Below are 115343 nucleotides of genomic sequence, written 5' to 3'. Positions count from 1 at the left end.
ATTCAGTCTTTTTAATATTCTCTTAATTTTACCTACTTAGAATAAATCATTAAGGCAATGGTATCACTAGGTAATGAGCTTGTTTTTGCTCAATAGAGAATTTTATGGCAACTGAAAATAAAGCCTCGTTTATATATCCTGAACAGTTTATTAAAAATCTGTATTCATCCGGTCGAGCGGCATATTTAACTTTTGACAAGAGCGTTCAAGATAAAGAGATAGATGAAAAGCTTCAATTTCGGCAACATATCATTAAAGACATTCAAAATAATGAAAGCAAAAGGGAATTGGTTTCCCAACAAGAATTGTTAAGTTTATTTAAACTTCTCTGTTTTATTCAAGTTTGGGCTGATCCTGAAGAAACTTGGATTAATACTGATGATGAATATAGAAAAAAACGTCAGCTATTGAAGTTTAAAAAAAATATACCTAAATCTACTAGAAGATCGATACATCTGGGCTTATTTAAATTAGTTTATGAAATTTTGCTACAGTTTAAGCAAGCCGCTGCAAGTGCTAATGATGCTGAAGAAAAAGAATTTATCAAAAATTTGCTTGAGTCATTTGAACAACCTAGTATTGAATCAAATGGAAATAGGAAATTCAAAAAAAAATCCTTAATAAATGCTATAAATATATTTCTAAAATATAAAAAATTTAATTCTACTCCTGAAAATATTGAAGAGAATTTTTCAGAGGCGACTAAATTAATTTCTCGTTTTTCTGTCTGGACTGACAAACTTTTCTATGGATGTGGCGTTGGCATAGAATTCATTTCAGCATTAGCTTGTGGACTAAGTACAGGCGGCGCTATCTTTGTATTACTAATCGGTTTTAGTTGGCCACTTGGATTAGTGATTCCTCTAAGCCTGTTAATTTTCTTTGCGGGTACTAGATCCAATTTTCAGCTTTTCTCACAGCATATTTCACCATTTTTGCAAGATCTTTGCAGAAATGGTGCGGTGGCTAAATTTATCGATCAACAAGGTAAGCGTCTCCAATTATCGAGGAGTAAGAAATTTTTACTTTTCCCCGCTGGTTTTTTTTCCATATCGGTAGGAATTGCAACAGCAGCTATTACTTACCTTGAAGGGACAAAAATGATAGCAGTTATTTGTCCAGCATTAATTGTAGCATGCCCGCATTTGTCAGCTGTTTTATTGAGTATATTGGCTAGTGCGTTGTTAATTGGTTTAACTATAGTGATGTTTAGAACATTTATAGGAGTGTTACAATCCCAGTTCTCATGGCAAGAAATTAAACTAGATGTTAAAGAAAAATGGCATAATCTGAATGCTGCTAAAGGTTTAGGCTATGTTTTTAAAGTATGTGTTATGGGTGTTGCCTTTTTTGGTTTGGGTTATCTTGATTTTATCGGTACATCTACTTTGGCTAGTTTATTAGGTTGGGTTGCTGCGGATGGAATAACTTTAGCTGCAATTATTGGCGATCTACCGTTTACATTAATCACTGCGCTTGCTTGGTGTAATAGTTTATTCAAAAGTAGCTCTAACCCTAGTTCTGATTTACCGAAAGATATAGCGTATTATTTGTGGAAAATAGTAGAGTTTTCTGCGCTAATAGTAAATGCTTTGGGTAATGCAGCATTGGTGTTTACAGACTCATGCGTCTCAAGGATTGCTAGTATCGCTTGCTTTATAAATTCTTACGTTAGTAACTGTATGCAAGAGGATGATAGGGTACTCGTTGAGGCGAGAGTAGAAGCGACTAAGAAATCTTTAGCTTCATTGATGAAGCTGAGTAATTGTGCTTTCTTCGGGCCATCTTCTGGGGTACCAAAAGAAACAAATGATGTTGAGGGCTATTTCGAAAACGGACTATCAAAAAGCCTTTAATACTCCCTGACTTGATTGGTTTTGCTTGGACAATAGGCCTGGTTTGCTATAGACTACCCCTCCCAAATAGTCCCTAAAAATAAAAGACGGAAGTTTGCAAGTCTACTCTCTATTTGAGGCATTAATGGCCATAACTACCTTAAAACGAATATGTGACTATCTAAGTTTTTCTAAGATTCAGCCCTGGCTAGTTTGCCTCTCTGCCGCGCTATTTTTCTTTTACGAGTTCATCCAGCTGGGGATGTTTAACTCGATTAGCCAAGAGTTAATGCATGATTTTTCAATAAATGCGGGCCAATTAGGTTTCTTATCTGCGACTTATTTCTATGCAGATGTTATTTTTTTATTATTTGCTGGAATCTTAGTCGATCGCTTTTCTATCCGTATTATTATACTTAGCGCCATGATTATGGTGGTTCTTTCGACTCTGCTGTTTGCTTTTAGCCAGTCTTTTGAGATAGCGGCTTTTAGTCATTTTATAGCCGGTATTGGTAACGCTTTTTGCTTTTTGAGCTGTATTAAATTAGCAACGCGTTGGTTTCCTTCACAGAGGTTAGCTTTAATTATTGGAATTATCATTACTATTGCGGTGGCTGGAGGAATAGTGGCGCAAACCCCTTTTGCACTCGTAGTACATGCTTTAGGATGGCGAAAGGCAGTATTGATAAATGCTGGATTAGGCGTATTTATTACGTTATTGATTTATCTCTTTGTCTATGATTATCCGAAGCATCAACTATCTCAGAAAATGGTCGAGGATGTAGCTGCTAAGCCTATTTCGATAATGAAAAGTATCAATTTATCCTTGCGGAATAAGCAAAATACTTTAGCAGGAATATACACGTGTCTTTTAAATTTACCCATAATTTTGTTGGGCGCATTATGGGGGACATTGTACTTAACACAAGTACACCATCTTGAAAAAACTCAAGCTTCTTTAGTGGCTACCATGATCTTTTTAGGCACTATTATTGGTTCACCTTTAGTCGGTTGGTTCTCTGACTTTATTGGTAGACGAAGATTGTTGATGATTATCGGTGCTATGCTTTCACTGTTTGTTTTAATAGCTATTATGTTTATACCCATATTGCACTTTTATAGCTTGCTTATTTTATTTTTATTATTAGGGTTTTTTACAAGTACCCAAATTATTAGCTACCCTTTGATTGCTGAAAGTAATCCTAGATATTTGACGGGGACATCAACCAGTTTAGCTTCAATTCTAATCATGGGTGGAGGAGCTGTATTCCAACCTTTATTTGGATGGTTGATTGATCTGCGTTGGGATCAAACTTTCTCACAAGGAATACCTTATTATTCAGCTAGTAATTTTCTATATGGTATGTCTATTATGCCGATAGCTTTTATAGTCAGCCTAATTGCTGCATTTTGTTTACGTGAAACCTATTGCCAACCTTTTACTCGCGAGAATAACCTATGCTGACTTCAGCGTTTAACGAGAGTGTTTCGGTAATGGATAAAAAATTGCCATGGATAGTTTGTTTTTCGGCGGCATTGTTTTTTTTCTATGAATTTATTCAATTGAATATGTTCAATGCAATTAGTGCAGATTTGATGCATGCATTTTCTCTAAATGCAACTGGATTGGGTAAACTATCCGCTTATTATTTTTACGCCAATTTATTATTTTTACCTATTGCGGGTACTTTGTTAGATAGGTTTTCGACACGTAAAATTATTCTATCTTCGTTGTTTCTTTGTATTATTGGTATTGTCGCTTTTGCAATCACAAGTTCATTTATCTGGGCATCGATATTCCGTTTTATGAGTGGTATTGGTAGCGCTTTTTGTTTTTTAAGTAGTATTCGACTTGCGTCGCGTTGGTTTCCGGCAAAAAATATGGCATTAGTAAGCGGCTTAATTGTAACGATGGCTATGTTTGGAGGTCTGATAGCACAAACACCTTTAACTGTATTAGTCGAACTAGTAGGTTGGCGCCATGCTTTATTTTTTGATGCAAGTTTAGGTGTTATTATTTTTTTAATAATTTTTAGTGTTGTTCAAGATTATCCAGCTAACTTACATCAGGAACAAAAAAAATCTCATCAAGAACTTTCTAAGTTAGGCCTATTAAAAAGTTGGCGACTCGCCTATTTGAATCCACAAAATAGTTTATGTGGACTTTATGTTTGTTTATTAAATTTGCCGATTGCTCTTTTAGGTGCTATTTGGGGAAGTTTATTTTTACAACAAGCGGATCATTTTTCTGTAACAGAAGCTTCATTTGCGCCGAGCTTACTTTTTGTAGGAACGATCGTGGGTGGTCCAGTTGTAGGATGGGTTTCTGATAAAATTCAAAAACGTATACCGCTCATGATGTTAGGAGTAATTATTTCTCAGTTAGTAGTGATTACGATTATCTGTGTACCAGGTTTCTCTATAATAACCATCGCTTCATTGTTTTTTGCGTTAGGTTTTTTTTCCAGCAGTCAGATTTTGAGTTACCCCTTAGTTGCAGCCAGTAACCCAAAGAATTTAACAGCCACTTCAGTAAGTGTTGTATCCTTTATGGCAATAGGGGGCTATGCGGTATTTCAACCTTTATTTGGCTGGTTGCTGGATGCTAATTTTCAAGGAACAGTAGTAAACCAAATTAGAGTCTATTCACCGAGTGATTACCATCGTGCGTTGTTGATAATCCCCATAGGCTTTTGCATCGCTTTCATAGCTACATTTCTAATGCGTGAACCACGATCCTAGTAATAGACTGTTCTAAATTAGTTCAAGTACTATCTTAATTAGCTATTTTAAAAAAGATTCGCTAGTATATACTTCTTTTTGATTTTAAAGCTTAGTTTTTAAGTCACTTCTCTTTTTAGATTTGAGAATAAAAATGGATAATTACACAACATTTACTTCGGAATCAGTATCGGAAGGTCATCCAGATAAGATTGCCGATCAAATTTCTGATGCCGTTTTAGACGCAATTTTACTTCAGGATAAAAATGCTAGAGTCGCCTGTGAAGCCCTAGTCAAGACAGGGATGGTGTTGGTTGCGGGCGAGGTAACTACGACTGCATGGGTTGATGTAGAGCAGATCGTCAGGGAAACTGTTAAAGAGATTGGCTACAATAGTTCATCGATGGGATTCGACTGGGAATCTTGCGCAGTTATGACTGCTATTGGCAAACAATCACCTGATATTGCTCAGGGAGTGGATAAGATCAATAAACTTGAACAAGGCGCTGGCGATCAGGGTTTAATGTTTGGTTATGCCAGTAATGAAACTGATGTGTTGATGCCTGCGGCTATTACTTACGCGCATCGATTAATGGAACGCCAGGCGAAGTTACGTAAAAATAATAATTTGAGTTGGTTGCGACCTGATGCTAAAAGTCAGGTAAGTTTACGTTATCAAAATGGTAAACCTATCGGTGTTGAGGCGATAGTGCTTTCTACTCAACATGCGCCTGATATTGCTTACGATGATCTGAAAGAAGCTGTCATGGAAGAGATTATCAAGCCTACTTTTCCTTCAGCATGGTTAACAAAATCCACAAGGTATTATGTCAATCCTACGGGTCGTTTTGTTATTGGGGGGCCTTTAGGTGATACGGGCTTAACAGGACGTAAAATTATCGTCGATACTTATGGTGGTATGGCGCGTCATGGCGGAGGTTGTTTTTCAGGCAAGGATCCCAGTAAAGTCGATCGTTCAGCAGCTTATGCTGCGCGTTATGTTGCTAAAAATATAGTTGCTGCAGGCTTAGCCGAACGGTGTGAAATTCAAGTCTCTTACGCTATCGGTATTGCAAAGCCCACATCTATCAATATTAATACATTTGGAACAGCTAAATTATCTGATCAACGTATTATTGAGTTAATCCAACAACATTTTGATTTAAGGCCACGAGGCTTAATTGAAATGCTCAACTTATTAAGGCCTATTTATAAACCCACTGCAGCCTATGGCCATTTTGGCCGTGAAAACGAAGATTTTCCCTGGGAAAAACTTGATAAGAAGGAATTATTACGCTCAGACTTATTAACCCATGAAAGCAAACAACTAACAGAATTTTGAATTTATTCTCTTTCTACTTGAATTTTGCCTGTGTTGCCATGCAATCCGCAATCCTCAGTATAGTGTATACATGCAGGCGCATCATATGCGGCGCCTAACAAAAATCCATGCTATGAATGTAAGAACACCAAAAATTACTATTTTAATTTAAGTTATTGTCATTGAAAAAGGTATTTATTTATGATCACAGAAAAGTTAAAAAATAGCATTGCTGACCATAAAGTTGCTGATTTAAGTTTAGCGGATTGGGGGCGACGAGAGATAACCATTGCTGAGAAAGAAATGCCAGGTTTAATGGCTTTACGCAAAAAATATGCTAACAAAAAACCTTTAACGGGTGCACGCATTGCGGGTTGTTTGCATATGACCATACAAACGGCAGTTTTAATTGAAACATTGCTTGATTTGGGTGCTGAAGTACGGTGGTCATCGTGTAATATTTTTTCCACGCAAGATCATGCCGCAGCAGCTATGGCGGCCCGAAATATTCCAGTTTTTGCTTGGAAGGGAGAAACAGAACAGGAATTTTGGTGGTGTATTGAACAGACTTTAATCGGATCGGATGGCTGGGCTCCAAACTTATTATTAGATGATGGAGGAGATCTTACTTTATTACTCCATGAAAAGTACCCTAAACTATTACAGGCTATTAAAGGGGTATCAGAAGAAACAACGACGGGTGTGCATAGACTTTATCAAATGCAAAAAGAAAAAACATTGTTAGTCCCAGCGATTAATGTGAATGATTCGGTAACAAAATCTAAATTTGATAATCTTTATGGTTGTAGAGAGTCTTTGATTGATGCCTTAAAGCGAGCAACTGACGTTATGATCGCGGGTAAAATTGCTGTAGTTTGTGGTTACGGAGATGTAGGAAAAGGATGCGCGCAAAGTCTCCGCGCCTATGGTGCCACAGTTTGGATTACCGAAATTGATCCCATTTGCGCATTACAAGCGGCCATGGAAGGCTATCGGGTAGTCACTATGGATGATGTGGCAAAACTAGGAGACATATTTGTAACGGCTACTGGAAACAAAGATGTTATCACTTTGTCACATATGAAACAGATGAAAGATTTGGCTATCGTTTGCAATATTGGCCATTTTGATTCTGAGATAGATGTGGCTGGATTACGCCAATTCATTTGGCTAAATATTAAGCCACAAGTTGATCAGATAAATTTTCCTGATAAAAAGCGTTTACTATTATTAGCAGAAGGTCGTCTAGTTAATTTAGGCTGTGCGACAGGACATCCAAGTTTTGTTATGTCTAACTCATTTGCTAATCAGGTTTTAGCACAGATTGAATTATGGCAATATAATGATCGCTATGAAAAAGGTAAGGTTTATATGTTACCTAAAGCACTTGATGAACAAGTGGCACGTTTACATTTAGAAAAAGTGGGTGCTAAATTAACTGAACTGACTCCCGCGCAAGCTGATTATATTGGTGTTAAGCCCCAAGGACCTTATAAATCAGATTATTATCGTTATTAATAAAATTATGATGTTTCAATTGTTTTAATGCCACCTTGATTTGCTATGAGTAACCTATTTGCAGGACGCTGGGCGAATAATCCATTACCCACTACACCCGGAATATTATTTAGTAAACGTTCGAGTTTAATAGGATCAGTAAAATCCCAATGTTGAGTGTCTAATATAATATTGTCATTGTCAGTAATAAATTTTTCTCTATAAACAGGAAAGCCTCCCAATTTTACTAATTCTCTCGCAACATAACTACGCCCCATAGGAATAACTTCCAGAGGTAGGTTTTTTTGTCCTAGCATTTTGACATACTTACTTTCATCAACAATACAAATAAAATTTCTGCTTGCAGCCGCAATAATTTTTTCACGTGTTAATGCCCCTCCGCCACCTTTTATAAGTTGCAGTTGGGGATTGACTTCATCAGCACCATCTATATAAAGTGCTAACTCTCCGACACTATTTAGATCTAATACCGGAATATTAAGCTGTTTTAGTCGCTTTTCTGTTTCTATGGACGCTGGAACTACGCCTTCGATTTTATGTTTGATAGAGGCTAACGCAGTAATAAGATAATTTATTGTGCTACCACTCCCTATGCCCAAAACGGAGCCTGCTTTGATGTAGTCTAATGCAGCCTCTGCCACCTTACTTTTTAATAGTTCTTGGTTTTGTGTTGCCACTAAGATCTCCTCTGGCCAGATTTTCATAAAGTTACTTTGACATAAGCTTAAACAGCATGCAATTTCTAGTTATTAAAAGTTATGCGATATCTCTAAAAAGTTAGTATTTTTAATTAACTAGAAATAAAAACCTATTTTTTATCGAAATTTAGACTTTATGATTTTCTGAACCTACTATATAGCCTATTAAAGCGGCATCTTCTTGTGAAAATCCACTCATTAGTGTGGGTGCAGTAAAAATTTGATTAGCTGAACGAATAAAATATAAGCCTTGGTCTAGAATATTGACCAAAATGGTATTGTCTCGATATTGGGCAATTATTTGATAACGTATTTGTTCGGATATATTCCACATAGTGTATCTCCATAAAAAAATAGTTAAATAAGAACTATTAATATTTTTTAAATCCTTATCGTATTCTATGAAGAAAATATTTGTCTCTTTGATTATCAGATTTTTAGATTCAACTTAAATATCTAAAAATGACAAAATACTATCTCTTTAAAACTATACTATGCGTTTATCAACTAATTCAATGTGCAAAAAACTTTAAATGTAATTAGGAAAACCACGTTTTTTACCTACTTGGTAAATCGAAAAGTGTCGTTAACCCTCAAAATAGATTTTTTCTTTAAGTCATAGTATTTCTCACTTAACGTTTTTTGATAAGCTGTGTTATGCTTGGCCATTTTTATAGATGCTACAAAACCTATTAGATTAGTTTAATTGTATATTGGTGGTCCTTAAGAAAAAAGATTTTGCCTGCTATATCTATAATCTATAAGAGGCCATTGACTGGAATAAGCCAAACTAATAGTTTTGACAGAGTTTTACTTGTTTTTTTGTATTTTATTGAAAGAGGGCTGTATGCTTACATTGAGATTACGTAGCCTATTGTTTTTAGCATTGTCAATTATTTTAACCTCTTGTGGGAAAATGAATAATAGTTCTAAAACACCCCCGCCGATGAGTTTTAAAGCGGGAAAGGATTATGAAGTCATTTCTACATCGGAGATTATTCCTAAATTAACTCCAAAGACACAAGTGCGAGTGGTTGAATTTTTTAGTTATGCTTGTTCTGCTTGCTATCATTTTGAGCCAACATTGGACAAATGGCTTGCAAAGAAACCAGAATATGTAAAATTTGAGCGGGTACCGATAGTATTTCAGCCTAGTTGGCGCAGTTTAGCTCGAGCCTATTATATTGCAAAAATGTTGGGAGTCGAAAAAAAATTGACGCCGGCTATATTTAAAGCTATCCATGTTGAAGGACAAGATTTATCAAATCCTAAACTTCAAGAAGAGTTCTTTATAAAGCACGGCGTTAAGCAACATGAGTTTGAAAGTATTGCGAGTTTTTCCCCAGGTATTGATGCGCAATTGTTGAGAAGTGATACCTTAATGCAAGAGGACAAAATTCTTGCAGCGCCTACATTAGTTATTGATAATCGGTATAAAGTTGATCCCAGCATGACCGGGATAGCTGGAGACCCTACGCGTTTTGTGCAGGTTACTGATTATTTGATAGAAAAAGTGAGAAAAGGGGACGAGTAACTTGAGTGATTTCGTCAATATCCAAAACTTATATTTTAATCGGAATGGACGTACTGTTTTTTCAGGTATCGAACTGAATATTCCTCGAGGTAAAATAACGGCCATTATGGGTCCTAGTGGTTGTGGAAAGACGACACTATTACGTTTAATAGGCGGCCAGTTAAAACCTGAGCGTGGCAATATCCAGGTTGATGGGAGGTTAATTAATAAACTACCTAGAGAACAATTATATGACTTACGTCGCAAAATGGGTATTTTGTTTCAGAGCGGGGCGTTATTTACCAATCTAAGCGTGTACGAAAATGTTGCTTTTCCTCTAAGAGAACACACCGAGCTACCTGATTTTATGATTCGTGATATTGTATTGATGAAATTACAGTCCGTTGGCTTACGGGGTGCTAAAAATCTTATGCCTAATCAGCTTTCAGGGGGGATGGCACGGCGTGTCGCTTTAGCGAGAGCGATTGCTTTAGACCCAGAACTCATTATGTATGACGAACCTTTTACGGGTCTTGATCCTATTGCTTTGGGCGTGATCGTTAAACTCATTTCTGATCTAAATGCTGCCTTAGGTATTACAACAATTTTAGTATCTCATGATGTAAAAGAAGCGCTAAGTATTGCGGATTATATTTATGTGATTGCTAGTGGAAAAGTTATTGGTCATGGTACTCCCGAAAAAGTACATGCTGATAAAGATCCAGAGGTTCAACAGTTTTTACAAGGGTTACCGGATGGCGTGGTTCCATTTCATTATCCCGCTATCGACTATACCCAAGATTTGCTGCATTAATGCTATGTTAATATTAGAAAAGTTACAATTATTGGGTCAGTTTGGTCTACGTCTATTAATGAGTTTTGGCCGTTCGGGACTATTTTTAGTACATTTATTAATTCGTAAGCCACGTTTTAAAAAAAGTTTTCCTTTATTAATCGAACAACTATATTTTATTGGCGTATTATCCTTAGTCATTATTATCTTGTCAGGATTATTTATAGGCTTGGTAGTGGGATTGCAAGGCTATAATACTTTAAATAAATTTGGTGCAAGTCAACAATTAGGTCAATTAGTGGCTTTAAGTGTGGTGCGGGAATTAGGGCCAGTGGTAACGGCATTATTATTTGCAGGAAGAGCCGGTTCAGCATTGACCGCCGAGATTGGTTTAATGAAATCGACAGAACAACTTACAAGCATGGAAATGATGGGAGTCGATCCACTATGGCGCGTTATTTCACCTCGTTTTTGGGGTGGTTTCATCAGTATGCCCATATTAATGATCATTTTTAGTGCGGTTGCAGTTTGGGGTGGATATTTAGTGGGTGTTGTTTGGTTAGGTGTTGATAGTGGAATGTTCTGGAGCGCTATGCAATCGGCTGTTCATTTTCATGATGATATAGTGAATGGAATTATAAAAAGTATCGTTTTTGGCGGCGTTGTTACATGGATAGCTGTGTTTCAAGGATATGATACGGTTCCTACTGCTGAAGGAATTGGACGAGCGACAACGCGTACCGTTGTTTATTCTTCCCTGGCTGTACTAGGCTTGGATTTTGTATTAACTGCAGTGATGATGGGAGGTTGGTAAGTGCGCGAGAGAATAATAGAAATTTGGGTTGGTTTTTTTATGTTATTTGGAATACTTGCTTTATTAGTTTTGGCTTTTAAGGTAAGTGGGTTAAGTAGCTCTATTGGTAGAGACGGTTATAATATAACAGCGGCTTTTGACAATGTAGGTGGATTGAAAATACGTTCGCCAGTGTCTTTAGCAGGTGTGCACATTGGAGAAGTAAGTGCAATAAAGCTCGATAATGTTCAATTTAAAGCTATTGTGACGATGAAAATTGATTCCAAATATAAACAATTGCCAGTTGATACTTACGCAAGTATTCTAACTCAAGGTTTATTAGGGGCAAACTATATTAGCCTAACACCAGGATTTTCCCATACATTTTTGAATAATAACGGTATCGTACAAGATACGCATCCCGCATTAATTTTAGAAGATCTTATCGGCCAATTAATATTTAGCTTAAAGAATTCAGGGGGTAAGAAGTGAAAAAGATAATATTCGTATTTTTTGGGTTATTAATTTGTACAATGGCATGGGCTATTTCTTCGCCTGTAGACTTACTACAAAGTACTTCTAATCAATTAATTTCAGCTCTGCAACGAAATCAAGCGACACTTAAAACAAAACCTCAGATTGTTTACGGAATAGTTAATCAAATTTTGCTGCCGCATGTCGATGTCATGAGTATGTCAAGTAAAGCTTTAGGTCGTGAAGCTTGGTTACGTGCTATGCCGATGCAAAGACAAGCTTTTGCGCAACAATTTGTTACTTTGCTTATACGTACTTATTCGAGTGCTCTGGCCCAATACACCAATGAAAGAGTAAATTTTTTACCACTAAGGGGAGATTATAATAGCGAATCTCGTGTACAGGTTAATAGCGTGATTGTTCGCGAAACAGGCCCTTCGATTAACCTTAGTTATCGACTGATGAGAGTGAATGGACAATGGATGCTTTATGATTTTAGTGTAGGTGGAGTGAGTATTATAGAAAGCTTCCGTTCTCAATTTGCGCAAGAGTTGCAAAATAACGGTATTGATGGCCTGATTAATAAACTTGCTCAACATAATAATCAAAATTACTAATACAAATGAAAAAGCCATCTTTGCAATTTAAGAAAGATCATTATGTATTAACGGGCGCATTAAATATCCATACGGTACCTGGCATATGGCAGTTCAGCCAGAATACCTTAAAAAAAGATAAAGCCTTGTTACTGACTTTTAATTTAGAACAGGTTACTCAAAGTGATAGTAGTGGAGTGGCATTATTGATCACTTGGACCCGAATGCTAAAACAACGGGATCAAAAAATTCGTTTTGTGGCTTTACCTACACAAATGCTTGCCATTATTAGAGTATCTAATTTGGAAAAAATATTGCCCATAAACCGCTCGTTATGATGTTCAAGCCTAAAGTAAATAAATAAAAATGTTCGTCACCAAGATAAATTTCGTGCTTAAGACTATCAATTGGTCTTTTGAGCAAGGCGCTGAAAAAATGAAGCAGTTTAGAAAATATATATGAGGATTGCGGGGCTGCAACACAAAAAAATCAACTGCGAAGAGTATCTTGGAAATCCTGCAGTAAAAAGTAAGTATTTAAAGAATCACTGGGCATCGTAAGATATAAAAATAGAGTAGAGAGATAAATGGTGGATAAACTAATTATTAGAGGTGGCATCCCATTACAAGGCGAAGTTCGAATTTCTGGTGCAAAGAATGCAACCTTACCTATTTTAGCAGCTTGCCTATTATCAGAGGAGCCCATTACTTTATTTAATGTTCCTCACTTACAAGATGTTACTACCATGGTAGAGCTTTTAAGTGGCATGGGGGCACAATTTACCATAGGCGAACGCATGAGCTTAGAGGTGCGTTCACGTGATCTAATTGATTCCTACGCCCCTTATTCATTAGTACGTAAAATGCGTGCTTCTATTTTAGTTCTTGGCGCATTACTTGCTCGTTGTGGTGAAGCGATAGTCTCACTTCCTGGTGGTTGTGCAATTGGTACACGCCCAGTCAATTTGCACATACAAGGACTTGAAGCCATGGGCGCTAAAATTGAAATAGAAAATGGTTATATCAAAGCTAAAACTAAAGAACGTTTGCAGGGCGCATTGATTGAATTAGATACTATCACGGTCACTGGGACTGAAAATTTAATGATGGCCGCGACGCTGGCCAAAGGTAAAACAGTTATAAAAAATGCCGCGCGTGAACCTGAAGTGGTTGATTTAGCTAATTTTTTAAATAGTATTGGTGCGAATATTAGTGATGCAGGAACAGATACGATTACCATCGAAGGTGTTGAACAACTAACAGGCGGTTATTATCGAATTTTGCCGGATCGAATAGAAGCGGCGACGTATTTAATTGCGGTTGCTTGCACACGAGGTTTTATTCGCTTAAAAGATATTCAGGCAAACACTTTAGATGCCGTTATTTATACGTTGCGTCAAGCAGGTGCAGAAATTGCTATTGGCGATCATTGGATCGAACTGGATATGCGGAATAAACGTGCCAAAGCCGTTAATGTGAGTACTGCGCCCTATCCTGCTTTTCCGACCGATGCACAAGCACAAATTATGGCACTTAATATTACTGCGGAAGGAACTGGAATTATTACCGAAACAGTGTTTGAGAATCGTTTTATGCATGTCCAAGAAATGCGCCGAATGGGAGCTGATATTACTTTAAAAGGTAATGTTGCTATTTGTAAAGGAGTCAATAAGTTAATGGGTGCAGAAGTTATGGCCACCGATTTACGAGCTTCGGCGAGTTTAGTACTGGCAGGCTTAACTGCTGAAGGTGAAACAACTGTGAATAGAATTTATCATATCGATCGTGGCTATGAATGCATTGAAGAGAAACTATCACAGTTAGGCGGAAAAATTCGCCGTGTGTCTGTTTCAGATGGGTTTAATTGAGGATTAGAAGTTTATCAATTCAAGCTACTCTTAAGCATTTGAATTTTTGTCCGCTGCCGATCCACTCGGAATTCTTATGTATATTAATACATTTCCGTTGCTTTACTGAACACCTTATCAAAAATCCAATTGGTGCGAGTATAAAAACCAATAAACTTTCTAATTAAACCTTGTATGGTCGATAATTAAACGACTGTCGCTTCACAAACATTAGTCATCGTTCGTGCTTGTATGCCGCTTAGCATATTCCAAATAGATTTGGCTATTTTTTTTGCAGCTTTTTCTGCGGATATTTTTTCTTCCATAGGTAAATTTTTTATTAGTGTTTTAGTTGCCTCGGCATGTTCTACATCGGCTTCAAGATGTACTAAAAAAAATTTCAAAGTAGCTTCATCGACAATACCATAAAATTGTTTCAACCCAGTGATTTTACTGGCAGCTGTTTGTGGAATTTGACGTTCATAAGCATACAAAGCCCCTAAGCCTTCTGCATACGATGAGCGTGATAAAGTCAGAAATTCATCAATAAATTGTTTGGTTTCTGGAAAAAGTGCACTGTTAGCCACTGCAGCTTCTGATAAACCCAACCCTTTGGTAAATTGTAACCATAAGACCGGATGACTATCGAGGCCATTCATCCCTTCTTCGTCGTTTAGATTGCCTAATAAAACTTTTCGTGCCTCAGAATGCTGGCAATTGCTATGAGTGGCACTAATATATCGCGGAAAAGCATCTACATGGTGATAATATTGACAAGCATAATCACGAAGATTATCTATTGACAATTTCCCAGCAGACCAAGCTTGATAAAAAGGGTGTTTCAATAAATGATTTTCATTTAATTGTCTATCAAGTTGCTGCATATAATTACTCTGCAAAATATCATTAAGCGTATTATCCACGGTTTGCATAGTCATAGTGCCTTTCTCCTTATTTGGTTTAGAGTGAAACATTATACCGAATTTAGTCCCAGATCTAAAACCAAGAGTATGTCTTAAATATTACCAACTTTTAAGTGCTTATTGTTTTAAAGATTTACTTAATAGATTGTAATATTAAAAAACGCAAATTTTATTTAAAAACAATAAGATTTGATTTATTTTTGAATATAAAATTTACATAACGTAAAGAAGAAGCGTAAGCTTTTTCCATTATGGCTGCTTGCTATCTGCGTCTGAATCGGATTAATCATCAGTTTTGCCTCGATAATACCCAAATGCTAATGAGTAGCTGAATAAACTGGTCCTGGGCTCTTTCTGGATGTTATTGCCGAGTTTAAATCGGTTGAATATTTTCGTAAGATTAGCTTATCCATAAGAAAAAACTACGAAAAGTTGAGTAGACTTTGCGGATTATCAATAGCCTTGGGTCTTGTTTTTTATAATTTTCTGAACTTGATAGGCGTTAGTTGAGATTTCATTAAATGCACCTTTGGCAATAAGTTTACGGGGGGCTATCCAGGTTCCCCCCACACAAGCGACATACGCTAAATTTAGATAATTAAAAAAATTATCAGCATGCAGGCCGCCTGTAGGACAAAAATGTAAAGGTAAAATTTCAGCGATTGCTCGTAGTGTTTTAATGCCGCCCATGCTTTCAGCAGGGTAAAATTTAAGAGTTTTTAATTTGAGTTGATGAGCAAACAATGCCTCACTAACCGTAGCAATACCTGGCATATAAGGAATATTATTCTTTTCAGCTTCAAGCACTAAAGTTTTATTTAAACCCGGGCTAACGGCGAATTTTGCCCCCGCGGATTTTATCTGAGAAAATTGCCTAGGCTCAACAATAGTGCCTGCCCCGACTATAGCTTCTGGAAATGCTGTATTTATTTTCTCGATAGCCGCTAAGGCACAAGCAGTGCGTAAGGTGATCTCTAAAACCTTAAATCCAGATTTCAGGAGTATTTCAGCTAAAGGGATTGCATGTTCTACGTTATCGATTACAATAATCGGTATAATGCGACTCTGGCCTAGAATATCAATTAAAGTAAGCATCAATGTCCTATAAATTTATAGGACATAATACCTTCGTCTTTTTTGCTAAGCAAATATTAACAAAGCTACACTATAATAAAAAAACCCAATTTAAATAAAGCCGCTTATGTCTAAAATTAAGCATATTGGTGTGATCGGTGAAGCAATGTTGGAATTATCACACCAAACGTCGACTTCATTGTCTCTTTCATTTGCAGGAGACACATTAAATTTTGCGATTTATTTACGCCGATTATTGAGAAACCAAGCTTTTGATATTCATTATGTAACCGCCCTAGGTCACGATGCCTATAGCGATCAAATGTTATCCGATTGGCAAACTGAGGGTCTTAAAACCGATTTAATTCGTCGCATAGAGAATAAATTGCCTGGTCTTTACTTAATTCGTACCGATAGTAAAGGAGAAAGAACATTCTATTTTTATCGATCTAACTCTGCAGCGCGAGATTTATTTAAAGGTGATAATCAAATTGATTTATCTAAGCAATTGATAGGAATGGATTATTTATATTTTTCAGGAATTAGCTTGGCCATACTTGATGAAGCGAGTCGAGGATATTTAGAGAGTATTTTACAAAAAGCTAAGCAAAAAGGCTCAAAAATTATTTTTGACATAAATTATCGCCCTTCTTTATGGATTAATTCGGACTCTGCAAGAAAAACCATACAACCTTTTTTAAAATATGTTGATATTGCTTTACCTACTTTTATAGATGATCAATTAGTATTTGGTGATGCAACACCAGAAGCTTGTGTCCAACGATTACTCGAAAATGGAGTCACTGAAATAGTAGTTAAATGTGGTGCCGAACCCGCTTTAGTCGCTACGGTTAATTATCAACAACGAGTTCCAACCTGTTTGGTTGATAAGGTTATTGATACTACTGCAGCTGGGGATTCGTTTAATGGTGCTTATTTAGCGGCGCGACTATTAGGGTTTGATCCCATAAAGGCTAGCTTATATGGCCATGAGTTAGCTGCAAAGGTTATAACGCAAGCAGGCGCTATTATTCCTCGAATCATAATGCCAAATTTATTTTGAGAATAATATGCAGAAAATTGTTTGTCAGTCGTCTGCATTTGGAAAATTGCCTGATGGACAACTTATAACTCAATATACATTGCGTAATCCAAGTGGAATGTCTATTAGTATTATAAATTATGGTGCCACATTAACCTCAGTACAAGTTCCCAATTCACAAGGTAATATGCAGGAACTTACTTTAGGATTTGATCATCTTGATGCTTATTTAGCACATGAATTTTATTTCGGAGCCACTATAGGACGGGTCGCCAATCGTATTGCTAGCGCACATTTTAATTATCAAAAAAAAGATTATTTTTTAAGTAAAAATAAAAATTTTGCTCATCATTTACATGGTGGAGAAAAAGGTTTAGATAAAGTGGTTTGGCAATGTGAAGTTGCAATTCAGGAAAATCAAGCAAGTGTCAATTTTTTTTATATGAGCCCTGATGGAGATCAAGGGTATCCTGGAAGCCTTGATATAAAAATCACCTATACCTTAACTCTAGACAACGAATTAAAGATTTCCTTTCAAGCAGAAACGGATCAAGCCACACCAGTTGATTTGACTAACCATGCTTATTGGAATTTGGCAGGAGCAGGATGTGGAACCATATTGGATCACGTATTGCAAATTTTTTCCGATCGTTATGTTGTCACGGATAAAGATTTGCTACCAACCGGCCAAATAGCAGATGTGAAAGGAACCCCATTTGATTTTCGTAAACCTCATTCGATTGGTGAACACATAAAAGATATGACTATAAAAGGTTATGATCTTTGTTATCTATTACCTCCTATAATAAACTATCAGCCTCAGTTCATTGCGAAAATTAAAGAACCTATAAGTGGGCGCATATTAGAAGTGTATACTACACAACCAGGTTTACAATTCTATATAGGTAATAGTTTGAGAGATTATCCGATTGGTGCAGGCTTACGAACACAACGTTATGGTGCTTTTTGTATGGAAACACAAAATCTTCCTGGTGCTGTTAATTATCCCAAATTTCCATCGCCTTTTTTATTGCCGGGCGATCGTTATCAACATGAAAGCATCTATCGATTAATTTGGTAACAAGTATGAAACTTAATGTGGTATGTCAACAAATTATGGTATTAGGAGAAGGGCCACTTTGGCACCCTATTGAAAAGTGTTTATATTGGGTAGACATCATAGCTGCAACTTTATATCGCTTAAATAATGATAACAGCATTGATAAATTTACTATGCCTAGTGAAATAGGCTCAATCGCTTGGTGTGCTAAAGGAAATTTAATTGCCGCATTAAGGGATCGTTTTGTGACTATTGATACCATTACGGGTATGGCAAAAAACATTGCTTTACCACTACAAGGAATAAAAAATGTCATGTTTAATGATGGTAAATGTGATAGACAAGGACGATTTTGGGTAGGGACAAAAGATATCGCAGAACAAGAGCCTATTGGTGCATTATATTGTTTGAATAAAGGCAATGTCACAGAAATGCTTAATGGTTTTACCGTAAGTAATGGTATTGCTTGGAATTTAGACAATAGCTTAATGTATATTTGCGACTCCCCTGCTCGTCAGATTTATCAGTATGAATTTGATCCTATTCATGGGAGTTTGGGGCAAATGGAAATATTTGCACAAGTTCCCAAAGAAGAAGGTTTTCCTGATGGGCTTACCGTCGATAGTCAAGGTTATCTTTGGAGTTGTCATTGGGATGGTTGGCAAATTACTCGCTATACTCCAACCGGTGAAATAGATAGTATTATTCCTATGCCAATACCCAGACCTACGAGTTGTTGTTTTGGGGGCCCAGAGTTAACAACTTTGTATGTTACATCGGCTTCAATAGATTTAAACGCAGCACAGCTCACTGACGCTCCTCAATCAGGAATGCTTTTTGCCATAGAAACGGATATTAAGGGATTACCTGAACCTTCTTATTTAGCCTAATGAAAAGCCTATAATTGAAAAATATTGGTCGTAAGTACTGACAATTTTTCAAATAAGTGGTTAGTTTTTTTAGGCTTTACCTTGCTTTTAGTTTTGATAGAGGTAAAGTAATTATTAAATACCATAAAAGAGATTATTTTTTATGATAAAAGTATCAAACCCTAATTGGTTGATTTATACCATTTCTGGATTTGCGGCTTTAGCAGGGTTGTTGTTTGGTTATGATACTGGAATTATTTCTGGCGCTATTTTATTTATTAAAAAAGACTTTATACTAACTAATTTTCAAGTTGAAATGGTGGTTAGTGCCGTTTTATTTGGTGCTTTAATAGGTTCTGGTGTAAGTGGCAGAGTAAGTGATTTATTTGGCCGACGTAAAGTACTGGTTTTTACCGCACTCACTTTTATTATAGGCTCTTTAGCTACGGCATTTTCACCTAATTTAATTTTCTTAATTACAGGTCGAATAATATTAGGTATAGCTATAGGTATAGGTTCTTTTACAGCACCCCTTTATCTCGCTGAGATTGCTCCAAAACGAATTCGCGGGATGTTAGTTTCTTTGAATCAGCTAGCCATCACCATAGGGATTGTTTTTTCTTATTTAATTAATTATTATTTTTCTGACACTGGACAATGGCCTTGGATGCTAGGTTTAGGCGTTGTTCCAGCGGTTATTTTATTGTTAGGGACTATTTATTTGCCGGAAAGCCCTCGGTGGGTAATTTTAAAAGGTTGGGATCAGAAAGCCCGTACAATTTTACAGCGTATACGCCATGGTGAAAATATCAATAAAGAATTTGATGAAATCCGTCAAACAGTAGAAATTGAAAAGGGAACACATCGTCAATTATTGGCAAAATGGTTGCGCCCTATTCTCTTTATTAGTCTAGGCTTAAGTTTTTTCCAGCAAGTTACGGGGATAAATGCCATTATTTATTACGCGCCGACTATTTTACAGATAGCTGGGTTTAAATATGCAAGCAATGCTATTTTAGCAACCCTAGGTATTGGAATAATGAATGTATTATTTACTATTATTGCTTTGCCGCTTATAGATCGATGGGGCCGCCGTCCTTTGTTACTTTATGGTCTTTTAGGTATGTTTACTAGTTTAGTTATTTTGGGAACAGCTTTTTACTTTCCTGTATTTACGTCGTTACGTTGGATAGCTGTAGCGAGTATGGTTATTTATATTGCTAGTTTTGCAATGAGTTTAGGTCCTATTATGTGGTTAATTATTTCAGAAATTTTTCCATTAAATATTCGTGGTGTAGGCGCTAGCTTAGCCATTTCTGCGAGTTGGGGTTTTAATATGCTGGTATCATTGACATTTTTGACCTTAATTCAGTTTATAGGCACTAGTCACACATTTTGGTTATATTCATTTCTGTGCGTGTTGGGTTGGATTTTTGTTTACTTGGTTGTTCCAGAAACAAAAAATTGTTCTTTAGAACAAATTGAAAATAATTTGCGTTTGGGTCGGCCTAGCCGTGAACTCGGTATGACACCCCGTGTATCTAGTGTATTTTCAATACTAAAAAGGCCTTTTGTTTTTTTCTTTAATTAAAATAAAGTATAGGCAGAAAATTTAAATGATGTTAAAAGATAAAGTTATTCTGATTACCGGATCCACTAATGGTATTGGCGCTGCAATCGCTCGGCGTTGTGTTGCGGAGGGTGCTAAAGTCATGATCCATGGCCGTAAAGAAGATTGTGCTAAAAAATTAATTCAAGAATTAGGTGAAGTTAGTAGTTATTTATTGGCTGATTTAATGGATGAAAAATCCTATGTGTATTTAATAAAAGAAACAGAAAAAAAATTTGGCCGCTTAGATGGTCTTGTTAATAATGCAGGTATTTATCCACGCAACAATATTGACTCAGCCAGTTTGGAAGCTTGCGAAACGATTATGCGAGTTAATTTCTATGCCCCTTTATTATTATGCAAAGCGGCAGTAGAAATTTTTCGAAAGCAGAAAGTAGGTGGAACTATTGTTAATATAGGCTCTATGAATGCTTACACAGGCCAGCCTGATCTTTTGATTTACTCTGCTTCTAAAGGAGCACTGATGACGTTCACACGTAATTTAGCAGATAGCTTAGGTCCAGAATTGATTCGAGTTAACCAATTAAATGTTGGATGGACACCTACGGAGAATGAGGTTTGTTTAAAAATGTCAGAAGGCCTTCCAAAAAATTGGCAAGAAAGAATACCCAAAATGTATGCGCCTAGCGGTCGTTTATTATCACCAGAGAATGTGGCAGCCCATGTAGTATTTTGGCTTGCTGATCAATCGGCACCCGTTAGTGGTGCTGTGTATGAAGTCGAACAGTATCCAATCATTGGGCGTAACCGTTTGAATGATCTAGTCATTCAATAATTTTTAAATTTGAACTACTGACATAATTTTAAAGAAATATATAGTCACAGCAATAAGATTTTTGGCAAGGTGCTACGAGAATGAAGCAACCGGAGTGTATTAAGATACATGAGGATTGTGAATTGAGCGATAACACAGACAAAAATTCATGCGAAGAATATAAAACTAGATCTCGTCGAGGTTCCCGATATGAAAATCCAAGATGCTAAGGTATTTGTGACTTGTCCCGGCCGTAATTTTGTGACACTAAAAATAATCACTGACGAGGGTTTATATGGTTTAGGTGATGCCACCTTAAATGGGCGAGAATTGGCTGTTAAAGCTTATTTAGAAGATCTTATCCCTTGTTTGATTGGTCGAGATCCTGCACAAATTGAAGATATTTGGCAATTTTTTTATCGCGGTGCTTATTGGCGTCGTGGGCCTGTGACTATGGCAGCTATCGCTGCGATTGATATGGCTTTATGGGATATCAAAGGAAAGGTTTTAAATACACCGGTTTATAATTTATTGGGTGGAAAAAGCCGTCAAGGGGTGATGGTCTACGGTCATGCAAATGGCAAAGATATTTCCGATACTATCAATCAAGTTGGAAAATATATTGACCTAGGTTATTTAGCGATACGGGCACAGACTGGTGTGCCAGGCTTACCTAATAGCTACGGTGTTTCTAAAGATAAAATGTATTATGAACCTGCCACTAAAGGTTTACCGCAAGAGTGTGTTTGGTCTACTGAAAAATATCTTAATTATATTCCTAAATTATTTAAAGAATTGCGTAAAACCTATGGCGACAATCCTCATTTTCTGCATGATGCTCACCATCGTTTGACACCTATCGAAGCGGCTCGTTTAGGAAAAGAATTAGAGGCCTATCATTTATTTTGGCTAGAAGATACAGTGCCTGCAGAGTTACAAGAAGGTTTTCGAATTATACGTCAACATACAACGACTCCTCTCGCGGTGGGAGAAGTTTTTAACACGATATGGGATACACATATTTTATTTACCGAGCAGCTGATTGATTATATTCGCATGTCCGTTGTGCATGGTGGAGGAATATCACACATGAAAAAAATTGCAGCGATGGCTGAAGTTTATCATGTGAAAACAGGATGTCATGGCCCAACCGACGTATCTCCTATCACAATGGCGGCGGCTTTGCATTTTGGCATTTCTATTAATAATTTCGGGATACAGGAATATATGCAGCATACCGATAAGACTAATGACGTATTTCCACATCATTATAGCTTTTCTAAGGGTTATTTATACCCTAGTACTCAGCCAGGTTTAGGCGTAAATTTTAATGAGAAATTGGCGGAAAAATATCCTTATGAACGCGCTTATCTTCCCATTAATAGAAAATTAGATGGTACTTTATTTAATTGGTAAGGCATATTCTTCACACTTGAATTGTTGTCTGTGTTACCGATCAACTCGCAATCCTCATGTATCTTGAATACATCCCAGTTATTCTATGATAATTTAGCAAAAAGTCTATAGATAGCTGAATAAACAATTTTGATGTGTATAAGTCTCATATCTCGAAGAGACTTATACACCAAAGATAAGGTTATTATTTACTTGCTGCTAATAGGTTAGTTAATGTTCTTACAAATCCAGCAGGATCATCCAGTTGTTCTCCCTCAGCAAGTATGGATTGCCCTAAGAGTAAGTGTGACCATTCTACTAAGCGAGTATCATCTTGTTCATCTTTCAAATCTTGTATAAATTTATGTTTGGTATTTAGTTCAAGTATCGGCTTACTTTCTGGTATTTTTTGCCCAGTAGCTTCTAGCATACGTTTTAGTTGACTATTTAAGGCATTTTGTTCTTTTACAATACAGGCAGGAGAACTGGTCAAGCGTTGCGAAATACGAACTTCTTTAACTTTATCCTTAAGTATTTCATGGATCTGTTTTAATAAAGATCCAAATTCATCCTCGTATTGTTTTTGTAATGCTTTACTTCTTACTTCAGCTATCTCTGATATATCTGAATCTTTAGCTACCGATTGTAAAGTTTTGCCATCAAATTCAGTTAAATGGGCAACTAACCATTCATCGATACGATCATGAAGAAGCAATACTTCAATTTCTTTCTCACGAAAAATTTCTAAATTAGGGCTATGACTAGCGGCTGAAAAGTTTTCTGCGGTGATATAGTAAATTTTATCTTGCTCTGGCTTCATGCGAGCTATATAGTCTTCAAAACTAATGGTTTGCTCGCTTTTATTTAAATGGGTAGAGCTAAATCTTAAAAGTTTAGCAAGCAAATCGCGATTTGCAAAATCTTCAGCAAAACCTTCTTTTAAAATATTGCCAAACTCCTTCCAAAATTGTAAATATTTATCAGTTTGCTCTTTAGAAAGGTAACTTAATGTTTCTAATATGCGTTTAGTTATAGCCGAACGTAGGTTATCAATTTGCTTATTATTCTGTAAAACTTCTCGAGAAATATTTAGCGGGAGATCATTGCTATCTACAATTCCTTTTACAAAACGTAAATAACGCGGTAAAAATTGCTCAGCATCATCCATAATGAACACACGTTTAACATATAGTTTTAAACCGCGTGGTTTTTCGTGATTCCAAAAATCAAAGGGCCCAGCCTGCAAGGGGATATACAGTAAAGTAGTATATTCTTGAGTCCCTTCTATTTTATTATGAATCCAAGTAAATGGATCATTTTGGTCATGCGTGAGATGTGTGTAAAATTTCTTATATTTCTCATCATTAATCTGATCTTTAGATAATGTCCATAGTGCTGTGGCATTATTTACCGTCTCCCAAGTAGAACCTGTTTCTTTTTCAACAATTTTGTTTTCCGTCGTATCGGAAGAGATTTCGTTTGTAATGTTCTTTTTCATACTAATAGGTAAAGTAATATGATCAGAATATTTAGTAATAATGCCTCGTAAACGCCAGTCTTCTAAAAATTCTTCTTCATCTTTCTTTAAATACAAAATGATCTCGGTCCCTCGTTCAGGCTTGGTTATATTTTCTATAGTATATCCGTCTTTAGATTCTCGGTTATACTCCCAACAGACACCTTTTTCTGGTGATTCATTTGCCGCGCGAGTTTTTACAGTTACTTTGTTGGCGACCATGAAGGCAGCATAAAATCCAACACCAAATTGACCAATAAGTTGAGTGTCTTTGCAAATATCTCCGGTCAAAGAATCTAAGAATTCTTTGGTGCCTGATTTTGCGATGGTGCCAAGATTTGAAATAACTTCATCCAAAGTCATACCTATTCCATTATCAATTAATCTAATAGTACGGTTTTCTTTATCAATGACTAAAGCAATTTTGGGTTCAGCATCTTCTTCATAAATTTGAGGATTTGATAAGGCTTTAAAACGCAATTTCTCTATGGCATCGTGAGCATTGGAGATTAGTTCACGTAAAAAAATTTCTTTGTTTTTATAAATTTTATCAATCATTAAGTCTAATAATTGTGCGCTTTCCGTTTTAAAGCCAAATGTTTGTTTTTCAACAGTCGTCGTCATAAATCTAATACCTCTTAGGATAGTCAATAGGTCAATATGAACAACATGAGGGCAGAATTTTCAATTTCAAGTAGAAATTTTATTAAAAATAAGGATTTTTTATGCTTGTGTTTTAGAGGTATATTCTATTTTTCCGAATATTTTTAAAGACGAGATAAATAAAGTAATTCTCTAAGTATGGTTTCTGAACCTACGGTATAGCCCAAATCATACGTTTCTTGTGGCGTAAGTTTTTCTAAAATTAAAGGATTATTTGCAATGTCTAGCGCTATTAATTTTTTCTGAGTGATCTTATTTGCACGAGTGATTTCTAAGGTAAAAATGGCTTGTTGAAGAATATGATTATAATCTTTAGCAATTAGTTTGTAATAAGCTTGACAAGGAAAAAGAATAATATTCTCTTTCTTGCATAGAAATTTTTTATTCGAGGCGTTTAGAATTTTTAATAAATCTATAGGCGATAATGACTTTAATAATTTTTTATCATTAGTAATTTCTACAGTATAAAGTTTAGAAATTATATTTTTTCCGACTAATTGTAATGTGAATATCGTTTCGCCATTTTTGGTACAAACTTCCTCATCAATAATACGTAATGAAAAAGGATGAGCATTAGCTTTTTGTAAGGATTTATATTTTGCTTTAATTGTTAAAATATAATTTTCTACGTATTTAAAATTCAATCTATATCTCCAAGCATTTTAGTCTAATTACCGATTAGTTTGTGATGGGTTAATTAAAGGAGTTTGTTCTTCATTTTTTTTTACACCAATACAGCAGGTAAAAATTTTAAATATTGATTGAAAAATATTTTTGTTAGTAGTCGAGATTTTCGGAGTAAGTTCTTGAATAGTTTGATTTTCTTCGGGATAAGTTTTAAGAAGTGTATAAATTTCTTCTTTAGATGGGTTACAATAATGTTTTGGAACGAAACCAGGTTTGCATAAACAGGTTACTAATGCATAATCATTGTCATCTCTTAGATTAGTTATTTTAGCCCCAAATAATGTATTTTTATCAATTGTGTGAAGAGGATTCTTTTCACTTAAATTGATTTTCTCTAGCCCCTGTGCTTTAAAAATAAAAATAGAAATCTCTTTGCCATCAAGCCAATGCCATGTTTCAGTAGTATCTAGACTATGTAAGCATGATACTTGCTTTCCTTTTAAGAGATAAAATATTTCAGTTTGACTTTCCCGTTCATTCTTAACAATTGTATTTACAAATTCTTTAAAATAACCATCTTCGTCAGTAATACCTTTAATAGTTTTTAGATCGAGATGCTTAATTAGCCTCTCAGCTGTTATTTCATCTAATGATTCGATATTTTTTATGATCTCTGCAAAGCAAGTTTTTTTTTCAGGTACTGAATTCACCTCTGATTCGAGATTTTGTCTCAGCCTGTCTAAAAAAGCTGTTTTATTTGTGGGCATTTGTCTTTCCTATTTGAAAAAAATCTATCTAAAAGGGTTAAAATCAGTTTCAGTATCATAGACATCGAGTTGCTCTTCCATTTTTAAGAACCCGGTAATTAGTGAAGCCGGCCATACACCTAGCAAAGAATATAATATTTCGATTGAATAAACGGATAAAATCATATATCCCAATTGTGAAAAATATATATGACCACTAAATCCAAATAATATAGTGATGAAAACTAAAATAAAACCACCAATAGCAGATGATCCTAAACTGCGTAGCCAAAAGTGTCTACCTTTCATTAATATTTTCCATTTTGAAATTATATAGATATTGATAAAACTGCTACTTATAACCGCCAATATACCTGCTAAAACAAACCTTAATATAGGATCTATTACTTGATTATAAGAAGGTTGATCGTGCCAAAAATTGGGTGAAGGTAAATGAATAATTAATTTTATTGCAATCGAAAAAAATAATTCACAGATTAACGTAACCCATATAATTTGTTTAGCCGCATTATAACCATAAACTTCTGCTACTATATCTCCAATAATATAAGTTAAAGGAAAAATCAGCGGTGCGCCAGGCACTAATGCCGGACCAAGAAATACTAATTTATAGGCTACAACGTCAGCTGCTAAACTAATCGTAATGTTTATCATCCCTAATATAAGGATATATTGATTAATATTTTTGGGCGCTGTTGCCTTTTTCATCCTCGAAATTAACATAAAATTTACTTTTTTTATAATTCATTCTTATTTGTATAACTACACCTAAAATTTTGTAGCACTTCGAAAATTTAATAATTTCAGATTTAGCATTTAAATTTTTCAAATAGATTTTATTTTCATAAATAATTTTTTGTATAAGCTGTGGTTTACGCATGCCTTTTTTATGTACAATTATAAAATCTCGATTGCGACCTCTTAAACTAGGATCAATGACTAATAAAGATCCAGCCAAAAAATTAGTGGTATTATTATCTTTTATTACTAAAGCAAAACTGTTTTCACTTAAACTTATATCGCTTATTAATAATGATGAAAAGGCTAGGTGATATCTATTTTTAGGGGTATTAATGATATCTTTCCAGTGTATCAAAGGGATCTGCAGGCCATTTTTATTGAGTAAAATTTCCCTTCCCGTTAACTGATCGAGTGATACTGAGAAATAGTTCGCAATGGGAGCCAAGGATGCTAGTGTAGGATTATTTTCTTTGTTTAGTATTAATCGCTTTAGCGTAGAAAGAGGAATACCAGTATGCTTATGGAGTTGATTAATATTTATCCCCCACTTTTTTATTAGATATTCTAAAGTATTATTTAGCGTGTGCTTAAAGGGCAATTGAAATAAACCTCTGCAAAGTCTCTTTTCTTAATTTAATTAAGCGGTAGCATTATTTCTATTTATAAAAACAACACAGAGCAAAAAAATTAAATAAGATCTTTGTTAAATTATTTTTTTAAAACCTAAAAAATTATGCCAGTAATCTAACTTTAAATCAAACTGCTTGACGACTTACATTTTTATACTGTTGCATCATAGTCCATTTATGGACTATGATTTAATTTAAATTTTTTAACAAGGAGAAAACAAAAAGTGGATAAAAAAAAAGAATTTTGCTAGTTGAAGATCAGCTGATTATTCAACGCGTGCATAGTATTTTTTTGAAAAAAATGGGCTATCAGGTTGATATTGCCGAAAATGGAAAACAAACATTAAAAATGTGTTTAGATAGTACTTATCATCTTATAATTCTCGATGCCGGGTTACCTGATATGCAAGGTGTTGAAGTAGGAAAAAGAATTCGTATACTAGAAAAAAATAATAAAACAAACCGAAAACCGATAGTATTATTAAGTGCATATCCTGCTAATGACTTGAAAAAATGGTGCCAAGAAGCCGAAATTGATAGTTTTTCAACTAAACCTATTCCATATAAAGATTTGTATATTATGCTGAAAAATATTTTTAATCGGAAAGCAGTTAATAATGAAATTATTTAATAACTAATTTTAATTAATTTATATATTAAATGAAAAACCCCTGAAAACTATTGAAGAATCTCCAGAGGGTTTTTGGTATTTTGATAAATTTTTTTATGTTTAAAACTGTGAATATAGTAAGCAGAGCAATGAGCTTAAATTTTATTTTAAATCAGCTAGATTAGCGAAATTTGCTGAAAAAGTAAGAGGGGGTTCTTTTTCCTCCTTTTTTTCAGATGAAGGCTCATGATTAATTACGCAAGCCAATATCCAAGCTATACCTAATTCCAGTCCTGCTAATACGACTCCGACTAATACACCATCTATTATCATATTTGTCCCCCATTCAATTGTTGAAATTTCTTAGTTAATTTAGGAAAATCTTAGTTATTTTTTCTACTATAAAGAATTAAAAAACTTTAAAAATCATTATTTTTTGAAAATAAAAATCTAATTTCTATTGATTGATTCCCTATTAATATTGGACTTTTACTTGGAAAAGGGGTAGCGGGCCGAGATGAAAGGGTTGTAAGTGGTTGGATAAGAAAGATGCAATTCAATGCCTATAGCAATTAGCTTATGTATTTGTAAGCTAAATCTTAGGTTAATGCTATTTGAACTCCATTACTAATGAATAAAACACCCGCAATACCAAGTCCTAATAATAAGGGTCTTCCTCCTTTTACTCTAAACCCTTTAGCCAAAGGATTTTTTCTATATCGTCCACGCCAAACCATTAGAGAAGGGAGCAAAATAAAAAGTATTGCACAATAAATTCCGGCATAACTTAATGCGCCAATAAAGGCACCTGGATAAAATAATACTACTGTCAGAGGAGGTAGAAAGGTAGCTAAATAAACAATAAGCCCACCTTTTCCTCGTTTCGTAGTCCGTAGACCATCTGCTAAAAAATCAGATAAGCTTAGTCCACTAGCAAGAAATGAAGTTGCTAAACAAATAGAAGTAAAAATTCGTGCCATAAAAGTAATAAGGGGATTGTTTAACTTATTACTTAATTGCATAACAAATTCACTGGTTGAATGTTTGGAATGTAACATATTAATTAATCCATAATTTCCTTCTCGAGGGAGTACCCCCATAATACATAAATTCCAAAATAGATAACAAAATAATGGGATTAAACTACCTATTAAAATAGCTTTTCGTAATTTGGGAATATCATCTTTAAAATAAGTTCGTAAACTTGGTATGATGTTGGCAAAAGTAAATGAGGTTATCATCACTGTTGCTCCGCTTGTTAAGTAGAGTATATTTCCATCTTTTAATTTAGTGTCGGAGACAGATGGAATAATAAATAAAATAAGTAAAACATAAATGCTAAGTTTACTAAACATTAGACCACGATTTACGTAATCAACATAATGAATGCCTTGGTAAACTATATAACTTAAAATAGCTATGAATAGAAGAATAGATGCCCAGCTAGGTATTTTAACACCTAAATTAAGCAATAAGCCGCTGAGAAAATCTCCACCGCCAGCCATATAGGCAGCAAGAACAGAATAAAATAATAAAAGATAACTTATCCATGCGATAGATTCACCCCAGCGACCTAATAAAATTCGTGACATGGAAATAATATTAGTATTGGCAGGAAGCCATAGATTAACTTCAAGGACCAAAAAAGCGCTGACGGTCATGATGAACCAGCATAGAAATAAAAGAATCAAGGAGTTTGTAAATCCAGCTTCAGCGGTTGCAATAGGTAGTGCTAACATTCCTCCTCCTATTGCTGTGCCCACTATAAGTAGAATCCCCCCAAGAAGCTTAGTATCTAATTTATTAAACATAAAGAGTTAAAAATGCAAATTAAATATATTGTAATAGCTAAAGTTAACCGTACAACAAACACTTTTACGACACAAGTAAAAAGTTCTCCGTTGTAAATTAGGCTCCAGTTTTTAATTAATTCATTTTAGAAAATCATGGTGATGAAGTTTTAATTTGGATAGCTTTTTGATCTAGAGGAAAAGTCTTTAATGCTTAAATATCCTTTAGTACTTGAACGATTTATAACCGCCATTTTTTGACTGGATACACAGAATGTAAGCTAATGAGAAAGGTATTTTTATCTGTAAAATTAAACAAATATACTTAGGCTGAAATGGAAAGCTTTATAATTTTGATTAAAAAAAGCCCTTTTTGCTTATTTTGTAGGTAAAATAACTACAAAAATGAGGTATATTACTATAATGTAAAAGGTCTTTGACCACTACTTTGTTACCTAACTTATTAAGTGGTAATATGGAATTTATGACACAAGTTAATGTTCCTATCTACGACCCTGCTAAAAGTACAAAAAAGGGCAGTCATCTTTACTTAACCCCTTCAGCGATTAAACATGTTAAAAAGATTCTTGCTAATCATTTAGGTGAAAAATGTTTCCGCTTAAGTGTTAAGCGTTCCGGTTGTTCGGGTTTTACTTATGTAGTGGATTATGTAGATAGCTTCCATTCTGAAGATTTACAATTTTCTATTGATAGTGATTTAGTTGTTTTTGTTGAGCGTGCTAGTTTTCCTATGCTTAAGGGGATGTGTATTGATTATATACAAAATGGACTTAATGGGGCGCTGAAATTCATTAATCCAAATCAAACGGCCGCCTGTGGATGTGGCGAAAGTTTTAGTATAGAGGAAAAATAGAGGATTAGTTTCCTCACCGTATGATATGTAAAATTATTACGATAAATAACAAATTGGGATTACATGCCCGCGCTTCTATGAAGTGGGTCAAAATCGCAAGATGTTTTATTAGCCAAATTACGCTCAAATGTAATGGTAAACAAGTCGATGGAAAAAGTATTTTAGAAGTAATGGGTCTTACTGCTCGACAAGGTAGCCCTGTTGAAGTCATCGTTCAAGGAGAAGATGAAGCGGCTGCTTTAACGGTGCTAGAAAAATTAGTTACAGACAGGTTTGGTGAAGAAGGGTGATAATACCATGTCGATTTTTCTATGGCCTAGCCGTGCTTTGTTTTTTGTTTACTCCTTTAAGTTTTGCAGACACTCAAGGGAGTGATGAAATTGTCAAACAATTAATCTCTTTAAGCCAGAATGATCCAATTCAGCGACGAATTGAAATTCAAAGTGCTGCATTACTAAATTTACCGTATTTAGAAGGAGCACTTGGTGAAGGCACTAAGGGTAGATATGATCAAAATCCCTTGTATCGTTTTGATTATTTTGATTGTGAAACTTATGTTGATACGGTTATGGCATTAGCCTTAGCTAAAAATCTTCCTGATTTTAAAAGCAAAATCAATCAAATTCGTTACAAGCAGGGTAGTGTGAGTTTTACGCAACGTAATCATTTTCCTAGTGCTGATTGGATTCCCAATAATAAAAGAAATGGGTATATTCATGAGTTAAGTTATTTAATTGCAGGTCAAAAAACTAGAATGACTAAAACACAGATAAACCTGCGGAGTTGGTATGACAATTTAACTGCAGATAGAATTCGAATTCCTTATTTAAGTTTCCAAGAAAAAGAAGCACGATTATTTCAATTAAAAAAAGAAGGTGAGGCATTATATGGAAGTAAAAGAGTTAGTATATCTTATATTCCAGTCTTTGATTTGCTACAAAATTCTGTATTAAGGCAAAAAATACCGACAGGAAGTCTAATTTTTTTTGTCGGCCATGATTCTTATCTAAGTTCCCGGATAGGAACTCCTATGAATGTACTACATATGAGTTTTGCTATTTGGAATAACGGCCAGCTTTATTGTCGTATGGCCTCATCAAAAGCGGGAAGAGTGTTAGATGTTCTTTTTCCAGATTATTTAAAAACCTATTTATCTCTCGGTACTTTAGACGGTATCAGTGTATGGTCTATAACTGAGCAAGCTTAGATTATGGTACCGATTTAATCTAGTGATTTAAGTTTATTTTTTATAATGTTCCTGCGATCATCATTTTTTCTAAAAAAATTGAACCTGTTTGAATAGAACTCTTATTATTAATATCATTACCTATAGCTACGATATTTTGAAACATATCTTTTAGGTTGCCTGCTATGGTAATTTCTTCTACAGGATATTGTATTTCTCCGTTTTCTACCCAAAAGCCAGCCGCTCCTCGAGAATAATCACCCGTTACTAAATTTATACCTTGCCCCATAACTTCAGTGACTAGTAAGCCTTTTCCCATTTGTTTTATTAGATCATTAAGTTTAAATTGGCTCGTTTCGAGTAAAATATTATGAAACCCGCCTGCATTTCCAGTGGTTTGCAAGCCTAGTTTTCTTGCTGAATAGCTGTTTAGTAAATATCCGCATAAAACCCCCTCCTCAACTAAAATTCGATTACAGGTACGAACCCCTTCGTCATCAAAGGGTGCACTTCCTAAAGCGCTTAATAAATGAGGTTTTTCATAGATAGAAATTTTTTTATCAAATACAGATTTTCCTAGATAATTGACTAAGAAAGAAGCTTTGCGATAAATATTCCCCCCCGAGATTGCTTCAAGAAAAGTTCTAATTAAGCGAGGGGCAATTTCTGAATGAAAAATTACCGGAACCTGGCAAGTGCTTATACGTTTTGCACTAAGTCGTTTAACTGTATTATCAGCGGCTTCTTTAGCCAATTTTTCAATTGCTTGTAGTTGGTCAGGATTGCGACTTATTGTGTCGCTACCATCACGCTGCATACCCATTTTATCTTTGGCTATAAGATTACAAGAAATATGGTGCAGCGAGCTAGGATACGCGGCTAAAAATCCATTACTATTAGCATAAACATAAATAGCTTCTTGTGTAGATAAAATGACTCCTTCTGAAAAGGTTAGTCGATTATCTATAGCGAGAGCATTCGCTTCACACTCTTTACCTAATACGATTGCATTTTGCGGATCGATCGACCAAGGATGATAAAGGTCTAAATCTGACGGGGTTTTTTCTAAAAAATTGGATTCTGCTAGGCCACTAAAGGGATCCTCGGTAGTAAAGCGTGCTATATGGCAAGCTGCTTCTAAGGTATTTTTAAGCGCTTTAGGACTGAAATCCGAGGTGCTTGCAGAACCTTTTTGACGACCAAAATAGACATTTATTCCTAAGCTTTTATTCCGATTATGTTCGATAGTTTCAACTTCTTGATTGCGAACAGTGACTGAAAAACCAGTATCATGACTAATACTCGCTTCAGTTTGGGTAGCACCTTGTTTTTTTGCCATATCCATCAGTTCAGAGAGCAAAGTTTTATAATGTGCTTGCTTATTTGTTAGCTCTAGTGGATGCTGATGTTCTATTTGTGTAGACATAAAACCGGTTTCTCAATATTAAAAATGTAAGAGAGTATAGCGATGGGTGTTAAATTTCGCTAGACTAGCGTACCTGAGATAAGGCAAATCTACAAAGGTTAAAGAAAATGCAGCAGTTCATTGAATTTAGTTTACGACATTGGGAGCTGTGGCTGGCTTTTTTTATTATTTTGATTTTATTACTGACTTTTGAATTACATGCTAAGCTAACCGGCACATTGCCCTTAACTGTCCAAGAAGCTATTTTTAAGATTAATCGAGAAGACGCAATTTTTTTAGACATTCGTGATGTTCTCAGTTTTAAAAAAGGACATATCGCAGAGTCCATTAATATCCCTGTTTCTGAACTTAAAACTAAGCTAAACGAGCTTGACTCATATCGAGAAAGGCCTATTATCATTAATTATAGTCACGGACAGTCACATCATAAAATTGGTAGGCTGTTAAAAAATGCAGGGTTTACAAAATGTTACCATCTTAAAGGTGGAATTGTGAGCTGGCAAAACGCAGCTTTGCCTGTCATTAAAAGCTAATTCTTCAAGTCATTATAAAAGGGGATTTTATGCCAAAAGTAGTGATATATACCACATTAGGGTGTCCTTACTGTGCGAATGCTAAAGAATTGTTGACAAAAAAAGGAGTAAAATACGAAGAAGTTCAAGTTGATAAAGATGCTAATAAATTAGCAGAAATGGTGAAATTAAGTAACCGACGTTCAGTACCACAAATATTTATTAATAATAAATCTATCGGAGGATTTGATGATTTATCAAAATTAGCTGCCTCTGGTGAATTAGATACCTTACTAAAAGACGAGTAATTTATGAACCAAGCCAGCAAACCTACCCAACAACCTGAATTTGTTATTCAACGTGTTTATGTTAAAGATTTATCACTAGAGACTCCTCATTCTCCCCAAGCTTTTCAAGAGGAATGGCAACCGGAGCTCAATTTGCAGTTTACTATGAATACTACAGACATAGGCTCTGACAATCATGAGGTCATTTTACAAATTACTGTGACAGCAAAATCGAAAGATAGGACTTTGTTCTTGGTTGAAGTAAAGCAAGCAGGTCTTTTTACATTAAAGGGATTCACCCAAGAACAAAATCATCAGGTGATGAGTATAACCTGCCCTACTATTTTATTTCCATATGCCAGGGAAGCAGTTTCAGATTTAGTTGGTCGTGCGGGTTTTCCACCTCTTTACTTAGCTCCAGTTAATTTTGAAGCTTTGTATGCTCAGCAAATGCAAGAACAGGATGATAAAAGTGGTAATGGGCAAAAAGAAAATTCTTCCAATTCAATTATTACACATTAATATTTCCTAAGGTGTTTACTGTAGCGTTAACAGGCGGAATAGCAAGTGGTAAATCTACAGTGGCTAGTTACTTTGCAGCGTTGGGCGTAAGTATTATCGATGCAGACCAAATTGGTCGTGAACTCATCAATAATTCTTCGGAGATTCGTAAGAAATTAGTTGCCCGTTTTGGCGTTGACCTATTAAAAAAAAGTAACGAAATTGATCGGAATAAATTAAGAGCCGCTATCTTTAACAATCCGAAGGATCGTGAATGGTTAGAAGGGCTATTGCATCCTTTAATTTACCAACAAATACAAGAGGCGATTAAAAAAGCTACAGGAATGTATTGTCTCTTAGTGATACCATTATTATTAGAAGGAAGAACTTCTAGTTTACATAAAAAAAAACCTTCCACGCCTAATTATATTAAATTAAATCGTATTTTGTTAGTGACTACTTCGCGAGAATTACAAATTCAACGCGCAGAGGAGCGAGATCTTCTGGAAAAAAACCAGATCGATGCCATTTTAGCTGCACAAATATCACCAATAGAAAGTATCAAACGAGCTGACGATATCATTCATAATGAATCCAATTTGCAAAGCTTATGTCAATCGACTCAGACAATGCACGAAAAATACTTGTCATTATTACACGCGCCAAAAAATTTTCTTGATGATTCAGCCCTTCTTGGTTATTATCTCGCCTTCAAATAGGAATGATTCTTAATATCATTTAATAGATCCTTAAGCTAATGAGATTAAAATAATTAATAGAGTTTCTAGATAAACCCAATAGGACTAATCTTTGAGATTAGAATCTGAATATTTATTGTGAGAGTGAGAGATTGACATGCGTTTAAAAAAAACTAAAGCCTTACGTTATGTAGTGGCCACATTTTTGACAATGGGCACGATTCTATCTGTGGGGTTTTTAAGTTTTTCCGGTTTGTGGATTATTTACCCATATATCATTCCGGCTATATTAGCTTTTTTTCTTTCGGGAGCGATTGAAGGAAAAGTTTTTGGAATCAGTATTTTTAAAGGATTAGCAAGATTAAAGTTGCTTACCTCAAATGCCCAGAAACATTTACTTTTTTCAGAGTTAAATAAATTTTTAAGTAAAAAAGATGAGATTGAGATTGCCAGTCAATGTACATTCCTACAAGATTATTGGAACCAAAGAAAAAAATATAAAGCATTAAAAAATAATCCTTCTGCCAATGAAGAGGACATAAAAGAAGCTAAAAAAAGACTAGAGGAACTAAAAAATTATTTTTATCAGCAAATAAATATATCAAATGATGCTAATAATGAAAATCACTATATTAGTCAAGTAATAAAAGATGTTAGCTTAATTGAACTGAAATCAGCAAAACGCAGTGTATGGTTTTTACGTTTTTTCTGGATAATTAGTATTTTAGTAGGAATTGTATCCGGATTTGTTACTGCTTTTGCAGTACAAGAAGCAATAACGGTGGGTTTAGCGCTGTCATTATCTGTAACAACCATATCGGCCATAGTATGGCCAGTTGCTATATTTGCTGCGATAGGAGCAACATTTTTACTCTATTATGCGATTACCGATATTGTAAAAAATGATGCCATCGAAAAGGCTTTTAGTAAAACTTTACAACTATTTAAAAGAAAAGATATTGATAATCACAAAGAACCTTTAGGTGCTTATTTGTTACGCTTATTATCTTTATCTATAGTGGTAGTTGGAATTACTAGCTTAACAGTATTTGCAACGGCGGCTTCTGGCGGTACTTGTTGGATAGTTATGCAGAATGGGATAAAATTATTAGCGCCTAAGTTACCAATTTTTGTTGCTTACTGTGCAAGTGCTATTTTAATACCTATAAATTTTGTGACAGATTTAATTTATGGATTTAGTACCACTTTACAAACTATTGCTAATTGTAAAAGCATATTTATTGCAATATTTGAGGGAATTAAACATCCTATTAAAGCTTTTAAATCTTTTTATTCTAATATACTAAGTAATTTAAAGAAGGTTAAGCGAGAAGAAACTTGGGTACAATTCTTTAACCCTTTTCGTATTCTAGCCAAATTAATTATTTCACCTTTACAATCACTCGTTTTTATAGGTCATTTGATTAGTATCGGATTCACTACGGATCGCTTTTTAAATGTGCCTCCTCCATTAGTAGCCGGTGTATGTGCTGTGTCAGAAGGTTTACAGGATCTTAGTTTTTTAACGACAGAAGATGATCATCATCATACGCAACAGGATCATGAAGGAGAGGATGATCACGATCATGGAAATCTATTACAACTTCCTTTGCAAGTACTTCTTTCACCTCTCCTTTTGTCAGGCGGGATCTTTTATTGGTTTTGTAAAAAATTTGGAAATAATATTGGTTTCTTTGAAGCTTTAGAAAATACTTTTGAATTGCCGTTGTTAAATATAGTTTTTTTTCCTTTGCTACTGCCGAGTGCATTTTGGAATTGGACTTTTAAAAAAGCCGAAAATAATTTAACTTTTTTTGAATCGATCAAGAAAAGTTTCGATATACATGCTCATGAACATAACTCACCAGACCAACCAGAAACACCTAAGGAATTATCTGCAAAATGGCGAGAAGAAGAACGAGTAGACTGGATATTGACTACAGCTGAAAAACGTTTAAATGGAGTTTGGATCGATAAGAGTAATGCTACAGAAAAGCAAAACAAACTAAAGTTATTAACTTCACATAGAGAGAAGTTAATAAACTACTTTAAAGAAAAACAACAACAACAGTCTACTATAAGCTTTCAGGAAGCAATGGAAATGTATTTTAAAGAAAATACTTCAAAGGAAAGCTTTGGAAATGGATTGATCAAATTTTCAAATCGAACATCCAAATCCAAAGAGTTCATTAATAATAGATTAGAAAAAAAACAAGTAGAAAATGGTCATTGCAATGGAAATGTTCCTATACGACAATATTCTGTTAGTACTATTTTTAATAATCCGAGGACAATCTTTTTTAAAGGTGAATCTAAAGAAACCACGACATCAAGAAGGGTTAGCGAGGCGTTTCGCTTAGTAAATGCTGCTGCGGGTTAAACACCATTGATTAATTTGCATTAAATCATCTGGCTTTAAACTACCTGCGGCTTGCTTTAGTAATAAAGTATCCAATAGATAAGTATACTGATCACTTGCTGCAGTACGTTTTACATCGTAAAGGCTTTGTTGCGCAATAAGGACATCCACGATAGTTCGTGTTCCAGCTTTATAGCTTTCTTCAGTGCTGCCCAATGACAGTTGTGCAGATTTGATTGCTTGTTGTTCAGCTTTGATTTTACTGATATCAGCAAGTACATCATTATATTTTTGTCGTGTATTAATGATAAGCCTACGATAGGTATTATCTAAATTAGCACTGGCCGTTTGAAAGTCATATTGGGCTTGGCGGGTTTTGGAAGAAACTGCACCACCTGCAAAGAGCGGAATATCTAATTCAAAGCCTAAAGTTCCGACACGTTTATTAAGTGAGTTAGGGGCATTATTAAAGGTATCAGTGTTTCCATAGTTACCTATTAAGCTTAAGCTAGGTAAATGCCCGGAAGCTTGCATCTTTATTTTTTCTCGAGAGATTTCTACGCCATAGCGTGCAGCTATTAGCTTGAGGTTGTTCTGAGTGGCTGCATTAACCCAATCTTCAATATTGTTTGGCTGAGGGGTTTGTAAAGGTATTTTCTTTGCAAAACGGTTTATAGAAGAATAAGTCTGGCCTGTTAATTGGCGCAGTCCCTCTTGATTATTGCGTAAATTATTTTCAGCACTTATTTCCGTAGCGACGGATTTGTCATATGCCGCTTTGGCTTCATAAACACTGGTTAAGGCATCTAAACCAACTTGGACACGTTTCTGAGCTTGATTTAATTGCTTACTATCAGCAGTTTTTTCTGCTTGATAAAATCTAAGAGTGTCTTGGGCAGATAAAACATTAAAATATGCAGATGCTACGCGAAAAATCAGATCTTGTGCAGCGGCTGCCAAGGTTAGATCAGCTTGTTTGCCGATACTACTCGCTTGTTTTAGTGCTAGCCAAGCATTGACATTAATTAAAGGTTGTCTAATAGAAATATTGTATCCCTGAGACTGGAGGTTGCTGATTCCATTCGGTTGCTCCGTAGTAGGAGGCTGAGTAATAGTTTGATAAATATTAGAAATATTAGCTTGAGCTGAGATATTAGGCAAAAGGACAGCTACACTCTGAGGTATTGCTTCTCGTTGTGATAGTCGAGTGGATACAGCTGCCTGATAGGTAGGGTCACTATTTAAGGCCGCTTTATAAATATCCATTAAATCTGCAGCAAAAGTAGGTGTAAAATATGCAAAAAATAAATAAATACCTAATGCTAATTTAGAGCAAATAGATAGTTTTTTAGCAGATTTATCGATAAAAAAGTCGTGTATAGTCATTATTTTTTTTATACTAAAAGAAGAAAAATCTAGATTTTTCTAAGTAAGTGCCCCTATTATGCCAAATTTCATAATTAAGATATAGCTCTATGAATTCCAAATTCGATTGTTCAGATGTTAGAATTTTGCAGAAAGAAATAGTTTATCAAGGACACTTTCAGCTAGAACAATGGAAAGTAAAATTTCGTCTATTTAGCGGGGGATGGAGTGCAACACAAATTCGAGAAGTCTTTGAAAGGGGCGAAGCGATAGGTATTTTATTGTTTGACACGAATAGTAATCAGTTGGTTTTAATCGAACAGTTTCGCGTAGGTATTGCTGATAAAGCAAAAAATCCATGGTTAATTGAAATAGTCGCAGGCGTTATTAATAAAGGTGAAAGTTTAGAGCAAGTAGCACGACGTGAAACACAAGAAGAAACTGGCTTAGAAATAACGAATTTATTTCCCATTTGCCAATATTGGGTGAGTCCAGGAGGAAGTTCAGAGCGTATTTATCTTTTTTGCGGACAAGTTGATGCTGAATTGGCAAAAGGAATTCATGGGGTAGCTGAGGAAGGGGAAGATATTCGTTTGCATGTTTTAAGCCTAAAAGTAGCTTATAATTTACTCAATCAAGGAAAATTTAATAATGGCTCGACTATTATTGCTTTACAATGGCTACAACAGAATGAACAAAAGGTTAGAGACGCCTTTTTGAAAAAAAGCGAGTAACTATTATTTTATGAACGCAAAATCTTCTTCATCAAAAAAATATACTGCTGAAGCGATTGAAGTTTTAAGCGGCCTTGATCCAGTAAAACGACGACCGGGTATGTATACCGATACCTCTCGTCCTAATCATTTGGCGCAAGAAGTTATTGATAACAGTGTTGACGAAGCTATCGTCGGTTATGCACGACATATTGATGTGGTGTTATATTCGGATAATTCTTTAGAAGTGAGTGATGATGGTCGTGGTATGCCTGTTGATATTCATCCCGAAGAAAAAGTGACAGGTGTAGAGCTTATTCTCACAAGACTTCATGCGGGTGGTAAATTTAATCATAAAAATTATCGTTATTCAGGGGGCTTGCATGGTGTCGGCGTATCCGTAGTCAACGCTTTATCGCGCCACTTGGAAGTTACCATTAAACGAGATGGTTTTATTTACCAAATTCAGTTTGAACATGGCAGTAAAAAATCTAATCTAAAGAAACTAGGCAAAGCTGATCACGCAGTTTCAGGAACCTCGTTACGCTTTTGGCCGGATAAGCATTATTTTGATAATGAAAAATTTTCAGTTAGTCGTTTAAAACATAGTTTGCGAGCAAAAGCCGTCCTTTGTCCGGGCTTACACGTTAGTTTTACGGACAAGCAAAATAATAAAAAAGAAGAATGGTTTTATGAGGATGGTGTTGTTAGCTATCTAAAAGATAGTTTAAGCCAATATGAACGTTTACCTATAGAACCTTTTCAGGGTCATTTTGCTGCTGAAACGGAGGAAGTTGATTGGGCATTATGCTGGCTTTTAGAGAGTGGTGATGGCTTAATGGAAAGCTACGTCAATTTAATTCCAACTATTCAGGGTGGAACGCATGTCAATGGTTTACGTACTGGCTTACTAGAAGCAATGAGAGAATTTTGCCAATTACGTGATTTGTTACCACGGGGCTTAAAATTAGCACCTGAAGATGTTTGGGAAGGATGCCATTATATATTGTCTGTAAAATTATTAGAACCTCAATTTTCAGGTCAAACTAAAGAAAGACTTACTTCACGTCAATCCGCAGCATTTGTTTCAGGTGTCATCAAGGATGCTTTTAGTTTATGGCTCAATCAGCATATTTCTGAGGCAGAAAATTTAGCTGAATTAATGATAGCCAATGCACAAAAACGTTTACGTGTTAGTAAGCAAATCGCACGTAAGAAAATTTTAAGTGGGGCAGTATTACCAGGAAAATTAGCTGACTGTACGCAAACTGATTTAAGCCGTACAGAATTATTTTTAGTTGAAGGTGATTCCGCAGGTGGCTCCGCAAAACAAGCACGAGATAGAGAATTTCAAGCGATTATGCCGTTGCGAGGAAAAATATTAAATTCTTGGGAAGTGGCTAGTAATCAAGTATTAGGTTCGCAAGAAATTCACGATATTGCCGTGGCTATGGGTGTTGATCCAGGGTCCAGTGATTTATCAGGGTTACGTTATGGTAAGATTTGTATTTTAGCCGATGCCGATTCGGATGGTTTGCATATTGCTACGTTATTATGCGGGTTATTTTTAAAACATTTTAGTTTGCTAATTGAAGCAGGACATATTTATATTGCTATGCCGCCACTTTATCGTATAGATATGGGCAAAGAAGTTTTTTATGCCTTAGACGATGAAGAAAAACAAGGTATTTTAGATCGATTAACAGCAGAGAATAAAAAAGGAAAAATCAGCATACAGCGATTTAAAGGCTTAGGTGAAATGAATCCCATGCAATTGCGAGAAACAACGATGGCACCCGATACCCGACGTCTGGTTCAGCTTACCATCGATAATGAACAAAAAACGCTTTCTTTAATGGATATGTTGTTAGCCAAAAAACGCTCGGGAGATCGAAAAATATGGTTAGAACAAAAAGGAGATATCGCTACGATATAAACTTTTGCTAAAAATAAAAAACTACTAACGTTTTCTTATTAAAGTTAGGCCATCACCTATTGGGATTAAACACACACTAATGCGCTTATCTTGATAAATAGCTTGATTAAATGTACGAATGGCTAAAGTTTGTTTGTCGTGAGCCTGCGTGTCAGCGACTCGACCACTCCAAAGTACGTTATCGACAAGCATTAGGCCTCCTGGTCGGAGTAGTGTTAATGAACGTGCATAGTAATTTAAGTAATTTTGCTTATCTGCATCAATAAAGATAAAGTCAAAACTATTCGAATGGTCTTGTTTAATTAAATTATCTAGAGTTTCTAATGCAGGTGCTAATTTTAGATCTATTTTATGCGCTATGCCCGCTTTCCGCCAAAAATCGAGTGCTATAGAAGTTGTTTCTTTATTGATATCGCAAGCAATAATTTTTCCTATTTCAGGTAAGGCTAAAGCCACGACTAAAGCGCTATAACCGGTATAGACACCTATCTCCAATGTTTTTACAGCGCTAGTTAATTCAATCAAAAATCCCATCAATTGGCCTTGCTCAGGTGAAATTTGCATGCTATGGGATGATAATTGATGAGTTGTTTCTCGGAGTGACTTCAAAATAGCAGGTTCACGTAAGGAAATAGATAACATATATTGGTATAGCGTATCGCTTAGGTTTATGTTTTGATTCGACATAGTTATCCTATATAAATATTATTAAGCTTAAATATACAGCGTAAAAATGAATTTTGTAATAATAGATTTGCGGTAGTTATTTTAGACATTGACATTCTAGCCAAGCGCAGCCAAAATAGCGGACCTTACAACCGCAGGTCCCCATCGTCTAGAGGCCTAGGACACCGCCCTTTCACGGCGGTAACAGGGGTTCGACTCCCCTTGGGGACGCCATTCTCTAAGATTTTGTAGTCATAAATTCTTCCTCGTCAGAGAGGTTATCTCAGATTAATTCATAAAAATTTAAATTTTTTAAAAAATACGCATAGTAATAGGTAGTAGGTATAAATCGACCAACCTATTGTTGATAGTTTTGTCGACTTTACATGTTTTAATTGCCTTTTCTATGATATATTTTTATCGAATATTACTAAAGATAATTATAAGATTATTAATACTAATAGCTCAATTATAGGAGTGAAATATTTTTAGCTGATTTTTCGTTTACTATGGTCTTTAACCAAAGATGCTTAAAATCTTTAGTTAAATTTTATAATAATAAGCTAGTCTCAAATTAAATATTTATTTCAAATAAATATTGACCGGAGAGAAAAATGACTCATCTATTTAGTAAAATATTGCATGGCTACAGCATTTTTAGAAAAAAATATGCTGTCGGTGATAATGCAGTAATGCGATATTTAGCCGATTCTGGTCAAAAACCTCAAATAATGGTCGTTTCCTGTTGCGACTCCCGGGTAGATCCAGCATTAATATTACAATGTAATCCTGGCGATTTATTTGTAGTGCGTAATGTTGCGAATATAGTACCGCCCTATCAAAAGGACGAGGCTTTGCATGGGACGAGTGCAGCCTTAGAATTCGGAATTTGCCTTTTGAATATTAAGCATCTTATTTTACTAGGACACAGTCAGTGTGGTGGAATAGAGGCATTATTAAATAGTCAAAATTTATCGCAAAATGATTTTATAACCGAATGGGTTTCTTCAATTAAGATCGCTGGTAATCAGATAAAAAATCCAGATGAATATGCAAAATTAGCTTTAACTCGATCTTATGAAAACTGTATGACATTTCCTTGGATAAAAGAAAAAACAGAAACTCAAGCATTAACTATCCATCGTTGGTTTTTTGATATTAAAACGGGCCAAATTTTTACTTATTCAGAAAACTATAATATCTATCAAGCATTAGATGTTTAGTTTAACAGTTCGCTAACAGATGTTGTAGCTTCGATCTGTAAACGTTGTTTTTTTTCTTTTGCACGCTTAATTGCAGCTTGAATATAAGCAGCCTCCTCGTTTGGCGGCGAAATATTTTTAATAAGCTTAGTTGACTCTTTCTTTAATTGAAGACGTTGCTTTTTTGCGTAGTAACGTTGTCGTGCTTGTTGAGTTTTATAGTTCGGCCGATTTAATGCCAACAGATCAATACAATCCACTGGGCAAGGTGCAAGGCAAAGTCCACAACCGGTACATTCTTGCGTGAATACAACATGTATCTGTTTCGCAGCCCCTATGATAGCATCAACCGGACAAGCTTGGATGCATTTTGTGCAACCTATGCATTCGGATTCGCGTATAAGAGCTGTCATGGCAGGTCTTTCTTGATTCTGCAAGTCTTCCATAAACGGCGCGGGATTTTTTTCTAACAATTTTGCTAACGCTAGCAACGTTTTTATGCCGCCCGGAGGACAACGATTTATTTCCGCCCTTTCTGCTACAATCGCTTCGGCATAAGGTAAACAACCCGAATAACTACATTGCCCACATTGCGTTTGTGGTAGTAAGGCATCTATTGCATTAACCAGCGTTTTTGAATCTCTTGATGAAAGAGTTAATTTATTCGATTTCATTTTTTTGATGAAGATAATGTGATGTCAGCAAAATTAGCCTGCTGAAAAATATATTAACCTGTTGCGATAGAGTCTGTTTTTTGCATATTCTTGATAGTTTCTTCAGGAATGCGCTGTAATAAAGGCGAAAAAGTGTTAATAGTATGATCAAATAAAATTTTTGGTCGTTGTGCCCAAGTCATTGAAGGGATATTCAGGAAATGTTCTACTTTTTTAGCTGTGATAGGAAGTACTGGCTTTAAATAGATCATTAGAATTCTAAAAAGATTTAATCCTAAACTACATACATCATGAGCACGCTCAATTGAATCGGAGTTTTTTATCAAGAGCCAAGGTTTTTCAGCATCAATCATTTGATTTGCTTGATCGGCTAATTCCATAATGTTTTTCATTGCTCGATTGTAATCACGCGTTTCATAATTATTCGCAATTTCATCACCTTTATTGATAAATTCTTGAATTAGTTTTGGGTTAAATGAATTCGCTGATAATTTATTAGTAAATTTTTTGTTAATAAAGCTGGAGCAACGACTGGCAATATTAACTAGTTTTCCAATTAAATCCGAATTAATTTTTTGGATAAAATCTTTCAAATTAAAATCAATATCTTCTGTTTTTCGACTAAGTTTTGTAGCAAAATAATACCGTAAATATTCAGGATCTAAATGATTAAGATAATGTCGCGCAGAAATGTAGGTTCCTCGCGATTTTGACATTTTTTTACCGTTGACAGTTACATAGCCATGTACAAAAATTGCTGTAGGCGTACGAAAATCTGCACTTTTTAGTATAGCTGGCCAAAAGATAGCATGAAAATTAATGATATCTTTACCAATAAAGTGATAAAGCTCGGTATTTGATGGGCTGGACCAATACTCATCAAAATTAAGTTTATCACGCTGCAAGCAAAGATTTTTAAAGATAGCCATATAGCCTATAGGTGCATCTATCCAGACATAAAAAAATTTATTTTCTGTGTCGGGAATTTTAAATCCGAAATAAGGTGCATCACGTGAAATATCCAGATCATGCAAACCCTCTTTAAACCATTCTAGAAGTTTATTACTTATTTCTTCTGTTAGGTGATGATCCTGAGTGATCCACTGACGCAAAAAATCTGAGTGATTAGAAAGTCGAAAAAAATAATGATCAGATTCTTTTGCAATGGGCGTAGACCCTGAAATAGTGGATTTAGGATCAATGAGATCCAGTGGAGAGTAGGTAGAGCCACATACCTCGCAATTATCACCATACTGATCGGGAGTTTTACAACAAGGACATGCGCCTTTGACATAGCGATCCGGCAAAAACATTTGCGCTTTAGAATCATAAGCTTGTTGAATAATTTTGTTATAGACATCTCCTGTGTCTTTCATACGTTTATAAATGAGTGTTATTAATGCTTCATTTTCTGGAGAATGAGTGGTATAAAAATTATCAAAATCGATATAAAACGCAGAAAGATCGCGTTTATGCTCATCAGCTATTTGATTGACTAAAGTCTCAGGACTGATACTGCGCTGCTGAGCGGCTAACATCACAGGTGTGCCATGGGCGTCTTCACCCGATATAAAAATACAATCACGCCCCAGCATTTTTTGAAAACGAACCCAAATATCTGCTTGAATATGTTCTAATAAGTGGCCGATATGTAAAGAGCCATTGGCGTAAGGCAAAGCGCTAGTGACTAATAGTTTGCGATGTGTTTGCTGCATACTCATCTTTTGCGTATTATTGATTCATTCACAGATTCTGCCTTTTTGCTAGGAGTGACGTCAAGTTATAATTAAAAAATGCTATGTTAAACATTACTGATCGGGTCAAACACATTATTGCTATTGCTTCTGGAAAAGGAGGCGTTGGGAAATCAACCACTGCGGTTAATTTGGCCTTGGCCCTCGCAGAAAAAGAAGGTGTAAATGTGGGGATATTGGATGCGGATATCTATGGCCCTAATCAACCGCAGATGTTGGGAGTCACTGAGAAGCCTATCAGTAAGGATGGCAAAACCCTAGAGCCTGTGTATGCCCACGGCATACAATCTATGTCGATAGGTTATTTAATTGATGTGAATACGCCTATGATATGGCGCGGCCCAATGGCGACAGGCGCATTACAACAATTATTAAATGATACTCACTGGGATAACTTAGATTATTTAATAGTAGATTTGCCTCCCGGGACGGGTGATATCCAATTGACCTTAACTCAAAAAATTCCTTTAGCCGGGGCAGTGATCGTAACGACTCCTCAAGATATTGCTTTGCTGGATGTGCGTAAAGCGATAGGCATGTTCAATAAGGTTAAAGTACCTTTATTGGGTCTAGTTGAGAATATGTGTACACATATATGTAGGAAATGTGGTCATGAGGAACCTATTTTTGGTGATGGTGGAGGCGAACGAATTGCCAAAGAATGTAATATTAGTCTATTAGGTGTTTTACCTTTAGATAGTCGAATTCGTAAACAAGCTGACTCGGGGAAACCTATTTTTCTGGCAGAACCGCATAGTGCTATTGCTGACGTTTATCGAGAAATAGCCAACAAAGTAGTTGGTCAGCTGAGTCAGTCAAAAACTAAAGCTTTTCGATTTCCGAAAATCGTCATAGAGAAAAAATAGTATTAGGAAAATTATTATGTCTATTAAATCCGATGCATGGATTTGCCGTATGGCAAAAAATTGCAATATGATAGAGCCATTTGAACCTAAGCAGGTGCGTCAAACAGCGGCTGGACGGATCATTTCCTACGGCGTTTCTAGTTATGGATACGATGTACGTTGTGCCAATGAATTTCGTGTTTTTACCAATATCAATTCTGCTATTGTTGATCCTAAAAGTTTTTCCCAAGGAAGTTTTGTCGATGTAAAAAATGATGTGTGTATCATTCCTCCCAATTCCTTTGCTTTAGCGCATACTGTTGAATACTTTCGAATTCCACGGAGTATTCTTACTATTTGTGTCGGAAAATCAACCTACGCACGTTGTGGAATTATTGTGAATGTCACCCCTTTAGAACCGGAATGGGAAGGTCAAGTTACGTTGGAATTTTCCAATACGACGCCCTTACCCGCGAAAATATATGCAAATGAGGGTGTGGCACAGATGTTATTTTTAGAATCAGATGAGATTTGCCAAGTCTCTTATCGGGATCGTCAAGGTAAATATCAGGGTCAGAGAGGAGTAACGTTGCCAGTAGCTTAAGTTTTCTTATCTCTATTCTGTGCTAAGCTTAACAATACGTTTAAAGTAATCTTGTTTCATAAAGGTTTTAGCTTTGATTAGAGTGTCTTCAGCAATTTTATTGGCTTGCTCCGTTCCTTGCTTTAAAATCCGTAAAACCTCGGCTGGATCTTTTTCATAGATTTTTCGACGCTCACGTATAGGTTGTGTTATTTCAACCAATATATCGATTAACTTATGTTTGCATTCCACATCTTTGATCTGACCTTTACGATACTTATCTTTTGCTTCAATAACCCATTCTTTGTCAGGATTGAATATGTCATGGAATATCCATAAAGGATTATTTTCAACAGTCCCAGGATCCGTTGCTCGCAATCGATTTGGATCAGTATACATGCCCATTACTTTTTTCTTGATTGTGTCAGCAGCATCACTAAGATAAATGGCATTGTTTAAAGATTTGCTCATTTTGGGTAATATCCCATCCGCATTAGGTGGTCCGGTTCCGATTAATCGACGCACTGGACTGAGTTTTGCTTGAATGATAGGGAATAATCCACCACTCGAGACGTAATCTTCCTCTTTTGTTTGTGGATCGACACCACAATAAACTTGGTTAAAGCGACGTGCACATTCGCGCGCTAACTCTAAGTGAGCTATTTGATCTTCGCCTACCGGTACAATTTCAGGACGAAAACTAAGTATATCTGCTACCTGACCGACTGGATACAATAAGAAGCCAAAGGGATAATTATCCCCCAGGTTTTTTTGGCGGATTTCATCTTTGATAGTCGGGTTACGCATAACTCTAGGAAAAGAAATCAACATACTGAAAAAGCAAGTAAGCTCAGCAATAGCCGGAATTTCAGATTGAACAAAAATATAACTTTGTTTAGGATCGATGCCTGCAGCGAGATAATCTAACGCAATCTCTAGAGTATTTTGGCGAATTTCTTCAGGAAATTCAGCGCGGGTAGTAAATGCATGGACATTCGCAATAATAAAGTAACATTCATAGTTTTTTTGTAAGGACACTCGTAAACCTAGAGAGCCTACCCAATGACCAAGATGGAGCTTTCCCGTCGGGGTATCACCTGTGAGTAAACGTGGTTTTGATAGTGTCATAATCATGTTTAATTTTAACTTAATGTTATTTTGCTAATTTAATACATTTAATTCAAGTCTTTTATTTTTTCTTTTCAAACAGCAGAAATAATGAAAGGACTGGTACACATGTTTAATGTAAAAAGCCTTATGTGGAATGTTATTGCTATTTTATCTGTGTTAACATGCCGCCTTCTGCTAAGTTAAGGAGTGTAGGCTATGTCAGCCGTCCAATCCAAAAATTCATCGAAAATCTTTGTTGATTTGTCTGTTGAAGAGTTGCTCAACTTTGCTGTAGAACGAAAAGAAGGGGTTATTGCAGCTAATGGTGCTCTGTCAGTTTCTACTGGTAAGCGAACCGGACGTTCTCCTAAAGATAAATTTATTGTTGCAGAACCAAAGAGTGAAAAGGACATCGATTGGGATTCCATTAACCAAGCTCTTTCAGAAGAACGTTTTCATGCCTTATGGCAGCGTGCTGAACAATATGTCAAAGATGCCGATCTATTTATTTCTAACCTACAAGTTGGGGCGGATCCTACCTATTATCTACCGGTTAAGGTCATTACTGAATATGCTTGGCATAATTTATTTGCTCGCCAACTCTTCATTCGTCCTGACGATTTTTATGGAAAAGTCAGTAAGCCAGAATGGACTATTTTAAGTGTTCCAGGTTTAAAAACCGATCCTCAACGCGATGGAGTTAACAGTGATGCCACTTTAGTTATTCATCTTACCGAACGTAAGGTTTTATTATGTGGTCATAGATATGCGGGCGAAATCAAAAAAGCCATGTTTTCGGTAATGAATTATTTATTACCCGCAGTCGATGTTTTGCCTATGCATTGTTCTGCTAATGTAGGAAAAGAAGGTGATGTTGCATTATTTTTTGGATTGTCCGGAACAGGTAAAACAACTTTATCTGCTGATCCTGATCGTTTTTTGATAGGTGACGATGAACATGCTTGGAGTGAAACAGGCGTTTTTAACTTTGAAGGGGGGTCCTACGCTAAATGTATTGATTTATCTAAAGAGCGTGAACCTTTGATTTGGAATGCTATCCGTCATGGCGCAGTAATGGAAAATGTAGTGTTAGATCCGGAAACTTTAGATCCAAATTACAAAGATGCACGTCTGACTCAGAATACCCGTGTAGCCTATCCTCTTAATTTTATTGAATCTCGTTTTCGTGCAAATCGCGTTGATCGTTTGCCGGATGCCGTCATTTTTCTTTGCTGTGATTTATATGGTGTACTACCACCGATTGCTTGTTTGAACCATGAACAAGCGGCTTATTATTTTTTAAGTGGTTATACCGCATTAGTAGGTAGCACGGAAGTGGGCCAAACTGAACCCATCAAAACCACATTTAGTACATGTTTTGGTGCGCCCTTTTTTCCGAGACCAGCAAAAGTCTATGCTGAGTTACTAATTAAACGTTTGAAAAACAGTCATGCCAAAGTATATCTGGTTAATACGGGTTGGACTGGCGGTGCCTATGGGGATGGAGGGCAGCGTTTTTCTATTCCTGTAACGCGCGCTGTTATTAAAGCTATTTTGAATGATGAAGTAGGTAAAGCAGAATCTGAATTGTTGTTGGGATTTAATTTTTCTATTCCTAAGCAGCTGCCGAATATAGAGAATCATTTATTAAATCCAAAAAAAACTTGGAAAAATCCGAAAGACTATGATGTTAAGGCACACGAATTAATCAATAAATTCATTAATAACTTTAAACAGTTTGATGTGAATCCAGTGATTCGAGACGCTGGACCAGTTAGCTACAAGGATTAAGGTTTATGGCCTTGGGCAGAAAGCATTTCTAAATTACATTTGAGTTTATTTAAAATCCTTAGATAGCTTTTCTGCACGATTTTGAGCTTCTTTAAGAGCTTTTTTCACAATATCGGGTAAATGTGAAGTTTTTAAAAATTCTAAAGCCCGTTCAGTCGTGCCACCTGGCGAAGTGACCTGGTGCCTTAATTCAGCCAGAGATTTTTTACTTTCAATGGCCATTCGAGCAGATCCCAAAGCAGTTTGTAGGGTTAGTGAATTAGCAATTTCTTTAGATAAGCCTAATTCAACCGCTGCTTCTTCTAAGGCCTCAATGAATAGAAAGAAATAAGCTGGGCCACTGCCTGATAAAGCAGCGACTACCTCGATTTGTTCTTCTTTAGGTAGCCAAACGACAGTTCCCACACTACGAAAGATAGCTTCAGCGGCATTTTTTTGAGGTATTGAACAATTCAGATTTGCAAATAAAGCGGTTGCTCCACAACCTATTAAAGCAGGGATATTAGGCATACAACGTATAACAGGTAAGGCCTTGCTTGATAGATAAAGTTCTAAGCTTTTTAAATTTATACCCACAGCAATTGAAATGACTAACGGTTTTTTTTCTTGAATGAGATCAGCGATTTCCAAAGTAACGTTTTTCAATATTTGCGGTTTTACAGCTAAAACAACAATGTTTGCCATTTGTGCTGCGTATCGGTTGTCAGTCGTTAAGTTGATATTTAGGTTTTTTAGCTTATTCAGCCGTTCTACATTAGTATTCGTTGCCCATATGTTTTTGGCAGGATAGTTTTTTTTCAATAATCCTTGAATTAAGCTAATTGCCATGTTACCGGCACCAATGAAACTGATAATTGAATTTTGCATAGATACTCTATTTACTTTTTTGTTTCAAATGCTCATCAAGACGTTCCAATTCTGTAGGCGTGCCTATGTTAAACCATAAACCTTGATAATATTCCCCAGTTATTTTCTTTTCAGCAATATATTCATACAGTAGGGATGACAATGGAAAAGCGCCTGATTTACGTCGAAATAAATTTGGATGATAAATTCCAAGGCTAGCAAATGTAAACTTGCTTGAAGTATTATCTAAACTTAATAAACCACTTTGAGTAAGATGAAAATCACCTTGTGGATGAAAGCTTGGGTTATCCACTAAAATCAGATGGGCTAATGCAAATGAATCTAATGAGTGAGATAATAGGCATTCTAAGGGAAAATCTGACCAGATGTCAGCACTTATAACAATGAATGGATCAGAGCCCAAAATGGGTAACGCTTGGCAAATCCCTCCTCCTGTTTCAAGCGCTGTAGGTTCAAAAGAGTAATCAATTTTGATGCCGTAAGTGCGACCATCGCCTAGCGTGTCGATAATTTGTTTAGCTTGATAGGAGACATTAATCACTATTTCTTTGATGCCAATTTTTGCTAATTTTAACACTTGATGCACAATAAGTGGTTGGTTAGCAACTAATATCAATGGTTTAGGTGTTTTATCCGTTAAAGGTCGCAAACGCAAACCACGTCCTGCAGCAAGTATCATCGCTTTCATTTTTTTTCTTTCTCATACAATTTTGATTGAATCTTGTTTTGCAATAGTTCTTTAAAATGGAAAAGTTCTGCGTAATCTTCGCAAGTGTTATTAATGTAATTTAATAAGCGAGTAGTCATGGGTAAATAATGTGGTTTGTTATCCCGATAATTAAGTCGTGAAAAAATACCAAGTATTTTTAAATGTCGTTGAAGGCTGATGAAATCAAACCAGCGAACAAATTTTTCTTGAGTATATTGATGACTTATATTGATCATATCGTAAAATTTTAAAATCCATTGATCGACTTGATTCTTTGGCCAATCAACATAAGCATCGCGCAATAATGAAGCAGCATCATAGGTAACAGGTCCATAAATAGCGTCTTGAAAATCTAAAACTCCTACACTTTTGTTTTCGAGCAAAAGTAAATTACGCGAATGATAATCACGATGCACACATACCTGTGGTTGCTCAAGAGCAGCATTGATCAGTATCTTGAAAGTATTTTCAAGTATGTTGTTAATCTCAGGCGTTATGGTTAGTTCTAAATGCTTTTTTAGAAACCAATCAATAAACAGCCCTAATTCGAAACGTATATATTTTTCATTAAACAAATCTAAGGATTTATTGTCTGGAAGTTTAGGGTTGCAAACCTGAATTTGATAAATAACCGAAAGAGCTCGACTATATAAATCATCAACAGTATTAGGATTTAAGATATTCAGGTATAAATCGTTTCCTAGATCACTTAACAGCATAAAACCTTGTTCAAGGTTATATGCGAGTATCTCAGGTGTATAAATTCCTTGACGTGAAAAATCCTTTGCAATCGCAATAAAGGCAATTATATTTTCTTTATCAGGAGGAGCAACCATGACTATATGGCTAAAGTTACTTAGTCGCAAGCGAAAATATTGACGCGAGCTTGCGTCGTTAATCAATGGCTGTAGTTCAAATCTTGAGCTTGGTAGAGAACAAGATTCTTTTAACCATTTTTTTAGTAATGTTAATTGTGATGTAGGCTCAAAAATAGACATAATCTAAACCCTATCTTACAGTCCAAAATTTTCTATAGTTCTAAAATGTTCCTGTTACATTCCTATATTATATTTCTCCAAAATATCTTACATAAAAGAAACCCTATATCCTTAGAGAGATAAGTCAACTTGTAGTTCAAGGCTATCTTACACTGGAACTAACTTGCTTATCTACCAGTTCCAACAGTAGTATAGGTGGTCAGTATCCTCTATACTTATGCACTTCGAAGAAGTGCTTTTAAATTTCATTTTTGTTTATATCATTGATATAAAAGCTACGGAGTTGGTTCATATCTCATATTCAAGAGGAATTTAAAAAGGATAGCCCCGATTTTTTATTTTAAAAGACGGTGTTGGCTTGTTCCAACCTTGCGATCGTATATACTGCTCGCGGACTACTAAAAAATCACCTTTTAAAGTACGCAGGCTGTTATCTTGATAATAAGAGGAAAGCAAAGATGTTTCATGGCAGTATAGTTGCATTATTAACACCTATGCGACAAAATGGAGCGGTAGATTATGTTTGTTTACGTAAACTAGTTGACTGGCATATTGCGCAAGGTACGGATGCTATTGTTGTTATAGGAACTACCGGGGAGGCGTCAACGCTTAGTATAGACGAGCAAAATAATGTAATTAAAACAGTCGTTGAGCAAACCAATCGACATGCCAATCGGCATATCCCAGTTATAGCTGGTACAGGGTCCCAGTCTACGCAAAAAACCATTGATCAAACTCAGATAGCTATGGAAATAGGGGTAAATGCTTGTCTATTAGTAACTCCCTATTATAACTGTCCTACGCAAGAAGGACTTTACCAACATTACAGTTTGATAGCAGATAAAGTACCTATTCCAATGATCCTATATAATATACCTAAACGTACGGGAAGCGATTTATTGCCTGAAACAGTGTCTAAACTGGCGGGTATTCCGAATATAGTGGGTATAAAAGAGGGTCAATCAGAGCGCGCGAAAAGCATTTTAAAATTATGTGGTAAAAACCTCGATGTCTATAGTGGAGATGATAATACAGCTTTAGAAATTATGCGCATGGGTGGTAAAGGTGTTATTTCTGTAGCGGCAAATCTTGTGCCTCAGTATATGCATAATCTTTGTGAATTAGCCAGAAAAGGAGATTGGGAAGCCGCTGAAAAAATTGACCAGCAGCTTCATCCTTTATATCAAAATTTATTTATTGAAACTAACCCTATACCGGTTAAATGGTTGGCTGCTGAAAGAGGTTTAATTTCATTTCCCACTTTGCGTTTACCCTTGACAACATTATCAACCAAACATCAAGTAGATTTGAAACCTATTATCGATTTATTAGAGGCTCTGTCCTAAGATGCGAACTAAGCTATTTTATTTAATATTAATTTTTTTTATTGTAAACTTAGCGGCTTGCTCTTCAGTTAATAGATATATAAAAACACAACGTTCACAATATTTGTATAGTCAAGAGTTACCATTGTTGAAAACCCCAGCGGGTTTACAGATTCCTAGAGAAGAAAGATATATTATTCCCCATGCTAGCCGCAGACCTACGAAATTACCCGATTTACTACCACCTACTAACTAATTCACTTTGTGATGATTGTATAGTTTGGTAGATTTACTGAAATCTAATGATTAAAAAGAATTAAAAAAATTTAAGCGAGAATAAATTGATTGGAGAGGTACCAAAGCGGCCATAATGGCGCCGACTCGAAATCGGATGGGGATTTAAAGTCCCACGTGGGTTCGAATCCCACCCTCTCCGCCATTGCTTGTTTTAATAAAATAGCTTAGTTTCTTCAGTAGAATTTTATTGCTTCACTTTAAACTTCCGTACTACTGCTTATTTTATATTTTTGCAACGAAATATATTCAATTGGCGTATAATTCTGACTATATTCAGTTTTTTTACTATTAAATAAGACGATTTCATTGACTATCATAGGGCTGGTATTTAAATTCAACTCTTCGCGTAGATTGGGCGTATGATGGTGAATAATTCGACCTAAAGTTAAATGAGGTAAATAAGGTTTAGTTTCCGGAGTAAAGCCTAGGTTCGAAGCAACTTCCTCTAATGCATTAGCAAGTTCAAACAGTTCCGAAGTAGGAATGATATCTGCGGCTATGGCGCGCGGAGCAGTAGGAGATGGAAAAAAACGAATATTATGCAACTGAAGGGGGAAAGGTTCGATCTTATTAATTGCATTATGGGCATGTTTAGCTAATTCTGAAATTTTTTCAGGATTAGTCGTACCTAAAAAACGTAAGGTGACATGTAGATTTTCTGGGTGTACCCATCTTACTCGGTGTCCCCAAGGCTCTTGTTTAAGTTCATCAATAAGTTGAGATAAGGCTTGACGTAGTTCAGAATTTAGTTCAACAGCAAAAAATAGACGTAAAGGATCGTGAGTACTCAAGTGCAACTTCCTTATTAAAGACTATGAGATTCAGGACAGCACGTTATTTTAATGGAAAAATAGGCAAGTTTCTATCTATGCTAGAACATTTATTTTTCCAAGAAGTTTTCGAGCTGTGACCACAAATATTTTCACAACCATTCATTATAATCTTTTTTATAAGTTGAATTTTATCAGTGATTGACGATTCAATGTGTAAACCTAAACCTAAATTGGTTTTTATTATAACTTAAATCAATTCGTATAATATTATTTTTTGATTAAAATCTTTTGCCGTATAAATTTTTAATACGCTAATTAATCAATGGATTCGTTTTTTTAGAAATTGGAGTATACTAAGTGACAATTTTTCAATTTTTAAATGCATTATGATTATCGATACTACACTGCTTTCTCGGATTCAGTTTGGGTTTACGATTGGTTTTCATATTTTGTTCCCAACACTTAATATTGGTCTAGCCGTTTTTTTATCGGTGATGGAAGGGATTTGGCTAAAAACGGGGAATCCTGTTTATTTAAGAATTTGTCAATTTTGGACAAAGATTTTTGCTCTTACGTTTGGGATGGGTGTAGTTTCAGGTATTGTTTTGGCTTATGAGCTAGGAACTAACTTTGGACCTTTCATAAGTACGGCAGGAGGGGTCATAGGTGCACTATTCGTCTATGAAGTACTTTCAGCGTTTTTTCTGGAGGCGGGTTTTCTCGGCGTAATGTTATTTGGTTGGGACAAAGTGGGTCCAAGATTACATTATTTAGCTACCTTGCTTGTTACTTTAGGTACCTTATTTTCGGCGTTAGGAATTTTGTCTGCAAATTCTTGGATGCAGACCCCTGCTGGTTTTCACATTGATGCTGGTAAATATATAGTAGATAACTGGTGGGCGGTAGTATTTAACCCATCAGCTATCCCTCGCTTTCTGCATATGGTTATGGCGTCATTACTGACGACTTGTTTTGTAATTGCAGGCGTATCAGCCTGGTATTTATTAAAGAAAAGGCATTTTGATATTGCTAAGCCCTGTTTTTCGTTTGTTTTTGGCGCAGCGATGGTGCTAGCTCCGCTGCAAATATTTTTAGGTGATATGGTCGGCTTAAAAGTTTTTGAATATCAACCACTAAAAACTGCAGCAATAGAAGGTAATTGGGAAACGCAAAATGGTGCCCCCTTACTGTTATTTGCTATACCAAATAGTAAACAAGAAAAAAATTATTATGAACTAAGCATCCCAAAACTGGCGAGCTTAATTAATACGCACCATTGGAATGGTAAGTTGATAGGTTTAAAAAGTGTTCCGCGCGCAGACAGGCCTGTAGTAGGATCTACGTTTTGGATGTTCCGAGTAATGGTAGGAATAGGTTTTTTATTCTTTTTTGTTGCACTTTATGCGCTTTGGCAGCGTTGGCGCGGGCAACTTTATAGCTCTGAGAGGTTTTATCGTTTATGTATAATGATAGCTCCTTTGGGTTTTTTGAGCACAATTGCAGGTTGGGTAACCGCAGAATCCGGCCGACAACCTTGGGTAGTGTATAATTTAATCACTACTTCCGAGGGTGCATCGATAGTTCCGCTTCACCAGGTAATTATTTCCTTGGCACTATTAGTGACTGTTTATGGGTTCATATTTAGTTTTTATTTATTTTATCTCTTTAAATTAATTCGCAAGGGGCCGATTGTCCCAGCTATAGGTGAATCAGCCGAAGAAGTGATAACAGAAACTCCCTTTAAATATTTAGCACCAGAGAGCCAATAAATGTTTTTAATTCTTACATGGGCTACGATTATTTCTTTAATTATCATGATGTATGTTTTGTTGGATGGCTTTGATCTAGGCGTAGGCATTTTATTTCCATGGGTTAAGCAGAGTGAATATAGAGATATTATGATGAGCACCGTAGTGCCTGTTTGGGATGGTAATGAAACTTGGTTGGTGTTTGGTGCCGCGGCATTATATGCAGCTTTTCCAATAGCATATGGCATTTTATTACCCACATTATATATGCCAATAATGATTTTACTGATCGCATTAATTTTTCGTGGAGTTGCTTTCGAATTTCGCTTTAAAGCGCATAAAAGTCGGTTTATTTGGGATATAGCTTTTGCAGCAGGGTCAATATTGGCGGCTTTTATTCAAGGCATTATTTTAGGAACTTTTGTAAAAGGGTATGGTTATCATATTCCTTTACCCCATTCGGCTTATCATTGGCTGACACCTTTTACTATCTTTACCGGGATTGCAGTGGTTTGCGGCTATGCGTTACTTGGGGCAACGTGGCTAATTATTAAAACAGAGAATGAGTTACAAGCAAAAATGTTTAAAGCAGCTAAGGTTTTACTAGGTGTAGTTGCTTTTTTCCTAGTCAGTATAAGTATCTGGACACCGATAATCGAACCACAAGTTATGCATCGTTGGTTTTCATTGCCTAATTTTTATTATTTGTCTCCTTTGCCTATTTTAACGATATTGATGGTGTTTTATAATTTTTCTTGTTTACATAAGAAAAAAGAACGACTACCTTTTATTTTAACGATAGGTTTGTTTGTTTTCTCTTATATAGGATTTTGCATTAGTGCTTGGCCCTATATTATTCCCCATGTCCTTCCGGTTTGGGAAGCAGCTGCCCCACCCTCTACTTTAAAATTTATATTAGTTGGTGCAGCAATTATATTGCCGATATTATTAATTTATACACTGTATTCATATCATGTTTTTAGAGGGAAGGTAAAAACAGCTATTCATTATTGATTATGAGAAAACGCTTACGACAATGGCTATGGTTTATTGGCTTATATATAGCCGGTGTGACAACTATTATTCTGGTTTCTAAATTATTACGTTGGTTTATTCCGCATTAATATTCAATTAATCTTTTTAAAGATTTGGCTGAATCGGTTGAATGATTTTTTCTAATTTTACTAATAATCTGTTTTGTGGTGTATATTGCTGGAAAAAACTGATTCTTGTATTTTTCGAAATGATCAAGTTGGGCATTAGCCTAGCTACGGTATTTAATATTTTATATAAAATATTAATGTGCTTTAAGCTCAAAGGATTGTTTTCTTTAAAATTTTTTATAGTTTTATTTATATCACTTTGAAAACTTGCTATTATTTGGCTAATTTTTTTAGCAGCAACCGAAGGGTCATCTAAATTAGAAATGTTAAGTAAAGTTTCCAAACAGTGATTGTTCAAAAGGCGTAGTTTTCCAGCTAAATAATTAGTTTCAGGATCATAATCTAACGCATTAATTAAATCATCAAGTTCAGTATGTTTTTTAGAAAAGGCAGCATTGTTTCCAAAAATAAAAATATTTTCAGTAGAATAACACCAGTTGATTAGTTCATTTCTTGCAGCAGCTAATAATGAATTAGCGTTAGGAAAAGAAATTGTTTTAAAATTGCTTTGTAGTAAGATTTGTTTTTTTAAAAATTTAAAAAAAATATTTATTTCGAGCTGTTTATTTTTATTATCAGGATGGTTTAAAGTAACGTTTTTTGTACTATTAATAGTTCCATTGATGCTTATTTGCTTGTTTTTATTATCATTTGTAATAATAAGATTAGTTAATGCGTCTTTTAGCTTTAAATTTGGGGAGTTTTTTTTACAATCAATAAGTGGATTAATGAGTTGGGTGTGATCGGTGATAGTGATACCCAATGAATTTAAATCTTTGTTAGTGAGCTTTTTATAAATTTGATTACTATTTCTTAACTTAATAATAAAATATTCAGTGTCCTTGAATTTTTCTGACTCAAAGTCTAGTTCGTTTAATTTTTCGTTTAAAGGACTGGGAAATTTTTTGAAAAATTTATCTAGAGAGAGTGGTTGTCTAATAAACTCTAGTAAGCGATCGATATCAGCGATGAGAGTTACGTCGGATATGAACGGAAAAATATTTTTCTTCATGACTATTTTAATTATAAAAACCTTCTTGCGAGCTTAGTCGAGATATTTAAGTAAAATAATAGAAAAATAGTTAAAATCAAGCCAAAGCCCACTTTTATTGCTCCTATCTATTATTCATCACAGCAAGGTAGCATAAATTGAGGTTTATGCCTATTCCGCCAGATGACTACAAGCAGTGTTGTTCTAAGTTTTACGCTATTTGAAGAGTTTTACTGTGAATCTTAGTCCCTTGCTTTCAAAAATTCTCAAAGATATAAATAAATACATTCTTTTTCAAAAAAAGAAGATTGACTTAAGCAATTGAAGAAAGGAAAATTAGCTTTTAACCCGTCAGATGCTAGATTTAGTATAATATAAGGAAATATGTAATTTACTTTAGATTTTAATGAGAGAATAAAGAAGATAACACATATGGCTATATATCCTATTATCCAGCTCCCTGATGTACGTTTGCGCGCGCCTACAGCGCCAATTACTGTTTTTGACAAAGCTTTACAGCAATTAATTGATGATATGTTTGAGACGATGTATGTCGCCAAGGGTATAGGTTTAGCTGCCCCACAAATTGCTATTAGCAAAAAATTAGCGGTTATTGACGTTTCTAATAGTAAATCGAAAACCTGGTGTTTAATTAATCCAGTCATTGTTGAGAGAAAAGGTGAAGCATTAATGGAAGAAGGTTGCTTATCAGTGCCTGGGATTTATGATAAAACTCCTCGAGCGTTATGGGTTAAATTACAGGCGTTAGATAGGCATGGAAAGCCATATGAAATAGAAGCAGAAGATTTACTGGCGCATTGTATACAACATGAAATAGACCATCTTAATGGTACGTTATTTTTAGATCATTTATCTCCTCTAAAACGTCAATTAGCGCGTAAAAAACTAGATAAAATCAAAAAAAGGGGGAAGCCTTGAAGCTTATTTTTGCAGGGACGCCTGAATTCGCTTTGCCCAGTTTACAAGCTTTGTTGAGCTCTAGTCATAAGATATGTGCGGTTTATACCCAACCTGATCGCCCAGCAGGAAGAGGTCGAAAATTATTAATGAGTCCGGTTAAAAAATTGGCTTTAGAGAATAAACTTTCTGTTTATCAACCCATTAGTTTACGTAATGCTAAAGAGCAAAAAAAATTAGCTACCTTTCACGCAGATTTAATGGTGGTGGTGGCATATGGGCTTATTTTGCCACCAGCAATATTAACGATACCTCGCTTTGGGTGTATCAATGTCCATGCATCTTTATTACCACGTTGGCGAGGAGCCGCCCCTATTCAACGGGCGATTTTAGAAGGCGATCGAGAAACTGGTGTTACCATTATGCAAATGGATGAAGGTCTTGATACAGGTGAAATGATAAAAAAGTTTTCATGCACTATAGAACCCAACGATACGAATAAAACCTTACAAGATCGATTAGCTGATTTAGGTGCTCGAGCTTTATTAGAAAGTTTAAATGACATTGAAAGTGGTTCTTATCGTTCAGAACTACAGAATGAAAAAGACAGTACTTATGCAAAAAAAATTAATAAATTAGAAGCTGAGGTAGATTGGGAAAAGCCCGCAGTTTATTTAGATAGAATGGTACGCGCTTTTCATCCTAAGCCTATTGCTCGCGTTGTATTAGGAAAGTCTATACTGCGTATTTGTAAAGCCGAAGTACTTGATGAAACGACTTCTGAAAAGCCAGGGTTAATCTTAAAAGCTGATCGAGAAGGTATAGATGTGGCTACAGGAAAAGGTGTCTTACGTTTATTAGAAGTGCAATGGCCCGGAGGCAGATGCCTACCGATTTCAAGCTTTATCCATGGTAAATCGGAATTATTCCATGTAGGTGCGATTTTAGATCGAATGTATGTTTAATTCCCGGGCAATAGCTGCACAAATTATCTCTCGTGTTTTAAAAGAAAAAATATCGCTTACTGATGCCTTATCGGCGGGTGTAAATACTAACATTTACTCTCGTGACAGGGCATTTATTCAAGAATTATGTTATGGCGTGATACGTTGGTATTCTTCTTTGAGGCAACTTTGTTCTTATTTATTAAAAAAACCTCTAAACGCTACTGACCAAGATGTTTATGCATTATTGTTAATTGGTCTTTACCAACTTAACTATTTAAGGACGTCCCCGCATGCCGCAGTTCATGAAACAGTACAAGCGGCAAGAGAATTGCATAAGGTATGGGCAGTACCATTAATTAATGGAGTATTGCGCTCATTTCAACGACAAAAAGCGAGTCTATTAAAAAAATTACCTAAAGATAGTCATTTTGCGCACCCTGATTGGTTAATAAAAAAGTTACGCCAAGCATGGCCCAATGAATGGCAAGCTATTCTAGCTGCTAATAATCATTTACCTCCCATGAGTCTACGCGTTAATCTTTTGAAAATTACCCGAAGAGGTTATGTACAAAAATTAAAAGATAAAGATATTACTGGGAATTCAAGCGAATTGAGTCAAGTTGGAATTATACTCGACGAATCTTGTCCGGTGCTTAATTTACCAGGCTTTATGGAAGGAGAAGTTTCTATACAAGATACGGCGGCACAATTGGCCGCTTCTTTGCTGTTGTTAGAGCCTGGACAGCGAGTTTTAGATGCTTGTGCTGCGCCGGGGGGGAAAACAACGCATATTCTGGAAGCACAATCTGGTTTAGTGAGTTGCGTGGCTGTCGATCATGATGCTATCCGTTTAAATAAAGTTAAGGATAATCTGAATCGTTTAAGATTGGAAGATACTAAAGTGCAATTGCTCTGCGCGAAAGCACAGGATCTCAAAAATACTTGGAAGGGGGAATTATTCGATAGAATATTATTAGATGCCCCTTGTTCGGGGACTGGCGTTATTCGTAAACACCCGGACATTAAATTATTACGCAGAGAAGAAGATATTGCTAAATTAGCTGAACAACAATATCAACTAATATCGAGCCTTTGGGGATTATTAAAGCCAAATGGTATTTTATTATATGTGACTTGCTCTGTATTGCCAGAAGAAAATACGGAGGTTCTGTTACGTTTTTTATCTCACTACAAAAATGCAAAAGAAGAGATCATTGACGAAAAATGGGGGATAGTTTGCACAATAGGGAGGCAAATTCTTCCCCAAATTCATGGATCTGATGGTTTTTATTATGCTAGGTTACGAAAAGATCTTAGTCATTAGTTCTATTTTTCAAGAATAAGATGGGAAAATCATGAAAACAAGCTTGCTGTTTTTTTATTGCTTTTTAATTATAACTTTGTTTGCTTTGGTTGGGTGTGCTGCAAATCAATCGTTGGATAGGACCCCCATAGAGCAAGCAGCGAAGAACGCAAAGAAAAAAAACGTCTTACCGCACTCTTCCGTCATTCAAGTAATCCAAGCGGCGGATCAACTTAGAATTATTGTCTTTAGTGATGTTTGTTTCCGGCCAAATGGGAACTTGACCGTCAATTGTGCTCAACAGCTTAGTCAGACTATTAAACTTATAAAGTCTTATGGAGATGGCCTTATTCAAGTAGTAGGTTATAGTGATGATCTTTATGATCCACGAACGGCGACTGCAATTACACAAGATCAAGCAGAGGTAATAACAAGTTTCTTATGGTCGCATGGAATAGGAGCACAACGTCTGCGTACGATCGGATATGGCGGACATGATTTTATTGCGAGTAATCGAAATGTTAAAGCAAGTAGTTTTAATCGTAGAGTTGAGATAATCTTGGTAAAAAATTAAATTTAATTATATAAATTATAATTAGTTCTTATTAAGTACCAGGCCCTTGCCCTCAGAGTAACTGCTTATAAAATTTATGGGCGACAAATAATAAACCACACTATGACCCTTAGTAAATGCTCGCAGTGTATTTCTAATATTAACTATTGCTTGGGCTCGCTGTTCGGTTTTAATAAATCCTTCTTGGGCATGCAGTTGTTGAGCAAGAAGTTCAATATCTTGTGATATTTTGATATCTAGTGTTTTGGCGGTTCCAGCTAAACTAATTTTCCCCTTGCCGCTAGCGTTTATTATTAAATAAGGGCTATTAACCCAGTAGACTAACAAATTTCCATTTCCGGTACAATTGACCTTATTTAATGAAACGATGCCTTGAATAACAACATTATTGGAATTATGGGTTTCTATTTTAAGATTAGAGCTAAGTATATTATGAAAAATAACATTTTTATTACCACTACTATAAAGAGATTTTAGATTTAATTTGTTGGTGTAAAGATTGATCTGACCCGCCCCCTGTGCATGAAGCGATAAAGAGCCAGATAGACCTTTACCAAACAGACTCGCATTACTATTGAATTGTATTTGTTTTATTTGCCTAGGGAGCGTATTGAGTCGAATTGTCAATCTTTCGTTAGGTGCAGAATAATAAATGGGTTTTGTTCCAAGAGATAAAATATGGTTTTTTTCGGTGCAAGTAACCGCGTAGACTCTTTTTGGGTCGCCTATAATTTGTAAGGAAGTATGGTTTTGAGTGGCGTCAATGTATACATTGACTGGGCCTTGAATATCTAAACTATCGAAGTCATTAATAGCGATATTTTTAGTTATTACAGATTCTCTATGAAGAGGTAATTGGGCATGGCTTATTAGGCTAAAAAGGAGCAGGCTAATAAATAAACAATAGATAATGGTTTTCATGGATTTATGTCTTATTATTATTTTTGTGGAATATTAACCTTGTCAGAGGCTATTTACCAGATAAAGGTAATAGGCGCCGCACAAAGGTTAAAAAAGCTATAGGAACTAAAAAAGGCTTCATAGACTTAAAAAGCTTAATTTATCAGCTTATTGGCTATATTTTTCCGGAAGGATATTGCGTTATAATCTCGCCCTTCCTTGGTCATCTATTGATTAATCCCTATGAAACGCATAGTGCAACAAGAAATCAAAAATGCTTTGTTAAGTATGGGCGACTTATCCTTACCTTCTTCACTGACTATTCAAGTTGATTATGCTAGGGAAAAATCACATGGTGATTTTTCTAGCAATATTGCTTTAGTTCTGGCTAAGAAATTACAGATTCCACCATTACAATTAGCAGAAAAAATAAAATCGACTATAGATTGCTGCTCAGAAAATTCTAAACTAGAAAAAATTGAAATTGCAGGACCAGGATTTATTAACTTCTTTTTAAAGAAATCTATTTGGTATGATGTTATCAATCAGATTTTAAGTCAAACAGAACAATTTGGGACTTCAAATCTAGGTAATAATGAACCTATTTTAGTTGAGTTCGTTTCTGCTAACCCCACAGGACCTTTGCATGTAGGCCATGGCCGAGGGGCTGCTTATGGTGATTCTATTGCAAGATTATTGAGAGCGGTAGGTTATCAAGTTTGTGCAGAATATTATATCAACGACGCCGGAAGGCAAATGGATATTTTGGCTACTAGTGTCTGGTTACGTTACTTAGAGATTTGTGGAGAAACATTTACTTTTCCTAGTAACGCCTATCGGGGAAATTATGTTAAAAAGATTGCTGAGCAACTTTTTTCTGAATATGACAAACATTTTTTCCAATCTGCTGAATTAGTATTTAAAGATGTTCCTATTGACGAACCACAAGGTGGGAATAAGGAACATCATATTGATGGTCTTATCGACAAAGCTAAAACCTTATTAAGCCGAAGCAATTATGAAAAAATATTCGAGACAGGTTTAAACTCTATTTTAAGTGATATTAAAGAAGATCTGAGTGCATTTAGAGTAAATTTTGATGACTGGTTTTCAGAAAACAGCTTATTTAAAACAGGCTTTGTCGATAAAACTATAAAACGCTTAACAGAAAGTGGAAAAACCTATGAAGCTAATGGGGCTTTATGGTTCAAATCGACAGACTTCGGTGATGATAAAGATCGAGTATTACTACGCGAGAATGGTCAACCAACCTACTTTGCTGCCGATGCGGCCTATAGACTATGTATTTTAGAGAAACGAGAATTTAAAAAAATAATTAACGTATTAGGTTCAGATCATCATGGTTATGTGCCCAGAGTTCGCGCGGTTATTCAAGCCTTAGGGTTTTCAGCGGATAGTTTAAAAGCTTTATTAGTACAGTTTGCTATTCTTTATCGTGGGGATAAAAAAATCCAGATGTCGACTCGTAGCGGAGAGTTTATTACTTTGCGAGAGCTTAGAGAAGAAGTAGGTACTGATGCAACGCGGTTTTTTTATGTCCTACGACGTGCCGATCAGCATATGGACTTTGATCTTGAGCTTGCTAAGGAGCAATCGAACGCGAATCCCGTCTATTATGTACAATATGCCTATGCGCGAATAAGTAGTGTCATGCGTCAACTGGCTGCGAAACAAAAGGTTTGGGAAAAATCTTTAGGGATGAATGTGCTTAAAGAATTAAAGGAACCACAAGAACAGGATTTGTTAGTTTTGTTGAATCGATATCCTGAAATATTAGAATTGGCAGCTATTACTTATGAACCACATATTATTGCGCATTTCTTAAGAGATTTAGCGCAACTCTTTCATGTTTATTATAATTCATTTGTTTTTCTGATAGAGGATGATAATTTGCGAAATGCACGATTAAATTTAATTGCAGCAATTGCACAAGTAATTAAAAATGGCTTAAATCTATTAGGCGTAGAAACTTTGGAAGTAATGTAATGGCTAAAGATTATGCAAAGAAATATATAAAATATAAATATTTGACCCCTAGACGTAAAAATAATCGTTCGCTTTGGTTGATGCTAGGAATTTCAATCGGCTTATTTATTTTAGGTTTATTTTTTCTCAAACCTATTCATAAAGGAAAATCTATTCAGCCAGCTGAAAAAATAAGCAAGAACAAAAACATTAAAGTACCTACTCCTCAATCACCAGAACCAAAATTTGACTTCTATAATATATTACCTCAAGAAAATTTGAATTTATCATCCCATGTTGATTCTGCGATGAAGGAAATGCCTTTGTCGAATAATATAGCCTCTATTCACGCTTCTTTAGGACAGAGGCCTATCGATGCAATGCTCAGCCCAACGCCAGAACAAGTGGCTATAGCTGAGGCTAAAAAACAGTTAGAAGAAGAAATGGGGCAATTGAATCATGAAGCTTATGTTCTTGTCTTAGGCAATTTTACAGAGCGAGCTCGTGCAGAACAATTACAAGCTCAGGCTTTGCTGAAAGGGTTTCCTGTGCAAAAAAAAGTTAATTTATTTAATGGAAAGCCTGTGTATCAGATCTTTATGGGTCCTTCAGACTTAAATCAGCTTACACAGGAAAAAAAACGTTTAAATGCAGCCGGTTTAGCAGCTATTTTGGTTAAAATCACTTCATAAAGAGGAAATTACATTCGTTTGGGTCCTTGTGGACCCTTGAAAATATTAAATAAGTCACCATAGTGATAGTTTAAATAGCCTATAAAATTTTAAAAAGGGTAAATAGTGCAATCATTACATGGTACAACAATACTGTTAGTTCGGCGTAACGATAAAGTTGTTATTGGTGGAGATGGCCAAGTGACTTTGGGTAATGCGATTGTTTTAAAGGGAAACGCGCGCAAGGTACGTAAATTATACGATGGTCAAGTATTAGTTGGATTTGCAGGAGCTACCGCAGACGCGTTTACACTAATAGAACGGTTTGAAAATAAACTAAAGGAATGTAATGGGCGACTAGATCGGGCTTCAGTTGAACTTGCAAAGGATTGGCGCTCTGATCGAGTTTTACGTCGGTTAGAAGCAATGCTTGCAGTTGCTGATAAAGAAAAGTCTTTTATGTTAAGTGGAAATGGCGATGTAATTGAGCCAGAACATGATTTAATTGCCATAGGTTCGGGTGGAGCTTATGCACAGTCAGCCGCATTAGCATTATTTCAAAATACTAAATTAAGTGCCCGTAGTATTGTTGAAAAAAGTTTAATTATCGCAGCGGACATCTGTGTTTTTACAAACCACCAACGTACGATTGAAGAAATTGATTCTGTGAACACAAAAAAATAATAATCTCTATCTAAACTAATTACTTATTTTAAATAATGAAAACTAACTCGTTCGATTTAATTGATATACCTTCTGATGAAACCAATCAAGTTTCTGAGCTAACCATGATGGATGCTAATTTTTCTGAAGATACAAATGAAGTCAACAATGATGCGAATTTGCCTACGGGCAAAGATTATTTAAGTAAAATTGATTTGACTCCTAAACAAATAGTGCAAGAACTCGATCGTTTTATCATAGGGCAAAATGAAGCTAAAAGAGCGATTGCAATCGCCTTACGTAATCGTAAACGTCGTATGTTACTTGAACTAGAATTAAGAGATGAGGTGACGCCCAAAAATATACTCATGATTGGTCCTTCCGGTGTAGGTAAAACTGAAATTGGTCGGCGCGCGGCTAAAATTACCGGTTGCCCCTTTTTAAAAATAGAAGCTACAAAGTTTACTGAGGTAGGTTATATTGGACGGGATGTTGATTCTATTCCTAGAGATTTAGTGGATTCTGCATTTAAATCTCTGCGTGAAGAAGAAATTACTCACCTTCAGCCTCAGGTCTTAGAAGCTGCAGAGAGTAAAATTATTGATAGCTTTGTTCCTCCTTCACGCCCACAGATCAAAACCGAAGCGGCAGATGAGCTTAAAAATAAAGAAAAATCGATAGCAAGAAATGTTTTTCGTAAGCAATTGCGGGCGGGACTTTTGGATGATAAAGAAATCGATGTAGAGTTAGCCGCTTTACCAGCGGGAGTCGAGATCATGGGTCCTCCAGGTATGGAAGATATGACTAACCAACTGCAAAATATGTTGCAAAATATTGGTACAGCACGTACCCGTACTCGTCGTATGAAGGTAAAAGATGCATTAGTAGTAATACAAAAAGAAGAAGCAGGGAAATTACTTGATGAAGAAGATTTGAAACGTAAAGCCATAGAGTGGGTTGAGCAATATGGGATAGTGTTTATCGATGAAATTGATAAGGTATGTCGTCGAGGAGAAACAAGTGGTGCTGATGTTTCTCGCGAGGGAGTGCAACGGGATTTATTGCCTTTAATTGAGGGTTGTACTGTTTCTACAAAATATGGCATGGTCCGAACAGATCATATTTTATTCATTGCTGCGGGTGCTTTTCATTTTTCAAAGCCGTCGGATTTAGTCCCTGAATTACAAGGTCGTTTGCCGATTCGAGTGGAATTAAAGGCGCTAACAGCCAAAGATTTTGAACGTATTTTAATCGAGCCGCAAGCGTCTTTAATTGTACAGTATCAGGCTTTGCTAGGTACGGAAGAACTTGTATTAAACTTTGATAAACTTGCTATTCAACGTATCGCTGAAATTGCTTATGATCTCAATGAAAAAACCGAGAATATTGGCGCACGTCGTTTATATACTGTGATGGAGCGATTGCTGGAAGAAATATCTTTTGAAGCAACAGATTATACGGATAAAAACGTAAACATTGACGTTAAGTATGTCGATAAACATCTAACACCCTTAGCGCAAGATCAAGATACCAGTCATTTTATTTTATAACATGGTTCCTACTCCTAGTGAGATAAAACTTCTACAGAAAACACGAATATTGGAAATTCTGTTTGATAATGAAGAAAAGTTTTGTTTATCCTGCGAATATTTAAGAGTTTTTTCTCCTTCTGCGGAAGTTAAAGGACATGGCCATAGCGAAGGAAAATTAGTTAGCGGCAAAAAAAATGTGAATATCATTAAAATAGAATCAGTTGGTCATTATGCTATCAGATTATTTTTTGATGATAATCATCAGTCAGGAATCTATAGTTGGGAAACACTCTATGAATTATCTAAGCATCATGATGAATATTGGAAGCGCTACCTACAGCGCCTAGAATCCGCTGGCGCAAGTCGAGGCTAGTTTTTTTTATTAATAGTGACTTTAGCAAAGCGTCTTTTTCCAACTTGATAAATATGAGTTGTACCGGGTTTAATTAACAGTTTCTTATCTTCAATTTTTAGTGAATCAATTTTAACTGCCCCTGCATCAATTGAACGCAATGCTTCTGAGGTACTAGTTACTAAACCTGCCTGCTTTAATAAGTTGGCAATCGATAAATTCTCACCAGGGATGCTTATACTCAGTTTTTTAATTTCTGAGGGGATGGCGCCATCTCTAAACCGATGTTGAAATTCCTGTAATGCTTTTTCAGCATCCGCTTTAGTATGAAAACGCTCAATAATTTCTAAGGCCAACTCAATTTTAAAATCACGTGGGTTGGCTATGCCCTCTGTAGTATCTTGCTGCATCGATTTAATGTCATATAAAGATTTTTTGAATGAAAGTAGCTCAAAATAGCGCCACATCAACTCGTCAGAAATCGACATAATTTTTCCAAACATATCGTTTGCCGGCTCATCGATAGCAATATAATTATTTAGTGATTTAGACATTTTTTGTACCCCATCTAAACCCTCTAACAAAGGCATGGTTAAAATTACTTGTGGGGTTTGCTTAAAATGTTTTTGTAATTCTCTTCCTAGCAATAAATTAAATTTTTGATCATTACCACCACATTCCATATCAGTTTTTAATGCGACAGAATCATAACCCTGAAGTAAAGGATATAAAAACTCATGGATTGCAATAGATTGATGTTGGCGATAACGCTGATGAAAATCATCTCTTTCTAGCATTCTGGCAACCGTGTAGGAGGAGGCTAATTTAATCAGGTCAGTAACTGATAATCTTCCTAACCATGCCGAATTAAATTGTAAGTTAGTTTTTTTAGGATCTAATATTTTATCAAATTGTTGTTGATAAGTTTTGGTATTGGCGGCAACTTCATTGAGGCTTAAAGGAGGGCGAGTCACATTTTTACCAGATGGATCACCAATAAGTGCAGTAAAATCACCTATGATAATATCAATTTCATGACCTAAATCTTGTAATTGGCGAAGTTTGTTGATAAGTACAGTATGACCTAGATGTAGATCAGGAGCTGTTGGGTCAAAGCCTGCTTTGATGCGTAAAGGCCTATTTTCTTTTAATTTATGTTTTAATTCATCAGCAACAAGTATTTCAGTACTTCCTCGTTGAAAGGTTGCAAAAATATTATCATTCATGTGATTTATCCGTTATAGCCAACGCCAATGCGTATAATTTATTTTTTTTCGCGTGAGTTATTTTAGCAGCAAGTGATGTAGCTTGTTTAATCGGCAATTCAGCTAATAAAATTCCTAAAATTCGCTGCCTATCTATTTCATAGGGGCTTAGATATTCGGCTCCTTCGACTAGGATGACGAATTCTCCTTTTTGTTGATTTTTATCTGAGTTTAGCCAAATGTTCAATTTTTCTAAATTATCCCCATGAATAGTTTCAAAAGCTTTTGTTAGCTCTCTAGCCAATACAACGTAACGTTTGGGTCCAAATACAGCAAGCATATCATCTATCAACTCTAAAATACGATGTGGCGCTTCATAAAAAATAATTGTCCGTGTTTCATACAAGAATTCCTGTAACTTTTTTAGTCTGGCACTATTTTTTCCAGGTAGGAACCCTTCAAAAATAAATCTATCACACGGTAAACCCGAAGCACATAAAGCAGTGATTAAAGCACAAGGACCAGGGATAGGAATAACGGGAATTCCATGTTGGTGGGCTAATTTAACTAAACGATAACCCGGATCATTAATCAGAGGAGTTCCCGCATCACTAATTAAGGCAATGGATCGATTTTTTTTTAGGCAATTTAAAAGAATTTTGCTGGAAATCGTTTCGTTATGTTCATGTAATGAAATTAACGGTGTAGTAATGCCAAAATACTTAAGTAATTTTTGACTATGGCGAGTATCTTCGGCAGCAATTTGATCAACAGTTTGTAAAATTTCTATTGCTCTCGTGCTACAGTCTTCTAGATTGCCTATCGGTGTAGCAACGACATAAAGGCCAGGAATTTTTGACATAAAACTTTTCGCATTAAGATATGAGATGGGTATAATGGCACAGCGTTTTATTCTGCGCAAAACTCAGAGGTTAGATTCAAAATGTCCAAAAAGATGAAGCAACAAAAATTAGGGCTGTGGATGTTAACTGCGCTAGTTACAGGTAATATGATAGGTTCAGGGATTTTCTTATTACCAGCCTCCTTAGCCGCTTACGGAAGTATTAGTTTGCTCTCTTGGATTGCTACAGCGGCGGGCGCTTTGTTAATAGCATTAGTCTTTGCTAAGCTAGCTAATGTGATGCCACTCATAGGAGGGCCTTACGCTTATTGTCGAGAAGCATTTGGTGATTTTGTTGGATTTCAAATGGCTTATAATTACTGGATTGCACTTTGGGTAGGCAATGCGGCTATAGTCGTTGCTTTAACAGGGTATTTAAGCTTTTTTTGGCCACTATTAGCTAAAAATGCGCTATGGTCTTGTTTGGTTAGTATTAGTTTGGTTTGGTTAATGACATTTATCAATATTCTAGGTGTTCGGCATGCGGGTATTTTTCAGTTATTGACAACTATTTTAAAATTGATCCCATTATTACTTATTGCATTTGTTGGTATTTTTTATATTCATCCTCATTTTTTGAGCGCATTCAATTTATCGGGTAAATCTAACTTAAGTGCATTTAGTGGGGCAGCGACTTTAACTTTATGGTCTTTTATTGGTTTAGAATCAGCTTCCGTACCTGCGGACCATGTAGATAATCCTAATAATACTATTCCTAAAGCGACTATTTTGGGAGTCATTATAGCGACAGTTGTTTATATATTGAGTAGTATTACAGTGATGGGGGTTATGCCGTTAACGGAACTTGCGCATTCTAATGCTCCTTATGCTGATGCAGCAAGAGTGATATTTGGACCTATAGGGAGCACTGTAGTTGCTATTGGGGCAGTTATTTCTTGTATAGGGGCTTTAAATGGTTGGATTTTACTTCAAGGTCAAATTCCATTAGCTGCAGCACAAGATAAGCTTTTTCCTAGTATTTTTTTAAAAAAATCAGAAAATGGAACGCCAGTTGTTGGTTTAATAATTTCTAGTGTTTTAATTAGCTTACTATTATTGATGACTCTAAATCACAGTTTGGTTAAACAATTTACAATTATTATCTTATTAGCAACTTTAGCCTCGCTGATTCCTTATTTTTTAACTACGATGTCTGAGTTAGTTATTTTTTTAAAATATCCTGGGCTTTTTAAAAAAGGTAGAAAATTATTTAGTTCAGTGATTATTGCAGTTTTAGCTGGAATCTATTCCTTTTGGGTTATCATAGGTTCCGGTAAAGAAACTGTATTTTATGGGACATTGTTATTATTGAGTAGTGCCCCTGTATATGTATGGATGAAATGGCGTTCTTCCTCCAATATAGACGTTATAAACGGAAAGCAACCTTTACCTTTACCCTGAGGCATAGTTTGTACAAACTATTTGTTTTATTATTTATTTTATTGGGAGGTTTTTATTCTCCAGCTTATGCTGAGGTTAATGAATCTCCTTTAGTGAGTTTAACTCAACAACAATTAGTTGCTGAGCAGACACGTAGTGATTTACTGAAAAAGAAATTTCAGGGGTGGCGTAATGAGCAAAAAATAGCATCGCCCATCATTAGCAAACAATCCCTTGAGCATCTTGATTTAATGATTGCTATGGCAAAGGCTGATCTGGAAAGTATCAGCTTAAGTCTAAAAACAACCCAACAATCCACCGATTTAATTCAAGACTCTATTCGAAATGCACCTGAGCAATGGGAAGTTTCAATACCTCCGGGTTTATCTATTTCCCAAGAAGTTCAGCAACAACAGACACAATTACAACAAATTTTACAAGAACGAAGAAATTTATTCAATTTACAGCAAAAGCGTATTAAGGTTTTGCAACGTTCGCGTGATACGGTACAACAAACTATTAATTTTGCTGAAGAATGGCGACAAAATTTACAGAGAAACTATCAATTACAGCAACAAGCTCATCGGCAAGAATCTCTAGATGTGTTAGCTGTGCGTTTACAACAAGATCAACAAAAATGGATGCAACGTCTAAATCAATGGAATGAAGAATTAAAAAAAGCCGAAGTAACAGGGTTTATCAATAATTATTCTTACGATCAAATAGAGTTTAATATATTTGAAGCAGAAGAAAAAAATAATTTACTCGAGACTGAACTAAATACGGAAAAAATATCTAATAAATTACAAGATCTAGCTTCCGCATTTAATCAAAAATTATCATTAAGTACGCTTAGTAATTTGCAGCATCAAATTGAAAATCTAAGTGAGCAAATCAATACTTCAATTGACTTATTTCACATTAAAATCAAATTTTTAAAAAATTATTTGATCTTAATCAATAAAGATCTGCAAGAAGGAGTGCCTAATTTTGCACATGCTCAGCTAAAAATAGCTCCATTAAAAGAAATTATGATCGGCTATCAAAATTTGTTTATAAAAATGCAACAATTGGCCAAAGAAGCGGATGCTCAACAAATTCTTATAGCAAAACAATTAAAACTTCAACTTGCCAATAGACAAGCTTTGCCAGGCTGGAATTTGAATGCTTGGATTGGTTTGGGAGAAACCATTATTCAAATTCCTACACTGACTATAGATAAATTAGCAGGGCTTTATGAACCTGTTTTTAACAAGTTGGAGTTAGTATCCAGCTGGCAATGGTTAATTGTTTTTTTTGGTATGCTGATATGGTTTGCTACTTGGTTAAAACTAAGACGATTTTTAGCTGTGGATAGAGTGCGTTTACAGCAACGCAGCCGAGGTTTTTTTTCAGCACAAACAGTGATAGTGGTGTTGCAATTGCTGCAGCGTCATTTATCTGGAATTATGTTATTAGCAGGATTAATTGGACTATTGTTTTTATTAAATATACCTATCAAATTATTTTCTTTGATTATTAGTATGAGTGTTGTTTGTTTGATATTTAGTATAGTTATTCAGCTCGCTCATATTTTATTACTTGAAAATACTACGGATGAAAGCGGTCATGATGTCAAACTTTATTATCGCTTGCGAACAACCTTATTGATCGGTGGCATAGTGACGTTAGCGACTATTTTGGTTAACCAACTACCTGTCAATTATGAAGTTCAAGATTTATTTGGTCGTTTATTTATGTTGTTTTTGCTTATCGTGGCTTTAGTATTGATGAAAAGTTGGGAAGTTGTTCCCACCTTGCTAGAACCTTACATAGAAAACAAACATGCTTATTTAAAAAGGGTTATTCGCTGGCTAAGCTTTTTAATCCCATTCAGTTTATTAACCAATGCCTTAATAGGATTAGTAGGCTATGTGGAACTGGCTTGGGCTATTGCACATTACCAAGGTTTATTTTTAGTGGCTTTGACAGCTTATTTATTGCTTAGAGGTCTTTTAGATGAGTTAGTTCGTTGGGCTTCTGAACAATGTATTCGCCATTTCAGAAATGGTTGGTTATGGAGCCAATCCTTATTAAAACCATTCCATCAAATTTTAAAATTATCATTATTGATTTTATCAATAATGGGCTTATTTGAACTTTACGGCTGGGGCGATCGCGTTCCGTTGTTGAATACTAGCCTTGCAAAATTACTCTCTATGAAATTATTTGTAATAGCTAGTACCGCAACGGTAACAGGCTTAACGATAGTACAGTTAGCTATATTAGTGGTGATTTTAATTTGGATAGCTCATTGGTCTCGAGAGTTTGCTTATCGTTGGCTGTTTTCACATACCAAGGATTTGGGTTTACGCAATAGTTTGGCAATTTTCACCCACTACACGCTCATTGCTATTGGAATTACGATTGGATTAAATATTTTAGGTTTAAATTGGGGGAATATTTCTGTAATTTTAGGTCTTTTTTCCTTGGGTGTGGGATTAGGGTTAAGGGACTTATTTAATAATTTCTTTACCGGAATTTTTTTACTACTTGAAAGGCCTGTTAAGGTGGGAGATTGGGTGACAGTGGGTAACTATGATGGACAAGTTTCACATATTGGAGCTCGTTCGATTACTGTAACAACCGATGATCGTCAAGAATTATTAGTTCCTAATGCGGATATTTTCAGTAAAAATTTTATTAATTGGACACATCGTGATAGCGTAGTACGTGCTTTAGTTACTATAAAAACCAATCGAAAGGATAATCCACAACGAATAAAAGATATTATTTTAGAAGTGTTGGCAACGATACCAAAAATTTTAACAAATCCTAAGCCAGAGGTTTATTTTAAAGAGATTGATAAAATTTTGTTAGAATTTAAAGTTGAATATTATGTTGATCTTAATCATATTAGCTCACGCTCGGGTGTTCGTTCGCAGTTTTTATTTAGCTTATGGGAGCGCTTTGCTGGCGAAGGTATTTTACCCCCAGAAGCCTCTCATGATGTGCACCTAGAAGGTAAATTAGAGCTAAATTCCAATCCAGCGGTTTAAGCTCGTGTATGACAAAAAAAATTAAAATTATTTTTACTGGTGGCGGCTCATCAGGGCATGTTACACCCAGTTTACCGTTAATATCCGCGTTAAGAAATAAGGATATAGATATTTTTTATGTGGGTTCTAAAAAAGGCATAGAGCACTCACTTATTAAATCCTTAAACATTCCTTACTATGCTATTACGGTAGGTAAGTTGCATCGATATTGGACATGGAAAAACTTATTAACTCCTTTTCAGCTAGTGGTAGGTGTTATACAAAGCTTCCTAATTTGCCGAAAAATTAAACCCAATGTTATTTTTTCCAAAGGTGGTTTTGTTGCTTTGCCTATCGTTATCTCAGCTAAATTAAATGGAATTCCAGTTGTGATTCACGAATCTGATTTAACCCCTGGTTTAGCTAATCGTCTTAGCTTTCCTTTTGCAAAATTGATTTGTATTACATTTCCTGAAACTGCTAAGTATTTTAAGAATAAAAGTAAAGTATTATTGACAGGCATGCCTATTCGAGATTTTCTGAAACATGGAAATCCTGAAAAGGGTTTAAAGTTTTGTGGTTTTACCGATCAACAGAAACCGGTGTTATTAATTATGGCGGGTGGTTTAGGTTCGACTATTGTGAACGAATCTATCCATCGTCTAATAGAACCGCTAACGAAAAAATTCCAAGTCATTCATATTTGCGGTAAAAATAAGTCCAATCCTGCGTTTGAAGGAATAAAAAATTATAAACAGTTCGAATATCTACAAGATGAATTTGCTGATGTTCTAGCAACTGCAGATTTAGTGATTAGTCGAGCAGGTGCAACTTCTATTTATGAGTTATTAGCCTTAAACAAGCCACATATTTTGTTACCTTTATCAAAAAAAGCGAGCCGAGGAGATCAAATTGATAATGCAAAATATTTTGCTTACCTAGGTCTAAGTAAGGTTATCTACGGCGAAGAATTTTCAGACGAGAAACTATTCAAGACTTTGTCTGAAAGCTATGAAAATTTGGATCAGTTAAAAAATCAGTTAAGCCAGTTCAAGCAGATTAATGGAATACAAATTATTATTGAAAAGTTAATATACTTTTCATGTAATCAATAGAACCTATTTAATCATTAATTTTTTTCCAATTTATAGAATAAGTCTAAGCCATTAGCAAAGTTGCTACTGGTGGTTTGTAAGGAAAAATTTTTATTTAAAAGGTAGTTTATTTCTAAAATACTGATCTGATCCAGCAAACCTAGACTATAAGAGATATTAAGTTTTGGCGAAAGATTTTTTCCAACTATTAACGAAGTATTTTGTTGTAATCTATTTGTAGTCGGATCAAAAATCGGTTTGCTTCCAATAGTCAATTGATCTAAACCCATTTTCTGTTGAACTTTACTAATAAGTTGACCAATATTATTTTTTTCACTTCCTAAATTGCTAGCAGCGTTTAATAATAATTGTGTACTTGCTGCACTTAACTGATTACTGGGCTGGCCGGTAATTAAATAAGAAAGCATATCTAATTGAGATTTAATGATATTAGAAGGATTCGAAAATAAAATAATATAAGGGTTTTGTAATGTTCCTCTCACATAAAGCCCTATATTTACTGATATAGGCATAGATTGAGAAGAAAATAGTCCGGATTGAATAAAATTGTTAGAGCCAAGTTTAGATTTAACTTCATTAGAGATATCAGGAGTAGATAGTACAGGCAAGATTAAAATATTTCGACTAGCCGTAATGTTAATGGTAGGATTATTAATGGGAGTATTAGCAAAATTTAATGAAGAACTAGGTTTTAATTTTAAGCTTTGACCATAATAACTATATTCTCCGGAAAAAAGTTTTAGTTGCCCTGTTGCTAATACAGGATGATCCGAATCTTGTATTATCGTAAGTGAACCTTTTAATTTAGTGTTAAGCCCTTGATATTGCAACAGAATATCTTTACCTGCTTCTATTTTAATTTTACTTTTTAAAGAAAATGGTAAAATTAAAGCTTGTTTCTTTTTTCCTACAAACTCTATATCGTTAGATAATTCAATTAAATTATTATTTTTAGGGTTAATTTTCATTCTAGCTTTTGGAAATGCAATATAACCATCAGTTTCAATTTGTTGAGTATTTGCTTTAATTTTTAATTTTGGAGAAGCAGTAATTTGATATTCTGGATTACTAATAATAGTGATATCTTTTCCTTGGATATCTATTAATGTTGATAAATTATGTTTTAATAAATTTGTTGAAGTATGAAATTTTAAGGATCCTTTTCCGGAGTCAATTTGGCCACTGCCGAGCAAAATATTTTTATTGGTATGCAGCTGATATGTTATGTTTTTTAAATTAAGGCCTAAAACAGGAATATAAGTACTAGCTTGTTGTAAATTAACGGTTAGCTTAAATAGAGGCTTATTCAATAAGCCTGAAATTTTTAATTGGGCATTAAAGCTCCCTTTATTATTTTTAAGCTTAGGAAATAATTGTGTCAGAAAATTTAAATCTTTGAAGTTTAAATCAATGCTAGCGTGTATGGGTTGTTTCGATTTTAACCATGAGTGTGCTTGATAATTGGATAGTAATAAGTAAGCAAATAATTGATTTCTATTTCCTTTAAAGGTTTGGAGCGATGTTTCTAATCCATATTTTGATAGATAACTGTTAATTTGTGTATTAGGGATTATTATCTTGGTAAGTTGCCCGTCTTGAACTAATCTGTTCAATTTAAATTCAGATAAATTTCCTTGTAGAGAGAATGGTGATAAAGATCCAGATAATTTTAATCGTACTGGTGCAAGCTTAAAAGTTTTATTATTGAACTGAGTAGTCGCTAAATTAAAAAACCATTTGTTGCTTTTAGTATCTATATTTAATGCGGCTTGAATTTGTTTGAATTGACATTCTTTCCACTTCAGATTTGTTTTTTCAAGAACTAGGTTAAATTTAGGTTGCTGAAATATTCCGATTATTGACCCTTGCAAAACTACTTTACCATGTAAATTGGGAATAGAGCTTGTTGGTTTCTTAATAGTTAACTGCCAATTAATGTGCCATTGCGATTGAATGGAGCCTTTTAATTCTAAGCGTATGTTGTCGGCTTGAATATTCATTTGATGAATAACAACAGAATCAAAGTTTAAAAAATGAAAAATTTTTGGAATTTGAAAGGTTTTTTTTTGATAAGTTTTTGATTTTTTTTGACTAGATTTCTGCTTTATAAAAAGATTTAATTTATCAATAAAGATTGGCCCTAAATTTAATTTTCCTTGTAATAAATTGCGCCAATGACTCTCCCACTTTATCTCAGAAATAGACAGGTTAATTTTACTATTTTGATAATTTAATTCTTTCAGCTGAATGGGACCTAACAGCCGGCCATGTATAACATTTATTTTTAGCTGACCTGGCAAGAATTGTTTTCCGACTAATATGACTGTTTCTAAGCCTCTTTCTGTGTTTAGAACGATATAGCTACTTAATAAAAAAACACTGATTAATAAACTTCTAAGCAACCATTTAACCCAAGATAATTTCTTGCTGTTTATCATAAGAAATCAAACCCCATCGTAAATTGAAATCTTATGGGGTGCCCAGGAAGATCCAAGGCTTTACCTACCGTAGCTTCCATAGGTCCTAAGGGGGATGCCCAAACTAAGCCAAGACCTGACCCTTTTTGCAAGTGCACGGGGAAATTATTAACGGCATTCCCAGCATCAAAGAAAATAGCACCATAAAAATTATTGATAAGTCGGTGTTGATATTCCACACTACCGGTCATTAAATAAAGTCCGGGGCCAAGGGATTCATAGGCATAACCACGAACACTTTGGCTTCCTCCCGCATAAAAAAGCAACGAGGGAGGAAAGTTGGCTAAATTAGAGGCTACTGTATAGCCGATGTCACTACGAAACAGGAATCGACTGTTATCATTCCAGCTTAATATGTATTTTCCTTGTAATTCTGTTTGTAAAAAGCTTGTATTGGATAATAAATTTTGATCGGCACCTTGTAATCTAAAATTTAACTGATAGCCATGCCGTACAAAAAGCGGATTATCAAATTTACTGTAGGATAAATTTATACCTGGAGTTAATAGACGCGAGTTAGTCATTGGCCGATTAATATAATGAAAACGTTCAATTTGATAATTTAAAAATAAATTACGTTGCCAGCCTTTCCATTTATTCATGCTACCTATTCCTAATTGTTGCGTGGTAGTCGTTACTTGAGTTAGTTTTTTTCTGACGATAGCAAAATTAATATTATAATTATCAGTATTGGGATGTTTCCCAGGAATGGTATAAGTTGTTTGCAAGCTCTTTTGTATTTTAGATAATTGGCTAAAAATACTTAAGCGGTGGCCTTCCCTGTTTAGGTAACGAGATTCCCAGCCTAAGGTTCCACGCATACCCACATCTGTTCCATAGCCTATTCCTGCTGTATATTGTTGGGATGGACGTGGCGTCAATATAAAAGTAACGGGCAAATTTTTATTTAGTTTGCTTATCTGAGAATCACGAATCGATACGTTTTGAAAATATCCGCTTTTGTTTAAATTATCTTGTAGTTTTAAAAGTTGGATTGAAGAATAAGGGGTGCCCCGCTTAAAAGGAATGTAACGCTCTAATAAACTATTGTTAAGTATGGATTGTTGGAAAGTGATAGGGCCGAAATAGTAACGTGTTCCCGTATTTAAAGTCAGAATGAGTTTAGCTGTATAAGCTTGTCGATTAATTAAAATAGTATGTTTAGAAAAATAGGCAGAAAGATAGCCTTTGGCAATAAACTTAGCGAGTAATTTTTGTTTGGCATTTTCATAGGCTTCACTTCGAAAAACATCACCTACATGCAGTGGAAAATCATCAATTAATTTTGTTATTTTTGGGTCTTGTTTTGCTTCTTCATCTTCGACTGAAACTTGTAAAGTGGTGATTTTTAATGGAGGACCGACAGAAATTTGATAACTAGCGTCCCAGCTTGAATCAATTTTTTTAAATGTAGGCTTAATAGAGGGTTTGAAATAACCATAGGCTTCCAAGGTTTGTTTGATGTCTGAGACAGACTGTCGATACCAGGATTGGATATCTTCAGTTGAAGGCTGTGTTAAAGTTTGTAAGCTTCGATCAAGCCGGCGTTGAACAGGGCTCATAAGGTCTTGATTTAAGCCCTGTATTTGGTAAACCACGGGAGGATATTCTGCATATCCAGAAGAAGCACAAAGGATGTTTAAAATAGCGAAACCAGCTATAGCCAATTTTATTTTTCTTATCATATTAGGTTTATTAAATACCTAATATAAGTCCATAAGTAAAGGAAGTAGGCGTTAAAATGGCATATAAAACATTATTTTTTATGATTTTAATGATTTTTTCAGGAAAAATAGCTATTTTTAGGTGGAACGGAAGCGCTCGATCCATTTGTAATCAAAAGACTTACAAATTAGCTTGGATAGTATTTTTGAAAAAAAAGTTCTATAGCTTGGCCAATATCTTCGACATCTCCTACCGCTTTGAAAAAGGATTGAAAGGCTTTATTTGAAGGATTAGGTTGGTTTTTTCTTAGTCCATGATCATCCGCATCTAATTCTTTTTTGAGGGATTCAAGATAACCTAGTTTAATCGTACGTTTTGATTTTTCTGACCAAATACATTTAAAAAAGTTAGTTTTAGAGCTTTTTATTTGATAATTAAGACTTTGGATTTTATTTTCAATTTCTTCAAGAAGATAAACTCTATTTTCCTGTTGGTTATTAAATGATTTTTCAGAACGAAATTTGCGATGATAATAGTTAGAATTTTGTGTTTGTTGGGAAGACGATACTATTGCATCAGATAAGGTGAAAGTTAATGAAGCTGAATCGCCAAACGTTCCAGAGTTTTCATCCGCTAGGATTGGGTTGATGGTTGGATAGAGCGGAGACTTTTTAAAGTTCCTAAAAATTGCAAAAGCAGTCGTTAGCATGAGCATGCTAGTTATTGTTATACCTGCTACTGCTAAAATAGTAGCAGTTAAGTAGGGGGCTATTACCATTGTTAAAATAATACCCGCAATGACTATTCCCGCTATAGTAGTTGCAATAAAATTATTGGCAGCATGATTTCTATGCAATGCGTTAGCGGGAGAATTTTTTTCTGATTTAAGCCAATGATAGACATGAAAAATCGATAAGCCAAGATGGTAAATGACACTGGAGCCAACCGCTGTCAGAAATAAACTTTGTACAGAAATTAGACTAAGCCCAGCAAAAACGGCAGTGAAAACTAATACGCCTTTAATTGGAGCATGAATTAAATCAAAGGTTTTACCTAAATTCTTATTTTTAGCGCGGACGAAATGATATATTGCAAACAAACTGCCTATAGCATCAGGTACAATAACAAGTGGAAATAAAATTGGGGCAAGAGTTTTTTCAAATATTGAACCTATTTGGTAAATGTTTGATTTAAATACAAAGATAGTACTGAGTACGGCATTTTGGAAAAAAGAATTAGCAGATTCTGATATTTTCAGATAGGGTTTACTCATGGCCTTATATTTTTTCCTGCAAATTTTTTATTGAGGATAAATTTTTCCTTATGGGAAACCCAAAAGTACTTTATCTTAAACTAGAATGAAAATAAAGTTTAGAATGAAAATTACACTCGTAAAGTATGGGGGTAATAAACGGTATTATCCTGTAAATAATCAAGTATTTGCAGTATATTATTAAACCATTAAAATGACTTGCATACTCTTTTTATCTGGACTTATATTAAAAGCTAATATTAGTATATAACCGAAACAGCATTAATTCTAAATTGTATAAGGCGTTTACATCATGTTTAAGCGATATTCACTATGTTTTACTTTATTATTTTTAGTGGCAGGGCTGTTGGGTTCAGTATGTAAAGCTGATCCCGTGATCCCTATAACAGCTCCCGCAGCGGCTCAACCCACATTGACACCGATAGCACCTAGCGTAAATGCTAAGGCTTACCTATTGATGGATGCCTATAGCGGTAAAATTCTAGCAAGTGAAAATATTGATGAGCGGGTGGCGCCGGCCAGCTTAACCAAAATGATGACATCGTATGTAGTGTCTATGGCTTTGCAGCAAGGTCAAATACATCCTACTGATTTAGTCACTATTAGTGAAGCAGCTTGGAAAACAGGCGGTTCTAAAATGTTTGTCAAGGTCGGTGATAAGGTTAGTGTGCAAGATTTGATGCAAGGAATGATAGTTGATTCGGGTAATGATGCCTGCGTCGCTATGGCAGAGTATGTCGCTGGAAGCCAGGAGGCTTTTGTTAATTTAATGAATCAGCAAGCGGCAAGACTGGGAATGAAAAATACACATTTTGTTGATGTCGATGGGTTACCGGATCCTAATCATTATTCCACTGCACGTGATATGTCAATTTTAGCCCGAGCATTAATTCTTGATTTCCCTGAAGACTATAAATGGTATTCACAAAAATGGTTTTCTTATAATGGGATTAAACAACCTAATCGCAATCGCTTATTATGGCGTGATCCTGATGTCGATGGCATTAAAACGGGACATACCGATGAAGCAGGTTTTTGTTTGGCTGCTTCAGGTCAAAAAAATGGTTTGCGTTTAATTACTATCGTTATGGGCGCGCCTTCGGATGAAATGCGCGCGCAAGATAGTCAAAAATTACTGACTTATGGGTTTCGTTTTTTTGAATCACGTAAGTTATATAATGCGGAGGTAAGTTTAGCTACAATTAGAATTTGGTTTGGTCAACGCCCTCAAATTAAAGTGGGTTTGGAAAAAGCGCTCTATGCAACACTTCCTCTAGGATCAAATAAAAAACCTACAACGACGATGACTTTTTCTCCTCATTTAAAAGCACCGATTAAAAAAGGAGAGATAATTGGTCAAATCAATGTCGTATTAAATGATAAACCTATTGCATCAGCGCCGCTCATTGCATTAGAAAATTTATCAAAGGGTGGGATATGGCGTAGTTTAGTCGATCGTACTAATTTATTATTTAATAAGATTTAAGTTTTTGATAGATAAGGTAAAATTAATTCAAAAAGGTATTAATTTACTTTTTTTAAAAATTTATTCTTTACCTTCTTTTTATTTGTAAACCTCTTTTCTTTTATGCGCACTTATAATTAATCGGAACGTGCGAAACATTTATGAAACATTTACATAAGCTCTTAAGAGCAGGGCTCACGGCGACTTTATATCTCATTATTCTTACTGTCTGGTTTATACCATTAGCGAGTGTAGGTTTATTACGATTTATTATCCCTGTAAAAAAATGGCGACAACTGACCAAAAAATTAATGGAGTCTTTACATGTGGTTTGGTTACGTAGTAATTATTTTTTTTTAAAATGGATAACCCCCATTAAATGGGAGATAAAAGGATTAGATCAGTTACATTTTAAAGAATGGTATTTACTCATTTCTAACCATCAGTCTTGGGCAGATATACTTATTTTGCAGTATATTTTTAGCGGTAAAATTCCACCTTTGAAGTTTTTTCTTAAAAAGGAATTACTTTGGACTTTGCCAATAGCAAGTTGGGCATGCTGGTTATTAGATTTCCCATTTATGCATCGATATAGCAAAGCGAGACTAGCCAAACATCCAGAACTTAAAAATAAGGATATTGAAGAAACTAAAAAAGCAAGTGCTAAATTTAAGACTATACCAACTACTGTGGCAAATTTTGTTGAAGGCACGCGGTTTTCGCAAGGAAAACACGATTTACAAGCCTCTCCTTACCAGTATTTATTACGTCCAAAAGCAGCAGGTATGGCTTTTAGTCTTGCTATTTTGGGTGATTTCTTTCATAAAATTCTTAATGTCACGATTATTTATCCACCCCAGCAAATGAGCTTGCTAGATTTTTTATCAGGAAACATACAAAAAATAATTATTGATATAGAGACAATACCTATTACTAAAGATTGGTTAGGTGATTACGAAAATGATCGGCAATACCGAATATACTTCCAGAAAAAACTGAACGAATTATGGGAAAGAAAAGATCAGCTTATCAAAACTCAACTGCAAAATTTTTAAAAAGTTGAGGTGAGTTTTGAATAAAAAAAAAATTCTACGTATAGCTACTCGAAAAAGTCCTTTAGCCTATTGGCAAGCCAATACCATTAAAGAACAATTAGAAAAACTTTTTCCATTTTTAACAATCACTCTACTTCCTTTGCTTACAGAAGGAGATAGGCAACAAAATAGTTCTTTAAGTAAATTAGGTGGTAAAGGTCTTTTTGTTAAGGAATTAGAAGGAGCTTTACTTAACTACCAGGCAGATATAGCCGTTCATTCTATGAAAGATCTGCCTATGGATTTAGAAGAAGGTTTGACATTAGGTGCGATATGCAAGCGTGACGATCCTCGCGATGTATTGATTTCGAGATCTGATCAAGCATTAATTCAGTTGTCACCTGAGTCTTGTGTGGGCACTTCAAGTTTACGTCGTCAATCGCAATTATTGGCTTTGCGCCCCGATTTACAAGTGAGTGTATTAAGAGGAAATATAGGAACTCGTATCGATAAATTGGCAGCAGGTGAATTCGACGCAATAATTTTGGCTGCTGCGGGCCTTATTCGTTTAAAAAAAACCGATTGTATCAGCGAGTATTTAGAAACCAGTTGCTTTTTACCTGCGCCAGGGCAAGGCGCTTTAGGGATCGAATGCCGGGTAGATGATGGTGAAAGCTTGACCTATATTTCTAAATTGACTCATTCGGATACCTATTATTGTGTGTTAGCTGAACGAGCTTTAAGCCGAGAATTAGGAGGCAGTTGCCAAGTGCCTATAGCTGCTTATGCGATTATGCTGAGTCATGGTCAATTAAGTCTACAGGCTTTAGTTGGAAATTTAGATGGGACTAAACTTATAAAAGTTGAGAAACAAGGATCTATAGTTGAAGCAGAAAAAATTGGATTTTTAGCAGCGCAGAGTTTACGTGATTTTGGTGTTGAGGAAATTTTAAAGGAAATTTTAAATATAAATTCTTGAGCTCGACCATTTGATTAGAGTATCTAAGCGTTTTAATTATTTAAGTAGGGTTTTGTGAGGGTATTCACAAAGCTCTTGAATGATACACTCAGGACATTTGGGTTTACGGGCCAAACAAATATAACGTCCATGTAACACTAGCCAATGATGCGCGTTTTTTAAATAAATTTTAGGAACGACTTTTAGTAGCATTTTTTCAACGGCCAATGGTGTTTTTCCTGGGGCAAGGCCAGTCCTATTACATACTCGAAAAATATGCGTATCGACGGCAATAGTGGGTTGATGAAAAACACTATTAAGGATGACATTAGCTGTTTTACGTCCAACACCCGGTAGACTTTCCAGAGCTTCACGGTTATTAGGGACTTTCCCTTGATATTCCTCCAGCAAAATTTTACAGGTTTTTATGATATTTTTTGCCTTAGTATTATATAAACCAATAGTTTTTATATATTTTTTTAAACCAGATAATCCCAAGGAGGCTATTTTTTTAGGTGAGTTTGCTTTAGTAAACAATATTTGGGTTGCCTTATTAACTGATTTATCGGTTGCTTGTGCAGAAAGAATCACTGCAATTAATAGTTCAAAAGGGGAAGAATAAATTAATTCTGTTGTTGGATGGGGATTATAAGCATGAAAACACTGAAAAATAGCCCTACGTTTTTTTTGATTCATATCTATATTTCTTTATGATTAAATCATAACATTTTAACGTAAAATGTCAGATTTAAAGGATACATGATTAGCCTATTTTTAGTTATTCCCATCGGTAATGAAAAATACTAAGCCATGGATTTTTTATAAGAAGTTTATTTTTTCTTTTTAAAATCCATTCTTGATTGGACCATTACACCTAGAAATCGATGAGGTTTATCTAATAGCAAAGTTTTAAAATCAGTATTCAAAGGTTTAAGAATAGTATGTCCTCCATCAATCAAAATTTGTTTAAAATTAGGTAAATCATGTCCTTCTATGTGAACAATGGCAAAGTCGAGACTATTCGGTTTTAGATCAGGGTCTATAAGGAGTATGGTGCCTTCTGGAAAGCGGGGTTCCATCGTGGTATCCCTAGCAGAAACCGCATAAGCATGCTGGCTCATATTAATATCAGTAGAAATGGTCGGCAAAGGGGCTAATTTTTCAGGAAGATTAGGCCAATATAGCACTTGTGGCCAGGCGAGCAACGGTATTTGACGCCAACCTTGAGCGTCAGGATTAAAAGTACCGGGAATGCGATCAGCGGATAAGGGTTCATCTCCAATGAGCTGACTAATAGAGATAGCAAAAAAATTGGCAATCGGGCTTAAAGTAGCGACTTTAGGATTATCAGTTTCTCCTGAGCAAATTCGATGTACTACTGGTTGGCCTACACCAGTGCGTCGTGCTAGTTCCGATTCATTAATTCCTAATTCAGCCATTAATCCTTTAAGAATTTTGCTCATACTACTAGTAGTTTTCATATCATTTTCACTTATTAATTAGCGGTAATTTTACCTGTCCATGCTGATAATTTCCAACGCTGACAAACGAGACTAAATTAACCCTCAGCGGCGGGTAGATATTCTAACATGACCCAGCACTTATACTAAATAATGATGTGATTATGCGTTAGCTATAAATTTTTGTTAGTAAGATATAATCACACGGGAAGGGGGATTGGTTATTTTAGAGGAAATTGTAGCTTTAAAAAAACTTTAACCCTAAAAAACTAATATGAAAATCGAATGTTTTAAATAACTTTTGAAGAGTTAAAAATAAAGGCACTATTAGGTAAAAGTAAGCATTTTGCTGATGATTTGGAAGTGAAACTCGATAACGACAGATATCGATATTTAATGATTGGAAGCGTAAACTGAGAAGATATTCCTTGTCAGTTGCGGGGATTGTGCATAGAATAGCGGGTTCATTTATAAGAGGTAAAATGTTTTATGTTGGCTAGAAATGAAATATTGGCTAAATATCAACGATCTCCGGGTGATACAGGATCCCCAGAGGTTCAGATTGCGTTATTATCTGGGGAAATCGAACAGCTAAATGGCCATTTTCAAGTGCACAAGAAGGATAACCATTCACGACAAGGCTTATTAAAGAAAGTAGCTTTACGTCGAAAATTATTGAAGTATTTCAAAGCTGTGAATTTGCAGGGTTATTTAACACTGATTAAACAACTCGGCTTGCGTGGTTAGATTTAGAGAGTTCATATTCTTCAACCAATTGTTGGAGACATTTTATTTGTACAAATGGGCGGTAACTTTCGCCCATTTTGTTTTTTTTGAGGGAATGTAAGCGTGTCAACTTTAATTAATTCTATAAAGAAAGTCGTTCAGTTAGGTTTGCAAAAAATTATTTTAGAAACTGGAGCAATTGCACGCCAAGCTACAGCATCTGTTGTTGTGAGCTTAGGCGGTACAACTGTTTTAGTAACTGTAGTGGGCAAGAAACGACAAGCAGGTGAGGAACGAGATTTTTTTCCATTGACGGTTCAATATCAAGAGCGAACTTATGCAGCTGGGCGAATTCCCGGCGGTTACTTTAAACGGGAGGGCCGCCCTTCTGAAAAGGAGATATTAACTTCGCGGTTAATTGATAGACCGATTCGTCCTTTATTTCCAGAAGATTTTCATAATGAAGTGCAAATTGTTGCGACTGTCTTATCCTCAGACCCAGATATTAACGCAGATATACCTGCTTTAATTGGTGCTTCTGCTGCTTTAGCTTTATCAGGCCTCCCTTTTAAAGGCCCAATAGCTGCAGTAAGAGTAGCTTATTCGGAAGGACAATACATTTTAAATCCAAGCTTTAAACAACTTGAAACATCAGATTTAGATTTGGTCGTTGCGGCTACTGAAAAAGCGGTATTAATGGTGGAATCTCAAGCGGCTGAACTTTCCGAAGAAATAATGTTAAATGCTATTTTATTTGGACATCAACAAATGCAAGGTGTCATTCAAGCTATAAAAGAGCTTGCGGCAGAAGCAGGCAAGCCCGCTTGGGATGTGAAAACGTCAGCATCTGAACTGGATGCCAGTGTTGAGCAAGAAATGATCCAATCTGTTGAAACGTCATTAATTGAAGCTTACCAAGTTCCAGAAAAATTTTCGCGTAAAGTGAGGTTAGAAGAAATACAAGAGAGTGCTATTGCACAATGGTTAGATGAAGAAAAAGGAATTACTACTAAAGCTATTCAAGTACTATTAGCAAATTTAGAAGAAAAAATAGTACGTGGTCGGATTTTATCGGGTGAAACACGCATTGATGGGCGTGACAAGAGAACCGTTCGTCCTATTACTATTCTACCAGGACTTTTACCACGTACTCATGGTTCAGCTTTATTTACTAGAGGCGAAACGCAAGCGTTAGTTGTGACTACCTTAGGTACAGATAGAGATGCGCAAACGGTAGAGGCGTTGGATGGTGAGGGACGAGAAACATTTATGCTTCATTATAATTTCCCCCCCTATAGCGTAGGTGAAACCGGCCAAATGGGTAGCCCTAAACGACGCGAAATCGGACACGGCAACTTAGCAAAACGCGCTTTACGTGCGGTATTACCTAGCGAGTCCGATTTTCCTTATGTTTTACGTGTTGTTTCTGAAATTACCGAATCAAATGGTTCCAGTTCTATGGCAACCGTCTGTGGTGCGAGTATAGCCTTAATGGATGCAGGTGTCCCTTTAAAGAAACACGTAGCGGGTATTGCAATGGGCCTAATTAAAGAAGGAGAGCAATTCGCAGTATTAACTGATATTTTAGGTGACGAAGATCATTTGGGAGATATGGATTTTAAAGTTGCAGGTACTGTTGATGGTGTTACAGCATTGCAAATGGATATTAAAATTGATGGTATTACCGAGGAAATTTTGCAAGCAGCATTAAATCAAGCAAAAGAGGGCCGTCTTCATATATTAAGTATCATGCAAGAAACTTTAGCTGAACCACGCATAGAAGTTTCTCCTTATGCACCACGTATAACCACTTTAAAAATAAATCCTGAAAAAATACGTGATTTAATTGGAAAAGGTGGAGCAACAATTCGATCTATTACTGAAGAGACAGGAACCTTAATCGATATTAGTGATGATGGAGTCGTTAGAATCTCGACATCTGATTTACAAGCTTGCCAAAATGCAATAGATCGTATTAGAAAAGTGACGGCAGAAGTAGAAGTGGGTCGTACTTATGAAGGTGCAATTGTTAAACTGACTGATTTTGGTGCTTTTGTTAACGTATTACCTGGTCGTGACGGTTTAGTACATATTTCACAAATTTCTAAAGAGCGTGTTGAGCAAGTGAGTGATGTATTAAGCGAAGGCCAAATTGTCAAAGTCAAAGTACTAGAGATAGATAGACAAGGCCGAATTCGTTTAACCATGAAAGATATAGAAACAGAAATGGAAAATGAAATACATTCGTGATCAATCAAAAGCAACCTACATCAGGCTTTATAAAATTAGTTAATAAAATAAAACCTCATATAAAAGAGTTAACAGCGCTTGATTTAAATGAAAAAATTAATAATCAAGCTGCTTTTTATTTAATTGATGTACGTGAGCGAGATGAACTTCAACAAGGATCGATTGCTCATGCAATTCCTCTTAGTAAGGGAATCATTGAGCGTGATATTGAGAAATACATTTCAGATTTTGAAGTAGAGATTGTTGTTTATTGTAGCGGGGGTTTCCGATCTTGCTTGGCGGCAGATAATTTACAAAAAATGGGTTATTGCCAGGTCGCTTCTTTGCAAGGTGGCTTGCGAGCTTGGTTAGAAGCAGGCTATCCACTAAGCAAAATAAACGAATAAAATAAATAATACCCCTCTAGAAATAAATTGCCGAGGTGGTGGAATTGGTAGACACGCAAGTTTCAGGTACTTGTGGGGAAACCCTTGGAGGTTCGAGTCCTCTTCTCGGCACCAACCACAGAATTTTTATAAAAAACTTGGTATTTTGTGGAAAATCGGTTTAAATAGTCAAAATTATTTTTAACTATATCACATGTTGAGCGTTCCATCGCCTCTCTATGACATTAATAGAACTTTTGAAGAAAACTTCAGCAATCCTTCTTTTCCATCAATAAAACTACCAACACGCGTTTGGTCAGATAAAACGCAATGGGTTTCTTTATTAGGCTATTCTTTAGCCTCAAAAATCGGTGCAGCGGCATGCGCAGTAACAACCGGGAAAGGTGTTGCATTATTAGCCAAACTAGGTTTTGATGTATTAACTTATAAAACAATACGAAATCAAGCCTATCCTACGCACCCATTACCTAATATTGTCCATCTCGAATGTGAAAAATTATTTGATTGTTCTGATTTAAAAGAAACTCTTTTTACCAAGGATACACCTGAAAAAATAAGTCACAAAATTGCTATTAGTAATTCCTTTGGTAATGGCTGTTTGGAACCCATAGTAGTTATGCAAGATATCGCTTTTGCAAAAAACTCTTTAGCAGAGGGCCAAGTGTTGATTGTGTCTGTTTATGGTGAAGGTGATTCACTGCAATCGATGTCAAAAGATTTTACCGCAGCCGCGTTGATGGCTAAAGAAGCAGGTGCCGATATTATAGAGTTAAATTTTTCATGTCCCAATTTAATGAATTCAGGAGAGCCTCTTTATTGGAGTGTTGAATATATATCGCAAATAACCGCTTATGTTGTGAAATGCGTACGCGATGTTCCCATATTACTAAAATTAGGTTTGATTCATGAACATCACTCCCCCATTAATTTATTAATTTCCGCAGCACGTGCTGGCGCAAGTGGGATAAGTGCTATCAATTCCATTAGTATGCGTGTATTGAATAAAAATCATCATCCTGCATTTGGAAAAAGAATTTATAGTGGAGTTTCCGGTTATCCGATTCGTCGGTTAGCATTGCAAGCTGTTAAAAAATTAGTGCAAATTAATCAAACTGAAAAATTAAATTTAGTTATTTTAGGTATGGGTGGAATTACTTTATCTGAACACTTTAATGATTTTTTTAATGCAGGGGCTGATATAGCTCTTTCAGCAACTGGAATGATGTGGAACCCTTATCTTGCTGCCCAATTTCACCAACGAACGAGAGCATGAAAAAATTAGTTTCAGCACATTTAATATTAAAAACAGGTGAAAGCTTTATGGGATATATTCCATCAAGCCAAACAACTGAAGTTTCTGGTGAAGTTATATTTAATACGGGAATGTTAGGTTATGTTGAGTCTTTAACAGACCCTTCTTATGCAGGACAGATATTATGTTTTACCTACCCCTTGATAGGAAATTATGGTGTTTCTGCACCGAATACTTGGGAATCTAACAAAATTCAAGTAAAAGGAGTGATTATTTCCGAACTAGCGGCCTTTTATTCAAATCATACTGCACAACGTTCATTACTAAATTGGCTAGAAATTGAAAATATATCCTTTATTACTGGCGTTGATACGCGTGCTTTAACACATTGCTTAAGAGTTAATGGAGTAACGCCAGGAATTATTACCCAATTAAAAAAACCTGAAAAGGATTTTATTGAATTTGAATCTATCGATTGGGTAAAACAGGTAACAATTACCGAACCTCTTCATTATGGTAAAGGCAGAAAAAAAATAATTGTTGTAGATTGTGGCTTAAAAGAAAATATTTTACGTTGTTTATTAAAATTTCCACTAAAAATTAAACGAGTTCCTTATGATTATGATTATAGTCAGGAAGATTATGATGGCGTTTTTATCTCCAATGGTCCCGGTGATCCGCAATTATGTAAAAAAACGGTAGCTATTTTAAAAAAGGCTTTAGCAAAAAAGAAGCCTTGTTTCGGTATTTGTTTAGGGACACAATTAATGGCTTTAGCAGTCGGTGCTAAAACCTATAAGTTAATTTTTGGTCATCGTTCTCAAAATCAACCCTGTATCTATTTGCCTACTCAGCAATGTTATTTGACTTCACAAAATCATGGTTATGCGGTGAACGAAAAAACATTGCCTAAGGATTGGCGGATATTATTTCGAAATTTAAATGATGGAACGGTTGCAGGAATTGAGCATAAGAAAGATCCTTTTTTCTCTGTACAATTTCATCCTGAAGCCATGCCTGGGCCCACGGATACACAATGGTTATTTGAACGTTTTTATCGCATGTTATAAAAATTATGAAAATACAACGATACAAGGGTAAAAAAATTCTGATTTTAGGTTCTGGTGGTTTAAGAATAGGTCAAGCGGGAGAGTTTGATTATTCCGGTTCACAAGCCATTAAAGCACTCAAAGAAGAAAAAATTAATTCGGTATTAATAAACCCGAACATAGCTACCATACAAACGGATGCAAATTTAGCGGATAAAATTTATTTGCAACCGCTAAATTTGGATACCGTGAAGCGAGTTATCATTAAAGAAAAACCAGATGGAATTTTACTGGGTTTTGGTGGCCAAACTGCTCTTAATTTAGGTTTAGATTTAGAGGATAGAGGTATATTAAAAAAATACAAGGTGGCGGTATTAGGCACATCTATTGCATCGATACGTCAAACCGAAGACAGAGATCTTTTTAAAGCGGCTTTAGCGAAGATAAAAATTAAAACACCACTTAGTTTTGCAGTCAAAACTACTGCTGAAGCGCTGAAAGCAGCAGAAAAGATAGGTTATCCCATTATGTTACGTTCAGGTTTTTCCTTAGGAGGATTAGGTTCTGGGAAAATTACGCATCGAGAAATACTTGAACAGCGTGCCCAGGAAAGTTTAGCCACCGCACCGCAAATTTTAATAGAAGAATATTTATTTGGATGGAAGGAATTTGAGTATGAAATTGTTCGCGATCAATGTGGAAATAGATTAACTATTTGTAACATGGAAAATATGGATGCAATGGGTGTCCATACGGGAGAAAGTATCGTTGTCGCGCCAGCACAGACTTTAAGTAATGAACAACATCAATTATTACGCAATATGGCTTTACAAGTTGCCGAACATTTTAACATTATTGGCGAATGTAATATCCAATTTGCGGTTAACCCAAAAAATGGTGATTACCGAGTTATAGAAATGAATGCGCGTTTATCGCGATCCAGTGCATTAGCGTCGAAAGCAACCGGTTATCCATTAGCTTTCATTGCCACTAAGTTAGCATTGGGTTATCAGTTATATGAAATAAAAAATAGTGTTACTCAGGTGACAAGTGCTTATTTTGAACCGGCATTGGACTATATCGTAGTAAAAATTCCACGTTGGGATACACATAAATTAAAAGCGGCTGAAAGAACGATTGGCACTGAAATGAAGAGTGTCGGCGAAGTGATGGCAATTGGTCGTTCTTTTCCGGAAGCATTACAAAAAGCAGTGGGAATGTTAAATAAAGGAGCTACTTGCTTAATGGATTATCCAGAAAAAATTGATAATCCGCGTAAAGAAATACAATTTGCCACCGATAGACGTTTATTTGCTTTATATCAATTTTTTAAAAATGGTGGTTCAATCTCACAAGCTGAACGTTTATCCCAGATTAATTTTTGGTTTTTGGCGCAGATACACCAGCTCACAGAATTAGAAAGACAATTAAATTTTCGTAAGTTGAATAAAAAACTTTTATGTCAATTAAAACAAGCAGGATTTTCAGATAGTTTTATTGCTAAAACAAAAAATAAGTCGATAAAACAAATTCGAGCTTTACGTTTAAGATATGGTATTACGCCTTTTGTGAAGCAAATAGATACATTAGCTGGGGAATTCGCCGCGCAAACGAATTATCTTTACCTAAGCTATCATGCGGTTGAACATGATATTTCTCCTGCTAAGCGACGACCTATCATTGTGTTAGGTTCAGGGCCTTATTCGATAGGATCCTCTGTCGAGTTTGATTGGTGTGCAGTTAATACCTCGCAGACTTTACGTCATTTAAATGAAACCGCCATTATTATTAACTCAAACCCTGAAACCGTTTCTACAGATTATGATGAATCGGATCGATTGTACTTTGAACAGCTTACTTTTGAGCGTGTACAAGATATTGTGGATTTTGAGTCAGCAAAGGGCATTATTGTTTCAGTAGGAGGACAAATTGCTAATAATTTAGCTGTACCATTAGCTAAAGAGGGTTACCATTTATTGGGAACGGATCCGATCTTTATTGATTATGCTGAAAACCGAGAAAAATTTTCTGCCTTATTAAATACGCTTAACGTTGATCAGCCTTCTTGGGAAAGAATTACTAGTTTGAGTAAAGCAAAAAGCTTTGCAGCTAAAGTCGGTTATCCCGTATTAATTAGACCTTCTTATATTTTGTCTGGCTCTGCGATGAATGTGGTTTTTGATCCGGAATCTTTAGATCAGCATTTACAAGCAGCTGCGCATGTTTCACAAGATCACCCGGTGGTGATCTCTAAATTTGTTCAAGAAGCAAAAGAATTAGAAATAGACGGTGTTGCTAAACAAGGTGATATTGTTATTGAAGCCATTTCAGAGCATATCGAGAATGCGGGTGTCCATTCGGGAGATGCAACGGTTGTGTTGCCACCTCAGAAGTTGTATTTAGAAACCATACGCCGCACTAAAAGTATAGCTCGTAAAATTGTAAAGGCTTTACACATCACGGGGCCATTTAATATTCAATTTATTGCTAAAAATAATGATATTCAGGTTATTGAATGTAATTTGCGAGCATCGCGTTCTTTTCCTTTTGTTTCTAAAGTGACAGGCCATAATTTCATCCAAATAGCCACCGAAGTAATGCTGAATAAGCACCAAGCAAAACATTACGAAACTTTAGAGCTGGATTATGTGGGTGTCAAAGCAGCACAATTTTCTTATAGTCGTTTAAAAGGTTCCAATCCTGTCGCTCAAGTTGAAATGGCATCTACGGGTGAAGTGGCATGTATTGCGGAGGATTTAGTAGAAGCTTTTTATAAAGCATGGTTAGCAACGGATCAAAATATCGCAGAAAAGAAATTGTTATTAAGCATTGCAGATAGCTATAAGATCAAGCTTTTACCTTGGATCAAACAACTTGATGATCAAGGTTGGCTTGTTTACAGCACAGAAGGAACGCATCAATTTTTATCTCAACATGGTATAGCCTCATATTTTGTTAACAAGACTAGCGAAGCTAAAAAACCGAATATTAGAGATTTAATTACGCAACGTAAAGTATCCACAATTATCAATATACCCAGTTCTATGACAGGTTTACAGCAAACTGATGGTTTTTTAATTCGACGTTTAGCTATTGATCATCATATTCCTTTAATTACTAATGCTCAGATTGCACTGATAATTTTGCAATGTTTAGTCAGCTTGTGGGGAAAAGAATTACCTGTTGAGTCTTGGCAAAGTTTGGTTCTAAAAAAGAATGGATAGATGAAAACAGAAATATCAGTCGGATATATTATTAATTTGAATGTGAGTGAATTATGTCTAAAGTATTACGTAAAAAAGATATTATATCAATTCGTGATCTTGCTTTAAGTGAAGTGAATAGTATATTAAATCTTGCTAAAAAATTTAAGAACAGCTTATCTAAAAAATTTTTACTTGATAAAATAATTGCTCATTGTTTTTTTGAACCTTCAACGCGTACCCGTTTATCATTTGAGACAGCTACCTTACGTTTGGGAGGGCAAGTCATCGGGTTTTCGGGCAGTGAAAATACTTCTATCCAAAAAGGTGAAGATTTACAAGATACCATCAAAACGATTTCTTATTATGCGGACCTTATTATCATTCGACATCCACTCGAGGGATCGGCACGTTTAGCTGCAGAGATTTCTAATAAATCCGTAATAAATGCAGGAGATGGCGCAAATCAACATCCTACACAAGCCCTAGCCGATTTATTCACTATTCAAGAAATGCAAGGAAATTTGGAAGGATTATCGATTGCATTGGTAGGCGATTTAAAGTACGGACGTGCCGTACATTCTTTAGTGCAACTTTGCGCTTTATTTAACATGAGATTATTTCTAATTTCACCTTCGTTATTAACCTTGCCAGAAGTAATCTGCGATGAATTGAAACATAAAGGTATTCGATTTTCTTTTCACTCAAGCCTAGATGAAGTGATTTCTAAAATAGATATTTTATATATGACTCGGTTACAGCAAGAAAGGTTTACACAATCAGAACATCAGCTATTTGAAGATCAATATATTCTGACACCAGATAAGTTAAAAAAAGTTAAAACTAATTTGAATATTCTACATCCCTTACCCCGCGGGCGTGAGATTGATAAAGCTGTTGATGAAACACCTTACGCTTTATATTTTAAACAAGTTGTTAATGCAGTTTATATCAGACAAGCTGTTTTATCGCTATTACTTGATAAGGTAACGTTTTAAACGATTTTTTTGGATAAAATTTATGATCAAAACTCGTTCGGTTTCTGCGATTGATAATGGTATCGTCATCGACCATATTCCGGCGGGGCAGTCACTTAAAATTATGCGTTTATTACACGTGGTGAATAGTAAACAACGTGTTACTTTAGGCTTAAATTTGCGAAGTACATCTTTAAAATTGAAAGATTTAATTAAAATTGAAAATCGATTACTTTCTTCACAGGAAATTGAGCATGTCGCAATCTTTGCTCCTGGCGCTACGATTAGCCGAATTGAAAATTTCAAAGTTAGCGAAAAGTTTAGCTGTGAATTGCCTAAAACTATACGTGATGTATTGGTGTGTCCTAACCAAAACTGTATTAATCACATTGAATCAAAAGGCTATTTTAAATTAGAAGGATCTTCGACTCAAGTAAAGCTTCGTTGTTTTTATTGCGAGAAACAATTTGATCGCGATCAAGTTGAAGAAATTTGTTTATGATACAGATAAATAATATTCTGACTATAGAAAATCAACGCCAAAATATTACTATCGATAGTGAACAAGAAATAACTATTGTTGCGAGCCATTTATTATTATTACCGGGATTAATCGATCCCCATGTGCACTTTCGAACTCCTGGTTTGGAATACAAAGAAGATTGGAAAACTGCTGCTAAGGCTAGTATAAAGGGCGGCTATACCACTGTTTTTGATATGCCTAATACCTTGCCTCCCACGGTTACACAAGCTGCCTTAGAAGAAAAAAAAGTGCTGATTGATCAACAATTAAAAGAAGCAAAAATACCTTTACGTTACCATTTATTTTTTGGCGCAGATAAACATCATTTAAATGAGATAAAAAAAGTAAAAGATCAGGTAATTGGCATTAAAGTTTTTATGGGGTGTAGCACAGGAGGTCTAGTTATCGATGATGACGAGAGTTTACACGCTATTTTTAAAATAGCGGCTGAAGAAAATATGTTAGTTGCGGTTCATGCGGAAGATGAGCGGCGATTAAAAGAAAATGAAAAAAAATTTACTGGACTACAAAATTATTCGATACATTCAAAAATTCGCGATGAAACAGCGGCCATATTAGCGGTAAAAAAAGCCATTCAGCTAGTACGTGAATATGGGACGCGTTTATATATTTTACATATTAGTACGCGCCAAGAAATTGATTTAATTGCACACGCTAAAGAAGAAGGCCTTCCTGTTTTTGCTGAAACAACTCCGCATCACTTGTTTTTAAATTTGACAGATTATATTAGCTTAAATGGCAAAGCAGTGATGAATCCACCTTTGCGAACTTCTGAACATCAGAAGGCATTATTTACCGCAATAAAATCGGGGGTTATTGATACCATAGGTTCGGATCATGCACCACATACCCTAGAAGAAAAAGCGAGATCTTATGGTATGTGCCCATCTGGCGTGCCGGGTATAGAAACTACTTTACCATTGTTACTGGAGGCGTATCATCGAGGTTTACTTACTTTAAACAATATAGTCGAATTAACTTATCGTCGAGCAAAAAAAATATTCCATTTGCCAGATTATCCAGAGGATTGTGTGCTAGTTGATTTATCCTTAGCAAAGAGGGTCGAAGATAAACATCTTAGTACTAAATGCCAGTGGTCCCCTTTTTCAGGACGTGTTTTGAGAGGTTGGCCTGTTACTACTATATTAAAAAGATGTGTCTATGATCTGACAAAAATATAATTATATCTGTTTCAACTCAAGCGGTTGAATGAGAAAGATGCACACCTTAAGTGTGAGAGGTATATTTTGTTAATCCTTTTTTAAACCATGCTAAAGCTTGCAGTGGTTCCTCCAGACCTTCCAATAATTCACCTAATTCCAGATAAGCTTCTGAATTAGAAGAATCATAGATTAAACTTTTTTCTAAATAATCCCGAGCTTTCCCCCATAATTTTCTCTGCTTACAAAGACGACCTAAACTTAATAAAAGATAAGGATCATCAGGATGTTTTTTAAGCCATTTTTCTGCTATTGCTAGTTGGCGGGCAGGGTTGATGCTTTTAATAAGACTATAGGTTGAAACGAGGGGGCCGAACCATTGTCTTTTTAATTGCTTTATTATTAACGATTCAGCTTTCGTATCTTCATGATGTCTTATAAGACCTTGAATATAAAAATTTAAAAGCAAAGGATCTTTTTTTAATTTTGTTGATAAATTGTCCCATAGGTTCTCAAGCGTTGATAAATTGTAGGTATATTTTTCTTCACTTAGTAAATTTTCATAACATTCTTGTTGTAATTGTTGCTTTTGTTCTTTAGATACCCAGGTTTTATTTTCTAATTGAGGCAGAATTTCTAAAATACGATGCCAGTTTTGTGGTTTTTGATAAATAGAAGAAAATAAGCGTTGATCATCTGATGCCATGGTTTTTTTGCAGCGTTTTATGTCTAAATTTTGACGCCATTGTTTTGGGAGCATGAATAAATAGCTAATAAATCGAATTAAATAATAAATTAAAATAAAGCTAATGGTTAGAATTAAGATAGCTAGCCATAGTGGCATTTCTAAGGCAAGTTGATGCCAAGTAATCAAGATATAACCCGGATCGAGAGTGATTTTAACTCCGAGCCAAACTGAAAGAGCAAGAACCAATAAAAAGATAAAAAACCGATGCATCAAGAGGGTTCCTTTTGATTAGCGGTAACTACAGGAGTAACGTTAGTATTAGTGGGTGTCTTTTTGATAATTGAAATGGCCTCGAGTAGTGGATTTAAATCAAGAGACGGAGTTTGTAAATCGATTTGTTTTAATTGTTCAATATTTTGTATAGCTGTTTGTGTAATAGGTGAGCCAGATGCAAAATGATCTTTTATATTTTCTTGAATTTCTTGCAAACTGGATTGATAAATAGTTGCTTCATGATGTATTAATGCCCATTGAGCTTGTTGTAATAATAATAGCAGGTTGTGTTGCAAATATTGTTGTTCTTTTTCTGGTAATAAAGGTTCTATAGGTTTATTTAAGCGTCGAATAACGATTAGCTGTCGGAAGCTATTTAAGCTATTTTGCAGCATACGTATCCATTTATTTTCCGAAGAGTTACTGGTTGTAACATCAGGTTTTGCTGTAGCAGAATTAGATATTGTCAATAAAGGCAATTGCGTAATTTGTGCTTTTAAAGTCTGTATCTGGCCTAAGGTAGTTGCCAAGTCAATGTGGGGCAAGGCTTTTAAGCGAGTTAAGTATTGAGTTAACAACTGGTGAAGATTTTCTAATCGAATATCCGGACTTATTATGGTACCTAATTGTTTATCAGCTAGCGTCAGTGCAGACAGAGCATTGTCAGTATCGTGAAAATAAACCAAATTATATTGGGCTAACTGTATCAGTTGCTTAACATTAGCAAGCAATATAGCATTATCGTTAGCTGAGAATTTTTGTTCTATAAAATTTTGTAATTGTGCGATGTGTTGCTGAAGATTTTTACCATCAGCTTGATTTTGGGAGATCTGTGTTTGTATGATCGATAGTTGACGTTGATATTCGCTAAGTCGTTCTTTGTTTTTTAACCAAAAAAAACTTAATCCTAAAAATAAACCAACCCAGGTGATGAGCAACAATCCTATAGCGCACCAAGCAATGGAACAGCTTTTAGAACGTAAAGGTTTATTTTTTTGGGTTTTTGTTTTTATTTCTGTTTCTTCTAAGTTCGGTGTGGGCTGTGATTCCATAGTGATTGCTCCCGCCAGGAAAACAGAGTTTGTAAGGTAGACTCTTTGCACTTGAATTTTATTCTGCATTGCCGTTCAACCCGCAATCTCATGTATCTTGAATACATTCCGGTTGCTTCATTCTCGAGGCACCTTGCCAAAAATCCAATTGCTGGAGTATAGCCGCATTTGTTGCATTATCCGATATTAAGGGTGGTTTGACAAAACCTAGTTTCTTAGCACTATCAGCTAGTCGAGGACTAATGACGAGCAATTGTTTTTTAAATAAAATATCTTGCCAGTAAGGATACAATAAGCGAACTAGATTTTTTAATCCGCTATGACTCGTACAAATAATGACATCAATTGCGTCCTGATAAGGAATGTTGTTTTTATCAATTTTTGGTAGCTGTCGCCTGTAAACGTTTAAATTATCAATTTGAGCCCCTCGATCTTTTAAGCCTTTAGCTAGAGCGTGTCGACCACCTTCTCCCTTAATGATTAGAATCTTTTTTTGTTTTATATTCTGTAAAGCAATAAGCTTTAATAAGCCTATACCATTAAAATCTTTTTCTGGATAGTTATCGCAAGGCAGATTATGCTGTTTTAAAGATAGGGCAGTTCCGGCACCTGTGGCAATAGTTTTGAGATTTTTAGGCCAAGATGGCCAAATATCGTGAATATAATCAGCTGCTTTGAAGACCGCATTTGGGCTGATAAAGATGACCAAATCGTATTGATTAAGTTTTCTTATACCTAATACCACTTTTTTTATGTTCTTAGGGCCGATAATGTCTAACGTTGGAAAATGGATGACACTACCCCCTGAGAATCGAGTTTGTACTGCCAAATCTTGTGCTTGATGAATCGGTCGGGTTATGAGCGTACGTAAGCCATGTAAAGATGTCATGTGCACAAAAATATCCTTAAATTTAAGGGGAGGCAATACTGATCTTCAAGAAAATATCTAAACGAAATTGACGTTAAGACTAAGCGTAGCCTCGCTTGGAAACAATCAATGATAATGTTAACATGAAGAGTCATTATATATAATAAAGAGAAGTCCATATGGTTGAACTATCAAATTCGGTTCAAGCACGTAAGCGCAAACTCGATGAAAAAAAGCATAGGGATAAGTTGGACGGATTAAAATTTGCCCCGCCAAGTGGTTCTAACCGATTAAACAAATTGATTGCTTATAGCGATTTGTTTTTTTCTCAGGGAGAATCTCCTAATCCTAAATATGTAGCTGCACAACTGCGTGAAGCGATACTTAAAGCTATAAATGAGTTGCATGAAGCAATTGCAAGTAATCCAGAAGAGCATTCTAGGAAGTTGCAAGAGAGTTATATGCTATTGAGAATGCAATCTCGCTCTGTTGATGAGTCGGACGATGAATTTCAAGACCGGCTTTTTCAGCATACTACTAAAGCCCTTCCAGCAGATAGTACTAAGAAAGAGAACCCATGGTTAAAATTTAGCAAAGATGGGTATATAAAAGATGCTTATATATATTTATCTAAATATGCTTTTTGTTCTAGAATTGATCCGATCCATGCTCCTCAAGATAATGGAAGTTTGGAAACCGAACATGCTTCAATGAGATTGGCTAAATAGAAAGGTGTATACCTTTAGTCTTACGAAGAAAGTTTTGGATTTTAATTACATTTTTTCTAACTGAAGCGAAATAGCTTTTGGTTTTTATGTATTTAACCCGTTTAGAAAATTTAGATTTACAAAACAAACGTGTTCTCATCAGAGAAGATTTTAATGTGCCCCTTAATAAGGGCATGATTATGAGTGATGCGCGTATAAAAGCGGCATTACCAACGATTCAATATGCCTTAAAAAAAGGTGGGGCTGTTATTTTACTTTCCCATTTAGATAGACCAATAGAAGGTTATGTTACCCCTGAACTTTCTTTAGCCCCAATCGCAACACGATTAAAGAAGCTATTGGGACAGCCAGTTAGATTTGTTGCTAATTGGCTAGAGGGATTTGAGATTTCACCTGGGGAAGTTGTTCTATGTGAAAATGTTAGATTTCAAAGAGGGGAAAAGAAAAACGATTCTATTTTAGCGAAAAAAATTTCAAAATTGGGTGATATTTTTGTCATGGATGCATTTGCTACAGCACATCGCAGTGAAGCATCCACTGTAGGAGTTGCACAATTCTCACCACAAGTTTGTATAGGGTTATTACTAACATCAGAGTTAAAAGCATTGAGTTTAGCATTGGAAAATCCAGCTAGACCCTTATTAGCCATTGTCGGTGGTGCGAAGGTTTCTACTAAACTAATGCTATTAACGTCTTTACTTAATAAAGTGAATTTTTTGATTCTTGGTGGAGGAATTGCCAATACCTTTTTACTTGCACAAGGTTATTCTGTAGGTCGATCCTTATATGAAGTTGAATTGGTTAAAGAGGCAAAAAAACTTTTAGATTTATCAAAGCAATTAAAAGTTGAGATTGTGCTCCCTTCGGATGTTATTGTGGCTAGCGAAATCTCTGATAATGCAAAAGCCACCGTTAAAAAGTTAACTAAAATAAAAAATGATGAAATGATTTTAGATGTTGGACCAGAGTCAATAAAACGTTATACCGAGTATGTACAGCGGGCAGCGAGTATTTTATGGAATGGTCCCCTTGGAGTTTTCGAAATGGTTCCTTTTGAACAAGGAACACGTGCCTTGAGTCATGCTATTGCCAATAGTCCTGCTTTTTCTATCGCAGGGGGTGGCGATACTTTAGCAGCCATCGAAAAATATGGTATTGCCGATAAAATTTCTTATATATCGACGGGTGGTGGGGCTTTTCTTGAATTTATACAAGGAAAAACTTTGCCTGCTCTAGTGATATTAGAAGAACGTAGCAGGAAGGATCATCATAATGAAACGATTTAAACGAACCAAGATTGTGGCTACGTTAGGTCCTGCAACCGATCGGACAGGTGTATTACAAGCCATGATAGAGGCAGGTTTAGATGTCGTGAGATTGAATTTTTCTCACGGTAAAGCAGAAGATCATATTAAACGAGCTAATTATGTTCGAGAATGTGCAAAAGTAGCAGGTCGAGAAATTGCCATTATAGCAGATTTACAAGGGCCAAAAATCCGTATTGCGCGTTTTAAAACAGGTGCTATTTTTTTAAAAAAAGATGCGTTGTTTATTTTAGATGCAGATTTAGATAAAAATGGAGGAGATGAATTTGCAGTAGGCATTGATTATAAAGAATTACCACGAGATGTGCGTCGGGGAGACTTATTACTGCTTGATGATGGACGTTTAGTATTCAAAGTTAAAAAAGTTCAGAAAAATAAAATATTTTGTAATGTAGAGGTAGGTGGGAGGCTATCCAATAATAAAGGAATTAATCGAAAAGGAGGAGGTATTTCAGCTGAAGCTTTAACTGAAAAAGATAAAAAAGATTTAAAAACCGCTGTGAAATTAGATGCTGATTATATTGCTATTTCTTTCCCACGCAGTGCAGCGGATATGAATTTAGCTCGAAATTTATTAAAGAGAGCTAAAGGCCATGCCGGTTTGATTGCAAAAATAGAACGTAGTGATGCCATTCCTGTTATTGATGAAATTATCCGTGCTTCCGATGCAGTAATGGTGGCTCGTGGTGATTTAGGTGTGGAAATTGGGGATGCTGAATTACCAGCGGTGCAAAAACATATCATCCAGCGGGCACGATCTTTAGATAAAGCAGTGATAACCGCAACCCAGATGATGGAATCAATGATTCATAATGCTATTCCCACGCGAGCAGAAGTTTTTGATGTCGCGAATGCGGTATTAGATGGTACCGACGCCGTTATGTTATCTGCGGAAACAGCTACAGGAGATCACCCTGCATTAGTGGTTACAGCTATGGCACGTATTTGTTTAGGCGCAGAAAAACAAGCTAAAACGCGTGTATCTGGGCATCGAGTAGAATGTCAATTCTACCGTCCTGATGAAGCGATTGCCATGGCCGCTATGTACACAGCCAATCATTATGATATTAAAGCTATCATTGCTTTAACTGAGTCAGGTGCTACACCTTTATGGATGTCTCGGATTCGTTCTGGAATACCTATCTATGGTTTAGCGCATAGTTTAAAAACGACACGCCGATTAGCATTATATCGCGGTGTATATCCCTTATATTTTAATATTGATAAAATGCATAAAGAAAATATCAGTCAATTAGCTATTAAGAAATTAAAGAAACATGAGGTTTTAAAAAAAGGAGAACAGGTTCTAATCACTTATGGGGATTTATTAAAAACTACCGGTGGTACTAATACGCTAAAGATTCTAGAAGTAGATTAGTAAGATTGTTTACATTACTCGAAACTTTTAATTAATCTAAGCTTTTGTTTTTTTTGAGCACTTATTACAAACACCATAAATAATTAGACTATGGTCTGTCATTTGATAATTAGCTTGTTTTGCTACAATCTTTTGGCGTTGCTCGATAATTTTATCAACAAATTCATCAACTTTTCCGCACTTGATACAGACTAAATGATCATGATGGGGGCCCTGATTCAATTCAAATACCGAATAGGCATCTTCAAAGTTTTGACGCTTCACCAAACCTGCTCTTTCAAATTGAGTTAATACTCGATAGACTGTGGCTAACCCTATGTCTTCACCCGATTCCAATAAGGTTTTATAGATATCTTCAGCGCTTAAATGACGAGTTTTAGCTTGCTCAAGTAATTCAAGTATTTTTAATCTAGGACCAGTTACTTTTAAACCCGCTTGGCGTAGTTGTTGATTATCCATTAGACTATCTCTAAACTCCTCGATTAGTAATAAGTATTGGGTGATTTTAAGTTAATTAAACTTTTTTTCTTATTTTTTTTTAAATTAATATAGAGATTGTGGTTACGGCTTTATTTTTAGTGATGATATTTTTATGAAAAAGTTGTTTTTAAGTGTGTTGTTAACATTAGTGATTTCTGGTTGCCATATTGTCTATCGGCCAGATATCCAGCAAGGGAATATACTGCAGCAGTCTACCATAGATCAGCTAGAACTCGGTATGACCAAGGAACAAGTTCGTTATCTATTGGGTAGCTGCGTATTACAGGCACCTTTTCAACCGGATCGTCAAGATTATATTTATTTTTTCCAGCCAGGGCATAGTGAGCCTATTCAAAGGCGCGTTACACTTCTATTTTCCAACGGACGATTACAACACATTGAAAAATCAGTTCTTAATTAAAATGTTTAAGGTGCTAGTAAAATATTTATAAACGCATTAAGAAGTTTTTTGTTTTTTAGCACGATTAATTCTAATTTTTTTAGGATCTATTCGCAGCGACTGATAAATTTCTATTCTATCCCCAGCGGTTACTTTAGTATCCAAATTGCATAATTTTCCAAAAATACCCACCTTATTTTGGTTTAGATTAATATGAGGGAAATCTAATAAAATACCCGAAAGTTTTATGGCAGTTGATACGCAAGTAGCAGGAGGGACTGAGATTTGTATAATTTTTTGTTGCTGATGATCAGCAAATACGACTTCAACTGAAAAAAATGACATGTTTATACGTTGTCTTGTTGATGAATGTTATTTTCAAATTGGCGATCCCCATAAACCTGCTTGGCACGATTGGAAAAAGCTTCTACTAACGTATTAGCTACTCTCTCAAAAATAGGAGAAAAAGCAAGCGCGAGTAAACGCGTAGAAAATTCAAATTCCAAATTTAAATTGATTTTTGATCCACGTGGTGTCGTTTCAAATGACCAATAGCCTTCTAAATGTTTAAATGGACCGTTGATAAGGTTAATTTCAATCAATTTGTCTTTTTGCATGCGGTTAGATGTGGTGAAACTTTTAGATAGTCCCCCTCCAGTTAAAGTAAGACGAGCCTCTATATTATCTTCATCCTGACTGATAACTTTACTTTCGGTACACCAGGGAAGAAATTCACTGTATTTTTCAATGTGATTCACAAGATCATACATTTCTGACACATTGTAAGGTACTTCTAACGAATGTTGAATAATTGGCATAATTAAGGTTCAGGGCGACTATCGTTCCTAGGTTTGCTATGCTTGAGAGCTATGATTGCTAATAATTTGAGTATATCCCATGAATTCTAAGAAAGCATTGCAAGCCACAACTATTGCATTAAATAGACGCGCCCGCCATGATTATTTTATTGAGCAATCTATCGAGGCTGGGTTAGTTTTACAAGGCTGGGAAGTCAAAAGTCTTCGTAGTGGACGGGCTCAGTTGACAGAGAGCTATGTCGTATTAAAAAATGGCGAAGCATGGCTTTTAGGGTGTCATATTACTCCGCTCGCAACAGTGTCTACAAATCATAGCCGCCCGGATCCAACCCGTACGCGTAAGTTATTACTCAATGAACGAGAACTAAGCAAATTTTCCGGAAGCATTATGCGTAAAGGGTATACGCTAATCGCATTAAAGCTTTATTGGAAAAAGAATCGAGTTAAGCTAGAAGTAGGTTTAGCAAAGGGTAAACAAGAGCATGACAAGCGAGCTAGTATCAAGGAAAGAGACTGGCAGCGGGAAAAAATGCGTTTAGGACGTTATTCCAGGTAAGATTAATACCTACATTTAACTTTTTAGCTCTATTTTTCAGGCTTAACAAGAAAGCATGCTATAAATGAGGTATAATAAACACTTGGGGGCGATCTGGCTTCGACGTCGGTTACAAACCCTAAGGTGCATGTCGAGGACGCAACTTTGCCTCGTTAATCATGTTGTAAATCTATAGTTGCAAACGATGCTAACTATAACGCTAAAGACGTTGCTATTGCTGCCTAATCGGTAGTTAATTTAGTAACGTTAGTGCTGCCTAAACAGCAGCCGGCGCCATGAACTCCATAGGCTTGTATGTGGAGGTAGTGGTCATAACTGACAAGCTCGTAGTCTAGCCCCTTCTGAGGCGAAAACTACTAAAATCAAACAGAATCGTCGGTCAATTCCCTGTCAATCGGAGATGGATCGATTAAACTTAAAGATTGTACTAAACATGTAGTGCCAAAGGCAGCGGGCTTGCGGACGTGGGTTCGATTCCCACCGCCTCCACCAGTTTTAAAAACGTTCTCTTAAGGATTTTGAGTTATCATTGAGGATATATAGATTTACGTAAACCTGAATCTAATATGAAAGTGAAGCCCAGCTAGGTCAATCTGATCCCCTAGTGACAACCTGCTTAAAAAAGAATAGACTACCGGCTCGTTAGAAAAACATGATTAATATTTATGGAAAACCTGGTTGTTGTTGTCCTAGGCCTTAATGAAAATCAGCTTACTGATCAAGTATTTCGAATGGTTGCTCATAGCGGTTGCCATATTGTTGATGCGCGTGTAAATACCACAGCAAAGCATGTGACTATGACCTTGCTGATTGGGGGAGCCTGGAATACCATTGCTAGATTTGAAACGCTCATAAAAAAATTCGAAGGTCATGTTTTAGTTGAGCGTACGCAAGTTCGTAGTGCACAACCGGATAATTTCCCTTATTCATCTTATATTGTTGCTCCCGATATACCTAATGTTTTAGCTAAGATTACTCATTTTTTATCAGAACAACAGGTAACATTGTATAATCTTCATATAGAATCCTATAAAGCCCCGATAACTGAAGCAGCAATGTTGGGAATTTCATTGTCTTTTGGTTTTCCGGCGCAACCGCCGCATTTAGTTGCAGATTTTCGCGAACATTTTATCGTATTTTGTGATGAACACAATTTTGATGTGGCTATGGAACCTCAAAAAAATTAAATCTATTTTCCTTTAATATGATTTGCCAATATGTTAGTTATAAATAAACCTGCACCTGATTTTAGTTTACCCGCTACTAGCGGTAAAATGATAGATTTAAAGAGTTTACTGGGTAAGAATGTGGTTTTGTATTTTTATCCTAAAGATTGCACCTCAGGATGTACGCAGGAAGGAAAAGATTTTTCAGAAAATTATAAAAAATTTGCTTCTTTAAATACAATAATTTTAGGAGTATCACGAGATAGCTTGAAGCTTCATAAAAAATTCAAGACAGAACAGCAATTTCCTTTTGAATTATTATCCGATGTTGATGAAAAAGTATGTCACTTATATAGCGTATTAAAAGAAAAAATGATGTATGGCAAAAAAACTCGCGGAATAGAGAGAAGTACTTTTTTGATTGATAAACAAGGTATTTTGTGTCAGGAGTGGAGACAGGTAAAAGTACCTGGTCATGTAGTAGCAGTTTTACAAGCAGTTGCTGAATTAAGTTAATAGGCCATTAACATAGTTTATTTTTATGTGTATGTATTTTTTTGTAAGAAATAGCATTTAGAATAGCTTTTACCACACTAGCTAGAGGTATAGCAAAAAATACTCCCCAGAATCCTAGTAAACCTCCGAAGATAAGTACAGCAATAATGATAGTTACTGGATGCAAATCAACTGCTTCAGAAAATAAAAAGGGTACTAATACATTAGCGTCTAATGTGATAATTAAAGTGTAAACTGCAACTAGATAGGCAAAATGCGCTGTCCATCCCCATTCTAAAAATCCGATAATAAGAACAGGAATAGTTACCATAACTGCTCCTATGTAAGGAATAATCACTGAGATCCCAACTAATACACTGAGTAATATCGCGTACTGGAGACCAAGTATTGCAAATGAAAGATAAGTAACTATCCAGACTATCAGCATCTCTAAAGCTTTCCCTCTGACATAATTACCTGTTTGGGCAAGAACTTCTGTCCAGATTTGAGAAATTAATCGACGCTTTTCAGGTAAATACTGAGTCAGCCAGGTGATTATTTTTTTTTCATCGAGTAAGAAAAAATAGACTAGCAAAGGGACTAATACAAAATAAATGGTAAAGGCAATAATATTGGGAATATAACCTAGTGAAGCAGATAATATTCCTTGTCCAGAATGGGTTAATTCAGCCTTAAACTGAGTAATCCATTCTTGAATTTGACTGGCAGATGTATAGCCTGGGTAACGAGTGGGAAGATACAAAAGTAGCGCTTGGCCTTTTGCAGCCATGGCAGGGAGTTCAGCGATTAAGTTACTTAATTGGCGAAATAATAACGGTAACAAACCCACAATTGCCAGGATAACTAAGCCCACAAAACTAATATACACTCCTAAAACCGCAGCGATTCGTGGTAAACGGAGCTTTTCTAAGGAGCTAATAGGCCATTGTAATAAATAAGCCATAACGACACTGACAAACACAGGAGCTAAAATTTTTCCTAAAGAGGAAAAAACGATAATAATAAATAATAGGAATAACCATAAAATAGCCAATTCTGGGTCAAGAAAGTATCGTGTAAACCAGTTTTTAATAAGTTGCAGCATAGTTTAAGTCGCTACTTCTATGAAGTGTGAATAAGTGAAGTCTATTGAACAGATAAGTTAAAGTCAAAGTATACTCTGTCAAAAATCTAATTGCTGTGAATATAGCTTGCTTTTACTCCCATTCTATGGTCGCAGGAGGTTTTCCCGAAATATCATAAACTACCCTGGAAATTCCACGCACCTCATTAATAATTCGATTTGATACAGTCTCGAGTAATTGATAAGGCAGATTAGCCCATCGAGCAGTCATAAAATCTATAGTCTCAATAGCACGGATTGCAATAATTGGAGCATATTGACGAGCATCTCCAATAACCCCAACAGAATTAATCGGTAAGAAAACACAAAAAGCCTGGCTTGTTTTATGATAATAATTTTGTCTACGAAGTTCTTCAATTAAGATAAGATCAGCTTTACGCAATAAGTCTACTTTTTCTTGGGTTACTTCGCCTAATATTCGAATTGCTAATCCAGGACCTGGGAAAGGATGTTTGTATACTAGATCGGGCGGCAAACCTAATTCTATACCCAATTCACACACTTCATCCTTAAATAGCTCACGTAAGGGTTCCAATAACTTAAGTTTAAGTGTATCTGGAAGCCCACCTACATTATGATGAGATTTAATAGCATGCGCTTTTTGAGTGCTTGTCCCAGCAGACTCAATGACGTCAGAATAGATGGTGCCTTGTGCTAACCAAGCGATATCTGAATGTTTACTGGCTTCAGTTTCGAATATTTCAACAAATAAATTACCAATAGCTTTACGTTTTTCCTCGGGATCAATTATCCCTTTTAAAACGTCTATAAAGCGCGCAGAAGCGTCGATTTTTACAACTGAAATATGCATATCATCTGCTAAAGCCTGTATCGCAGAGTCTTTATCAGTGATGCGCAGTAAGCCAGTATTAACAAAAACACATAGTAATTGCTTGCCAATCGCTTTATGTAATAATGCAGCTAATACAGTAGAATCGACACCACCTGATAGCGCAAGTAATACCTTTTCATTACCTACCTTCTTTTTTATTTCAGCAATCTCATGCTCTAAAATTTTAGGTGCTGTCCAGCTTGCTTGGCAATGGCAAATTTTTTCTACAAAGCGTGCTAATATTTTTTTCCCTTGGCGGGTATGTGTTACTTCTGGGTGAAATTGCAAGCCGTAGAAATCACGTGTGGGATCAGCCATACCAGCAATTGGCGTATTAGGAGTATTTAATATAAGAACAAAACCAGGAGGAAGTTGTTCAACATGATCTCCATGACTCATCCAGACATCTAACAATACATCTTTTTCATTTTGGGGATTATCTCGGATATGAGTTAATAGTTCAGTTTCAGCAGCCACTAGAGCAGGCGCATATCCGAATTCACGGTTGGCGCAGGACACGACTTTACCCCCAAGTTGCTCAGCCATAGTTTGCATTCCATAGCAAATCCCTAAAATTGGACAGCCTAAGCTAAATACTATTTTTGGAGCTCGAGGAGTGGTATCTGAAGTAACGGTTTCAGGACCACCTGATAAAATAATTCCTTTCGGCGCAAAAGCTAAAATTTCAGATTCTGAGATATCGTAAGGATAGATTTCACAATAAACATGCAATTCACGAATGCGTCGCGCAATTAACGGCGTATACTGTGAGCCAAAATCGAGAATTAATATGCGTTCTTTTGGGATTGTCATCTTAAGGTACACTCCGTTTTTATTCGATATTTAATTTTAAGGTTCATAAAAAAAGCTAGAAATTATTTTGAGAGTGGATATGAAATATTCAATCTTCTCGGTAATAATTAGGAGCTTCTTTAGTAATTGCCACATTATGAACATGACTTTCTCTTATGCCGGCAGCGGTAAGTTTTATAAATTGCGCTTTTTTATGGAGATCGGCAAGATCGACGCTTCCTGTATAACCCATGCCAGCCTTAACTCCACCTAATAAATGTTGAATAACTGTTTGTAAAGGGCCCTTATAAGGTATTCTTCCTTCTATGCCTTCAGGAACTAGCTTATTTACTTCTAAAGTTTCTTGAAAATAACGATCCGATGATCCTTGTTGCATAGCTCCTAAAGAGCCCATACCACGATAGGCTTTGTAAGGTTGACTTTGATAAAGTTCAATTTCTCCGGGTGCTTCTTCAGTGCCTGCGAACAAGCTGCCTATCATGACTGCGTGTGCGCCAGCGGCCAACGCTTTACAAAGATCGCCTGAATAACGAATCCCACCATCAGCAATAAGAGTTACGGGTTTTCCTTTTAAGGCTGCACAAACATTCATGATAGCGGTAATTTGAGGGACACCGACACCCGTTACTATTCGAGTTGTACAAATAGAACCTGGCCCTACACCTACTTTTATAACCTCTGCACCTGCAGCTGCTAAAGCTTGTGCCGCATCGGCAGTAGCAATATTTCCGGCTATGAGAGAAACGTCTGGATAGACAGTTTTTAACCATTTGACCATATCAATAACGCTTTGGGCATGACCGTGTGCGGTATCAATACAGATTATATCTGCGCCAGTTTCAATTAATGATGTTGCACGCTCCTTAGCATTAATACCTATGCCTACAGCTGCACCTACGCATAACTGACCGCGTTGATCCTTAGTTGCGAAGGGTTTTTCTTTGGTTTTCTGCAAATCTTTTGCTGTCATCAATCCTCGGCAACGAAATTGTTCGTCGACAATCAATATTTTTTCTAAACGATGACGATTCAGTAAACCTATTATTTCTTCAGGTGCCGCTTGTTCTTTAGCTGTAATAAGTCTTTCTTTAGGCGTCATAACTTGAGAAGCGGGTTTATCTAAGTTTTCTTCGTAACGTATATCTCTATGTGTGACTATACCTACTAATTGGTCCTTTTCGATAACGGGTATCCCTGAAATCGAGTAAGTTGCCATCAGCTTGAGTAATTCGCGTAAAGTCGTTTCCGGTGCAATAGTGATAGGGTTTCTTACCATTCCATTTTCAAAGTTTTTTACCTTTCTAATTTGTTGAATTTGAGCTTCTATGGACATATTTTTATGAATAATGCCTAAGCCCCCTTCTTGAGCGAGTGCTATAGCAAGCTTAGCTTCTGTAACGGTATCCATGGCTGCAGAAATTAACGGGATTTTTAAATTTATTTTAGAAGTTAATTGTATTTCCAGGGATACATCTTTAGGTAAAACCTTTGAGTGGTTGGGAAGTAATAGAATGTCGTCAAACGTTAACCCTTCTTGAATCATTTTCATAATATAAGTAAATAATAAAAACTAAATAAAATTGCGTAGAAGGTACCTTATACTCCCCCTTGAAGTCTAGTGGCCGTAAAATAAAAAACCATATTTGGTCCAGAATACGCTGGCTTTTATTATCTATTTTTAGTTAACTACTTGAGTTAAAATAAGTTTTTTAAGCTTAATAAATATCTCTTACAAGGAGACTGACCATTATGTCCCAGGCATTACTTCAACGTAATTTAGATACTCCCGGTGCAAGACTTAAATATTTACGCTCAATTTTACGGCTTACTAGAGCATATATAGAAAAAAAATATAAATTGCCTGAAATTACTTTGAAATCTTGGGAGAATAGTATGATAAAGATTTCAAAAAATGGCATTAAACGTTGTGTAGCAGTTTATAAAAATGAAGGTTTAATAGTTGATGAGTCTTGGATAGCTGACGGCAAAGGATTAGATCCTACCGTTAGGCTTTCATTAGGTCATTATTTTGCTATGCCTAGTGAAATTGTCAATTTACCTATTGATGCAGATGATGAGATTGCAATGATGCGAGATGCCCAAGAGTTTCGAGATCGTTATGCGAATGCGGTAGTCATGATTGTTTCTAATGATGAAATGAGTCCTCAATATAGAGCGGGAGATTATGTGGGTGGGAGATTAAGATACAGCAATGAATTTGACAAAATAGTGAATAAGGACTGTATTATTTACTTGAAAGATGGGGGCCAATATTTTCGGCGGCTGTTTAAAGATTCTTTAGGTCGGTTCAATCTGGCCTGTTTAAACCCTATGGGAAGAACGGCAGAGCCTATCATTTTTGATGCAGATATAGAGTCTGCCGCAGCAGTTATATGGGTCCGGAGAAAAGATGAATAATGGTAATAGAGAAATAAACTTCAGTTCAAAATATAGTTAATTTCTCTTTCAATAATTTTGCTAAGGTCATTTTTAAGTCTTATAAGTTGAGTATAGTATTTGGTGAGAAAACTAAAGTGATTAAATTTAGAAACTCCAGTGGCGAGTACAATCATGTAGTTTATATGATGTTGTTTATGTATAAGCATTAAGCCATTTTTCATGCCATGTAATGATCGTTGTCTCATGACTTCTTTCCCAAACGAATCGATATAGTCTATTTCTGAAAAAGGTATAATTTTTCTTTGAGATAATTTTTTAGCCTTTATTAAAGGGTCTTTATTAGTTATTTGATTTTTATCGAAATAAATTTGCCATTCTAGCCTTGAAATAAGGGAAGTGATTTTTTTTTGGCCATAATCTTCTATGCCAACAGAAAAATAATCGATGGGGGGGAGGTTAACGTTATTAATATAATCAAAAAAGGTAGATCGTGTAGACTCCGTAGATATAGGAGTATAATGATATTCCTTCATGGAAAAAAGACCTCATTGGACAAAGATGCAGGTAAGCTTTAACCTATTATGAGTTAGTATTTTAAGGCTTTACATGCTATAAATGAGGAATATTTTATCATATTTCTTTATCAAACAAAGATATTTATACTTAGTATTATGGAATTTGTATGTTTCCACTTTATCAGGTTAATGCAAAACCGCTTGTTATTGCTCATCGTGGAGGAGCGGGATTATGGCCTGAAAATACCTTATTTGCATTACAGGAGGCAGCAAAACTAGGAGCAGATTTAAGTGAAATTGATATTCATATGACTAGGGATGGTGTTTTAGTCGCTATTCATGATGAATCAGTCGATCGTACAACGAATGCTAAGGGATTAGTGCAAGATTTCACATTAGCAGAATTGAAAAAATTAGATGCAGGATATCGTTGGACTAATGATGAAGGTCATACTTTTCCTTTTCGAGATCAAGGAATTAAAATTCCAAGTTTAAATGAAATCTTTACTGCTTTTCCA

General features: G+C 35.6%; 109 protein-coding genes, 3 tRNA genes and 1 other RNA gene (1 of these 113 running past the window's edge). 73 read left to right on the top strand and 40 right to left on the bottom strand.

Going from position 1 to position 115343, the window contains the following annotated elements; genetic code table 11:
• Positions 1-104 precede the first annotated feature (104 nt).
• The 5 genes from ACICP9_RS06670 (at position 105) to ahcY (ending at position 7395) form a co-directional block, all read left to right on the top strand.
• Entirely contained in the window at positions 105-1856 is a 1752-nt protein-coding gene (locus ACICP9_RS06670) for a hypothetical protein (protein WP_395497754.1), read from the top strand.
• 241 nt (positions 1857-2097) lie between these two features.
• A complete protein-coding gene (locus ACICP9_RS06665) occupies positions 2098-3300 on the top strand; it encodes an MFS transporter (RefSeq protein WP_245756790.1) in 1203 nt (400 codons plus the stop codon).
• Positions 3294-4577: an MFS transporter gene (locus ACICP9_RS06660; RefSeq protein WP_395497752.1), complete on the top strand. Its 1284-nt coding sequence runs from the start codon at positions 3294-3296 to the stop codon at positions 4575-4577. Before ACICP9_RS06665 ends, ACICP9_RS06660 begins: the two co-directional genes overlap by 7 nt.
• Positions 4578-4710: 133 nt before the next feature.
• Positions 4711-5898, top strand: coding sequence for a methionine adenosyltransferase (metK, locus tag ACICP9_RS06655; protein ID WP_395497750.1), 1188 nt, complete (start codon positions 4711-4713; stop codon positions 5896-5898).
• A 180-nt stretch (positions 5899-6078) separates the two neighbouring features.
• On the top strand, positions 6079-7395 hold the full coding sequence (gene ahcY / locus ACICP9_RS06650) for an adenosylhomocysteinase (RefSeq protein ID WP_395497748.1): 1317 nt from the start codon (positions 6079-6081) through the stop codon (positions 7393-7395).
• Positions 7396-7400: 5 nt separating this feature from the next.
• On the opposite strand, the gene rpiA is transcribed toward ahcY, so the two are convergent.
• Positions 7401-8099 (bottom strand): ribose-5-phosphate isomerase RpiA, encoded by a 699-nt coding sequence (rpiA, locus tag ACICP9_RS06645; protein WP_071662884.1) that lies wholly within the window; start codon positions 8097-8099, stop codon positions 7401-7403.
• A 121-nt stretch (positions 8100-8220) separates the two neighbouring features.
• Positions 8221-8427, bottom strand: coding sequence for a hypothetical protein (locus tag ACICP9_RS06640; RefSeq protein WP_395497746.1), 207 nt, complete (start codon positions 8425-8427; stop codon positions 8221-8223).
• 513 nt (positions 8428-8940) lie between these two features.
• Here ACICP9_RS06640 and ACICP9_RS06635 point away from each other — a divergent pair.
• The 7 genes from ACICP9_RS06635 (at position 8941) to murA (ending at position 14129) form a co-directional block, all read left to right on the top strand.
• Positions 8941-9627 carry a thiol:disulfide interchange protein DsbA/DsbL gene (locus tag ACICP9_RS06635; protein ID WP_395497744.1) on the top strand — a complete coding sequence of 229 codons (687 nt, stop codon included), beginning with the start codon at positions 8941-8943 and terminating at the stop codon, positions 9625-9627.
• Position 9628: 1 nt separating this feature from the next.
• The gene (locus ACICP9_RS06630) at positions 9629-10420 is read left to right on the top strand and encodes an ATP-binding cassette domain-containing protein (protein WP_395497742.1); all 792 of its coding nucleotides are present in this window, start codon (positions 9629-9631) and stop codon (positions 10418-10420) included.
• 4 nt (positions 10421-10424) lie between these two features.
• On the top strand, positions 10425-11213 hold the full coding sequence (mlaE, locus tag ACICP9_RS06625; protein WP_143750438.1) for a lipid asymmetry maintenance ABC transporter permease subunit MlaE: 789 nt from the start codon (positions 10425-10427) through the stop codon (positions 11211-11213).
• Positions 11214-11684 carry an outer membrane lipid asymmetry maintenance protein MlaD gene (mlaD, locus tag ACICP9_RS06620; RefSeq protein WP_395497740.1) on the top strand — a complete coding sequence of 157 codons (471 nt, stop codon included), beginning with the start codon at positions 11214-11216 and terminating at the stop codon, positions 11682-11684.
• Complete coding sequence (locus ACICP9_RS06615) at positions 11681-12283, top strand: phospholipid-binding protein MlaC (protein ID WP_395497738.1); 603 nt, start codon at positions 11681-11683, stop codon at positions 12281-12283. Before mlaD ends, ACICP9_RS06615 begins: the two co-directional genes overlap by 4 nt.
• A 5-nt stretch (positions 12284-12288) precedes the next feature.
• Complete coding sequence (locus ACICP9_RS06610; RefSeq protein ID WP_071662880.1) at positions 12289-12600, top strand: lipid asymmetry maintenance protein MlaB; 312 nt, start codon at positions 12289-12291, stop codon at positions 12598-12600.
• A 251-nt stretch (positions 12601-12851) separates the two neighbouring features.
• A complete protein-coding gene (gene murA / locus ACICP9_RS06605) occupies positions 12852-14129 on the top strand; it encodes a UDP-N-acetylglucosamine 1-carboxyvinyltransferase (protein WP_071663036.1) in 1278 nt (425 codons plus the stop codon).
• Positions 14130-14314: 185 nt separating this feature from the next.
• Here murA and ACICP9_RS06600 read toward each other — a convergent pair whose 3' ends face one another.
• Both ACICP9_RS06600 and eda read right to left on the bottom strand, forming a co-directional pair.
• Complete coding sequence (locus tag ACICP9_RS06600) at positions 14315-15046, bottom strand: CADD family putative folate metabolism protein (protein ID WP_395497736.1); 732 nt, start codon at positions 15044-15046, stop codon at positions 14315-14317.
• 438 nt (positions 15047-15484) lie between these two features.
• On the bottom strand, positions 15485-16126 hold the full coding sequence (gene eda / locus ACICP9_RS06595) for a bifunctional 4-hydroxy-2-oxoglutarate aldolase/2-dehydro-3-deoxy-phosphogluconate aldolase (protein ID WP_395497734.1): 642 nt from the start codon (positions 16124-16126) through the stop codon (positions 15485-15487).
• A gap of 106 nt (positions 16127-16232) precedes the next feature.
• Between eda and ACICP9_RS06590 the strand changes: the two genes are divergently transcribed.
• From ACICP9_RS06590 to manD, 6 genes are all read left to right on the top strand, one after another.
• Positions 16233-17168, top strand: a complete 936-nt coding sequence (locus ACICP9_RS06590) for a sugar kinase (RefSeq protein WP_395497732.1) — start codon at positions 16233-16235, stop codon at positions 17166-17168.
• 7 nt (positions 17169-17175) lie between these two features.
• Positions 17176-18228, top strand: a complete 1053-nt coding sequence (locus tag ACICP9_RS06585) for an aldose epimerase family protein (protein ID WP_395497730.1) — start codon at positions 17176-17178, stop codon at positions 18226-18228.
• Between the two features lie 5 nt (positions 18229-18233).
• Complete coding sequence (locus tag ACICP9_RS06580) at positions 18234-19097, top strand: SMP-30/gluconolactonase/LRE family protein (RefSeq protein WP_395497728.1); 864 nt, start codon at positions 18234-18236, stop codon at positions 19095-19097.
• Positions 19098-19239: 142 nt separating this feature from the next.
• Positions 19240-20667 carry a sugar porter family MFS transporter gene (locus tag ACICP9_RS06575; protein ID WP_395497726.1) on the top strand — a complete coding sequence of 476 codons (1428 nt, stop codon included), beginning with the start codon at positions 19240-19242 and terminating at the stop codon, positions 20665-20667.
• 25 nt (positions 20668-20692) lie between these two features.
• Positions 20693-21481 (top strand): SDR family NAD(P)-dependent oxidoreductase, encoded by a 789-nt coding sequence (locus ACICP9_RS06570; RefSeq protein WP_395497724.1) that lies wholly within the window; start codon positions 20693-20695, stop codon positions 21479-21481.
• A gap of 189 nt (positions 21482-21670) precedes the next feature.
• Positions 21671-22876 carry a D-mannonate dehydratase ManD gene (manD, locus tag ACICP9_RS06565; RefSeq protein WP_395497722.1) on the top strand — a complete coding sequence of 402 codons (1206 nt, stop codon included), beginning with the start codon at positions 21671-21673 and terminating at the stop codon, positions 22874-22876.
• Positions 22877-23060: 184 nt separating this feature from the next.
• Here manD and htpG read toward each other — a convergent pair whose 3' ends face one another.
• The 5 genes from htpG to ACICP9_RS06540 all read right to left on the bottom strand — a co-directional run bounded on the left by htpG (position 23061) and on the right by ACICP9_RS06540 (position 27767).
• Entirely contained in the window at positions 23061-24995 is a 1935-nt protein-coding gene (gene htpG / locus ACICP9_RS06560; RefSeq protein ID WP_395497720.1) for a molecular chaperone HtpG, read from the bottom strand.
• Positions 24996-25138: 143 nt separating this feature from the next.
• Positions 25139-25678 (bottom strand): hypothetical protein, encoded by a 540-nt coding sequence (locus ACICP9_RS06555; protein ID WP_395497718.1) that lies wholly within the window; start codon positions 25676-25678, stop codon positions 25139-25141.
• 27 nt (positions 25679-25705) lie between these two features.
• Positions 25706-26428 carry a cupin domain-containing protein gene (locus tag ACICP9_RS06550; RefSeq protein ID WP_395497716.1) on the bottom strand — a complete coding sequence of 241 codons (723 nt, stop codon included), beginning with the start codon at positions 26426-26428 and terminating at the stop codon, positions 25706-25708.
• A gap of 24 nt (positions 26429-26452) precedes the next feature.
• A complete protein-coding gene (locus ACICP9_RS06545) occupies positions 26453-27136 on the bottom strand; it encodes a queuosine precursor transporter (RefSeq protein WP_395497714.1) in 684 nt (227 codons plus the stop codon).
• Positions 27105-27767 carry a helix-turn-helix domain-containing protein gene (locus ACICP9_RS06540; RefSeq protein ID WP_395497712.1) on the bottom strand — a complete coding sequence of 221 codons (663 nt, stop codon included), beginning with the start codon at positions 27765-27767 and terminating at the stop codon, positions 27105-27107. Before ACICP9_RS06540 ends, ACICP9_RS06545 begins: the two co-directional genes overlap by 32 nt.
• 275 nt (positions 27768-28042) lie before the next feature.
• Here ACICP9_RS06540 and ACICP9_RS06535 point away from each other — a divergent pair, with 275 nt between their 5' ends.
• A complete protein-coding gene (locus ACICP9_RS06535) occupies positions 28043-28429 on the top strand; it encodes a response regulator (protein WP_395497710.1) in 387 nt (128 codons plus the stop codon).
• 141 nt (positions 28430-28570) lie between these two features.
• On the opposite strand, the gene ACICP9_RS06530 is transcribed toward ACICP9_RS06535, so the two are convergent.
• Both ACICP9_RS06530 and ACICP9_RS06525 read right to left on the bottom strand, forming a co-directional pair.
• On the bottom strand, positions 28571-28741 hold the full coding sequence (locus ACICP9_RS06530) for a hypothetical protein (RefSeq protein ID WP_395497708.1): 171 nt from the start codon (positions 28739-28741) through the stop codon (positions 28571-28573).
• A 266-nt stretch (positions 28742-29007) separates the two neighbouring features.
• Positions 29008-30219: an amino acid permease gene (locus ACICP9_RS06525; protein ID WP_395497706.1), complete on the bottom strand. Its 1212-nt coding sequence runs from the start codon at positions 30217-30219 to the stop codon at positions 29008-29010.
• 463 nt (positions 30220-30682) lie between these two features.
• On the opposite strand from ACICP9_RS06525, the gene ACICP9_RS06520 reads away from it, so the two are divergent.
• The 3 genes from ACICP9_RS06520 (at position 30683) to ACICP9_RS06510 (ending at position 32279) form a co-directional block, all read left to right on the top strand.
• On the top strand, positions 30683-31072 hold the full coding sequence (locus ACICP9_RS06520) for a HesB/IscA family protein (RefSeq protein ID WP_395497704.1): 390 nt from the start codon (positions 30683-30685) through the stop codon (positions 31070-31072).
• Between the two features lie 77 nt (positions 31073-31149).
• Positions 31150-31362, top strand: coding sequence for an HPr family phosphocarrier protein (locus tag ACICP9_RS06515; RefSeq protein ID WP_245756787.1), 213 nt, complete (start codon positions 31150-31152; stop codon positions 31360-31362).
• Positions 31359-32279, top strand: a complete 921-nt coding sequence (locus tag ACICP9_RS06510; RefSeq protein ID WP_395497702.1) for an N-acetylmuramoyl-L-alanine amidase-like domain-containing protein — start codon at positions 31359-31361, stop codon at positions 32277-32279. Before ACICP9_RS06515 ends, ACICP9_RS06510 begins: the two co-directional genes overlap by 4 nt.
• 40 nt (positions 32280-32319) lie before the next feature.
• On the opposite strand, the gene pmbA is transcribed toward ACICP9_RS06510, so the two are convergent.
• On the bottom strand, positions 32320-33684 hold the full coding sequence (pmbA, locus tag ACICP9_RS06505) for a metalloprotease PmbA (protein ID WP_395497700.1): 1365 nt from the start codon (positions 33682-33684) through the stop codon (positions 32320-32322).
• Between the two features lie 107 nt (positions 33685-33791).
• Between pmbA and ACICP9_RS06500 the strand changes: the two genes are divergently transcribed.
• The 5 genes from ACICP9_RS06500 (at position 33792) to ACICP9_RS06480 (ending at position 38062) form a co-directional block, all read left to right on the top strand.
• Positions 33792-34217, top strand: coding sequence for a rhodanese-like domain-containing protein (locus ACICP9_RS06500; protein ID WP_395497698.1), 426 nt, complete (start codon positions 33792-33794; stop codon positions 34215-34217).
• A 29-nt stretch (positions 34218-34246) separates the two neighbouring features.
• Positions 34247-34504: a glutaredoxin 3 gene (gene grxC, locus ACICP9_RS06495; RefSeq protein ID WP_071662862.1), complete on the top strand. Its 258-nt coding sequence runs from the start codon at positions 34247-34249 to the stop codon at positions 34502-34504.
• A 3-nt stretch (positions 34505-34507) separates the two neighbouring features.
• The gene (gene secB, locus ACICP9_RS06490) at positions 34508-35005 is read left to right on the top strand and encodes a protein-export chaperone SecB (protein ID WP_071662861.1); all 498 of its coding nucleotides are present in this window, start codon (positions 34508-34510) and stop codon (positions 35003-35005) included.
• An 11-nt stretch (positions 35006-35016) separates the two neighbouring features.
• Entirely contained in the window at positions 35017-35703 is a 687-nt protein-coding gene (gene coaE / locus ACICP9_RS06485; RefSeq protein WP_395497696.1) for a dephospho-CoA kinase, read from the top strand.
• A 136-nt stretch (positions 35704-35839) separates the two neighbouring features.
• Positions 35840-38062, top strand: a complete 2223-nt coding sequence (locus ACICP9_RS06480; protein ID WP_395497694.1) for a hypothetical protein — start codon at positions 35840-35842, stop codon at positions 38060-38062.
• Here ACICP9_RS06480 and ACICP9_RS06475 read toward each other — a convergent pair.
• Entirely contained in the window at positions 38039-39427 is a 1389-nt protein-coding gene (locus ACICP9_RS06475; protein WP_395497692.1) for a TolC family outer membrane protein, read from the bottom strand. The two genes, ACICP9_RS06480 and ACICP9_RS06475, sit on opposite strands and share 24 nt — an antisense overlap.
• 89 nt (positions 39428-39516) lie before the next feature.
• Here ACICP9_RS06475 and ACICP9_RS06470 point away from each other — a divergent pair, with 89 nt between their 5' ends.
• Positions 39517-40140, top strand: coding sequence for an NUDIX domain-containing protein (locus ACICP9_RS06470; RefSeq protein ID WP_395497690.1), 624 nt, complete (start codon positions 39517-39519; stop codon positions 40138-40140).
• A gap of 10 nt (positions 40141-40150) precedes the next feature.
• The gene (gene parE / locus ACICP9_RS06465; protein ID WP_395497688.1) at positions 40151-42055 is read left to right on the top strand and encodes a DNA topoisomerase IV subunit B; all 1905 of its coding nucleotides are present in this window, start codon (positions 40151-40153) and stop codon (positions 42053-42055) included.
• 24 nt (positions 42056-42079) lie between these two features.
• Here the strand turns inward: parE and ACICP9_RS06460 are convergent, their stop codons facing one another.
• Positions 42080-42742: a class I SAM-dependent methyltransferase gene (locus tag ACICP9_RS06460; RefSeq protein WP_071662855.1), complete on the bottom strand. Its 663-nt coding sequence runs from the start codon at positions 42740-42742 to the stop codon at positions 42080-42082.
• A gap of 137 nt (positions 42743-42879) precedes the next feature.
• Here ACICP9_RS06460 and ACICP9_RS06455 point away from each other — a divergent pair.
• Together ACICP9_RS06455 and ACICP9_RS06450 are read left to right on the top strand one after the other, a co-directional pair.
• Positions 42880-42955 (top strand) — tRNA-Glu (locus ACICP9_RS06455).
• 380 nt (positions 42956-43335) lie between these two features.
• Positions 43336-43944 carry a carbonic anhydrase gene (locus ACICP9_RS06450; RefSeq protein ID WP_071662854.1) on the top strand — a complete coding sequence of 203 codons (609 nt, stop codon included), beginning with the start codon at positions 43336-43338 and terminating at the stop codon, positions 43942-43944.
• Here the strand turns inward: ACICP9_RS06450 and ACICP9_RS06445 are convergent.
• The gene (locus ACICP9_RS06445) at positions 43941-44597 is read right to left on the bottom strand and encodes an RnfABCDGE type electron transport complex subunit B (protein WP_395497685.1); all 657 of its coding nucleotides are present in this window, start codon (positions 44595-44597) and stop codon (positions 43941-43943) included. The genes ACICP9_RS06450 and ACICP9_RS06445 overlap by 4 nt on opposite strands.
• A 53-nt stretch (positions 44598-44650) precedes the next feature.
• A complete protein-coding gene (gene metG, locus ACICP9_RS06440; RefSeq protein ID WP_071663032.1) occupies positions 44651-46312 on the bottom strand; it encodes a methionine--tRNA ligase in 1662 nt (553 codons plus the stop codon).
• An 83-nt stretch (positions 46313-46395) separates the two neighbouring features.
• On the opposite strand from metG, the gene apbC reads away from it, so the two are divergent.
• Both apbC and dcd read left to right on the top strand, forming a co-directional pair.
• Entirely contained in the window at positions 46396-47217 is an 822-nt protein-coding gene (apbC, locus tag ACICP9_RS06435; protein WP_071662852.1) for an iron-sulfur cluster carrier protein ApbC, read from the top strand.
• A 16-nt stretch (positions 47218-47233) separates the two neighbouring features.
• Positions 47234-47800, top strand: coding sequence for a dCTP deaminase (gene dcd / locus ACICP9_RS06430; protein WP_071662851.1), 567 nt, complete (start codon positions 47234-47236; stop codon positions 47798-47800).
• A gap of 12 nt (positions 47801-47812) precedes the next feature.
• Here dcd and trpS read toward each other — a convergent pair whose 3' ends face one another.
• Positions 47813-48907, bottom strand: a complete 1095-nt coding sequence (gene trpS, locus ACICP9_RS06425; protein ID WP_071663031.1) for a tryptophan--tRNA ligase — start codon at positions 48905-48907, stop codon at positions 47813-47815.
• A 198-nt stretch (positions 48908-49105) separates the two neighbouring features.
• Here trpS and ACICP9_RS06420 point away from each other — a divergent pair, with 198 nt between their 5' ends.
• Entirely contained in the window at positions 49106-50680 is a 1575-nt protein-coding gene (locus ACICP9_RS06420; RefSeq protein ID WP_395497682.1) for a phosphoenolpyruvate carboxykinase, read from the top strand.
• A gap of 45 nt (positions 50681-50725) precedes the next feature.
• On the opposite strand, the gene proC is transcribed toward ACICP9_RS06420, so the two are convergent.
• From proC to ACICP9_RS06405, 3 genes are read right to left on the bottom strand one after another with little or no spacing between them, the layout of a single operon-like run.
• The gene (proC, locus tag ACICP9_RS06415; protein ID WP_395497680.1) at positions 50726-51547 is read right to left on the bottom strand and encodes a pyrroline-5-carboxylate reductase; all 822 of its coding nucleotides are present in this window, start codon (positions 51545-51547) and stop codon (positions 50726-50728) included.
• Positions 51548-51554: 7 nt separating this feature from the next.
• On the bottom strand, positions 51555-52235 hold the full coding sequence (gene murU / locus ACICP9_RS06410; RefSeq protein ID WP_071662848.1) for an N-acetylmuramate alpha-1-phosphate uridylyltransferase MurU: 681 nt from the start codon (positions 52233-52235) through the stop codon (positions 51555-51557).
• Positions 52232-53254: an aminoglycoside phosphotransferase family protein gene (locus ACICP9_RS06405; RefSeq protein WP_071662847.1), complete on the bottom strand. Its 1023-nt coding sequence runs from the start codon at positions 53252-53254 to the stop codon at positions 52232-52234. The genes murU and ACICP9_RS06405 overlap by 4 nt, the downstream gene beginning before the upstream one ends.
• A 458-nt stretch (positions 53255-53712) precedes the next feature.
• Between ACICP9_RS06405 and dapA the strand changes: the two genes are divergently transcribed.
• Both dapA and ACICP9_RS06395 read left to right on the top strand, forming a co-directional pair.
• Complete coding sequence (gene dapA / locus ACICP9_RS06400; RefSeq protein ID WP_395497677.1) at positions 53713-54600, top strand: 4-hydroxy-tetrahydrodipicolinate synthase; 888 nt, start codon at positions 53713-53715, stop codon at positions 54598-54600.
• Between the two features lie 326 nt (positions 54601-54926).
• Positions 54927-55018: transfer RNA gene (locus ACICP9_RS06395), tRNA-Ser, on the top strand.
• Positions 55019-55073: 55 nt separating this feature from the next.
• Here ACICP9_RS06395 and thpR read toward each other — a convergent pair.
• Positions 55074-55667: an RNA 2',3'-cyclic phosphodiesterase gene (thpR, locus tag ACICP9_RS06390; protein ID WP_071662843.1), complete on the bottom strand. Its 594-nt coding sequence runs from the start codon at positions 55665-55667 to the stop codon at positions 55074-55076.
• A 368-nt stretch (positions 55668-56035) separates the two neighbouring features.
• On the opposite strand from thpR, the gene ACICP9_RS06385 reads away from it, so the two are divergent.
• Positions 56036-57418: a cytochrome ubiquinol oxidase subunit I gene (locus ACICP9_RS06385; protein ID WP_395497675.1), complete on the top strand. Its 1383-nt coding sequence runs from the start codon at positions 56036-56038 to the stop codon at positions 57416-57418.
• Positions 57419-58411, top strand: coding sequence for a cytochrome d ubiquinol oxidase subunit II (gene cydB, locus ACICP9_RS06380; protein ID WP_071662841.1), 993 nt, complete (start codon positions 57419-57421; stop codon positions 58409-58411).
• Positions 58412-58537: 126 nt separating this feature from the next.
• Here cydB and ACICP9_RS06375 read toward each other — a convergent pair whose 3' ends face one another.
• The gene (locus tag ACICP9_RS06375; protein WP_071662840.1) at positions 58538-59572 is read right to left on the bottom strand and encodes a hypothetical protein; all 1035 of its coding nucleotides are present in this window, start codon (positions 59570-59572) and stop codon (positions 58538-58540) included.
• 411 nt (positions 59573-59983) lie between these two features.
• Here ACICP9_RS06375 and def point away from each other — a divergent pair, with 411 nt between their 5' ends.
• The 4 genes from def to ACICP9_RS06355 are packed head-to-tail and all read left to right on the top strand — an operon-like array spanning position 59984 to position 63293.
• The gene (gene def / locus ACICP9_RS06370) at positions 59984-60490 is read left to right on the top strand and encodes a peptide deformylase (RefSeq protein ID WP_071662839.1); all 507 of its coding nucleotides are present in this window, start codon (positions 59984-59986) and stop codon (positions 60488-60490) included.
• Positions 60487-61434 (top strand): methionyl-tRNA formyltransferase, encoded by a 948-nt coding sequence (gene fmt, locus ACICP9_RS06365; protein WP_071662838.1) that lies wholly within the window; start codon positions 60487-60489, stop codon positions 61432-61434. The genes def and fmt overlap by 4 nt, the downstream gene beginning before the upstream one ends.
• Positions 61427-62740: a 16S rRNA (cytosine(967)-C(5))-methyltransferase RsmB gene (gene rsmB, locus ACICP9_RS06360; RefSeq protein ID WP_395497672.1), complete on the top strand. Its 1314-nt coding sequence runs from the start codon at positions 61427-61429 to the stop codon at positions 62738-62740. Before fmt ends, rsmB begins: the two co-directional genes overlap by 8 nt.
• Positions 62741-62771: 31 nt before the next feature.
• A complete protein-coding gene (locus tag ACICP9_RS06355; RefSeq protein ID WP_395497670.1) occupies positions 62772-63293 on the top strand; it encodes an OmpA family protein in 522 nt (173 codons plus the stop codon).
• A gap of 21 nt (positions 63294-63314) precedes the next feature.
• Here the strand turns inward: ACICP9_RS06355 and ACICP9_RS06350 are convergent, their stop codons facing one another.
• On the bottom strand, positions 63315-64214 hold the full coding sequence (locus ACICP9_RS06350; RefSeq protein WP_395497668.1) for a GIN domain-containing protein: 900 nt from the start codon (positions 64212-64214) through the stop codon (positions 63315-63317).
• 222 nt (positions 64215-64436) lie between these two features.
• On the opposite strand from ACICP9_RS06350, the gene argS reads away from it, so the two are divergent.
• From argS to ACICP9_RS06325, 5 genes are all read left to right on the top strand, one after another.
• A complete protein-coding gene (gene argS / locus ACICP9_RS06345) occupies positions 64437-66200 on the top strand; it encodes an arginine--tRNA ligase (RefSeq protein ID WP_395497666.1) in 1764 nt (587 codons plus the stop codon).
• Entirely contained in the window at positions 66200-66871 is a 672-nt protein-coding gene (locus tag ACICP9_RS06340) for an SPOR domain-containing protein (protein WP_071662833.1), read from the top strand. The genes argS and ACICP9_RS06340 overlap by 1 nt, the downstream gene beginning before the upstream one ends.
• Positions 66872-66976: 105 nt before the next feature.
• Positions 66977-67534, top strand: coding sequence for an ATP-dependent protease subunit HslV (gene hslV / locus ACICP9_RS06335; RefSeq protein ID WP_071662832.1), 558 nt, complete (start codon positions 66977-66979; stop codon positions 67532-67534).
• A 188-nt stretch (positions 67535-67722) separates the two neighbouring features.
• Entirely contained in the window at positions 67723-69063 is a 1341-nt protein-coding gene (gene hslU, locus ACICP9_RS06330) for an ATP-dependent protease ATPase subunit HslU (protein WP_395498946.1), read from the top strand.
• A gap of 1 nt (position 69064) precedes the next feature.
• Positions 69065-69418 (top strand): gamma-butyrobetaine hydroxylase-like domain-containing protein, encoded by a 354-nt coding sequence (locus ACICP9_RS06325; RefSeq protein WP_071662831.1) that lies wholly within the window; start codon positions 69065-69067, stop codon positions 69416-69418.
• On the opposite strand, the gene tyrS is transcribed toward ACICP9_RS06325, so the two are convergent.
• Together tyrS and rsmI are read right to left on the bottom strand one after the other, a co-directional pair.
• On the bottom strand, positions 69415-70623 hold the full coding sequence (gene tyrS, locus ACICP9_RS06320) for a tyrosine--tRNA ligase (protein ID WP_395497663.1): 1209 nt from the start codon (positions 70621-70623) through the stop codon (positions 69415-69417). The genes ACICP9_RS06325 and tyrS overlap by 4 nt on opposite strands.
• Complete coding sequence (gene rsmI, locus ACICP9_RS06315; protein WP_395497661.1) at positions 70616-71464, bottom strand: 16S rRNA (cytidine(1402)-2'-O)-methyltransferase; 849 nt, start codon at positions 71462-71464, stop codon at positions 70616-70618. Before rsmI ends, tyrS begins: the two co-directional genes overlap by 8 nt.
• A gap of 81 nt (positions 71465-71545) precedes the next feature.
• Between rsmI and ACICP9_RS06310 the strand changes: the two genes are divergently transcribed.
• From ACICP9_RS06310 to ACICP9_RS06300, 3 genes are read left to right on the top strand one after another with little or no spacing between them, the layout of a single operon-like run.
• Positions 71546-72904 carry an amino acid permease gene (locus ACICP9_RS06310; protein WP_395497659.1) on the top strand — a complete coding sequence of 453 codons (1359 nt, stop codon included), beginning with the start codon at positions 71546-71548 and terminating at the stop codon, positions 72902-72904.
• Between the two features lie 8 nt (positions 72905-72912).
• Complete coding sequence (locus tag ACICP9_RS06305) at positions 72913-75921, top strand: mechanosensitive ion channel domain-containing protein (RefSeq protein WP_395497657.1); 3009 nt, start codon at positions 72913-72915, stop codon at positions 75919-75921.
• A gap of 8 nt (positions 75922-75929) precedes the next feature.
• Positions 75930-77015 carry an undecaprenyldiphospho-muramoylpentapeptide beta-N-acetylglucosaminyltransferase gene (locus ACICP9_RS06300; RefSeq protein WP_395497655.1) on the top strand — a complete coding sequence of 362 codons (1086 nt, stop codon included), beginning with the start codon at positions 75930-75932 and terminating at the stop codon, positions 77013-77015.
• Positions 77016-77029: 14 nt separating this feature from the next.
• Here ACICP9_RS06300 and ACICP9_RS06295 read toward each other — a convergent pair whose 3' ends face one another.
• The 3 genes from ACICP9_RS06295 to ACICP9_RS06285 all read right to left on the bottom strand — a co-directional run bounded on the left by ACICP9_RS06295 (position 77030) and on the right by ACICP9_RS06285 (position 82430).
• Positions 77030-79453: a translocation/assembly module TamB domain-containing protein gene (locus tag ACICP9_RS06295; RefSeq protein ID WP_395497653.1), complete on the bottom strand. Its 2424-nt coding sequence runs from the start codon at positions 79451-79453 to the stop codon at positions 77030-77032.
• Positions 79450-81177, bottom strand: coding sequence for an autotransporter assembly complex family protein (locus tag ACICP9_RS06290; RefSeq protein WP_395497651.1), 1728 nt, complete (start codon positions 81175-81177; stop codon positions 79450-79452). Before ACICP9_RS06290 ends, ACICP9_RS06295 begins: the two co-directional genes overlap by 4 nt.
• 167 nt (positions 81178-81344) lie before the next feature.
• Complete coding sequence (locus ACICP9_RS06285) at positions 81345-82430, bottom strand: hypothetical protein (RefSeq protein ID WP_395497649.1); 1086 nt, start codon at positions 82428-82430, stop codon at positions 81345-81347.
• A gap of 292 nt (positions 82431-82722) precedes the next feature.
• Between ACICP9_RS06285 and ACICP9_RS06280 the strand changes: the two genes are divergently transcribed.
• The 3 genes from ACICP9_RS06280 (at position 82723) to hemC (ending at position 85908) form a co-directional block, all read left to right on the top strand.
• A complete protein-coding gene (locus tag ACICP9_RS06280; RefSeq protein WP_395497647.1) occupies positions 82723-83916 on the top strand; it encodes a D-alanyl-D-alanine carboxypeptidase family protein in 1194 nt (397 codons plus the stop codon).
• Between the two features lie 140 nt (positions 83917-84056).
• Positions 84057-84950, top strand: coding sequence for an acyltransferase (locus tag ACICP9_RS06275; RefSeq protein ID WP_395497645.1), 894 nt, complete (start codon positions 84057-84059; stop codon positions 84948-84950).
• Positions 84951-84966: 16 nt separating this feature from the next.
• On the top strand, positions 84967-85908 hold the full coding sequence (hemC, locus tag ACICP9_RS06270; protein WP_395497643.1) for a hydroxymethylbilane synthase: 942 nt from the start codon (positions 84967-84969) through the stop codon (positions 85906-85908).
• Positions 85909-85944: 36 nt separating this feature from the next.
• Here the strand turns inward: hemC and nth are convergent, their stop codons facing one another.
• Together nth and ACICP9_RS06260 are read right to left on the bottom strand one after the other, a co-directional pair.
• A complete protein-coding gene (gene nth / locus ACICP9_RS06265) occupies positions 85945-86583 on the bottom strand; it encodes an endonuclease III (RefSeq protein WP_395497641.1) in 639 nt (212 codons plus the stop codon).
• A gap of 134 nt (positions 86584-86717) precedes the next feature.
• A complete protein-coding gene (locus ACICP9_RS06260) occupies positions 86718-87368 on the bottom strand; it encodes a S24 family peptidase (RefSeq protein ID WP_395497639.1) in 651 nt (216 codons plus the stop codon).
• 468 nt (positions 87369-87836) lie between these two features.
• Here ACICP9_RS06260 and rpsO point away from each other — a divergent pair, with 468 nt between their 5' ends.
• The 10 genes from rpsO (at position 87837) to ACICP9_RS06210 (ending at position 98915) form a co-directional block, all read left to right on the top strand.
• Entirely contained in the window at positions 87837-88094 is a 258-nt protein-coding gene (gene rpsO / locus ACICP9_RS06255; RefSeq protein WP_395497637.1) for a 30S ribosomal protein S15, read from the top strand.
• A gap of 114 nt (positions 88095-88208) precedes the next feature.
• Positions 88209-90323, top strand: a complete 2115-nt coding sequence (pnp, locus tag ACICP9_RS06250) for a polyribonucleotide nucleotidyltransferase (RefSeq protein WP_395498944.1) — start codon at positions 88209-88211, stop codon at positions 90321-90323.
• Complete coding sequence (locus ACICP9_RS06245) at positions 90323-90709, top strand: rhodanese-like domain-containing protein (RefSeq protein WP_395498942.1); 387 nt, start codon at positions 90323-90325, stop codon at positions 90707-90709. Before pnp ends, ACICP9_RS06245 begins: the two co-directional genes overlap by 1 nt.
• A gap of 29 nt (positions 90710-90738) precedes the next feature.
• A tRNA-Leu gene (locus ACICP9_RS06240) sits at positions 90739-90823 on the top strand.
• 79 nt (positions 90824-90902) lie between these two features.
• Positions 90903-91982 carry a tRNA-dihydrouridine synthase gene (locus ACICP9_RS06235; protein WP_395497635.1) on the top strand — a complete coding sequence of 360 codons (1080 nt, stop codon included), beginning with the start codon at positions 90903-90905 and terminating at the stop codon, positions 91980-91982.
• Positions 91979-93031, top strand: a complete 1053-nt coding sequence (gene carA / locus ACICP9_RS06230; RefSeq protein ID WP_395497633.1) for a glutamine-hydrolyzing carbamoyl-phosphate synthase small subunit — start codon at positions 91979-91981, stop codon at positions 93029-93031. The genes ACICP9_RS06235 and carA overlap by 4 nt, the downstream gene beginning before the upstream one ends.
• A 5-nt stretch (positions 93032-93036) precedes the next feature.
• On the top strand, positions 93037-96234 hold the full coding sequence (gene carB / locus ACICP9_RS06225; RefSeq protein WP_395497631.1) for a carbamoyl-phosphate synthase (glutamine-hydrolyzing) large subunit: 3198 nt from the start codon (positions 93037-93039) through the stop codon (positions 96232-96234).
• Between the two features lie 53 nt (positions 96235-96287).
• Positions 96288-97211, top strand: coding sequence for an aspartate carbamoyltransferase (gene pyrB / locus ACICP9_RS06220; protein ID WP_395497629.1), 924 nt, complete (start codon positions 96288-96290; stop codon positions 97209-97211).
• Positions 97212-97233: 22 nt separating this feature from the next.
• Entirely contained in the window at positions 97234-97692 is a 459-nt protein-coding gene (pyrI, locus tag ACICP9_RS06215; protein WP_395497627.1) for an aspartate carbamoyltransferase regulatory subunit, read from the top strand.
• On the top strand, positions 97689-98915 hold the full coding sequence (locus ACICP9_RS06210) for a dihydroorotase family protein (RefSeq protein ID WP_395497625.1): 1227 nt from the start codon (positions 97689-97691) through the stop codon (positions 98913-98915). The genes pyrI and ACICP9_RS06210 overlap by 4 nt, the downstream gene beginning before the upstream one ends.
• 46 nt (positions 98916-98961) lie before the next feature.
• Here the strand turns inward: ACICP9_RS06210 and ACICP9_RS06205 are convergent, their stop codons facing one another.
• The 3 genes from ACICP9_RS06205 to ACICP9_RS06195 form a co-directional block, all read right to left on the bottom strand.
• Positions 98962-99852 carry a heme biosynthesis HemY N-terminal domain-containing protein gene (locus ACICP9_RS06205; RefSeq protein ID WP_395497623.1) on the bottom strand — a complete coding sequence of 297 codons (891 nt, stop codon included), beginning with the start codon at positions 99850-99852 and terminating at the stop codon, positions 98962-98964.
• Complete coding sequence (locus tag ACICP9_RS06200; protein ID WP_395497621.1) at positions 99852-100907, bottom strand: uroporphyrinogen-III C-methyltransferase; 1056 nt, start codon at positions 100905-100907, stop codon at positions 99852-99854. The genes ACICP9_RS06205 and ACICP9_RS06200 overlap by 1 nt, the downstream gene beginning before the upstream one ends.
• Before the next feature lie 88 nt (positions 100908-100995).
• On the bottom strand, positions 100996-101796 hold the full coding sequence (locus ACICP9_RS06195; protein ID WP_395497619.1) for a uroporphyrinogen-III synthase: 801 nt from the start codon (positions 101794-101796) through the stop codon (positions 100996-100998).
• Between the two features lie 158 nt (positions 101797-101954).
• On the opposite strand from ACICP9_RS06195, the gene ACICP9_RS06190 reads away from it, so the two are divergent.
• The 3 genes from ACICP9_RS06190 to pyk all read left to right on the top strand — a co-directional run bounded on the left by ACICP9_RS06190 (position 101955) and on the right by pyk (position 105206).
• Entirely contained in the window at positions 101955-102503 is a 549-nt protein-coding gene (locus ACICP9_RS06190; RefSeq protein WP_395497617.1) for a hypothetical protein, read from the top strand.
• An 86-nt stretch (positions 102504-102589) separates the two neighbouring features.
• Entirely contained in the window at positions 102590-103789 is a 1200-nt protein-coding gene (locus tag ACICP9_RS06185; RefSeq protein ID WP_395497615.1) for a phosphoglycerate kinase, read from the top strand.
• Positions 103776-105206, top strand: a complete 1431-nt coding sequence (gene pyk, locus ACICP9_RS06180) for a pyruvate kinase (RefSeq protein WP_395497613.1) — start codon at positions 103776-103778, stop codon at positions 105204-105206. Before ACICP9_RS06185 ends, pyk begins: the two co-directional genes overlap by 14 nt.
• Positions 105207-105242: 36 nt before the next feature.
• On the opposite strand, the gene fur is transcribed toward pyk, so the two are convergent.
• The gene (gene fur, locus ACICP9_RS06175) at positions 105243-105665 is read right to left on the bottom strand and encodes a ferric iron uptake transcriptional regulator (RefSeq protein ID WP_071662805.1); all 423 of its coding nucleotides are present in this window, start codon (positions 105663-105665) and stop codon (positions 105243-105245) included.
• 133 nt (positions 105666-105798) lie between these two features.
• Between fur and ACICP9_RS06170 the strand changes: the two genes are divergently transcribed.
• The gene (locus ACICP9_RS06170) at positions 105799-106107 is read left to right on the top strand and encodes an outer membrane protein assembly factor BamE (RefSeq protein WP_395497611.1); all 309 of its coding nucleotides are present in this window, start codon (positions 105799-105801) and stop codon (positions 106105-106107) included.
• Positions 106108-106143: 36 nt separating this feature from the next.
• Here ACICP9_RS06170 and ACICP9_RS06165 read toward each other — a convergent pair whose 3' ends face one another.
• Together ACICP9_RS06165 and ACICP9_RS06160 are read right to left on the bottom strand one after the other, a co-directional pair.
• Positions 106144-106431 carry an RnfH family protein gene (locus tag ACICP9_RS06165; protein WP_071662803.1) on the bottom strand — a complete coding sequence of 96 codons (288 nt, stop codon included), beginning with the start codon at positions 106429-106431 and terminating at the stop codon, positions 106144-106146.
• A gap of 2 nt (positions 106432-106433) precedes the next feature.
• Positions 106434-106904 carry a type II toxin-antitoxin system RatA family toxin gene (locus ACICP9_RS06160; RefSeq protein ID WP_071662802.1) on the bottom strand — a complete coding sequence of 157 codons (471 nt, stop codon included), beginning with the start codon at positions 106902-106904 and terminating at the stop codon, positions 106434-106436.
• Positions 106905-106983: 79 nt separating this feature from the next.
• Here ACICP9_RS06160 and smpB point away from each other — a divergent pair, with 79 nt between their 5' ends.
• From smpB to ACICP9_RS06140, 4 genes are all read left to right on the top strand, one after another.
• Positions 106984-107460 (top strand): SsrA-binding protein SmpB, encoded by a 477-nt coding sequence (gene smpB / locus ACICP9_RS06155; protein ID WP_071662801.1) that lies wholly within the window; start codon positions 106984-106986, stop codon positions 107458-107460.
• Between the two features lie 84 nt (positions 107461-107544).
• Positions 107545-107952: a transfer-messenger RNA gene (ssrA, locus tag ACICP9_RS06150) on the top strand.
• 173 nt (positions 107953-108125) lie between these two features.
• Positions 108126-108647: a glycine cleavage system protein R gene (locus ACICP9_RS06145; protein WP_071662800.1), complete on the top strand. Its 522-nt coding sequence runs from the start codon at positions 108126-108128 to the stop codon at positions 108645-108647.
• Positions 108648-108677: 30 nt separating this feature from the next.
• Positions 108678-109142 (top strand): peroxiredoxin, encoded by a 465-nt coding sequence (locus tag ACICP9_RS06140; RefSeq protein WP_071662799.1) that lies wholly within the window; start codon positions 108678-108680, stop codon positions 109140-109142.
• 7 nt (positions 109143-109149) lie between these two features.
• On the opposite strand, the gene ACICP9_RS06135 is transcribed toward ACICP9_RS06140, so the two are convergent.
• The 3 genes from ACICP9_RS06135 to guaB form a co-directional block, all read right to left on the bottom strand.
• A complete protein-coding gene (locus tag ACICP9_RS06135; RefSeq protein ID WP_395497607.1) occupies positions 109150-110226 on the bottom strand; it encodes an AI-2E family transporter in 1077 nt (358 codons plus the stop codon).
• 112 nt (positions 110227-110338) lie between these two features.
• Positions 110339-111910, bottom strand: coding sequence for a glutamine-hydrolyzing GMP synthase (gene guaA / locus ACICP9_RS06130; protein ID WP_071662797.1), 1572 nt, complete (start codon positions 111908-111910; stop codon positions 110339-110341).
• A gap of 88 nt (positions 111911-111998) precedes the next feature.
• Positions 111999-113459: an IMP dehydrogenase gene (guaB, locus tag ACICP9_RS06125; RefSeq protein WP_395497605.1), complete on the bottom strand. Its 1461-nt coding sequence runs from the start codon at positions 113457-113459 to the stop codon at positions 111999-112001.
• 200 nt (positions 113460-113659) lie between these two features.
• On the opposite strand from guaB, the gene ACICP9_RS06120 reads away from it, so the two are divergent.
• Positions 113660-114328, top strand: coding sequence for a hypothetical protein (locus tag ACICP9_RS06120; protein WP_395497603.1), 669 nt, complete (start codon positions 113660-113662; stop codon positions 114326-114328).
• A 20-nt stretch (positions 114329-114348) separates the two neighbouring features.
• Here the strand turns inward: ACICP9_RS06120 and ACICP9_RS06115 are convergent, their stop codons facing one another.
• Positions 114349-114843, bottom strand: a complete 495-nt coding sequence (locus ACICP9_RS06115; RefSeq protein ID WP_395497601.1) for a hypothetical protein — start codon at positions 114841-114843, stop codon at positions 114349-114351.
• A gap of 149 nt (positions 114844-114992) precedes the next feature.
• On the opposite strand from ACICP9_RS06115, the gene ACICP9_RS06110 reads away from it, so the two are divergent.
• Positions 114993-115343 carry the beginning of a glycerophosphodiester phosphodiesterase gene (locus ACICP9_RS06110; protein ID WP_071662793.1) on the top strand. The gene runs 429 nt beyond the window's last position, so only the first 351 of its 780 coding nucleotides appear in the window; its start codon is at positions 114993-114995; its stop codon lies beyond the right edge, outside the window.

The organism is Rickettsiella endosymbiont of Litargus connexus (assembly GCF_964277335.1).
Taxonomy (GTDB): domain Bacteria; phylum Pseudomonadota; class Gammaproteobacteria; order Diplorickettsiales; family Diplorickettsiaceae; genus Aquirickettsiella; species Aquirickettsiella isopodorum.
The sequence above is the reverse complement of the archived record's forward strand: the minus strand, read 5'-3'. Positions and strand labels throughout refer to the sequence as shown.

What these genes read in the sequence shown, in the direction of transcription:
- ACICP9_RS06640 (WP_395497746.1), bottom strand. Translation starts at nt 8,427, where the DNA reads ATGTGGAATATATCCGAACAAATACGTTATCAAATAATTGCCCAATAT.
- metK (WP_395497750.1), top strand. Translation starts at nt 4,711, where the DNA reads ATGGATAATTACACAACATTTACTTCGGAATCAGTATCGGAAGGTCAT.
- ACICP9_RS06300 (WP_395497655.1), top strand. Translation starts at nt 75,930, where the DNA reads ATGACAAAAAAAATTAAAATTATTTTTACTGGTGGCGGCTCATCAGGG.
- ACICP9_RS06275 (WP_395497645.1), top strand. Translation starts at nt 84,057, where the DNA reads ATGAAACATTTACATAAGCTCTTAAGAGCAGGGCTCACGGCGACTTTA.
- ACICP9_RS06185 (WP_395497615.1), top strand. Translation starts at nt 102,590, where the DNA reads ATGTATTTAACCCGTTTAGAAAATTTAGATTTACAAAACAAACGTGTT.
- ACICP9_RS06445 (WP_395497685.1), bottom strand. Translation starts at nt 44,597, where the DNA reads ATGAAATCGAATAAATTAACTCTTTCATCAAGAGATTCAAAAACGCTG.
- ACICP9_RS06350 (WP_395497668.1), bottom strand. Translation starts at nt 64,214, where the DNA reads ATGAAAACCATTATCTATTGTTTATTTATTAGCCTGCTCCTTTTTAGC.
- grxC (WP_071662862.1), top strand. Translation starts at nt 34,247, where the DNA reads ATGCCAAAAGTAGTGATATATACCACATTAGGGTGTCCTTACTGTGCG.
- rsmB (WP_395497672.1), top strand. Translation starts at nt 61,427, where the DNA reads ATGTTTAATTCCCGGGCAATAGCTGCACAAATTATCTCTCGTGTTTTA.
- ACICP9_RS06200 (WP_395497621.1), bottom strand. Translation starts at nt 100,907, where the DNA reads ATGGAATCACAGCCCACACCGAACTTAGAAGAAACAGAAATAAAAACA.
- ACICP9_RS06285 (WP_395497649.1), bottom strand. Translation starts at nt 82,430, where the DNA reads ATGAGTAAACCCTATCTGAAAATATCAGAATCTGCTAATTCTTTTTTC.
- eda (WP_395497734.1), bottom strand. Translation starts at nt 16,126, where the DNA reads ATGCTTACTTTAATTGATATTCTAGGCCAGAGTCGCATTATACCGATT.
- ACICP9_RS06450 (WP_071662854.1), top strand. Translation starts at nt 43,336, where the DNA reads ATGACTCATCTATTTAGTAAAATATTGCATGGCTACAGCATTTTTAGA.
- pmbA (WP_395497700.1), bottom strand. Translation starts at nt 33,684, where the DNA reads ATGTCTACACAAATAGAACATCAGCATCCACTAGAGCTAACAAATAAG.
- argS (WP_395497666.1), top strand. Translation starts at nt 64,437, where the DNA reads ATGAAACGCATAGTGCAACAAGAAATCAAAAATGCTTTGTTAAGTATG.
- ACICP9_RS06165 (WP_071662803.1), bottom strand. Translation starts at nt 106,431, where the DNA reads ATGTCATTTTTTTCAGTTGAAGTCGTATTTGCTGATCATCAGCAACAA.
- htpG (WP_395497720.1), bottom strand. Translation starts at nt 24,995, where the DNA reads ATGACGACGACTGTTGAAAAACAAACATTTGGCTTTAAAACGGAAAGC.
- ACICP9_RS06140 (WP_071662799.1), top strand. Translation starts at nt 108,678, where the DNA reads ATGTTAGTTATAAATAAACCTGCACCTGATTTTAGTTTACCCGCTACT.
- ahcY (WP_395497748.1), top strand. Translation starts at nt 6,079, where the DNA reads ATGATCACAGAAAAGTTAAAAAATAGCATTGCTGACCATAAAGTTGCT.
- metG (WP_071663032.1), bottom strand. Translation starts at nt 46,312, where the DNA reads ATGCAGCAAACACATCGCAAACTATTAGTCACTAGCGCTTTGCCTTAC.
- ACICP9_RS06475 (WP_395497692.1), bottom strand. Translation starts at nt 39,427, where the DNA reads ATGACTATACACGACTTTTTTATCGATAAATCTGCTAAAAAACTATCT.
- def (WP_071662839.1), top strand. Translation starts at nt 59,984, where the DNA reads ATGGCTATATATCCTATTATCCAGCTCCCTGATGTACGTTTGCGCGCG.
- ACICP9_RS06325 (WP_071662831.1), top strand. Translation starts at nt 69,065, where the DNA reads ATGGTTCCTACTCCTAGTGAGATAAAACTTCTACAGAAAACACGAATA.
- ACICP9_RS06280 (WP_395497647.1), top strand. Translation starts at nt 82,723, where the DNA reads ATGTTTAAGCGATATTCACTATGTTTTACTTTATTATTTTTAGTGGCA.
- apbC (WP_071662852.1), top strand. Translation starts at nt 46,396, where the DNA reads ATGTTAAACATTACTGATCGGGTCAAACACATTATTGCTATTGCTTCT.
- ACICP9_RS06190 (WP_395497617.1), top strand. Translation starts at nt 101,955, where the DNA reads ATGGTTGAACTATCAAATTCGGTTCAAGCACGTAAGCGCAAACTCGAT.
- ACICP9_RS06295 (WP_395497653.1), bottom strand. Translation starts at nt 79,453, where the DNA reads ATGATAAACAGCAAGAAATTATCTTGGGTTAAATGGTTGCTTAGAAGT.
- ACICP9_RS06260 (WP_395497639.1), bottom strand. Translation starts at nt 87,368, where the DNA reads ATGAAAACTACTAGTAGTATGAGCAAAATTCTTAAAGGATTAATGGCT.
- proC (WP_395497680.1), bottom strand. Translation starts at nt 51,547, where the DNA reads ATGCAAAATTCAATTATCAGTTTCATTGGTGCCGGTAACATGGCAATT.
- ACICP9_RS06460 (WP_071662855.1), bottom strand. Translation starts at nt 42,742, where the DNA reads ATGTCGAATCAAAACATAAACCTAAGCGATACGCTATACCAATATATG.
- ACICP9_RS06115 (WP_395497601.1), bottom strand. Translation starts at nt 114,843, where the DNA reads ATGAAGGAATATCATTATACTCCTATATCTACGGAGTCTACACGATCT.
- ACICP9_RS06660 (WP_395497752.1), top strand. Translation starts at nt 3,294, where the DNA reads ATGCTGACTTCAGCGTTTAACGAGAGTGTTTCGGTAATGGATAAAAAA.
- cydB (WP_071662841.1), top strand. Translation starts at nt 57,419, where the DNA reads ATGTTTTTAATTCTTACATGGGCTACGATTATTTCTTTAATTATCATG.
- ACICP9_RS06290 (WP_395497651.1), bottom strand. Translation starts at nt 81,177, where the DNA reads ATGATAAGAAAAATAAAATTGGCTATAGCTGGTTTCGCTATTTTAAAC.
- ACICP9_RS06340 (WP_071662833.1), top strand. Translation starts at nt 66,200, where the DNA reads ATGGCTAAAGATTATGCAAAGAAATATATAAAATATAAATATTTGACC.
- ACICP9_RS06530 (WP_395497708.1), bottom strand. Translation starts at nt 28,741, where the DNA reads ATGATAATAGATGGTGTATTAGTCGGAGTCGTATTAGCAGGACTGGAA.
- ACICP9_RS06610 (WP_071662880.1), top strand. Translation starts at nt 12,289, where the DNA reads ATGAAAAAGCCATCTTTGCAATTTAAGAAAGATCATTATGTATTAACG.
- ACICP9_RS06570 (WP_395497724.1), top strand. Translation starts at nt 20,693, where the DNA reads ATGATGTTAAAAGATAAAGTTATTCTGATTACCGGATCCACTAATGGT.
- rsmI (WP_395497661.1), bottom strand. Translation starts at nt 71,464, where the DNA reads ATGTCAAAAATTCCTGGCCTTTATGTCGTTGCTACACCGATAGGCAAT.
- ACICP9_RS06470 (WP_395497690.1), top strand. Translation starts at nt 39,517, where the DNA reads ATGAATTCCAAATTCGATTGTTCAGATGTTAGAATTTTGCAGAAAGAA.
- dcd (WP_071662851.1), top strand. Translation starts at nt 47,234, where the DNA reads ATGTCTATTAAATCCGATGCATGGATTTGCCGTATGGCAAAAAATTGC.
- ACICP9_RS06355 (WP_395497670.1), top strand. Translation starts at nt 62,772, where the DNA reads ATGAAAACAAGCTTGCTGTTTTTTTATTGCTTTTTAATTATAACTTTG.
- ACICP9_RS06545 (WP_395497714.1), bottom strand. Translation starts at nt 27,136, where the DNA reads ATGAAAAAGGCAACAGCGCCCAAAAATATTAATCAATATATCCTTATA.
- guaA (WP_071662797.1), bottom strand. Translation starts at nt 111,910, where the DNA reads ATGACAATCCCAAAAGAACGCATATTAATTCTCGATTTTGGCTCACAG.
- ACICP9_RS06420 (WP_395497682.1), top strand. Translation starts at nt 49,106, where the DNA reads ATGTCAGCCGTCCAATCCAAAAATTCATCGAAAATCTTTGTTGATTTG.
- carB (WP_395497631.1), top strand. Translation starts at nt 93,037, where the DNA reads ATGAAAATACAACGATACAAGGGTAAAAAAATTCTGATTTTAGGTTCT.
- fur (WP_071662805.1), bottom strand. Translation starts at nt 105,665, where the DNA reads ATGGATAATCAACAACTACGCCAAGCGGGTTTAAAAGTAACTGGTCCT.
- ACICP9_RS06580 (WP_395497728.1), top strand. Translation starts at nt 18,234, where the DNA reads ATGAAACTTAATGTGGTATGTCAACAAATTATGGTATTAGGAGAAGGG.
- ACICP9_RS06670 (WP_395497754.1), top strand. Translation starts at nt 105, where the DNA reads ATGGCAACTGAAAATAAAGCCTCGTTTATATATCCTGAACAGTTTATT.
- ACICP9_RS06405 (WP_071662847.1), bottom strand. Translation starts at nt 53,254, where the DNA reads ATGTCTATTTTTGAGCCTACATCACAATTAACATTACTAAAAAAATGG.
- ACICP9_RS06480 (WP_395497694.1), top strand. Translation starts at nt 35,840, where the DNA reads ATGCGTTTAAAAAAAACTAAAGCCTTACGTTATGTAGTGGCCACATTT.
- ACICP9_RS06575 (WP_395497726.1), top strand. Translation starts at nt 19,240, where the DNA reads ATGATAAAAGTATCAAACCCTAATTGGTTGATTTATACCATTTCTGGA.
- secB (WP_071662861.1), top strand. Translation starts at nt 34,508, where the DNA reads ATGAACCAAGCCAGCAAACCTACCCAACAACCTGAATTTGTTATTCAA.
- ACICP9_RS06385 (WP_395497675.1), top strand. Translation starts at nt 56,036, where the DNA reads ATGATTATCGATACTACACTGCTTTCTCGGATTCAGTTTGGGTTTACG.
- pyk (WP_395497613.1), top strand. Translation starts at nt 103,776, where the DNA reads ATGAAACGATTTAAACGAACCAAGATTGTGGCTACGTTAGGTCCTGCA.
- ACICP9_RS06600 (WP_395497736.1), bottom strand. Translation starts at nt 15,046, where the DNA reads ATGACTATGCAAACCGTGGATAATACGCTTAATGATATTTTGCAGAGT.
- rpiA (WP_071662884.1), bottom strand. Translation starts at nt 8,099, where the DNA reads ATGAAAATCTGGCCAGAGGAGATCTTAGTGGCAACACAAAACCAAGAA.
- ACICP9_RS06525 (WP_395497706.1), bottom strand. Translation starts at nt 30,219, where the DNA reads ATGTTTAATAAATTAGATACTAAGCTTCTTGGGGGGATTCTACTTATA.
- ACICP9_RS06160 (WP_071662802.1), bottom strand. Translation starts at nt 106,904, where the DNA reads ATGCCAATTATTCAACATTCGTTAGAAGTACCTTACAATGTGTCAGAA.
- ACICP9_RS06635 (WP_395497744.1), top strand. Translation starts at nt 8,941, where the DNA reads ATGCTTACATTGAGATTACGTAGCCTATTGTTTTTAGCATTGTCAATT.
- ACICP9_RS06520 (WP_395497704.1), top strand. Translation starts at nt 30,683, where the DNA reads ATGACACAAGTTAATGTTCCTATCTACGACCCTGCTAAAAGTACAAAA.
- ACICP9_RS06120 (WP_395497603.1), top strand. Translation starts at nt 113,660, where the DNA reads ATGTCCCAGGCATTACTTCAACGTAATTTAGATACTCCCGGTGCAAGA.
- nth (WP_395497641.1), bottom strand. Translation starts at nt 86,583, where the DNA reads ATGAATCAAAAAAAACGTAGGGCTATTTTTCAGTGTTTTCATGCTTAT.
- ACICP9_RS06235 (WP_395497635.1), top strand. Translation starts at nt 90,903, where the DNA reads ATGTTGAGCGTTCCATCGCCTCTCTATGACATTAATAGAACTTTTGAA.
- manD (WP_395497722.1), top strand. Translation starts at nt 21,671, where the DNA reads ATGAAAATCCAAGATGCTAAGGTATTTGTGACTTGTCCCGGCCGTAAT.
- ACICP9_RS06135 (WP_395497607.1), bottom strand. Translation starts at nt 110,226, where the DNA reads ATGCTGCAACTTATTAAAAACTGGTTTACACGATACTTTCTTGACCCA.
- ACICP9_RS06550 (WP_395497716.1), bottom strand. Translation starts at nt 26,428, where the DNA reads ATGCCCACAAATAAAACAGCTTTTTTAGACAGGCTGAGACAAAATCTC.
- ACICP9_RS06145 (WP_071662800.1), top strand. Translation starts at nt 108,126, where the DNA reads ATGGAAAACCTGGTTGTTGTTGTCCTAGGCCTTAATGAAAATCAGCTT.
- ACICP9_RS06195 (WP_395497619.1), bottom strand. Translation starts at nt 101,796, where the DNA reads ATGACATCTTTACATGGCTTACGTACGCTCATAACCCGACCGATTCAT.
- tyrS (WP_395497663.1), bottom strand. Translation starts at nt 70,623, where the DNA reads ATGAATGATAATATTTTTGCAACCTTTCAACGAGGAAGTACTGAAATA.
- ACICP9_RS06515 (WP_245756787.1), top strand. Translation starts at nt 31,150, where the DNA reads ATGAAGTGGGTCAAAATCGCAAGATGTTTTATTAGCCAAATTACGCTC.
- pyrB (WP_395497629.1), top strand. Translation starts at nt 96,288, where the DNA reads ATGTCTAAAGTATTACGTAAAAAAGATATTATATCAATTCGTGATCTT.
- smpB (WP_071662801.1), top strand. Translation starts at nt 106,984, where the DNA reads ATGAATTCTAAGAAAGCATTGCAAGCCACAACTATTGCATTAAATAGA.
- rpsO (WP_395497637.1), top strand. Translation starts at nt 87,837, where the DNA reads ATGTTGGCTAGAAATGAAATATTGGCTAAATATCAACGATCTCCGGGT.
- ACICP9_RS06665 (WP_245756790.1), top strand. Translation starts at nt 2,098, where the DNA reads ATGTTTAACTCGATTAGCCAAGAGTTAATGCATGATTTTTCAATAAAT.
- murU (WP_071662848.1), bottom strand. Translation starts at nt 52,235, where the DNA reads ATGAAAGCGATGATACTTGCTGCAGGACGTGGTTTGCGTTTGCGACCT.
- carA (WP_395497633.1), top strand. Translation starts at nt 91,979, where the DNA reads ATGAAAAAATTAGTTTCAGCACATTTAATATTAAAAACAGGTGAAAGC.
- ACICP9_RS06500 (WP_395497698.1), top strand. Translation starts at nt 33,792, where the DNA reads ATGCAGCAGTTCATTGAATTTAGTTTACGACATTGGGAGCTGTGGCTG.
- trpS (WP_071663031.1), bottom strand. Translation starts at nt 48,907, where the DNA reads ATGACACTATCAAAACCACGTTTACTCACAGGTGATACCCCGACGGGA.
- dapA (WP_395497677.1), top strand. Translation starts at nt 53,713, where the DNA reads ATGTTTCATGGCAGTATAGTTGCATTATTAACACCTATGCGACAAAAT.
- ACICP9_RS06210 (WP_395497625.1), top strand. Translation starts at nt 97,689, where the DNA reads ATGATACAGATAAATAATATTCTGACTATAGAAAATCAACGCCAAAAT.
- guaB (WP_395497605.1), bottom strand. Translation starts at nt 113,459, where the DNA reads ATGAAAATGATTCAAGAAGGGTTAACGTTTGACGACATTCTATTACTT.
- pyrI (WP_395497627.1), top strand. Translation starts at nt 97,234, where the DNA reads ATGATCAAAACTCGTTCGGTTTCTGCGATTGATAATGGTATCGTCATC.
- ACICP9_RS06205 (WP_395497623.1), bottom strand. Translation starts at nt 99,852, where the DNA reads ATGCATCGGTTTTTTATCTTTTTATTGGTTCTTGCTCTTTCAGTTTGG.
- ACICP9_RS06590 (WP_395497732.1), top strand. Translation starts at nt 16,233, where the DNA reads ATGTCTAAAATTAAGCATATTGGTGTGATCGGTGAAGCAATGTTGGAA.
- ACICP9_RS06585 (WP_395497730.1), top strand. Translation starts at nt 17,176, where the DNA reads ATGCAGAAAATTGTTTGTCAGTCGTCTGCATTTGGAAAATTGCCTGAT.
- ACICP9_RS06170 (WP_395497611.1), top strand. Translation starts at nt 105,799, where the DNA reads ATGAAAAAGTTGTTTTTAAGTGTGTTGTTAACATTAGTGATTTCTGGT.
- ACICP9_RS06310 (WP_395497659.1), top strand. Translation starts at nt 71,546, where the DNA reads ATGTCCAAAAAGATGAAGCAACAAAAATTAGGGCTGTGGATGTTAACT.
- parE (WP_395497688.1), top strand. Translation starts at nt 40,151, where the DNA reads ATGAACGCAAAATCTTCTTCATCAAAAAAATATACTGCTGAAGCGATT.
- ACICP9_RS06375 (WP_071662840.1), bottom strand. Translation starts at nt 59,572, where the DNA reads ATGAAGAAAAATATTTTTCCGTTCATATCCGACGTAACTCTCATCGCT.
- mlaE (WP_143750438.1), top strand. Translation starts at nt 10,425, where the DNA reads ATGTTAATATTAGAAAAGTTACAATTATTGGGTCAGTTTGGTCTACGT.